We start from the raw sequence: 114,021 nt of genomic DNA on the forward strand, positions 1-114,021 counted from the left end.
CGACGACGACGTAGTCGATCTCCGGGCCCACCGCGACCGCGAGGTTGGACGGCAGGGTCCACGGCGTCGTCGTCCAGACCAGGGCGAGCTCGCCGGTCTCGAGCCGGACGCCGACAGTCACCGCGGGGTCCTGCCGGGACTGGTAGACGTCGGCGTCCATGCCGAGCTCGTGGTTCGACAGCGGCGTCTCGTCGCGCCAGCAGTACGGCAGGACGCGGTAGCCCTCGTAGGCGAGCCCCTTGTCGTGGAGCTGCTTGAACGCCCAGATCACCGACTCCATGTAGGTGAGGTCGAGCGTCTTGTAGTCGTGATCGAAGTCCACCCAGCGGGCCTGGCGGGTGACGTAGTCCTGCCACTCGACCGTGTACTTGAGGACCGAGGTGCGGCACGCGTCGTTGAACGCGGCGATCCCCATCTCGTCGATCTGCGACTTGTCGGTGATCCCGAGGATCCGCTCGGCCTCGAGCTCGGCCGGCAGCCCGTGCGTGTCCCAGCCGAAGCGTCGCTCGACGCGCCGGCCCCGTTGCGTCCGGTACCGGCCGACGATGTCCTTCGCGTAGCCGGTCAGCAGGTGGCCGTAGTGCGGCAGACCGTTGGCGAACGGCGGGCCGTCGTAGAAGACGAACTCGTTGTCGCCGTCGGCGCCGGCAGGTCGCAGGTCCACCGAGGCCTGGAACGTCGCGTCCTGCGCCCAGTACGCCAGGACCTCGCGCTCGAGGGCGGGCAGGTCCGGCGACGGGGTCACGCCGTCGGTGTCGCGGTGCAAGGGATAGGCCACGTCGGGCTCCTGGGGTCGTTCGTACCGTCGCATCTCTGGGCTGCGAGGACGACGGTCGCCGGACGGCCACCCGGCCGCCACGGTCACCACCGCGGTACCACCCCGCTTGCCGACGCACCCGTGCCCGGATCGGGAACGCGAGGTCGGCCTCTCGTCGACGGCTGTGACGGGCCTGCCCCGTCCGGTTCTACTGGGGCCGCGCCATGGCTCGGCCTGTTCTTCCGGAGGCTCACCGGTGATGGCCGGGTCGTCGCCTGTGCGTCCATCGTAGGGGATCACCCGGTGGGGACGACGCACGCGCACGCCTGACGCGCGGCGTCACCGCGCGACCGCGTCGACGGCCAGCGACACCCGGCTCGTCCGACGTGTCAGATCGTGACGGGCGGCTGCGCCGACCAGGGGAACGTGATCCACCGACCGGTGCGACGCCACACGAGATCGGGGTCGATGATCGACCGGGGCTTGGCGTAGAGCACCGCCGAGCGCGCCTCCGCGCAGTGCGCGGCGACCAGTCGCAGCACGAGGGCGAGGGTCTCACCGGTGTCCGCGACGTCGTCGACGACCAGCGCCCGCCTGCCCACGAGCGCGTCGGTGTCCAGCAACGGCGGCAGCACGACGGGGTCGGCGAGGCGGCTGTCGATGCCGGTGTAGAACTCCACGTTCAGCGTGCCCATGACCTTGACGTCGAGCGCGTAGGCGATCGCCGCCGCCGGGAGGAGTCCGCCGCGTGCGACCGCGACGACGACGTCGGGCACGAACCCCGACGCCAGGACCGCCCGCGCCAGCTCACGCGTCGCGTCACCGAACTCCTGCCAGCCGAGGATCTCCCGCTCGGTCGGGACGGGCTGACCCGGCGCGGCCTCACTCGTCGTCATGGTTCCAGCGTAGGGGCTCACCAGGCGCGGCCGGCCCGTCCTCTTGACCTTGACGCGGCGTCAACCTCTAGCGTCGGAGTCGCGTCGCTTCCCGGCGATGTGCGGTCATGGCGCGACGTCCTGCCGTCGCCGTCCTGCGCTGCGCTCAACCCCGATCGGAGGCTCCAGGTGGAACGCACGATCCACGACGTCGCGCGCCTGACCGGGACCACGAGCCGCACGCTCCGGCACTACGACGCGATCGGGCTGGTCCGTCCGAGCCGGGTCGCCCGAACCGGTTACCGGTACTACGACGACGACGCGCTCGTCCGGCTGCAGCGAGCCCTCCTGCTGCGCGACCTCGGGCTCGGGCTCGCCGACGTGCGACGCGTGCTCGACAGCGAGCAGGACCCGGTCGCCGCGCTGCGCGAGCACCTGGCACGACTGCGCGACGAGCAACGGCGCCTCGCCCGTCAGGTGGCATCCGTCACCTGGACGATCACGACACTGGAGAACGGAGACCCCCTCATGGCCGAGACCATGTTCGACGGGTTCGACCACACGCAGCACCAGGACGAGGTCGAGCGGCGCTGGGGGCCGGCCGCGTACGCCGCGTCCGACGCCTGGTGGAAGGAGCTGTCGGTGGACGCCCGCGACGACTGGAGGCAGCAGCTCGCCGAGCTCGGGGCGGGCTGGCTCGCCGCCGCAGAGGCCGGGGTCGCTCCCGACTCGGAGGTCGCCCAGGAGCTCGCGCGGCGGCACTGCGACTGGCTCGCGGGCATCCCGGGCACCCCGGGGGACGGCACCGGGCACCCGCTGAAGGAGTACGTCATCGGACTGGGCGAGATGTACGTCGCCGATCCGCGCTTCGCCGCGACCTACGGGGGGCGAGGCGAATGCCGTGCTCGTGCGGGACGCGCTGCGGGTGTTCGCCGACCGCACCCTGTGACGCGCCGCGGGCGGGCCGGTGCCCGAGAGCACCTGCCCGCCCGTGGAGCGGTCCCGACCCGACGGGCGCCCGGTCAGCCGTTCTGCGGGAACCCGAGGTTGATGCCACCGTGGCTCGGGTCGAGCCAGCGCGACGTGACGACCTTGCCGCGCGTGAAGAACTGCACGCCCTCGAGGCCGTGCGCGTGCGAGTCGCCGAACAACGACGACTTCCAGCCGCCGAAGGAGTAGTACGCCATCGGCACCGGGATCGGCACGTTGACCCCGACCATGCCGACCTGGACCTCGTTCTGGAACCGGCGCGCCGCACCGCCGTCGTTCGTGAAGATCGCCGTCCCGTTGCCGTACCGGTTCGCGTTGATCAGCGCGAGCCCGTCGTCGTACGACTCGACCCGCACGACCGACAGCACCGGGCCGAAGATCTCCTCGGTGTAGATCGACATCTCCGGCGTGACGCGGTCGAACAGGGTCGGGCCGAGCCAGAACCCGCCGGCCTCCCCGTCGACCTCGATGCCGCGGCCGTCCACGACGAGCTCGGCACCCTCGGCGACGCCGGCCGCGACGAATCCCGCGACCTTGTCGCGATGCGCCTCGGTCACGAGCGGCCCCATGTCGGCGCCCACGCCGTCGCGCAGCACGGCGCCGTCCCCGGTCCGGAGCCGCGACATCCGGTCGGTGATCTTCGCGACGAGCTCGTCGGCGACGGGCTCGACCGCCACGAGGACGGAGATCGCCATGCACCGCTCCCCCGCCGAGCCGAAGCCGGCGTTGACGGCGGCGTCGGCGGCCAGGTCGAGATCTGCGTCGGGAAGGACCAGCATGTGGTTCTTCGCGCCGCCGAGGGCCTGGACGCGCTTGCCGTGGGCCGTGCCGGTCTCGTACACGTAGCGTGCGATCGGCGTCGAGCCGACGAACGAGACCGACGCGACGTCCGGGTGCACCAGGAGCGCGTCGACCGACTCCTTGGCGCCGTGGACCACGTTGAACACGCCGTCGGGCAGGCCCGCCTCACGCCACAGCTCGGCGAGCCAGATCGCCGTCGACGGGTCCTTCTCGCTCGGCTTGAGCACGACCGTGTTGCCCGCCGCGATCGCGACCGGGAAGAACCACATCGGGACCATCGCCGGGAAGTTGAACGGGCTGATGATGCCGACGACGCCGAGCGGCTGACGGATCGAGTAGACGTCCACCCGGGTGGACGCGTTCTCCGTGAACCCTCCCTTGAGCAGGTGCGGGATCCCGCAGGCGAACTCGACCACCTCGAGGCCGCGGCTGACCTCTCCGAGCGCGTCCGAGAGCACCTTGCCGTGCTCGGAGGTGACGATCGCGGCGAGCTCGTCCTTCCGCGCGTTGAGCAGCTCACGGAACGCGAAGAGGATCGCGGTCCGCCGGCTCAGCGCCAGGTCCCGCCAGGCGGGGAACGCGGCGCGCGCGGCCGCGACGGCGGCATCGACCTCGTCCGCGCCGCCGAGGGGGACCTCGACGGTCACGCGACCGGTCGCCGGGTTCGTCACCGGCGCCGTGGGGGCACCGTCCGGCGCCGCGACCGCGCGGCCCCCGATCCAGTGCGGCACGAGCGTCCGGGTGCCGTCCCTGACGGCCGTCGACGTGGTGGTGGAGGTGGTCGGCACACTCATGATGGTCGCCTTCGTCCAGGAGGAATGCGGCAGTGCTGACGACGCGGCCCTATTCCCGCGCCGTCTTGGTGTTGCTTGCCTGCGCGCGTGGTCGGACCACGAGCAGGTCGATGTTGACGTGCGGCGGCCGGCTGAGCGCCCACGCGATCGTGTCGGCGACGTCGTCGGCCACGAGCGGCTGGTAGCCCTCGTAGACCTTGGCCGCCCGCTCGGCGTCGCCGCCGAACCGGACGAGGGCGAACTCCTCGGTCGCGACGGCGCCGGGAGCGATCTGGATCACCCGGATCGGCTCGCCGACGATCTCCCAGCGGAGCGTCGTCGCGAGCATCCGCTCGGCGTGCTTCACCCCGGTGTACCCCGCGCCGCCCTCGTAGGCGCCGTCGGCCGCTGTCGACGTGACCACGAGCACGTCCCCGCCGCCACCCGCCCGCAACGCCGGCAGGAGGGCCTGGGTCACCCGCAGCGTGCCGAGCACGTTGACCTCGTACATGCGGCGCCAGTCGTCGATCGAGGACGTCTCGACGGGATCGAGGCCGAACGCCCCGCCGGCGTTGTTGACCAGGGCGGTCAGCCCACCGGTGGCCTCGACGTGCGCCGCGAGCCGGGCGACGTCCTCGTCGACGGTGAGGTCGGCGGGAAACGCCTCGGCACCGGTCTCGGCCGCGAGCGCGGCGAGTCGGTCGGCCCGGCGCGCCACGGCGACGACGTCCCAGCCGTCGTGTCGCAGGCGGCGGACGGTCGCCGCCCCGATCCCGCTCGACGCTCCGGTGACGACGGCGCGCGGCGTGGTGCTGGTCATGACGGGCTCCCGTTCAGTTGACATGCTCATGGACTCACGTTCCCCCGCCCCCACCCCTTCGTCGAGTGGAGCGTTCTGCACGCGACACGCGGGCGTGTCGCGGCAGAACGCTCCACTCGACGGGGTGGGGTGGGGGGTCAGGTGGCGGACTCGACCGCGGTCAGGGCCGCGTCGTAGATCGCGAGGGCGCGTGCCACCTCGTCGTCGGTCACGATGCACGGCGGGACCACGTGGATGCGGTTGTCTGCGAGGAAGGGCAGCAGCTCGCGTGCCATCAGCTCGCGCTTCACCGCCCCCATGGTCGCGGCGCTCACCGGTGTACTCGCCTCCCGGTCGCTCACCAGCTCGAGGGCCCAGAAGACCCCGACACCGCGCACGTCGCCGATCATCGGGTGGCGCACCGCCAGCTCGGCGAGACCCGGGGCGATCACCTCCGCTCCGATCCGCGCCGCGTTCTCGACGATCCGCTCGTCCTCCATCGCCTCGATCGTCGCGACGATCGAGGCCATCGCGAGCGGATGACCCGAGTACGTCAGGCCACCCGGGAAGACCCTGTCGTCGAACGCCGAGGCGATGCGCTCGGAGATGACCACACCGCCCGCCGGGACGTAGCCCGAGTTCACGCCCTTGGCGAAGGTGATGAGGTCCGGGACGACGTCGTGGGCGTCGAACGCGAACCACCGGCCGGTCCGGCCGAACCCGGCCATCACCTCGTCCAGGATCAGGACGAGGTCGTACCGGTCCGCGAGCGCACGGACCCCCGCGAGGTAGCCGGGCGGCGGCACGAGGATCCCGCCGGTCCCGACGATCGTCTCGATGAGGATCGCCGCGATCGACGCCGGCCCCTCGGACTGGATCACCCGCTCGAGGTGCCGGAGCGCGCGCTCGGACTCCTGCTCGGGCGTGCTCGCCCAGAACTCGCTGCGGTACAGGTACGGGCCGAAGAAGTGCACGTGACCGCGCGCGAACTCGTTGGGGATCCGGCGCCAGTCGCCCGTCGCCACGACGGCCGCACCGGTGTTCCCGTGGTACGACCGGTAGAACGAGAGCACCTTGTCGCGTCCCGTCACCTGGCGCGCCATCCGGATCGCGTTCTCGTTGGCGTCCGCGCCGGCGTTGGTGAAGAAGACCTTCGAGAAGCTCGCCGGCGCGTGCGACAGGATCTTCTCGGCGGCGAGCCCGCGCGGCAGCACCGCGTGCGAGGGCGCCACGGTCGTCAAGACCTGTGCCTGCTCGACGATCGCCGCGACGACACGCGGGTGCTGGTGGCCGATGTTCGTGTTGACGAGCTGGCTCGAGAAGTCGAGGTACCGCGAGCCGTCCGCGGTCTCCACCTCGCAGCCGTGCGCCGTCGTGACCACCAGGGGGTCCAGCGTCGCCTGGGCGGACCAGGAGTGGAAGACGTGCTCGCGGTCGAGCGTGTACGCGAGCTGTCCGTCCGGCTGTGCCGTCATGTCCTGTGCCTCTCCGAGGTCTGCGGCGCGATGCCTGCTCTTGAAATGTCACTCTGCGTGTTGAACATTTCTGTGACGTGTCCCTATGTTTCGTGGCCGAGAACGTCTGTGTCAACGAGGTAAACATCTGCGCCCGACGCGCCGTCCCGAGCCCCCCGATGCCGGCCGACCGCGCGGGACGCAGCACCATGGGCCGATGGACCTAGCCCTCCACGTCGAGGACCGCAGCCCACGGGGCATCGCGGCGACCGTGGCGCGCCTCGTGCGGTCCGGCGAGCTGCGACCGGGCGACCGGTTGCCGACCGTGCGTGAGCTCGCCTCCCGGCTCGCTGTGAGCCCGGCGACCGTCAGTGGCGCCTGGCAGGCCCTCTCGGCCCTCGGTCTCGTCACGTCGCGCGGCCGCGCCGGGACGTTCGTGCTGCCCGAGCCGGCGAGCTGGCTGCCTCCGCGGTACCGCGACCTCGCCGGCGGGCCGGGAGCCGCGCGGCTCGACCTCTCCACCGGCACCCCCGACCCCGCGCTCCTCCCGGTGCTCGGCCCCGCCATGGCGCGCGTGGCCGCGCGCACGCACGCCGCCGACACCGCCACGTACGTGTCGTCCCCGACGATCGAGCCCCTCGAGAGGCTCCTGAGGGAGTCCTGGCCGTTCCAGGCCCAGCGGATCACCGTCGTCAACGGCGCCATGGACGGGCTGAGCCGCACCCTCGAGCAGGTCGCCGGGTACGGGGACCGGGTGGCCGTCGAGGACCCGGGCTTCCCCCGCTCTTCGACCTGCTCGACACCCTGGGCCTGGAACGCGTCCCGGTCCCGGTCGACCACCAGGGCATGCGCCCGGATCGCCTGGTCACGGCATTGCGCTCCGGCGTCGCTGCGATCGTCCTCCAGCCCCGCGCCCAGAACCCGACCGGGGTCAGCATGTCCTCGACGCGCGCCCGCGAGCTCGCGTCGGCGATCCGGACCCGCAGCACCGACGCGTCGCTCCTGGTGATCGAGGACGACCACTCCGGTGCGATCGCCTCGGCGCGACCCGTGAGCCTCGGCAGCTACCTGCCCGACCGCGTCGTGCACGTCCGCTCGTACTCGAAGTCGCACGGTCCCGACCTGCGCATCGCCGCCGTGGGAGGTCCGGCCACGGTGCTCGACCGGATCGTCGCACGCCGGATGCTCGGACCCGGGTGGACCAGCAGGATGCTCCAGCAGATCCTGGTGGACCTCCTCACCGACGACGCGGCGCTCGAGACGATCGCCGAGGCGAGGAGCGCCTACCACGACCGGCAGCGGGCGCTGTCCGCCGCACTCGCGAACCACGGCCTGCGGGTGCCGCCCGGTGACGGGATCAACCTCTGGCTCCCGGTACGGGACGAGGAGGCCGCCCTGGTGATCCTCGAGGCCGCCGGTGTCCGGGTGGCGCGCGGGGCGCCGTTCCGCTCCGGACCGCTGCCGGCCGGCGCCCAGGGCCACGTGCGCGTGACCGTGGGGATGCTGAGCGAGGACGCCGACGCCGTCGCCCACCTGCTCGCCGTCGCGGCCGCCGGCTGACGCCCGCCGCCGAGTCGCGCCGGATGACGCACCCCGGTGGACCAGGCAGACTGAGGCCCCGATCGGTCGACACCCTGGGAGGACCTGCGTGAAGGTCACCGTCGTCTCCGGTGGCGTGGGCGGCGCCCGCTTCACCCGAGGCCTGCTGGCGCTGCTCGCCGAACGCCTTCCCGACGGCCAGGGGGGCACGACGGCCGCGGTCACGGTCGTCGCGAACACCGGTGACGACATGTGGCTCCATGGCGTGCGCGTGTGCCCCGACCTCGACACGCTGATGTACACCCTCGGCGGGACGGTGCACGAGGACCAGGGCTGGGGGCGGCGCGACGAGAGCAGCCGGGTGTCGGCGGACCTCGCCGCCTACGACGTCGGGTGGGAGTGGTTCACCCTCGGCGACCTCGACCTCGCGACGCACCTGGCCCGCACCCAGCTCCTCCGTGCAGGACTGCCGCTGTCCGCCGTGACGGCCCACCTGTGCCGGCGGTGGCGGCCCGGGGCGACGCTCGTCCCGATGACCGACCAGGAGGTCGAGACCCATGTCGCCGTGGACGACGGCGCCGGTGGTGAGCAGCTCCTGCACTTCGAGGAGTGGTGGGTGCGGCATCGCGCGAGCCTGCCGGCACGGCGGTTCGTCCAGGTCGGCCTCGCGGGCGCGACGGCCGCACCGGGCGTCGTCGAGGCGATCACCGACGCCGACGTGGTCGTCCTCCCCCCGTCGAACCCGGTGGTGTCGGTCGGCACCGTGCTCGCGATCCCCGGCGTCCGCGACGCGATCACCGCGACGCGCGCGCCGGTCGTCGGTGTGTCACCGGTGATCGGCGGCGCTGCCGTGCGCGGGATGGCGGACGCGTGCCTGCAGACGATCGGCGTGGCGACGTCGGCCGAGGCGATCGCGCGGCACTACGGGCTGCGGTCGCAGGGCGGCGTCCTCGACGCCTGGCTCGTCGACACCGTGGACGCCGGTGCCGCGACGGCCCTGGCCGCCGACGGCTGGTCCGCACGTGCCTTGCCGACCCTCATGACCGACGTCCCGGCGACGGCCCGGATCGCCGCGGCGGCTCTCGAGCTCGTCGGCCTCTGACCACACGTCGGCCTCTGACCACACGTCAGCGGCCGAGCGGGCCCGGTCGATCGGTGCGCCGCGGCCGTGCGAGCGACCCGACCACACGCAGCACCCTGCGGGTCCGGTCCCCCACGCCGAGGGCGATCACGGCCGGGAGGTCGTCGGGCACGTCCACGTCGTGACCGAGCCCGGAGCCGGGCGCGAGCGCGATCCGGACGTGCCCGCGGTCGAGGTGCGCCTGCGCCGACCCCGCGCCGAAGGCCGGGTGCACCGGGACCCCGGGCAGCGCCGTGAGCAGCGTCGTCCCGGCGCCGGTCGCGTCGGTCACGACCCCGAGCGGATGGGCCGCCGCGGCGGCGAGCGCCTCGTCGACGTCGGTCGCGTGCAGCGCCGGGAGATCGCCGAGAAGCACGCCGACGCCATGGGTCGGGTCGAGGCTGCGCGCATGGTCGATGCCGGCGCGCACCGCCCGGTTGAGGTCCGGCGGCTGCGGCTCGTGGACCACGTCCATGGCCGCGCCGACGGCAGCCTCGCGGACCCTGCGGACGGTGTCCGCGTCGCTCGTCACGACGACGATCCGGTCGACGCGCTCCGCTGCTGCGGCCGCCGCGACCGTGTCGGCCGTCATCGCACGCACGAGTGACATGCGTGGCCCCGGAGCGAGCCACCAGGACAGCCGCGACTTGCCCTCCTGCGGCGGCTTGAGCGGGACGACGAGGGTCCACCGGAGGCCGCTCACGTCAGCCTTGCCCGTCCGCGACCGCCGCCTGCGCATCCGCCCACCCCTGCGCGTACGCCTCGGCGCTGCCCTGGGCGAACATGTCGTCCGGACCGAGCCGGACCACCGCGCGCGCACCCGGGCCGTCCTCGTCGGTCACGAGGTGGCCGAGACCCCGGACGACGGCGATCGGCCGCCCGTCGCTCTTGCCCTTGACGAGCTCCGCGGCCGCGGCGATCTCGTCCGCGACCGCCGTGACGGTCGCCGTCAGCAGACGCCCGTGGGTGTCCCGCTCGCCGCGCAGGTCGTCGAGGACGACGACACCCGCGGCGCCGATGGCGAGGTCGGTCACGCCCTGGCGCCACGGCCGGCCTGCGGTGTCGGTCACGACCACGCCGATCCGCACGCCGAGCCGTCGCTGCAGCCCCGCCCGGATCGTGCGTGCCGAGGCATCGGGGTCCAGCGGGAGCAGGAGGACCGTCCCGTCGGGGGTGTTGCTCGCATCGACACCGGCGGCGGCCATCACCAGCCCGAGGCGGTTCTCGACGATCCGCGTGGTGCCACCCGGGTGCTCACGCGTGGCCACGACGCGGACCGTCTCGTCCGTGATCGCCTGCTCGCGGTCGTGCGCGGCGACCACGCGTCCTTCGGACTTGGAGACGATCTTGGAGGTGATGACGACGATGTCGCCGTCCTGCAGGCCGGCGAGGACGGGGGCCGTCAGGGCGACGAGGTCGTCGCCGGGGTTCACCTCGGGGAGCCCGTCCGGTGCCCAGACGGTGAACGGGCCCGTCACCGCACTAGCGCCGGCAGCACGTCGCGACCGAACGTCTCGATCCACTCGCGCTGGTTCCGGCCCACGTTGTGCAGGTACACCCGGTCGAAGCCGAGGTCCACGTACTTCTGGATCTCGGCCCGGTGCCGGTCCGGGTCCGCGGAGATGACCATGCGCCCCTCGAAGTCCTCGGGTCGCACGAGCCGCGCCATCTGCTCGAAGTCGAACGGCGACCGGATGTCGGCCTTCGGGAACTTCATGCCGCCGTTCGGCCACTCGGTCATCGCGTTGGCGAGCGCCTGCTCGTCGGTCTCGGCCCAGGACAGGTGGAGCTGGAGCACCTTCGGCATCGTGGCGGGGTCCTTGCCCGCGTCCCGCGCCCCTTCGTCGAACTTCGCGAAGAGACCCGAGATCTTCTCGAGCGGGGCACCGACCGTGATCAGGCCGTCGGCGTGGCGGCCCGCGCGCTTGGCGGTCACCGGTCCGGCGGTCGCGACGAGGATCTCGGGCGGCACCTCCGGCATCGTCCACAGCCGCGTGGACTCGAGCTTGTAGAACGGGCCCGCGTGCTTGACGTCCTTGCCGGCGAGCGACGCGGAGAACAGCTTCGAGATGATCTCGATCGCCTCGAACATCCGGTTGATCCGCTCGGGCGCCTCGGGCCAGTAGCCGGCGACGACGTGCTCGTTGAGCGCCTCGCCGGACCCCAGGCCGAGCCAGTGCCGACCGGGGTACATCGCGGCGAGCGTCGCGGACGCCTGGGCGACCATCGCCGGGTGCCAACGGAACGTCGGTGCCGTCACGCCCGGACCGAGATCGCCGACGGTGCGCTCCCCCAGCGCGGCGAGGACGTTCCACACGAAGGCCGACTGGCCCTGCGCGGGCACCCACGGCTGGAAGTGGTCCGCCGCCATGACCCCGGAGAACCCGTGCTGCTCGGCGAGCACCGAGAGCTCGACGACCTCGGTCGGGTGGAACTGCTCGAGCATCGCCGCGTATCCGACTGTCAGACCCTGCGCCACAACCCACTCCTCGTCTCGCCGACCTGCTGCAGCGAGGGTAACCCGCGCAGGTGACGGGCAGATTTCCGGTGGCGCACGATCTGTGCACGGCCGGTCGGCGGCATCTGGGAGAATGCCTGACCATGAGCGACTCCCCCCGGACCGAGACCACCGCAGCCCTGCCGACGCCGTCCCCGACGACCTCCCGGGTACCGGACAAGGTCTCCCTCGAGGGACTCGAGAGCCGCTGGGACGCGGCCTGGAGCGCGCAGGGGACGTACGACTTCGACCGCACCGCCGTCCGTTCCGACGTGTACTCGATCGACACCCCGCCGCCCACCGTCTCCGGCTCGTTGCACGTGGGCCATGTGTTCTCCTACACGCACACCGACATCGTCGCGCGCTACTGGCGGATGCGCGGGAAGTCGGTCTTCTACCCGATGGGCTGGGACGACAACGGCCTCCCGACCGAACGTCGCGTGCAGAACTACTACGGCGTGCGCTGCGACCCGTCGCTGCCGTACGTCGAGGGCTACCAGCCGCCGCTCGAGGGCGCCGAGGGCAAGAGCGTCCGGGCGGCGGACCAGCAGCCGATCAGCCGGAAGAACTTCGTCGAGCTCTGCGAGCGCCTGACCGCCGAGGACGAGAAGCAGTTCGAGGCTCTGTGGCGCCACCTGGGGCTCTCGGTCGACTGGCGGCACCACTACCAGACGATCGGTCGCACGGCGCAGGCGACCGCGCAGACGGCGTTCCTGCGCAACCTCGCGCGGGACGAGGCCTACCAGGCCGAGGCGCCCGGCCTGTGGGACGTCACGTTCCAGACCGCCGTCGCGCAGGCCGAGCTCGAGGCCCGTGACTACCCGGGGCACTTCCACAAGGTCGCGTTCCACGCCCCGGAGGGCCCGGTCTTCATCGAGACCACCCGCCCGGAGCTGCTGCCGGCCTGCGTCGCCCTGATCGCGCACCCCGACGACGAGCGCTACCAGCACCTGTTCGGCACGACGGTGCGGTCGCCGCTGTTCGACGTCGAGGTGCCCGTACTGGCCCACCCGGCCGCCGAGCCGGACAAGGGCGCCGGCATCGCGATGTGCTGCACGTTCGGCGACCTGACCGACGTGCAGTGGTGGCGCGAGCTGCAGCTCCCGACGCGCTCGATCCTCACCCGCGACGGCCGGCTGACCCGCGAGGTGCCCGACTGGATCGCCACCGCGCCCGCGGTCGAGCTGTTCGAGGCGATCGCCGGCAAGACGACCTTCTCCGCACGCGCGGCGATCGTGGACGCGCTGCGCGACTCCGGCGACCTCGACGGGGAGCCGGTCGCGACGCAGCGCAAGGCCAACTTCTTCGAGAAGGGCGACAAGCCCCTCGAGATCGTCACGAGCCGCCAGTGGTACATCCGCAACGGCGGCAGGGACGCCGCTCTCAACACCGCCCTGCTCGCGCGCGGTGCCGAGCTCGACTTCCACCCCGAGTTCATGCAGGTCCGCTACGAGAACTGGGTCGGCGGCCTGAACGGCGACTGGCTCGTGTCGCGGCAGCGGTTCTTCGGTGTCCCGATCCCGGTGTGGTACCCGCTCGACGCGGACGGCGAGCCTCGGTGGGACGCCCCGATCGTCCCGCCGGAGGAGATCCTGCCGATCGACCCGTCGTCGGACGTCCCGGCCGGCTACACCGCCGACCAGCGCGGTCAGGCCGGTGGCTTCATCGGGGACCCGGACATCATGGACACGTGGGCGACGTCGTCCCTCACGCCGCAGATCGCCGGCGGGTGGCTCGCCGACCCGGATCTCTTCGCGCGGGTCTTCCCGATGGACCTCCGTCCTCAGGGCCAGGACATCATCCGGACGTGGCTGTTCTCGACGGTCGTCCGTTCGCACCTGGAGCACGGGTCGCTGCCGTGGAGCGACGCCGCGATCTCCGGATGGATCCTCGATCCCGACCGCAAGAAGATGAGCAAGTCCAAGGGCAACGTCGTGACCCCGATGGGTCTCCTGGAGGAGCACGGCTCGGACGCGGTGCGCTACTGGGCGGCGTCGGCCCGCCTCGGCACCGATGCCGCGTTCGAGGTCGGTCAGATGAAGATCGGCCGCCGCCTCGCGATCAAGGTGCTCAACGCGAGCAAGTTCGCGCTGTCGTTCGCCGGTGACGGCGAGGTGCCCCTCGACCCGGCCCTGGTCACCGAGGCCCTCGACAAGGCCATGCTCGCGGGTCTTGCGGACGTGGTCGAGAAGGCGACGGCGGCCCTCACGGCGTACGACCACACGCGCGCGCTCGAGCTCACCGAGACGTTCTTCTGGACGTTCTGCGACGACTACCTCGAGCTCGTCAAGGACCGTGCGTACGGCGCGGACGCCGCCGAGGGCGCCGCCCCGTCGGCCGCCACGGTGTCGGCGCGCACGAGCCTCGGCCTGGCGCTCGACACTCTCCTCCGGCTGTTCGCACCGGTGCTCCCGTTCGCGACCGAGGAGGTCTGGTCGTGGTGGCGCGAGGGGTCGATCCACCGTGCCGCGTGGCCGGTGGCGGAGCCGCTGCGGGCTGCGGCGGGGGACGCCGACCCGACAGTCCTCGGGGCTGCAGGCACCGCGCTGGCAGCTCTGCGCAAGGTCAAGTCGGAGGCGAAGGTCTCCCAGCGCACGGTCCTCACCGAGGTCGAGCTCGCGGTGCCCGCCGGTACCCTCGCCGGCGTCCGCCTCGCCTTCGAGGACGTCCGGTCCGCCGGGCGCGTCACGGAGCTCGTCCTCGTGGCCGACGACTCGCTCGAGGTGCCGGTCGTGCGCACCGTGGAGCTCGCGGCGAGCTGATCCGTCCGATCGTCGCCGGGTCCGCGCTCCCCCTGAGGGTGCCGGGCCCGGCACCTTGCGCTGCACAAAAGAGGACAAACGTCCCACGTTTGCCAGATGATGCATATCCATGATGTGCTGTGAATGCTTACTCGTGATCGACGTCCAGGAGTCACCATGCGCACCTCCCTCCGCCTCGCCGCCCCCCTCGTCGCCGGGGCCATGCTCCTGGCCGGGTGCAGCAGCACCAGCACCCCCGCCGCGTCCTCCTCGGCCGCGGGTGGCGTCACGCTCGTCAAGGCGGGCACGCTGACGGTCTGCACGAACCCGCCGTACGAGCCGTTCGAGTACACCGACGCCTCCGGCAAGGTCGTCGGCTTCGACATCGACCTCACCAACGAGGTCGCGAAGGACCTCGGAGTGACGCTCACCACGGTCGTCTCACCGTTCGAGTCCATCCAGTCCGGGGTGGCCCTCGACACCAACACCTGCGACATCGTCGCGTCCGGCATCACGATCACGCCGGAGCGTGAGGCGAAGATCGACTTCTCGGACCCGTACTTCAATGCGGACCAGGGCCTCCTCGTCAAGGCCGGCTCGAGCCTCAAGACCGCCGCGGACCTCGTGGGCAAGAAGGTCGCCGTCCAGCAGGCCACCACGGGTGAGACCTGGGCGAAGGACCACAACCTGGACGCAGTCCAGTTCGAGGATCTCGGCCTGCAGGTCCAGGCGCTCCAGACCGGCCAGGTCGACGCCGTGATCAACGACGTCGCCGTCCTCGGCCCGTTCGTCAAGCAGGGCTACTCGATGAACGCGAACTTCTCCACGGGCGAGAAGTACGGCCTCGGGGTGAAGAAGGGCAACACCGCGCTGCTCGACGCCGTCAACAAGACGCTCGCGCGCGTCCAGTCGGACGGCACGTACACGACGCTCTACACGAAGAACATCGGCACCGCGCCCTCGGCGAGCTGAGATGACGACCACGATGACCGGCGCCCCGATCCCGGGGGCGCCGGTCCGCCCACGGATGAGCCCTCGACGTCGGGCCCGGATATCGCGCGGCATCCAGTACACGGTGCTGCTGATCGCCCTGCTCGTACTCGCCCTCGCCACGGACTGGCACCGCGTCGGGACACAGTTCTTCAACCTCGACGTCGCGCGGGAGCTTCTGCACAGCATCCCGAACGCGTTCCGGAACACCGTGGTGTACACCGCGGCGGCCTTCGCCGTCGGGCTCAGCCTCGGCATGCTGCTCGCGCTCATGAAGCTCTCCCCGGTGCGCCCCTACCGCTGGATCGCGACCGCCTACATCGAGTTCTTCCGCGGCATCCCCGCCCTGCTCGTGGTGATCTCGTTCGGCTTCGCGGTACCGATCGCCCTCGGTGTCTCGATCGAGTCCCTCACCCTCAAGGCCGCCCTCGCCCTCGGCATGGTCTCCGCCGCCTACATCGCCGAGACGTTGCGGGCCGGGCTGCAGGCCGTGCCTCGCGGGCAGGTCGAGGCGGCCAGGTCACTGGGGATGTCCCAGGGGCGCACCCTCGCCACCGTGGTGATCCCGCAGGCGTTCCGCATCGTGCTGCCGCCGATGACCAACGAGTTCATCCTGCTCACCAAGGACACCTCGCTGATCTACCTGATGGGCCTGCAGGTGAGCCAGTACGACCTCACGAAGGTCGGTCGCGAGGCGCTCAACAGCGCCCACGGCGGCCTGACGGCGCTCTTCGTGATCGGCGCGGCCTACCTCCTCATCACGATCCCGCTCGGCCTGCTCGCGCGGTGGCTCGAGACCCGCACCGGAAAGGCGCGCCGTTCATGAGCACTCCCGTCGTCGAGATCACCGGCCTGCACAAGGCCTTCGGGACCCACGAGGTCCTCAAGGGGATCGACCTCGAGATCGACGCCGGCGACGTCGTCTGCGTGATCGGCCCGTCCGGCTCGGGAAAGTCCACCCTGCTCCGCTGCGTGAACCTGCTCGAGCAGCCGTCCGCCGGCACGATCACGGTGCTCGGCACCGAGGTCACCGACCCGGATGTCGACATCGACCGTGTCCGGACCCGCGTCGGCATGGTGTTCCAGCAGTTCAACCTGTTCCCCCACCTCGACGTTCTCGCCAACTGCACCGTCGCGCAGCGCAAGGTGCTGCACCGGTCGGCTGACGAGGCCTCTGCGATCGCGATGGCGAACCTCGACCGGGTCGGCCTCGCCGACCGCGCCCACTCGCACCCGACCGAGCTGTCCGGCGGACAGCAGCAGCGCGTCGCGATCGCCCGTTCGTTGTCGATGGACCCCCAGCTCATGCTCTTCGACGAGCCGACCTCGGCCCTCGACCCCGAGCTCGTCGGGGACGTGCTCACGGTCATGCGCGAGCTCGCCGACTCCGGCATGACGATGCTCGTCGTGACCCACGAGATGGCCTTCGCGCGTGAGGTCGCCGACCGGGTGGTCTTCATGGACGACGGCGTCGTCGTCGAGCAGGGCACGCCCGACCTCGTGATCGGCGCCCCGACGCAGCCCCGGACGCGCGACTTCCTGCAGCGGGTCCTCGACCCGACGCACCGCCACCCCTCCGCGACCTGACCGAGCCTCCCGGGTCGCTCGTCTCACAGGACCGGCACAGCGACTAGTCTCGGTGGGCCACCCGCCCGGGGCGGCGGATCGACGAGGAGACGTCGTGGACGAGACCATCCCCCCTGCCATCGCCGGCGCCCCGACGGGGTCCGTCCCGCACCGCGACGAGGCGACCACGCCCGGCTTCGTCGAGGTCGACCCGGCGCTGTCGATCCCCGCGATGCTCGCCGCGCGGGTCTCGCGTTCTCCTGAGGGCACGCTGATCGAACGCAAGACCGGCCTCGGCGGAAGCTGGACGCCGGTCTCCGCGCGGGCGTTCGCCGCCGAGGTCGCCTCGGTGGCGAAGGGCCTTGTCAGCCACGGCATCGCTCCCGGGGACCGGGTCGGGCTGATGTCCCGCACCCGGTACGAGTGGACCGTCCTCGACTTCGCGATCTGGCAGGCCGGGGCCGTCCCCGTGCCGGTGTACGAGACGAGCTCGGCCGACCAGGTCCAGTGGATCCTCTCGGACGCCGACGCCCGCCTCGTGGTCGTCGAGACCTCCGCGCACGCCTCGCTCGTCGAGAGCACCCGGCCGGCGCTCCCCCGGCTCGGTGCGATCCTCGTGATCGACGAGGGTGCCGTGGCGGACCTCGTCGCCGCCGGGAGCTCCGTCACCGACGCCGAGATCGCACGCCGCGCCGGCCTCGCGGGCTGGGACGACCTCGCGACGATCATCTACACGTCCGGCACCACGGGTCGGCCCAAGGGCGTCGAGCTCACCCACGGGAACTTCTGCGCCCTCACCCTCAACGGGGTTCATGGTCTGGGGCCGGTGTGCGCCCAACCGCACTCGCGCACCTTGCTGTTCATGCCGCTCGCGCACGTCTTCGCGCGCTTCATCGAGGTGCTGTGCATCCCGTCCGGCGCGGTGCTGGGCCACACCCCGGACACCCGGAACCTGCTCGCCGACCTCGGGAGCTTCCACCCGACGTTCATCCTGTCCGTCCCGCGCGTCTTCGAGAAGGTCTACAACTCCGCGGAGCAGAAAGCCGGTCACGGCGTGAAGCTCCGGCTCTTCCGGTGGGCCGCCAAGGTCTCGATCACCTACTCGCGTGCGCTCGAGAGCCCCGGCGGCCCAGGCCTCCTGATCACCGCGCAGCACACCGTCGCCGGCGTGCTGGTCTACCGCAAGCTCCGTGACGCCCTGGGCGGACGCGCGGAGTACGCCGTCTCGGGCGGGGCGCCGCTCGGCGAGCGCCTCGGTCACTTCTACCGCGGGATCGGGCTGCGCGTGCTGGAAGGCTACGGCCTCACCGAGACGACGTCCGCGACGACCGTGAACATGCCCGAGATGACGAAGATCGGGACCGTCGGACCGCCCTTCCCCGGTACCTCGGCCCGGATCGCGGACGACGGCGAGGTCGAGGTGTCCGGTCCTCACGTCTTCCGCGGGTACCACAACAACCCCGCGGCGACCGGCGAGGTCCTGGTCGACGGGTGGTTCCGCACCGGCGACCTCGGCACGCTCGACGCCGACGGCTACCTGAGGATCACCGGACGCAAGAAGGAGATCATCGTCACCGCCGGCGGCAAGAACGTGGCACCGGCGCTCCTCGAGGACCGCCTGCGCGGGCACCCGCTGGTGAGCCAGGTCGTCGTCGTCGGTGACCAGCGGCCCTTCATCGGCGCACTCGTCACCCTCGACGCCGAGATGCTGCCCGGCTGGCTCGCGAACCACGGCATGCCCGCCATGTCGGTCGACGCCGCGGCGAAGGACCACGCGGTCCTCGCCGCCCTGGATCGTGCCGTTCTCCGCGCCAACGAGGCGGTGTCCCGGGCCGAGTCCATCCGCAAGGTGCGGGTGCTCACGGCGGACTTCAGCGAGGAGAACGGGTACCTGACGCCGTCGCTCAAGGTCAGGCGCGCCCGGGTGCTGGAGGACTTCGCCCACGAGATCGACGCCCTGTACGTCGACGACCGCCGCTCACCGAGTTCCTGACTCCGCCGGGGCCACACGGCTCGGGGCCGGCCGGGCGACGGCCCGACCGGCCCCGACCGCCTGCCCTCAGACGATCGAGTGCATGCGTTTGCGATCGCTGCTCAGGCTCGGCACCGACTCGCTCGGTGTGGAGCCGTCCGACCAGCGGAGCAGGACACCGACGCCGTCGACGAGGTCCACCGCACCGTTCGTCGCGAACGTGAGACCCGCATCCTGGCCCACCGCGGCTCGGACGAGCGCGATGTCCGCCGGGAGCTCACGTGCCCCCTCGGTGACCCCGATCGCCTCGAGCTCCGCCCGGGTGAGCGCGAGCTGCAGCGGGTCCGGCCCGACCCAGGCCGTCCGCCCGGCGATCGGCGAGGACGCGCCGGCGATCGACTCGTGCAGCACGAGCTCACGCGCCTGCCCCCGTCGCAGCACCGTGATGACATCGCTGAGCTCGGTGACCGCACCGGTGCCTCGCCCTTGCTCCTCGCGGAACTGCGCGAGGACCGCACCCGACCGCGCGGCCCGGTGCGCAGCGAGCGCAGCACGTAGCTGTGCCGCGAACGCGGCCTGGTTCACCCCGTCGCTCCGCGACCCGCCCGGCACCTCGATCCACATCGCACGAGTCCGCTGCCCGACGGACTCGTGGACCAGGGCCACCGCGCGGACGTCGCCCGCCACGAGCACCAGCTCCGGCCGCTTCTCGGCGACCACCTTGTCGATGTCGGCTGCGACCGCCTGGGCATTCCGTTCCCAGGAGTCCTCCGCGCGTGCATGGGTACGGCGATCCGACAGCCCGCTCTCGTTCCCCTTGTGGACCACGTCATGGCCGCCGTCCACGACCTCGACCTGCCGGGTCGGGTGAGGTCCCGTCTCGTCGGTGAAGGTGAGGTCCGCACCCTGCCGGTCGACCACGACCAGCAGCGAACGAGTGGACTCGCATGCCGCACGCACCACCGGCAGCAGCGCCGGAGCCGGGCCCCGCACCGCCCAGGACCGCACGGGTGGCGTGGCGAGCAGGCGGTCCACCCGCACGCCCTCGGCATCCGCGACGATCACCCGCCCGTGCGGCTCACGCAGGTGCGTCGGTCGCGCGACGACGTCGCCGATCTCCTCGAGGAGGCCCTCTGGTGCACCCTCGTGCACGAGGTCACGGCGCAAGGCCCGCCATCGGTCCACTGCCGCCTCCGCACCGGCTGAGTCCGCTCGGGTGGCGTCGAGGCAGACCGTGATGAAAGGAGCAGGACGTCCGAGCAGCGGCTTGAGCCAGTGAAGTTCCATGGGCAGCCTCCGTGTGGGCAGCGGAGCCCGGTTCGCGTCGAGCACCGCACCGGGCCTGACTCCTCTACCTTCGTCCTCCGTGCGCACCCGCGCCACCCATCGCGCCGGTGCGCTCCGGATCAGGCTCCGGAGCTGCGTTCCGAGGCGATCGCCTCGTGGTGGCGGATGACCTCGTCGACGATGAACGCCAGGAACTTCTCCGCGAAGACCGGGTCGAGCTCGGCCTCCCGCGCGAGCTCACGCAGCCGTGCGACCTGCTGCAGCTCGCGCGCCGGGTCCGACGGCGGGAGCCCACGCGCTGCCTTGAGGACCCCGACCTGCTGGGTGGCCTTGAAGCGCTCGGCGAGCAGGAAGACCAGTGCGGCGTCGATGTTGTCGATCGAGCCTCGCAGGCGGACGAGCTCGGCAGGCAGCTCGATGCTCGGTCGATCGTCGGGGGCCGCGGAGAGGGGGGGCTCGGAGGTCACGCCGTCGATCCTAGGTGCCGGAGACGGAGATCAGGCGCTCTTCTCACGCGGCGCACGCTTGGGTGCGACGACCTCACGGGGGACGAGGGTCGGGTACACGTTCTCGAGGACGACCTCGCGCGAGATCACGACGCGCTCGACGTCGTCCCGGCTGGGCACCTCGAACATGACCTGCTGAAGGACCTCTTCCATGATCGCGCGCAACCCCCGCGCCCCGGTGCCGCGCAGGAGGGCCTGGTCGGCGATCGCACCGACGGCGTCCTCGGTGAACTCGAGCTCGACGCCGTCGATCTGGAACATCCGCTGGTACTGCTTGACGAGCGCGTTGCGCGGCTCGGTGAGGATGCGGACCAGGGCGTTCTGGTCGAGCGGTGCCACCGTGGTGATCACCGGCACGCGCCCGATGAACTCCGGGATCAGACCGAACTTCAGCAGGTCCTCCGGCATGACCTCGCCGAAGACGTCGACGTCGTCCGCGGAGTGCAGCGGCGCCCCGAAGCCGATGCCGCGACGCCCGGCACGGGACGTGATGATCTCGTCGAGACCGGCGAAGGCTCCGGCGACGATGAACAGCACATTGGTCGTGTCGATCTGGATGAACTCCTGGTGCGGGTGCTTGCGGCCGCCCTGCGGTGGCACCGACGCCGTGGTCCCCTCGAGGATCTTGAGGAGCGCCTGCTGGACGCCCTCCCCCGACACGTCACGCGTGATCGACGGGTTCTCGCTCTTGCGCGCGATCTTGTCGACCTCGTCGATGTAGATGATCCCGGTCTCGGCCTTCTTCACGTCGAAGTCGGCGGCCTGGATGAGCTTGAGCAGGATGTTCTCGACGTCCTCGCCGACGTACCCGGCCTCGGTCAACGCCGTCGCGTCCGCGATCGCGAAGGGGACGTTGAGCATCTTCGCCAGCGTCTGGGCGAGGTAGGTCTTCCCGCAGCCGGTGGGCCCGATCAGCAGGATGTTGGACTTCGCGATCTCGACGGACTCACCGTCGGTGCCGGTCCCGCGGCCCGTCTCCGCCGCCTGGATCCGCTTGTAGTGGTTGTACACCGCGACGGCGAGCGACCGCTTGGCGGGCTCCTGGCCGATCACGTACTGCTCGAGGAACTCGAAGATCTCCTTCGGCTTCGGCAGCTCGACCATGCCGACCTCGGTTGCCTCGGCGAGCTCTTCCTCGATGATCTCGTTGCAGAGGTCGATGCACTCGTCGCAGATGTAGACGCCCGGGCCCGCGATCAGCTTCTTGACCTGCTTCTGGGACTTCCCGCAGAAGGAACACTTGAGGAGGTCAGCCCCGTCCCCGATGCGTGCCACTGCGGTCCCCTTCCGTCCTGTCGCTCCACGCCTCGTGGCGGCAGCGCCCTGCGCGCGCCTGCCTGGCCGCGGTGCTCAGTCCATTGCACACCACGGACGCCGTGATGTCAGCCGCACCGCATGAGAGTCCCCGACGTGTTGCCGGACCGTGATCTTCACGGCTCCGGTCGGGTAGGTCTTCGGACCTACCCGACCGGGGTGACGCCTCACGCCGGGAGGACGGCCGCCTTGCGGCTCGCGAGCACCTGGTCGACGAGGCCGTACTCCAGGGCCTCGGCAGCCGTGAGGATCTTGTCGCGCTCGATGTCGTTGCGCACCTGGTCGACCTCGCGGCCGGTGTGCTTGGCGAGCGTCTCCTCGAGCCACTCGCGCATGCGGATCAGCTCGTTGGCGTGGATCTCGATGTCCGACGCCTGGGCGTAGCCGCCACCTTCCATCGCGGGCTGGTGGATCAGCACCCGGGCGTTCGGGAGGGCCAGCCGCTTCCCGGGCGTCCCGGCACCGAGCAGGACGGCCGCCGCCGACGCGGCCTGCCCGAGGCACACCGTCTGGATCTGCGGCTTGATGTACTGCATGGTGTCGTAGATCGCCGTCATCGCGGTGAACGAGCCACCCGGTGAGTTGATGTACAGGATGATGTCGCGGTCCGGGTCGGTGCTCTCGAGCACCAGGAGCTGGGCCATGACGTCGTCGGCCGACGCGTCGTCGACCTGCACCCCGAGGAAGATGATCCGGTCCTCGAACAGCTTGGTGTACGGGTCCTGGCGCTTGAAGCCGTAGGCCGTCCGCTCCTCGAACTGCGGCAGCACGTACCGCGCGCCCGGTGCGCCGTACGGCAGCGCACGGCCGCCTGCGAGGCGCTCGGCCCCGGCGTAGAACTGTGACTCGATGCTCACGAGGGACTCCCTGGTGTCATCTGCCGGCACTCTGGCCGGCAGGCTCGATGGTCGACGGGTTCGGCGGCGCCACGGGGCGCCGCTGCGGTCAGGAGGCCGTGGTGCCGCCACCACCGGCGACGGAGCCGGCGTGCGCGACGACGTGGTCCACGAACCCGTACTCGAGCGCCTCAGGCGCCGTGAACCACCGGTCGCGGTCGGAGTCGGCGTGGATCTGCTCGACGGTCTTGCCGGTCTGCCCGGCGATGAGCTCGGCGAGGACCGTCTTCATGTGCAGGATCAGCTGCGCGTTGATGCGCACGTCCGTCGCCGTACCACCGATGCCACCGGAGGGCTGGTGCATCATGACGCGTGCGTGCGGCGTCGCGTAGCGCTTGCCCTTGGTGCCGGAGGACAGCAGGAACTGGCCCATGGACGCCGCCATGCCCATCGCGATGGTCGCGACGTCCGGCTGGATGAACTGCATCGTGTCGTAGATGGCCATGCCCGCGGTGATCGATCCACCCGGCGAGTTGATGTAGAGCCAGATGTCCTTGTCGGGGTCCTCCGCTGCGAGCAGCATCATCTGGGCGCAGATCGCGTTCGCGTTCTCGTCCCGCACCTCGGAACCCAGCCAGATGATCCGCTCGCGCAGCAACCGGTTGTAGATGTGGTCATTGAGGCCGAATCCCGGAGACTCTGCCCGGGCGATCGCCGGCGTCTGGTCGTTCACGAAGGCTCCCTCGTCTGGCTGCGTGCTTCATGGTCGACCCGGAACGGGTGCGACCCCTGCTTGTGCAGTGACCCTAACGCGACGGGTGGGACGCGTTCGTCCCGTCCACGGGGGTTTTCGCTGACGGCGCAGCGTCGTCGCCCGGAGCCGCGGGGACGACGACGGCCCCGCGCGCCAGGCGTGCGGGGCCGTCGTCGAACGAACGAACGGATCAGGCCTCGGTGGTCTCGTCGTCCCAGATGATGTCGCCGGCCACGTCTCCCGCGACGGTCTCCGCCGAGGTGTCCTCGCTGCCCGCGCCCTCGAGCGCGGCATCGCCCTCGTCCGACCCGATGAACTCCGTCAGGTCGACCGTGGCGCCGTCGGCGGTCACGATGCTGACGTGGCGCAGGGCGACGGCCAGGGCCTTGGAGCGGCTGACCTCGCCGACCATCGCGGGGATCTGACCCTGCTGGTCGACGGTCTGGATGAACTCGTTCGGGTCCATGCCGTACTGCCGCGAAGCGCTCACGAGGTACTCGAGCAGCTCGTTCTGGCTGATCTTCACCTCGAGCTGCTCGGCGAGCGTGTCGAGGAGGATCTGGTTCCGGAGCGCCGCAGTGGCCTGCTCGGTCACCTCGGCGCGGTGCACGTCGTCGTTCTCACGGCCCTCGGAGCTCAGGTGACGCTCGACCTCGGCCTCGATCACGCCGGCCGGGACCGGGATCTCGATGTCCGCGAGGAGCTTCTCGAGAAGCAGGTCGCGAGCCTGGACCGCCTGGCCGTTCGCCTTCGAGCGGCCGGCCTGCTCGCGCAGGTCCACGAGGAGCTCCTCGAGCGTGTCGAACTCGCTCGCGAGCTGGGCGAAGTCGTCGTCCGCGGCGGGCAGGTCGCGCTGCTTGACCGACGTCGCGGTCACCGTGACGAGGGCGTCCTCGCCGGCGTGCTCGCCACCGACCAGGGCCGAGGTGAAGGTCGTCGTCTCGCCGGCCGACAGCCCGGTGAGCGCCTCGTCGAGGCCCTCGAGCATGTTGCCCGCGCCGATCTGGTAGCTGATGCCGCTGACCTGGTCGACCTCCTCGTCACCGATCGTCGCAGCGAGGTCGAGGACGACGAAGTCTCCCTCGGCGGCCGGCCGGTCGACGCCGACCAGCGTGCCGAAGCGCTCGCGCAGGCTGTCGAGGCTCGTGGTGACGTCCTCGTCGGTGACCTCGAGCGAGTCGACGGTCAGCGTCACGGCGTCGAGCGGCGGCACGGTGATCTCCGGGCGGACCTCGACCTCGGCCGTGAAGTGCAGCTCGCCCTCCGTCCCGGCGACGTCGGGGACCTTCGTGACCTCGACGGAGGGCTGACCCAGCGGGCGCACCTTCGCCTCGATCACGGCCTGCCGGTAGAAGCCGTCCAGCCCCTCGTTGATCGCGTGCTCGAGCACGGCACCGCGCCCGACGCGCTGGTCGATGATCCGCGGGGGAACCTTGCCCTTGCGGAAACCGGGGACGTTGACCTGCTCCGCGATATGCACGTAGGCGTGGTCGATGCTCGGCTTGAGCTCGTCGTACGGCACCTCGACGGTCAGCTTGACCTTGGTGGCGTCCACGGTCTCGACAGCGCTCTTCACTTCGATGATCTCCAACTGATCGGGGTGGTGGACACCGGATCCCCGGCGTCAGGTCAGGCGCACACGGGGCGCCGACGTGACCATGACTGGGCCGCGATGCTCCGATACGGCACGTGCGGGCGCGAACCCGCACAACCTGACGATCGTACGCCACAGGGCACCGGCGACGCGAAGCGCGTGCCCGGTCCGCACGGCGGTCACCGAGGCGCCCGCTCCGGTCCGCCTCGTCGCGCAACTCGCGCTCTGGTCGGGATGGCGGGATTCGAACCCACGACCTTCCGCTCCCAAAGCGGACGCGCTACCAACCTGCGCCACATCCCGTGCGTGCGGAGTCTATCGGCTGCCCCGGGCGGTGCGGCCGCGTCGCCACGACGGCTCGGCGGACCAGGTAGCATTGCCCGCTGTCCGGCTCGCCGGGCACGCGGGTGTAGCTCAATGGTAGAGCCCCAGTCTTCCAAACTGGCTACGGGAGTTCGATTCTCCTCACCCGCTCCATCACCTGGCCGCAGCGCTGCCGCTCAGGCGGTTCAGCCCGCGCCACGTCGCCGGCCGGAACCGACGCCGGCCCCACGCCACCGAGGCTCCTCAGCCGACCGGCACCCGTCCCCGTGCTGCCTCGGGCACGCGCATCGTGCCGAGGGACACCCCGATCCCGTACGTGAGGAAGTGGTCCTCCGGCGTGATCTCGATGATCGCGCTCGACGAGCGGCGGTTCGGCGGGAGCAGCCCGGACAACCGGTCCAGCACCACGCCCATCGCCGGGTCGTCCGCGGGGTGCACACTCGCCGTGCCGTGGAACGAGATGGTCGCCGGCGGGATCGGGAAGAGCAGCGACAGCAGCCCTCCGCGTCGCACCAGGACCGTCATCGAGACGCGTCCGTCGGCCCGGATGTGCCGGTCCTTCCAGGTGCCCGGCGCGATGGCGACGTACAGGCGTCGGTCGATCGAGCGGTAGACGACGCCGCTCGTGCGGGGCGCACCGTCCGGGGTGACATGACCCAGCACGGCGTTCGACGCCCTGGCGATCGTGTCCCAGACCTGCTCGGTGCTCACGTTCGGGGTGCTCGCTTCGGTCATGTCCCAGGATTATTCCGCACGAGCCCGCGGGGCGAGGGACCATGGTCGCCCCAGAGAGGATGTCCACCAGTCGGGAGGAATCCTCCACAGCCTTTGCGTGTTAGGTACACCAGAGCTAGCGTCATGCCGACGCTGGCCCGATCTGAGGAAGGACGCGCGATGCCCCGCACCTGCTCGCCGTCCGTGCGCAGCGGTTCGTCGACGGCACACGTCCTGATCTCCACGTGTTGCTGTCGGTAGAGCGCTGACGCGGCCCTGTCGGTCGCCGCAGCGGAGCGCCGCGCGCGCTCTGCCAGCGCTCGCCCCGGCCCTCGCCGGCCCGACCACGGCGAGACCTCCCCGCACACCACAGGGCCCCGATCGGCCCGCTCCCAGACGAGGACTCTCATGGCACGCATCTACGAGAACGCGACGCAGCTCATCGGCAACACTCCCCTGGTCCGCATCAACAAGCTGACCGCCGGGTCGACCGCGACGGTCGTCGCGAAGCTCGAGTTCTACAACCCCGCCAACTCGGTCAAGGACCGCATCGGTGTCGCGATCATCGACGCCGCCGAGGCGTCCGGCGAGCTCACGCCCGGTGGCACCGTCGTCGAGGCGACCAGCGGCAACACCGGGATCGCACTCGCGTTCGTCGGTGCGGCACGCGGCTACCACGTCGTGCTGACGATGCCCGAGTCGATGTCGAAGGAGCGGCGCGCCCTGCTCCGCGCATTCGGCGCCGAGCTGATCCTCACCCCGGCGGCACTCGGGATGAAGGGCGCCGTGGACGAGGCCGACCGGATCGCCGCCGAGCGTCCCGGCTCGGTCCTCGCGCGCCAGTTCGCGAACAAGGCGAACCCGGAGATCCACCGCCGCACCACGGCCGAGGAGATCTGGGCGGACACCGACGGCGAGGTCGACATCGTCGTCGCCGGCATCGGGACGGGCGGCACGATCACCGGCGTCGGTCAGGTGCTCAAGGAGCGCAAGCCGAGCGTCCAGATCGTCGGCGTGGAGCCGGCCGAGTCGCCGATCCTCAACGGCGGCGCGCCCGGTCCGCACAAGATCCAGGGCATCGGGGCGAACTTCATCCCGGAGATCCTCGACACGACGATCTACGACGAGATCATCGACATCGACGGTGACACGGCCGTCGCTGTCGCCCGGCGGGCCGCCAAGGAGGAGGGCCTGCTGGTCGGCATCTCCTCCGGCGCGGCGCTCCAGGCCGCGATGCAGCTCGCGGCCCGGCCGGAGAACGCCGGGAAGCTGATCGTCGTGATCATCCCGTCCTTCGGCGAGCGGTACCTGTCCTCCGTCCTCTACGCCGACCTGATGGACTGAGCTTCCGATGAGCGGTGTGCGCGCGTTCTGGTCCGTCCTCAAGGACGACCTCGAGGTGGCTCGGCAACGGGACCCTGCCGCCAGGTCACGGATCGAGGTGGCGCTCGCGTACCCGGGCGTCCACGCGGTGTGGGCCTACCGGCTCGCCCACCGCATGTGGCGCGAACCCGGGCTGCGGCTGCCCGCCCGCCTGCTCTCGCAGGCGACGCGGGCCGCCACCGGGATCGAGATCCACCCGGGTGCACGGCTCGGCCACCGGCTGTTCATCGACCACGGCATGGGCGTGGTGATCGGCGAGACCGCCGAGGTCGGCGACGACGTCGTGCTGTTCCACGGCTCGACGCTCGGCGGCCGGTCGATGCGTCACGGGAAGCGGCACCCCACCCTCGGAGACGGTGTGGTGGTCGGCGCGGGGGCGAAGATCCTGGGGCCCGTGTGGATCGGCTCGAACGCCCAGATCGGCGCGAATGCGGTGGTCGTCAAGGACGTCCCGGCTGGAGCGGTCGCGGTCGGCGTGCCTGCCCAGATCCGCCTCCGGGCCGAGGTCCGGAACTGGGACGTGGAGATCGACGACCCGGCCATCTACATCTGACCGAGGCGGCTCGGTCCCGACGGGACCGAGCCGCTCGCGTCTGAGATGAGCCCTCGTCTGAGATGATCACGCGGTGCACGACGACGGCGTCGCGCAGCAGGGAGTGACGATGCGCCTCGGCTACCACACGGGCTACTGGTCGGCCGGTCCACCGCCCGGGGCACAGGAGGCCGTCCTGGCCGCCGAGAGCCTCGGGTTCGACTCGGTGTGGACCGCCGAGGCGTACGGCTCCGATGCGTTGACACCGCTCGCGTGGTGGGGTGCACGGACCACGACGGTGCGGCTCGGTACGGCGATCGTCCAGATGTCGGCACGCACCCCCACCGCGACGGCCATGGCGGCCCTGACCCTCGACCATCTCTCCGGGGGACGGTTCGTGCTCGGCCTCGGCGTCTCCGGACCCCAGGTCGTGGAGGGGTGGTACGGGCAGCCCTACCCGCGACCGCTCGCACGCACGCGTGAGTACGTCCAGGTGGTCCGTCAGGTCCTGGCACGCGACCGTCCGGTCACGATCGACGGCGACTTCTACCAGCTGCCGCTGCGGGGCGGCACGGGACTGGGCAAGGCGCTGCGGTCCACGGTCCACCCCCTGCGACCGGACCTGCCGATCCACCTCGCAGCCGAGGGTCCGAAGAACGTCGCGCTGTCCGCCGAGATCGCCGACGGGTGGCTGCCGCTGTTCTACTCCCCCCGGATGGACGCGACGTACCGTGAGCTGCTCGCCGACGGGTTCGCCCGCCGCGACCCGGCCCTCGCGCCGCCCGAGGCGTTCGAGGTGAGCGCGACGGTCCCCGTCGTGGTCGACGACGACGTCGAGGCAGCCGCCGACGTCGTCCGCCCCTTCATCGCGCTGTACGTCGGCGGGATGGGGGCACGCGAGGCGAACTTCCACCGCGACGTCCTCGTCCGGCTCGGGTACGGCGAGGCGTGCGACGAGATCCAGGACCACTACCTGGCGGGGCGGCGAGACCAGGCGGTGCGGGCCGTCCCGCGGGAACTCGTCGACGACGTCGCTCTCGTCGGACCGGTCGAGAAGATCCGTCGTGAGGCCGCAGTCTGGCGTTCGACGGCGATCACGACTCTCGTCGTCCAGTGCGACCCGCGCCTGCTCCCTGTGGTCGCGCGCGCACTGTCCTGAGCGGGTCACGCAGTCGCGGGGTCCCTGCCATCCGTGCCGCCCGGCCCGGCGCTGCCGACCGCTCCGACGTCCGGGTCGCTGCCGGGCCACCAGATCGCCGCGCGCACCGCGACCCGGTCCCCGGAGGCCCTGACGGTGACCCCTTCGGCGCGCAGCCGTTCCAGCGCCTCGGCGCGCAGCCACGCGGGCGGGCAACCCGAGGCGTTGACCACCCGCCACCACGGCACGCCGCCCCCGGAGTGCGCCATCACCTGACCGACCTGGCGCGGGCCTCCGTGCGGGGTGCGTCCGAGGGCCACGAGACCGTCGGCTACGACCTCCGCGATCAGCCCGTAGGTCATGACCCGGCCCGCCGGGATCGTGCGCACGACGTCCAGCACTCGTTCCGCGTAGTCGTCGTCCATCCCGTCTCCCTCAGTCGCGGTGCACCAGCACGAGAGCGCGGTCATCGCTCTCGGCCGCCTGGACACCCGCCATGACGGCCTCGGCGTCGCCGCGCCCGGTGGCCACGACCCGCTCGACCACGCCCATGAGCCGATCGATCCCCAGGTCGAGGTCGTAGCCGGGGGCCTCGACCAGGCCGTCGGTGTAGAGGACAAGCGTGTCCCCGTGGTCCAGCGACCCGACGTGCGTCAGGAAGGACAGGCCCCGGATCACCCCGAGTGCCGGTCCCCCGAGCGTGTCGAGGATCTCCTGCGAGCCCGACCCCGCATGGACGTGGATCGCCGGAGGGTGACCGGCGGTCGAGATCCAGAACTGGCCGGTGTCGAGCCGCACCGCGACGTGCACCGCGGTCGCGAAGCCCTCGTCCCACGCCTGTTCGAGGAGGTACCGGTTCGCGGCGGTGAGGAACTCCTCTCGCGGCATCGCACCGAGGAGCCCTCCGAACGCCCCCGACAGCAGCAGGGAGCGGACACCGGCCTCCTGTCCCTTCCCGGAGACGTCGACCAGGACGATCTCGAGCAGCTGTCCGCGCTCGCCGCGCGCCGCGACCATGAAGTCCCCGGAGAACGCCTCGGCGTGCGCCGACCGGACTGCGGTGTCGACCCGCCACCCCGGGGGCAGGGCAGGCACCCTCCCGTACGCCGCCAACCGGTCCCGGAGGTCGACCAGCATCAGCTCCCCCGGCGCGCCCTGGAGCCCGAGGCCCTCCCGCTGGGCGGCGAACAGGACGAGCGCGACGAGCGAGACCCCGATCACGATGAGGGTGCCGGGCACGATCTGCGTCCAGGTCGTGAGCTGCATGACGAGCAGCTCCAGGATGATCGTCATCGCGAGGACCAGGACACCGGCCAGCCGGAGCAGGAACGCACCCAGGAGGCCGATCAGCAGGAACAAGGACGGGGTGACCCAGGTCGGGTCGAGAATCGTGCCGACCGAGGCGAGAACGGTGAGGACGACGAGGTCGAGCACGATGAGCGGTTGCGACGTCCGACCCCACCGCCGCGGCAGCAACGACCGCCGCTGCGCGTCGGCGTTCGACCGCGCGCGACCGGTCGCCTGGGTGCTCACTTCGCGAGGTTACCGTCCGGGACGGACACCGAGCCGTCGATTGCGTTCGCACCACCCCGCAGGTCGCCCACATGGCCGTACAAATCGGGTGACGCAGGTCCTGTCGCACGACACCATGACCTCATGAGCAGCGGCGCACCGCAGTACCGCACGGTCGGCCTCGACGACACGCGCCGGGCGGAGGTGATCGATCTCGACACCTGGGCGTTCCCGTCGTCGGTCCCACCGGATCTCTCGCTCCCCCTCCCGCTGACCTGGGACCGCACCGTCGGTGTCGAGGACCCGGACGGCAACCTCGTCGCGCTGCACTCGTCGTACCCGTTCTCGCGCTTCCCCGTCCCCGGGGCGCGGCTGGCGGTCGCCGGTCTCACCTGGGTGGGCGTGCACCCCCAGCACCGTCGCCGGGGGCTCCTGACGTCGATGATCCATCGCCACGTCGACGACTGCCGCACCCGCGGGGAGGCGGTCTCTGCGCTCTTCGCCGCCGAGATGCCGATCTACGGCAGGTTCGGGTACGGGCTCGCCGCGCAGGGGGTCCGGATGACCCTGCCCCGGGGCGCGGCGCTGCGCGACGTCGAGGGCACCGACGCCGTCGAGCTGACGATCGAGCACGCCGTCCACGCCCGGCACGCCGATCTCGTTGCGACCGTCCACGACGCGGCCGGCATCCGGCCGGGCTGGGCCACGCGCGAGACCCCCGAGCTCCGGGAGGTCTTCCTGTCGGACCCGCCACAGGCGCGCGCCGGCGCGGAGTCCGCCAGGATCGTCGTCGCCAGGGTCGCGGGTGAACCCCGCGGCTACGCGCTGTTCCGGCGTGTGGACCAGTGGGAACCCGGCGGCCCTCGCGGTGTCGTCAAGGTCCGTGAGCTGGTCGCCCTCGACGCCGCGGTCGCCCGCGCACTCTGGGGTGTCCTCGTCGACCTCGACCTCATGGCCACGATCGAGACCCCGGTCCTCGCTCCCGACGACGCGATCCTGCACCTGCTGGTCGACCCCCGCGCGGGTGTCCCCCGGCTCGTGGACAACGTCTGGGTCCGGCTCGTCGACGTGCCGACCGCCCTGACGGCCCGCCGGTATGCCGCTCCGGTCGATGTCGTGCTCGAGGTGACCGACACCCTCGTGCCCGAGAACGCCGGGCGATGGCGGCTCACCGCGGGTCCGTCGGCGGGTGACGGCGGGTCGCCGAACGCCGACGGGCACGGGTCGCACCCCGCGCACGTGAGCCGGACGCTCGATGCCGCCGACCTACGCCTCGACGTGCGCGAGCTCGGGGCGGTCTACCTCGGCGGCGTCTCGCTCGCCGCGCTCGCGACCGCCGGGCTGGTCCACGAGCACACCCCGGGCGCCCTCGCCCGCACCGCGACGGCGTTCTCGTGGCCGATCGCCCCGGTGTGCAGCTGGGAGTTCTAAGGGCACGTGTTCTGACGGCACGTGTCCTGACGGCACGTCGACGGCGCACGAACAGCAGGACGTCAGCCTGCCGCCGGCAGGTCCAGCAGGTGCGGCGTCACGGGAACGACCGTGGCGCCGCAACCTCCCGGTTCAGTCGCGATCGGCCTCGTAGGCCGTGAGCAGGTCGATCCGCCGCTGGTGACGCGGGTCCTCGGAGAACGGCTCGGCGAGGAACGCCTCCACGAGCTCGATCGCCTCGTCCACGGTGTGCTGGCGGGCGCCGATCGCGACGACGTTCGCGTCGTTGTGCGCGCGCCCGAGCCGCGCGGTGTCCTCGTTCCAGGCGAGAGCGGCGCGGACGCCGACGACCTTGTTGGCCGCGATCTGCTCGCCGTTGCCGGACCCGCCGATCACGATGCCGAGGCTGCCTGGCTCCGCGACGACGGCCTCACCGGCCGCGAAGCACATCGGCGGGTAGTCGTCCTGGGCGTCGTACGAGTCCGCTCCGTGGTCGACGACCTCGTGCCCGGCAGAACGAAGGTGCACCACCAACGAGCTCTTGAGCTCGAATCCGGCATGGTCCGAGGCGATGTGAATGCGCATGTCACCATCCTGCCGCACTCTGGCCTAGCCTGACCCGATGACGAGAAGTGGCATCGACCTCACCGACCTCGACCCCACCGTCCGGCCCCAGGACGACCTGTTCGGACACATGAACGGACGCTGGGTCGCCGCGCACGAGATCCCTGCCGACCGTGCCATGGACGGCCAGTTCCGGATCCTGCACGACCAGGCCGAGCGCGACGTCCGCGACATCATCCTCGAGAGCGCCGAGCTCCCGACGGCCGATGACGCGGCCGCGAGCGTCGAGTCGAAGATCGGTGCGCTCTACGCGAGCTTCATGGACACGGCCACGATCGCCGGGCTGGGCGGCACCCCTCTCCGCACGGACCTCGCCCTCGTCGACGACGCGACGGACCGTGCCGCCCTCACCGAGGCGCTCGGCGCGCTCCAGCGGACCGGTGCCGCCTCGGCCGTGAGCTTCTGGGTGGACAACGACGCCAAGAACCCCGACCGGTACGTCGTCGTCCTGCACCAGTCCGGGTTGGGCCTCCCCGACGAGTCGTACTACCGCGAGGACCGCTACGCCGACATCCGCACGGCCTACGTCGCCCACGTCGAGCGGATGCTGGGGCTCGCCGGCTACGAGGACGGCGCCAACGAGGCCGCGCGCGTGCTCGCGCTGGAGACCCGGCTCGCGGCCGCCCACTGGGACGTCGTCAAGGATCGCGACGCGGACCTGACCTACAACCCGACCACGCTGTCGACCCTTGCCGAGACGGCCGTGGGCTTCGACTGGCACGCCTGGGTGCGCGCGCTCGGTGCCCCGGCGGACGCGCTCGAGTCGCTCGTGGTGCGGGAGCCGTCGTTCGCGGCGGAGTTCGCCCGTGAGTGGACCGAGTTGGCCCTCGACGACTGGAGGGCCTGGCTGCGTTTCCACGTGGTCAGCTCGCGCGCACCGTACCTGTCGGACGAGTTCGTGGACGCCAACTTCGACTTCTACGGGCGCACGCTCACCGGCGCCGAGGAGCTCCGCGAGCGGTGGAAGCGGGGCGTGTCCGTGGTGCAGAGCGCTCTCGGCGAGGCCGTCGGCAAGGTGTACGTCGCCCGCCACTTCCCGCCGGGGCACAAGGCGAAGATGGAGGTCCTCGTCGCGAACCTCATCGAGGCGTACCGCGAGTCGATCACTGCCCTCGACTGGATGGGCGAGGACACCAAGGTCCGCGCGCTCGCCAAGCTCGACGCCTTCACACCGAAGATCGGTTACCCCGCACGGTGGCGCGACTACAGCACCCTCGTGGTCGCACCTGACGACCTCGTGGGCAACATCCGCCGCGCGAACGTGTTCGACCAGGACCGTGAGCTCGCGAAGATCGGCCGACCGGTCGACCGTGACGAGTGGTTCATGACACCGCAGACCGTCAACGCGTACTACAACCCGGGTCTGAACGAGATCGTGTTCCCGGCGGCGATCCTCCAGCCGCCGTTCTTCGACCCCGAGGCAGACGACGCCGTGAACTACGGCGGGATCGGCGCGGTGATCGGGCACGAGATCGGGCACGGCTTCGACGACCAGGGCTCGAAGTACGACGGCACCGGTCGCCTCGAGGACTGGTGGACCGCGGACGACCGCGCCGAGTTCGAGACGCGCACGCGCGCCCTCATCGCGCAGTACGACGGCTTCCGGCCCCGCCAGCTGACCGACGACGCCACCGCGCACGTCAACGGCGCCTTGACCATCGGCGAGAACATCGGCGACCTCGGCGGCGTGTCGATCGCGCTCACCGCCTACCGGATCTCCCTCACGCACGCCGCCGGTCACCCGGTGGAGCTGGCCGACGCGCCGGTCGTGGACGGACTCAGCGGCCTCCAGCGGGTGTTCCTCGGGTGGGCCCGCACGTGGAGGTCGAAGGGGCGTGACGCGGAGATCCTTCGTCGCCTCGCGACCGACCCGCACTCCCCGGACGAGTTCCGCTGCAACGGTGTGGTCCGGAACGTCGACGCGTTCTACGACGCCTACGACGTCCGTCCCGGTGACGCGCTCTACCTCGCCCCGGAGGATCGGGTCCGCATCTGGTGAGACCAGGCGCGCGGCCGACCCGGCCCCGGGTCGGCCGCGCGGTGACAGGTCAGTCCTTCGGCGGGTCCTGCAGCGAGTAGGTCTGGCGCGCGATCGAGAAGCCCTGGCCCGTGGTGTCGTTCCAGCAGGTCATCGCCGCGGTCGAGCTCTCGCACGTGTACCCGTGCACCGAGGTCCTCCGCCCGTAGTCGAGCACCGCGACGTCCTGGCCGGCGACCTCCGGTGCCGGGCCGTCGGGGCACGGCATCGCGGAGCCGGTCGCGTCGACCATCACGACGTGCCCGACCGGTCCCGTGCAGCCGTTGATCGCCGGCGGGGTGAACGTGATGCTCGCGATCGTGCAGGTGGCACCGTCGGCGGTGATCGTGCACGCGATGTTGCGGCTCGGTGAGGCGAACACCGAGAGCGACTCGTGCGTCGTGGGGCTCGTCGACGGGCTCGCCGAGGTGGTCGGCGACGCCCCGGTCGTCGCCGACGTGCTGCCGGATCCGGTGCCGCGCGCGAGCGTGACCACGATGAGGACGAGCAGCCCGAGGACGAGGACGGCGTCGATCGCCGCGAACGTCCGCATGCCGGGTGAGAGCGTCCGCCAGGACAGCCCCGACGTCCACCGCGGCTCCTGCCCCGTCGACTCCCCCTACCATCGATCTCCCTCCGTGCGGCTCGGACGCCGCGCGGACCAGCATCACACGCACACGCGATCCGGGCCATCGCGTCACGACCGGTGGACTCCCTCAGTCGAAGACGGGCCCCTGCCGCCGGGTGCGCTTGAGCTCGTAGAAGCCCGGAGTCGCCGCGACCAGGACGACACCGTCCCAGAGTCGTCCGGCGGCCTCCCCTCGAGGTGCCGGTGTCACGACCGGACCGAAGAACGCGGTGCCGTCGAACGCCACGACCGGCGTGCCGACGTCCTCGCCCACCAGGGAGATGCCCTCCTGGTGCGAGGCCCGCAGCACGGCGTCGTACGCCTCGGACGTCGCCGCGGCGGCGAGCCCGACCGGGAGCCCGACCTCGGCCAACGCCTCGACCAGCACCGCGTCGTAGTCACTGCGGCCTCCCGGGTGGAGTCGGGTGCCGATGGCGTCGTACAGCGGCTTGACGTGCTCGTCGCCGTGCTCGACAGCAGCCGCGACAACCACACGCACCGGTCCCCACGCCCGGTCGAGGAACGCACGGTAGTCGGCCGGCAGGTCCCGTCCCTCGTTGAGGACGGACAGGCTCATCACGTGCCAGCGCACCGAGATGTCCCGGACCTTCTCGACCTCGCCGATCCACCGGGACGTCATCCACGCCCACGGGCACACCGGGTCGAACCAGAAGTCCGCGACCGCTCTCGTCGAGCCGGACGGTGCCGCCCCGGAGGCGAACTCGCTGGTGGTGGTCGTGCGGGCGGCGGAGGTGCCGTTCATCGAACTCCTCGGTGGCGGACGCGCGAGCGTCGGCCCGCTCGCAGGAGCACCAGGATCACACGGGCGCGAGCGCTCTCGCGCCCGTGGTCGTGTACATGGGGCTCCCCGCTGACGTCATGCCTAGGGTGGCGGGATGATCGTCGTCGACCGTGCCACCACCTGGTGGCGAGCGCACCCGGCGTGGCGCGCCGCCGCACCCGGGCTCGTCGTGGCGGTGATCGGCCTCGCCGGCTTCCTCGTGCTTCTGGACTCCGTGAACGAGCACGACGACCTGACCATCCTCGACCAGCCCGTGCTCACGTGGCTCGTCGGCCACCGGCACACCGCGCTGACCGCCGCCCTCGGCGCCATCACCCTCGTCTCCGGCCCGATGGTCCTGCCCGTCCTCGTCGCCCTCGGTTGCGGCGCGTGGGGCCTCTCGACCCACTCCTGGTGGCGCCCCGGACTGCTCGCTGCCGCGATGGTCGCCTCGACGCTCGTCTCGCTCGCGGTGAAGTCGTCGGTCGCACGGCCACGACCGCCGGCGGAGGACATGGTCATCCCCGGGGCCGAAACCACCTTCTCGTTCCCGTCGGGCCACACGATCGGCGCCGCGACGCTGGTCCTGACACTCGGCTACCTGCTCCTCAGCGGGCATGCCACCGTCGCACGGGTGCTCGGCTGGGCGGTCGTCTCCGCCGCGTGGATCGGCGCCGTGGGGCTGAGCCGCCTGTACCTCGGCTACCACTTCCTGACCGACGTGGTCGCCGCCGTCGCGCTCGCGCTCGCCACCGTCGGAGCACTTGCGGCGGCTGACCGGGCACGGCGGTACCGGTCGGAGTGCCCCCAGCAGGACTCGAACCTGCAACCTACGGATTAGAAGGCCGTTGCTCTATCCATTGAGCTATGGAGGCGGGACATGCGGGAATTCATCGGGAGAACCCTAGGGGAAACCCTAGGGAAAACTCCGCTGGTCCGCATGACTCGGGGACCAGGGTACGCGGGTCGGCCGGATCCGCCTCCTACTGGTCCGCGCTAGTGCGCGGGGTGTGCGCGCTCGCGCACCGACGCCCCCCGTCCGCACCCACGCCAGCCGTCATCGCGTCGACTAGGCGGCCCAGATGGTCGTGTTCCTCCTTGTCGAGAGCCCCCAGGGTGTGCGCGACGCGCCCGAATCGGCAACCTTCCGAGGAGTCGCTGCCCCACCAGAGCACCCAGTCGCGAAGTACAGCGTCGATCACCTTGCGAGGCTGACCCCGAACCGTCGATCGGACAACGTAGATCCGGTCGAACGCCCACGCGAGGCGGAACAACGCCTCGGTGAGCTCGTTAGCCGTCGCATCGCCGGGCAGACGCGAAGCTGTATCGCACCGCACCCATGGCTGGCTGCCGAGCAGGTGGCGAGCCAGCGCGATCTCCCCAGTAGTGGCGTAGTCGAGCAGACGCTCGGCGCGCTCGAAGTCAGCGCGACGGTGCTGCAGGAAAGCCAGATAGGTTCCGACAGCAGCAACGACAACCGAGACGATGGAAGCAAAGACGGTCATCGCGCGCACACCTCGAGGCGAGGCATGCCGGCCGGCACCTCGCCTCTCTCACCCATTGGTGGCTGCCGCAGCTTCCAGCGCCGCAGCGACCGCCTCGAACTCCGCAAGTGCCGCCGTGAGGTCCTCGACGATCTCGCGAGCGATGACCTCGGGTGCGGGCAGGTTGTCCAAGTCTTCGAGGGACTCGTCGCGCAGCCAGGTGATGTCGAGGTTGGCCTTGTCGCGGGCGACGAGCTCGTCGTAGGCGAAGGAGTGGAACCGCTCGGTCTCCACCCGCTCGGAGTGCGGGCGACCCGGTGCGTAGGAGTCGACGAAGTCATCAAGGTGCGCCCGCGTGAGGGTGTTCTGCTTGAGAGTGAAGTGCTGGTTGGTGCGCAGGTCGTAGATCCACAACCGCTCGGTCCACGGGCGCTCGGCCGCGGGCTTCTTGTCGAAGAACAGCACGTTGGCCTTGACCCCCTGGGCATAGAAGATCCCCGTGGGTAGGCGCAGCATCGTGTGCAGGTCAAAGTCGCGCAGCAGTCGGCGCCGCAGGACCTCACCGGCACCGCCCTCGAAGAGCACGTTGTCCGGGAGTACCACCGCGGCCCGACCGTTGATGTCCAAGATCGTGGCGATGTGCTGCAGGAAGTTCAGCTGCTTGTTGGAGGTCGTGACGACGAAGTCCTGGCGCTCGATCTCCCGGTCCTCGCGGACCTCGCGCCCGTCGGCACCCACCATCGTCATGGACGACTTGCGACCAAAGGGCGGATTCGACAAGACCACGGACCATCGGCGGCCCGGATCAGCGATCAGGGAGTCCTTGACCTCGATGAGCGACTCCCCGGTGGCCTCACCGATGCCGTGCAGCAGAAGGTTCATCGCGGCAAGCCGCGCCGTGCCGTCCACGAGCTCCACGCCGTGCACGAAGGTGTCGCGCAGATGCACTCGCTCCGGAGGAGTCATGGACTCGGCGCCACGCGAGGCGTAGGCGTGTGCGGCCAGCATCATGCCGGCCGTTCCGCAGGCGGGGTCGGTGCAGGTGTCGCTGACGGTGGGTTGCAGGCAATCCACCATGGCCTGAATGATCGAGCGCGGCGTGAAGTACTGGCCCGCGCCGGACTTCACATCCTCGGCCCCCCGCGACAAGAGCGATTCGTAGGCGTCGCCTTTGATGTCCACGCCGGCCTGGGACCACTGTTCGGCGTCGATCAGATCGTGGATGAGGCGCTTGAGCTTGGCCGGGTCTTGGATCCGGTTCTGCGCCTTGCGGAAGATCGTCCCCAGCGTCCCAGGCTGCCGGGCGAGCCCCAGCAAGATCCGGGTGTACTCGACCTCGAGCTGGACCCCGTCGGCGTCCAGGAGTCGCTGCCAGGAGAACTCTTCCGGTACGACCTGCTCGGGTCGCAGCGGGCGCGTCGCGCGCTCGTGCGCCATCTTGAGAAACAGCAGGTACGTCAGTTGCTCGGTGTACTCCAGCGTGCCGACACCGTCGTCGCGCAGCACGTTGCAGTACGACCACAGCTTGTCGACAAGTCGACGGGCGTCAGCCACTGTTCCGTTCTCCTTCTTCGGTTCGGATGAGGCTCATCAGCACGCGTTGCCGGTTCATGTGTCCGCTGCATCGTCCACGGCAAGCACCGACGTGAGCGGCATCCGCGCACGCCAGCCAGCCCCCAACGCGTCGTAGTGCTGAAGCACAAGACCGACGACGTCCTCTCCCGTGAGCAACCGCAGACCGCTGCGCTGACGCTCGATCGCCAACGCCTCCTTGCTGTAGCCGCCAAGAGTGACGAACAACGACAGCTCGCCTGGGCCCTGCGTGCCGATGAGCTGCTGGACCTCCGGGGCGCCGATGGTCCCCGTCAGGTGCTTGCACTGCACCTTGATCAACGGCGGTTCGACACCCAGCAGGTCGCGGTGAGCGATCACGTCCACACCGCCGTCCTGCGAGTACGCCGTCACGCGCGCCTGGTAGCCCAGCGCGCGCAGCAGATCGGCCGTGAACTCCTCGAACTCCCGGTGACTGAGCCGGTGGTGGAGCGTCTCGAGAACGAAGTCTCGCGTGTGCCTGTCAATACGCGAGGCGCGCGGCTCATCCGAGACCTCGTCGACCGCCGTCGCCTCGGCGACAGCCTCGACCGTGCGAGTCACGTCCTCCACCGACGCGCCCTCCGCTGCGGAGAGGGCCGCGCGGAACTCGTCGTCGTGCTTACGGATCCCGAAGACCGTCAGGAACGCGCCGAGCTCGTACAAGGCAGGCTGAGAGAACACCGTCCGCGAGACACCCACCCTCTTCCATTCCACGCGGCGGCGGTTCCGGTGGGTCTCGGCGCCCGGCACGAACTCGTAGTCGCCCGAGACGACGCCGAGGCTGATCGTGCTGTCGGGCTTGTAGGGCGCGACCACGATGTCACCCGGCTGCATCTCGTCCCTGAACCGGATGAGGATCCCGGCCCACCCGGCGATCGCGTTGGGCCTGCGGTCCGGGAACGTGCGGGACAGGACGGCCTTGATCTCCTCTCGGGTGCCGCCGATCTCCCGGAGGTCGCCCAGTTCGTCCCAGCCGATGCTGACGAACCCTTCGTCGACGAGTTCCGTCGTGAGCGTGTCGTTGTGGACGCCCCACACGTTCGTCATACCGAGACCATCTCCTCTGCGCGATCGAGATCGGACGTGCGACCGGTGAGGCGGCCCGCGAACGCGGCGGCGAGCAATGCGCGCCGGAGGGATGCCCCCCGCTTTGCTGACGTCAAGATGGCCGCTTCGAGGCCTGTCAAGTCGGAGTCCACGTCTTCGGCGCGCGAGACGATCTGGCGTTGCGTCGCGAGATCGGGAACTGGCACTCGAAGGCTCGAGATCGCCCCTTGGTCGATCTTCGGCATCGAGCCTGCAAGGCCCTTTGCCCTCGACCGCAGGGCTCTGTGGGCCCGCTCGCTTTGCATTGCCAGACACAGGTACTCCGGCTCGACGCGCGAGGTGTCCGTGCGGAGGCGGATCAGGAGATCGGGGAAGATCGCCCAGTTGCGTGGTCCGCGGTAGATGGCCGTCGAACCAACAAGATCTGGGGTGTTTGAGCGTTGGACGAGGATGTCGCCCGGCTCCAACCAGAGGTCGCGTACGCGCTCGGGTGACGCACTCGTGATCTTGCTGAACTCGTCGGTGAACGTTCGTCGAGTAACCGCCGTCAGCGTCAGCGTCCTGATGCCATTGCCGGCAAGCGCTCGCGCGGAGTGGCCGTTTCGCATCACCTCCCGCAGGAGATCGCCCACCGAGGCGAGTCTGGCTTCGGGCGTCCAGATCGCCTGATCCGTGATCGATCGCGCGAGCGCCGCAGCCCTGGCCTTGCTCGACTCGAGGCTGTCTGCAGCCGCGTCGAGTCGGGAGAGGTGGTCTTCGAGGATGTCGACGATCCGCCGCTGCTCGTCGAAGGGCGGGAGAGGCACGATGGTGTCCTCGACGACCCGCGCCTTCAAGTTGTTGATGTTAGTTCCACGGGCCGCGGCACTCCAGGAGTCCCTTACATGCTGAGAGGCTACGAAGTGCGCGAGGTATCTGGGATGCACGCTCTCCCGCGGCCGGATCGCGAGACAGAACGCGCCGAAGGTTCCTTCCCACTCCGTCAGGAGCTGTCGACTTTTGCCTACGACCGAGATCGAGCCGCTCGACGAGGCGACCACAATGTCATTGCGACGCAGGACCTGAAGCGGCTTGACCACCTCGGCAGGCACGTACACCAGATCTGCGACGAGCTCCAGCCGGTCCGTGATGTTGGTCGCCCGAAGGAGCGGAATCCGACCCGGCGCAGGTTCGCTACTTGCTTGGCGCTTCTCGTACGTCACGCCACGATGCGTTGTCGCGACGTCACGTAGCGGCGCGGCGGTCCATTGAGCCGGAAGTTCGATCACGCGGTGAGCTCCGTGTTCAGTTCGTCGATGAGGCCGGCCGCTCGGGTGCCGAGGTCGCGGATGGCGCCGTCGACTCCGCCGCGTTCAGTGAAGGGTGCGGCGTCGAGGTCGTTGTCGCTGATCCCGGCAGAGGAGGCGATGACGTCGGCCATGTTGTCTAGCCACCATCGTTCGGTCGCTGTGTACGTCACCCCTGCCTGTGCCTGCTGGGCGAGCCACCCGGCGTAGCGAACATGCACCCGCTGGGCGTAGGGGATGAGCGTGTCGTCCGCCCCAAGGGTGAACCGCAGGAGGGAGACCATGTCGGTGAGGCGGGCGTGGTCGTTGTGGGTGACGCGTCCGGCTTCGACGGTCTCGTAGGCGGCCCAGACGGTGTCGATGGTCCAGTTGTGGGGTGGGCGGGCGATGCGGTCGGCGAGTTCCTTGAGGGAGGCGAACGGCACGCGTCGGGCCTTGGCTTCTCCGAGGATCTGGATGGCGGTGATCTCGTCGCGGTGCTCGTCGAGGTAGGCGCGCCAGGACTCGACGATGCCTCGTGCGCGCTGGGGGTCGATGACCCCGTGGGCGTCGAGGAGGGTGTCGACGGTGACCTCGTCGAGGACGCGGTCGTGGGACTGGCGCAGTTCGAGGATGCGGGCGCGCAGTTCGGGGTTGCCGGCCATGGGTTCGACGGCGCGTTCGACAAGCTCGGCTATGACGGCGGCGGGTTCGGTGCCTGGGGAGGCAGCGATGGCGTCGGCCTGGCGGTCGGGGTCGACGGCTTCGACCAGTCCGCGGATGACGTCGCGCAGGTGCGCACCGGCGACCTGGTCGAGTTCGGCGCGCTCGTCGGGGGTGAGTTGGAGTTCCAGGGCGGAGAGCCGGGAGGCGAGGGTGGCGGTCTCGGCTTCGGTGATGGTCAGGGTGGCGACCTTGTCGAGGAGCTTCTTCAGGGAGATGCCCTTGTCGCGGTTCAGGGGTGGTTCGACGAAATCGTGCTCGGTGACGCCGACGGCGTCGACGATGACGAACCGGGTCTTGGTCTGCGCGTCGGGGGTGACGGCTTGGAAGTCGGCTGCGGGGATGGTGCGTGCGCCGCGGCCCTTCATCTGCTCGAAGTACTGCGCTGAGCGCACGTCACGCATGAAGAACACGCACTCCAACGGTTTCACGTCGGTGCCGGTGGCGATCATGTCAACGGTCACCGCGACACGCATGGACGCCGAGGTGCGGAAGGACTGCAGGTGACCCTTGGGGTCCCTGGCGGCGTAGGTGATCTTCGCGGCGAAGTCGTTGCCCTTGCCGAAGACCTCGCGCACGGTGGTCACGACCTGTTCGGCGTGGGCGTCGTCCTTGCAGAAGATCAGCGTCTTCGGGACGGCGGTGCGGCCGGGGAAGATCTCGCCCATCCGGTCCCGATAGGTCTCCAGGACCAACCGGATCTGGGACATGGACGTCACCGCGCGGTCCAGCTGCGGGGCGGTGTACTCCAGGTCTTCGTCGAGTTCCTCGTAGCGCTGGACCCGGGTGCGGCGGTCGACCTTCGGCACGACGGTGCCGGCCTCGATTCGCCCGCCCTGCTCGGTGGTCTGGGTGCGGATGCGGTAGATGTCGAAGTCGACGTTGACGCCGTCGGCCACCGATTGGGGGTAGGTGTACTCCGAGACGAGGTTCTGCTGGAAGAACCCGAAGGTCTGCTTGCCCGGTGTGGCGGTCAACCCGACGATGTGGGCGTCGAAATACTCCAGCACCCCGCGCCAAACCCCGTAGATGGACCGGTGGGCCTCGTCGACGATGATCAGGTCGAACGTCTCGGGCGGCAGGTCGGAGCTGTAGGAGACCTCGACGGAAGCCTCGGGCACGTAGTCGTCCAGGTTCGGGTCATCCTCGCCGGGCACCTCGCGCCCGGTCAGTGCCCGGTGGACGCGCTGAATGGTGGAGATCACGACGTTGGAGCTCTCCAACATCCCGGCTGAGGAGAGCTTGTCGACGGCGTAGAGCTCGGTGAAACGGCGACCGTCGTCGGGGGTGCGGTAGTTGCCGAACTCCGCGAGGGTCTGGTCGGCGAGGTTGTTGCGGTCCACCAAGAACAGGACCCTGCGGAACCCGCCGTGCTTGAGCAGCCGGTAGGACTGCGTCACCGCGGCATACGTCTTGCCGGCGCCGGTGGCCATCTGGATCAAGGACCGGGAGAAGTGCTGCTCGGCCAGGGCACGTTCGACGCCCATGACGGCATCGATCTGCGCGGGGCGCAGCGGCGCGGTGTCCAGCGACGGCAGGGTGCGGACCTTGGCGCGCCATGTCGGGTGCTCGGGGTCGGTCTCGGCGTCACGCAGCGCCCGTGCGAGCGTGGCGGGCTTGGGGAAGGAGAAGATGCGCCTGGCCCTGGGATCAGGGTCGTAGCCGTTGGTGAAGTGGGTCTCGGTGCCTGAGGCCTCGAACACGAACGGCAGGCGCCCGGCAACGGTGGTGGCCTTGACCCGGTGGGTCTCGGGCAGTCCGGTGGCGTACATCGCTGACTGCCACTCCACACCCGACAGGGTGGTGCCCTGGGGTTTGGCCTCGATGACACCGACGACGCGCCGCTCGACGTAGAGCAGGTAGTCCACGCGCCCGTGCCCGGGGGCCATGACAACCTCGCGAACCGCGATGCCGGTCCCGGCGAGCAGGTTCAGCTCGTGGCGGTCCTGGACGAGCCAACCTGCAGCGGTGAGCTGGGCGTCGATGAGGACCCGGGCACGTTGTTCCGCCTGCAGGCGAGACGCGTTTTCCACGGGCACGCCCCCAAGGTAGTCGCCGCCTGCTGCTCAGGTGGCCATCGAGGTCATCGGCACGTTCGGGCGAGGTCTGTACGACGCGGCGGCGGACGCAGGTGTCGTGTCACCTCCTTGCTGCGTCCGGTGAGTTGGGGTGGCTGTCGCGCGTGCGGCGTTGTTGGCTCTGCAGTTGTCAAGGTGCATACAGATGAGGGGCCTAGAACGCTTCGACCGGGGTGACGTCCTGGGCGATCTCGCTGCGTATGTCGGCGAGCCGTGCGGTGGCATCCAGGTCACGTCCGGACTTCTCCGTGGCGGCCTCGGGGCCTTCGATGAACCAGGTGTGCCGGATGCGCCAGGCGCGGGGGCTGGCGGGGGAAACGTCGCCCTCGTTGATCTGCACGGCGTCCATGAACCGGGACATGATGCCGCTTACCGAGGCGGCAGCGGCAGCCGAGCCGGGCTTGTTGGTGCGCGGGCAGTAGGAGAGCGTGTCGCGCGGACGACGCGCAGGGTCCTGGGACATCCGCTCGGCCAGGATCGCGGTGTGGAACTCCTCCAGGGGAAGCAGGCGGGCGTTGAGGCCCTGGTGGTGGCCGGCGGCCTGCACGAGCGGGCACTCGGGGCTGTCATCGATGTCCGCGCCGGTGACTTGGGTGGTCTCCGTGGGTGTCAGGCCGGCGTCGCACAACGCAAACACCGTGGCGCCCTGGCTGGTGGACAAGTCCGCGATACGGATGGCGGCCAGGACGCGCAGCAGGGTGATCTCGTCGTCGGTCAGGGGCCGGTCACGGGACTGGGAGCGCTGCTTGAGTCTGGGGATGCACGCAAGGACGGGGCGGGTGTCGACCCCGACCATGGCCGCGGCAGCCAGGATGACGGTGATCGCGGTGTTGCGGTACAGGTGCAGCTGGTCGCGGACCGCCAGGGCGGGGTAGCCGGTCACGTTCTTCTGCCCTGTCAGGTGGGCCAGCACGGCGGGGAGCTTGGTGAGCAGGGCACCGGTATTGAGGATGCCCAGATCGGTGGCGGCCTGCGTGATCTCGTTCCAGGTCTGGACCAGGGTCGGGTGGTGATGGTCGAGGGTCACGGCGTGGGCGGCAGCGAAGACCTCGAACTCTCCGAGGAGCTCGCGCAGGGGAATGGCTGCGGCGGTGGGGCTCAGGGGCGCGCTGGACATGGTGTGCTCCGGGTGTGCGGCGGGTCAGGACCCGGTCACTGGTCCGTTACCGCCACCCGCGCGCAATCCCCGCACACACCAGATGCCCGCCCTCCCCGAAGGGAAGACGGGCATCTGGTGCGTGCGGGGGGCGCTCAGCCGAGGGAGGCGGCCCAGGTGTTGGAGTTGTTCACGACAGCCGCGAGCAGGAAGTCCAGCTCCTGACCAGCAGCAGTGATGCTCGCTGCGCGTGCACGCGCCTTGCCGGGCAGGGACCTCTTGAACCAGGCGTTGTAGGACTCGGAGGTGTTGCGGGCGGTCTCGACCGCGCCGTACCGCTCCCGGTCGATCCGGGGCACGGGACGAAGGCGCCACCCCAGGGTGTCGGCCGGTGCACGGTCAGACTCCTTGTCCGTGCGGTGGAACCGGCGGTCCTGCGGGTGCCAGAGGTTGGTGTAGGTGAACGGACCGTGCTCGCAGGGCACCTGGTAGGTCATCTCGCGCCCGAAGGTCCCCCCGGGTGCCCGCACGGCGCGAGCTGACGTGCAGCGCAGGTAGGCGCCCTTGACGACCGCGTCGTTCACGGCGTCAAACGCGCACACGAACAGCGCACCGTCGTCCATGACCAGGTCGTGGGAGCACACGACCCCACCCGGCCCGGTGTGCTGGGCGGTCAGGAACTCGAAGTACCCGTAGTTGACGTCGAAGCTGGGCTGGTCCTTGATCTGGATGGCCCGGGGGTACACCGAGGTCCCCACGGGCTGGGGACGGTTGCCCGCGAACACCTTCTCCAGGATGTCGTTGCGCAGGATCCGGCGCACGTATTCGTGGCGCGTGTCCGCGCCCTTCTCGGCGGCCAGTGACGCCACGCGCTTGGTCAACGCATCCCCCGCACGTGCAGCGTCTGCGCTGCTGGAGGCCCCCACCTTGCCCAGAACCTGGATACGGTGGGCAGCCATCAGGTAGTCCACGTGCCACCCGGTCAGCGCACCGTCGTAGACCACCGTGTGCACCCCATCACCGGCGCGAGCGACGATCTGATCGATGAGGTCCAGGGCGGTCCACTGCTCGGCGCCGAGCTCACGCCCGACGCCCAGCACGATCGACCCGAACGGGGTACGTGTGCGAAAGGACACGAAGTTGATGCCGGCGATGGCCTTACCGTCGACGTGCATCACGCGCACCTCACGCTGGATCTTCGCTCTTTCGGGTTCGAGGGCCCGGCTGCCGATCAGGATCGGCTTCTTGGTGAGCGGGTGGATCACCTCGCGCACGTCGCTGAACGGTTTGACGATCGTCCCGTCGCCCTCGATCATGTGACGCACATCGACCTCGGTCCAGTCCGGTTCACACCCCGCGCCCAGGCTCCCCAACCGGCGGGCCTGGCGCACCGCCACATCAGTGAACGTGTCCTTCAACGCGTCCAGCGTTCCCGTGCGCCCGGTGATCTTCGACTGCAGGTGCATCACGTGGTCACGTGTGGGAGGGAGGTCCGCGACCGGCTCGGCCTCCGGCAGGCGTGCGTAGGCCGCGCAGCACCGTTCCCACGTGTCCCCGTCAGCCAACGTCGTGATCGCCGAGGACAGCGAACCGGTCACGCGGGCAGTGGCGGCCGCGGCTAGGAGCAGCCGCGCGGGGTAGTGCGTCTTGCGGCCCTGCGGGCCGCGCCGGCTGGCGTCGGAGGCGTCCAGGGTCCGACCCAGATCGATCAGCCCGGGGTACTGGAACAGGTCGACGATCTGCTCCACGTCCGCGCGCCGGCTCGTGCCGGTCGTACGAACCAGATCCGCACGGGACCGGGAAGCCTGCACCGGTACGACCCCGGCGGAGCGCGAGTGGTGGGCGAAGTTCGCCGGGTCGAGGGCGGTCACAGTGCCGATGGTGGTGGCGTGCATGGTCAGTTCCTTCGGGTCGAGTGCGGTATTTCCGCTGGTCAACACCCTCTCCAGGAACAGGCGGCGGGCACATCGGTCCATTGCCCGAAATCCGGACCTGTCATCCGTCGGAGCCCCTCCGGCGAAAGACCCAGAGCCTCGGTCGAAAGACCGAGGAGCAACAGGGGCGAACCGGATACCGAAGGACGAAACGACGCGCTCCGAACGCTGCGCTGATGGTGCCGCCGGCCCCAGTTCCGACGGCCCCCGGAGTGTGATCTCCCTCACGCCCGGTGGGCAAGTGGTCCCCGGCCGACTTCGGAGCACGGCGCCGGGTGCGGGCGCGCGCCAGACGCGCACGGTGCCGCCTAGGCTGGCTTCCCAGAATGGGAAGGGATCCGAGGTGTTGTTCTCGATCAGGGTCGCCCGCGACGTTATGCCGCTTGGCGGTGAGTACTACGTAGACGACGATGGCTTTCGGTTCGACACCGTCGGGGTAGACGCGCAGGCTCTCGCCGACATCGCACCGACCACTTCGCTAGCCATTCTGGGCGAGCCCGGCATCGGCAAGACGGGGGCGCTGCTCGAGCTGACTGCCAGCGACGAGAACGTCATCGTCATCGCCCTGGGCACCGTCGCCGATGTACGGGACCTGCGGGACGAACTCGATGCAGTAGATGCTGCGGTGGCCAAGGGCATCACCCCGGACCGCATCACGCTCGTCCTTGATGGCGTCGATGAGTGCCCGATCCCGCCCAAGACCCTGATTCGCAACATCGAAGACACGCTGCAACGGCACCATGCGCCGCGAGTCGTTCTCGGTTGCCGGACCGCTGACTGGCCGGAGTCCCTCGGCCACCGGCTGCAGGCCCTGTTGCCCAACTTCGAGGTGGTCGAACTCCTCCCGCTTGGACGTACCGACATCGCCACTCTGGCGGCCACCCGCGGTGTCAACGGCGGCGCCTTCCTGACTGCTGTGAATGAGGCGGCGGCGGTGCCACTGGCCGTACTCCCGCTGACCTTGGACCTGCTGCTGGTCGCCTATCAGCAGGCCGGGCAGCTGCCCGCCTCCGCCACCGAGTTGTACGAGCAGGGGCTGTTGGCGCTCGTCGAGGAGCCCGACTCAGATCGGGAGCCCGGCAAGAAGCCAGTTGGCAGCGCTCCGCAACGGCTCGCGGTCGCCGCAAAGCTCGCCGCGTACACGATGCTGTGCGGTCGCAGCGCGATCGCACGAGATGCCCCCGCCGGCGCCGGCGAACTGCTCGCGGGCGCGCTCTCCGCCGGCACTGAGCCCATCGACGGCGGCGACCTCACCATCACCGACGAACTCCTCCGCGCCACGCTCACCACTGCCCTGTTCACCGGCCGCGGTGCCGGCCGGCTCGCGGTCGTGCACGCCAGCATCGCGGCCTACCTCACCGCTCGTTACCTCACGGCGCACGCCGTTCCCGAGCACCAGCTTCGCGCCCTGCTCACCCGCACCAACAGCCTGGGCCGTACTCGGGTGCCGTCCCGGTTGCGCGAGACCGCCGCTTGGCTCGTCGCGCTCGAAGCCGACCGCAATGGCTGGATCGTCGCGGTCGATCCGGAAGCCCTCGCCGAGCACTCTGGGCTGGTGAACGTCGCCGCCGTGCGACGCGCCCTGGTGGACTACCTGCTGGACACTCCCAACCCGGAGTTGCGTACCGCTCGACGACGCTGGCGACTGGGGCACTCTGGACTGGCCGTGCAGCTCCGTCCGGCGCTGCATGCGCCGCTGACCCAGGACGACGGTGCCCACCTCGGGCAACCGGTGCTCCGGCGAGCCCAAGTCGCGGTCGAGATTGCCCGACGCGGCGGCGGACTCGACTCGGTCCCCGACCTCGTCGACCTGCTGCTCAGCAGTACCACCGACTCGTACTTGCGGTCCTCGGCGGCATACGCGCTCATCGACCTCGACGCCAGCACCGCTGCGCAGACCCTACGCTCGGTCCTCGATGAGGTCACCACGCACCCCGACCATGATCCGGACGACGAGCTGCGCGGCCTCGCGTTGCAGACGAACTGGCCGGACACCCTCACCGCCACTGAACTCGTCGACGCCCTGACCCACCCGCAGCGAAGAGACTTCTTGGGCACCTACGCCTTCTTCCTGTTCGAGGGCCGGTTCCTCGACGACGTCGGCGACCAGGTCATCACCGACCTCATGAGGGAGATCACTCCTGACTTCGACGGCGACGGCGAGGGCGCGGGAGGCGGGTGGGTCGATGAGCAAGACCCAGTCAGCGACGCGGCATCCGCCCGTCCGCTCCCCCTGCTCACCGGTCCTCGACGCGGCGAGCGGGTCATGACCAAGCTGCTCGACCGCGCGCTCGCCAGCGCGCAACTAGACGTCATGGTGGACGAAGTCGGATGGCTACTTGCCGCTGGTGTCCGACACCATCACAGCGTCGCCGTTCCTGCACGCTTCTCCGATTCCGGCGATCGAGAGAACCCCCAAAATGAGCAGCTTCGCCACGCCTTGGTGCTCGCGGCACTACGGCACATTCCAGCAAAGCAGGCAGGGCTGCTCGTGCTCAGGGTGCTCGGCGGAACGCCATGGCTTCTGAAGTCCACCGACCTCGAGTGGCTGCTCTCTCTAGGTGGAACAGAGTGGGAGGCGCACGCAGCGCAGCTGATTCGGTTCGTTTTCGACATCACCGACACTCGCCAGCAAGAGCTTGTGTGGGCCCATCGCGGCGAGCCGATCTTCGAAGACTCCGTCGCGCACTGGTTCCGCGCGGTCGACCTCGACAGCCCGCAGGCCGATCTGATGCGCGAGGAACACGAGTGGTCGCTCTCGCGCGACCGCACCTGGGAAGGCGCCGCCGCACACGAGTCGGCGCTCCGCGCCGCCTGGGCGCAGTGCGAACGAAGCGAGCTCGATGGATTCCTCGTGCTGTGTGAGCGACTTCGAGTCGACCCTACGAGCGGTCGGGTCACCGACACCGACGACTTGACCTCGTGGCCCGGCTACTCGTACCTCACTGTCGACGAGGCGGTCCTGCGCGCCGCCGCCGAGAGCTACCTGCGCAGCGGCAACACAGGCGGCGACGGATGGCTCAAAGCGATCGGCACCATGCCGATCCGCGCCTTCGCTGGTTACGTTGCCTTGGCGTACCTCGCGCGGCGCCCAGACGGCGACTCCCGACTGGATGCACTGCCCGCAGAGGTGTGGCGACGGTGGACACCGGCGATCCTCGGGTTCTTCACCGGACACTGTGATCCCGCGGTGCGGGCGACCCTGAAGCAGAAGGCGCAACAGCGCGTGCCCGATGACTACCGGGAGTGGGTGCTGCGCCGCCTTGAAGTGAAGGTCGATTCCGGCCGGGCCCTGGACCCAGCGGACGACTTCACCGGCGAGTACGACGACACGATCGGCGATCACCTTGACGCCGTGCTGCACGGCATCGTGGACACCGTCGCCAGCATCGTCGCCGCCCTTGACAAGCCATCCGAGCCTTCCGACGGCCCGCAGCAATTGCGACCATCCGAGATCGACCTACGCCCGACGTTGTCCATCGCGCGCAGCAACGCCATGCAGCTCGCGCGCTTCCTCGCACCGCGCCGCGACCGCACCGCGGTGTGGTTGCGCGAACTCGCCGAGTGCGCGGGTGCCGCCCGCGTCGAGACACGGGTGCTGGCCACCGAAGTGCTACTTCCCATGGGCATGCTGAACTGGGACGACGTCTTCGCGCGCATGCAGGGCGACGAGGACTTCGGTACTGCAATGGCTGTCGTCTTCGCCCGCGAGCGCGGCGACGAGGTTGCCACACCGCACCTGGCGGCCGAGCAGCTGGCTGAGCTGTGGCGGTGGCTCGACGAGCGATGGAGTAGCCAGACCGACACCCTCGTGAACGGTTTCGTCTCCGACGATCAGCGCGTCCGGGACTGGCGCAACAGCATCGTCGCCGAGCTGCAGGCACGAGCCACACCCGATGCGTTGGCCGCGTTGGCCGGGCTCGTCGACAGCCGCCCCGACAACTACCGGCTGCAGGCGGCGCTCGCCGATGCCGAGGCACGTGACTACGACGGGAACTGGCAGGGCGTCGAGATCGCGGAGCTGACCGCACTACTGGCCAACGGGCGGCGCACCTTGGTCAACGACGACGACGCGCTCTATCGGGCCGTGCTCGCCTCGCTGGAGCGGTTCGCCGTCCGGATGCGCGACATCGGTCAGACGCTGTGGAACGAGAGCCGTCCCGCGGGGTCCGCGAATGGCGAGGCCAGGGTCTGGAATCCGAAGTACGAGTCCGCTGTGTCCGCCGCGCTGAGAGACCACCTCAAGCAGGAGTTCGGTGAGCAGCTCGTCGTCAACCGCGAGGTGCTCGTCAAGCAGACCACCAGCAAGGGGCACGGGCTCTCCGTCGACGTTCTGCCGACGTCAACCGAAGCCGACGCGGGCCATCATCTGCCGACCTGCCCGATCGAGGTGAAGGGCTGCTGGAACCCGAAGCTCCTCACCGACCTGCAGGCCCAGCTCGTCACCGACTACCTGCCTGCCACGGGCGCGACACGTGGCATCTACCTGTGCGCCTGGTTCCCGATTGGGCAGTGGGACGACTTCGACGATTCACGACGCGCGACGGCGGCGGCGCGTGACCGGGATCAGGTCGCACAGAGCCTCGCCGACGCGGCGCGAGTCGCCGCGCAGTCCGGCGAGATTGAGGTCGCCGCGGTCGTGATCGACATCCCGAGGCCGACGCCTTCGTCCCGGGCGGCGGGCGCGTCCACAGGCGGCAACCAGGCTTCCTGACTGCACCCGGCCAGCCGGCGCTTCTCGGTGTCTCGTGCCATGCCTGATGGGCTCCACGGAGCCCTGCACGGGAGACTCGATGGCGACCGGATGGCTCATGCGACGGCGTGCAGATGGTTGTGGTGGGTGGCGCGGTTGCGGGCGCGGTAGTCGTTGCGGGCGTTGTGCAGGACGGCGAAGGCGAGGACGTCCAGGAGTTGTCGTCGCCCTCCCAGGCTCATGGCGCGGTCGACGAGCAGGGTGCGCTTGAGCTGGGCGTTGAAGGACTCGGCGTCGTTGCGCAGCCCATACAGGGTCTCGAAGTCGGCTTCTCCTTCGGCGATGACGCGCACGGCGTCGGCGCGCTTGTGGTCGGTGTCGGTGGGTGCGCCGTGGGGGGTGACCCAGGCGGTGAAGTTCCCGCTCGGGCACGCCACGGTGTAGGCGACGCTGAAGTGGTAGCGCCCGGAGGCCCGGCGGGGGCGTTTGACCTGGGTGCGGTCCAGTGCACCCAGGACGACGAGCTTGCCGGAGTCGTCCAGAGTGATCTCCGATACCGCGCCGTCGACAGCCGCCAGGTGGTGGGTGCAGGCCCCGGTGGGGGTCTCGTGCTCCCAGGTGCCCAGGGTGTGCCAGCGGGGGGTGGTGGTCTTGCCGCGGCGGGTCGCGGTGCGCGCGGAGGCGTGGACCTTGTTGATGACCACGACGCCGGCGCGGGTCATGATCTCGTCGATGTGGACCCCGCGCATGGCCCCGTCGTACACGAGGGCCTGAATGCCGGGCCCGGCGATGTGGTGCAGGGGCCAGAACGCGCTGACGGCAGTTTCGGCTTCTTGTCCGGGGCGCGGGACGCGGTCCACCGCGAGCACGACGCGTTGGTGGGGTCCAGGTCCCCGGACCGACCAGGCGACGAAGTTCTGCCCGTGCACGGGCCCGGCGTGCCCGTGGTAGAGCGCGCCGTCGGGGTCGAACCGGCGGGTCGGGGCGTCGGCGGGTTTGCCGTTCGCGTCCAGGTAGGTAACCTTCTCCAGGCCGGTGACCGGGTCGGTGGTGCGTTCGGCCGCTGGTGGGCGGTACATGGGGCGCACCACGGTCCCGTCGCCGTAGATGGTCCGGGTGGGGTGCGGGTGGCACAGCGATCCCCCGCCACCCGGGTCCAGCAGGCCCATGGCGTGGGCCTGGTCCACGGCGCACCGGGTGAACTCCGCGAGCATCGCGACCAGCACGTCGGGGTCGGTCAGGTGCCGGTCGCGGGCGTAGCGGTAGGCGTCCCAGTGCGGCGGGTTGGGGCCGGGGGGTGCGATGTCCAGGTCGGGGAACATGCGTGTGGCGGTGGTGATGGCGGCGGTGACCACGGCCCACAGGTCCGGGTCGGTGAGCTCGTGTGCGGTGCGTGCCCCGGACCGAAAGACCCGAGACAGTGCCGCGTACCCGAGCAGCAGGTACGTGGGGAACGCGCGGGGGCGTCCGACGCGGTCCTTGGCCGGGACGGCGGCGGCGATCTCGTACAGGGCGCGGTGGGTGAACACCGCGGTGAGCTGTTGGGGTGTGGTCAACGCGGCCGGGGCGGTGCGCCGGCGCACAGGTAGAGCGGCGGTGGTGTTCATCAGCGCTGGGCCTCCTTGGCGGTCCAGTTCAGGGCGATGTCCGTCGCGGTCGGGTTCAGCGACCGGTGCCCGAGCAGCACGGCGACCTGCTCCAGGGGCATCCCGGCGTCGTACGCGCTGCGACCGGCCCAGTGGCGCAGCGACGACGGGCGCACGTCAGGCTCTGCGCCCAGCCCGGCGGCGTACATCACCTCACGCAGCGCGTTGCACACCGAGGACTGCGCCTTGGCGCCGTCCGGGGCGGCGGCGCCCCCGTAGGCGAGCAGCGTCTGTGGCCCGCCGGTCCCGGCTCGGGTGAGCAACTCCACCCGGTAGGTCAGGACGTGTCGGGCCCACCCGGTCAGGGGGACCTCGCGGGGGTTCACCCGCCGAGTGCCAGGCAGACGCACCCGGGTCGGGTCTTCGGGGTCGTCCAGGTCGCCGATGCGCACCTGGGTGATCTCCGAGCTGATGGCCCCGGCCTCCCCCAGGGCCCATGCGCTCGCACGCGTCCACCCGCGCCGCCCCGGCAGGGTCTGGGCGCAGGCCCGGCACAAGGTGACCTCCTCGGGGGTCAACGGCCGGGCGACCTGTTGCCCTCGTGGGGGCAGGGTCAGGTCCAGCGTCGGGTCCCCCACGTCGTAGCGCAGCTGACGCAACGTCCGGTACAAGGTGCGTACCGCGGTGCGCCGAAAGTGGCGGGTGGGAACCTCCGGGGGCGCCCGTCCGCTAGGGGTGCCAGCACGAACGCCGCAGCCTGGCCGGGCGCGACCTGCGTGAAGGACCTGACGCCCTGGGCGCTCAGGCGCCCAGCGAACCGGTGGACCGTCTCGGTCATCTTCACCAACGTCAGTGGGGTGTGGACCTGGCTGGCCTTCCACACCAAGAGCACCTCGTCGAGCTCGTCGGCCATCGTGGAACCGGTCACCCGACCGGTGTCCTCAAGGCCCTGGAACGGCACACGTCGTGCCATGGGGAGTCACCTCCGGCGCCGAGGCACCCACGGCCCCGCAACGCACCGGCACCGTGACCGCCCCACCGGCCCTGACATTGGCCGCCCGCACCACCCGCGTACCGGGCACCGGCCGTGGCTGAGCTCGTCACCTGCCCGCACGCGGCCCCTTGTGCGCCAGTGCGGTGCGTCGACGGTGGCGCCCATGACAACAACAAACGATTCACCGGCCGGGCAGCTGTGCGTGCACTGCCACCACCTGATCGACGACCACGTTCTAGCCGCGCTACCCGTGGACCACCCCGCGCCGATGGGCGTGATGCTCTGCCGCGCGCCTGGCGGGTGCGAGTGCACCACCACCTGGCGGGCCGGTACCCGGGCCTGTACACCAGAAGAGATCCACGAGACCCGCGCACTGGTGCGCGAGGCCCTCGCCCGCCTCGAGCTCCCCATCCCCCCGCACATGCGGTGACCCCCTCCTCGTGGCCCGGCACCCGCCGGGCCACGAGCCGTTCACCGAAAAGGGGCTGGTTCGCGTCGAGTCTATTGCGGGCCCGCCAGCAACGAGTACCTGCGCAGCATTCTTCCGTAGTTGCCGGTAGGCATGGCGGTTCGGCTAGGCCACCCCGCTGATCCGCCTGGATCGGCGGCGCGTGGCGGCGCGCCGTGGAAAGCGATCCAGCCGCGTGGCATCCTGTCGACATGGACTTCGAGTTCCACGATGAACCGGTTCGCAGCAAGCCGGCTGCCGAGCCATGGGACGCGAGCGAGCGACCGTGCCCTCGGTGCGCTCAGCGGTTCACACCGCGACTTCGCACCCAGAAATACTGTTCGCCCGACTGCAGACAACCGCCCACGGAGCGTAGTTGCGCCCATTGCGGCAAGTCGTTCACTACAACCACCCGTCGAAAAATCTACTGCAGCGTCCGTTGTCGTGAGACCGTCAAGGCCGCGCGCTACGCGGAAAGCGCGCGCGAACGATACGGAACCGAGATGCCAGAATCGGTTAAGGTTGCGATCGACGTGAAGCGCCACCTCGCCGCACGCGGTGGCTACCGCGTTCCCGGGCGAGAAGTCTCTCCCCGACTCCGGCAAGAAGTCGTGGAACGTGACCAAGGACTCTGCCAGGAGTGCGGCCAGCCCGGCACAGAAGTCGATCACCTCTTCGGCGACCACAGCGAGCTGGATCTCCTCCAGCTGCTTTGCGCAGAGTGTCACGCGAAGAAGACCATCCCGATGCTCGCCTACTTCATGAAGGGCGAGCCGGGAATCGGGACTTCGATCCAGGTCCTGGCCGAGAGAATGGCCAAGAACGCGCACCACCAGCACATCGAGTAGGCGGACACCAGGACCGTCGTCGACTCGCTGACGGTCCTGGTGGACGACACGAGGGCTGCCCTCGCGCTCCCCTGCGGGCCCCATTGTCGCCGCGGGCCAGGTCAGACACGCTGGATCGCGGATGACGACTGGGACTGCGACGTCCATGGAGGAGGGCCCGTGGTCGGCACGGCTCAGCGCCCGCACGCCCGCTCCCAGGGCGAGTGCGGCCGCCTGCTTGGGGCGGCGGTCGACGTCGTTCGAAGCGAGGGGTCGCCGTATCCGACGAGACCGGGCCTCCACTGGCGGCGAGTCAGCGAGACCTACGCGCTCACGTAGGGCTCTGGTGTTTCAACCTGTTCGCCCCCTCCGCCCACGTGCCGGACCGGTGCTTGTGGGTTGACGGGTGCCGGACGGCGAGCCGGACCCGAGTGCATCGCGCCGTCGCACCCGCCCGGTGCGACGGCGACGGCCGGTCGACGAGACCGCGACCCCCCGCCACCCGTTGGTGCGCCGATTGCCGCCGGGGGCACGTCTGGTGACAGTGTCCGGCGGCGGCACGACCGTACGCACCTTGAGAACTGCACAGAGGAACTGATCGACCAGTCGGCCGCCGTTCGGCCGGGGCAGCCACCCGTGAAAGGAGGTGATACCGCAGGCTGCCCCGGCCCAAACATCCGCCTACGAACAGGCAGGTCAAGGCCATTGTCGCGACCGGACTGGCGGGCACGGTGCCCGGCGAGCACCGCGGTGCTTCGCACGACGGACCGGCACACCGCCGGACGCGTGCCCAAACAAGGAGGTCACCATGACCACCACGACACCGAACCCGACCCGCTCGATCATCACCGCATCGGACGTCTACTTCGCCGCACCCCGGGAGACCCGCCAGCTGGCCCGGCTGCTGCAGATGCGCGAGCAGCTCGCCCGGTACTCCACCGAACGCGAGAGCCACGGCCTGGACGACTCCGACCTGGCGTTCGCGGCGATGATCTCCGTCGAGGACGAGATCGCCGACGTCGCCCCGGTCGTGCACGCGGCACTGTTCCCGCTGTGGGTCAACCACGCCATGGGTGTGGCACACGCCCCCGGGGTCTTCAACCCGCGCTGCGGGATCTGCATGGCCACCGTCGACCGGCCCACCGCCTCGCGCGACAACGACACCGAACCCCTCACCGGCCCAGCAGCCGAATGACCTCGGGCGCCGCCACCCCACCACGGGGTGGCGGCGCCCACCGCTGCGGCACCCCTGAACGCCCCGGGACGACGAACCTTCAAGTGAGGACTGATGACACCCGACACGACGATCGACCAGCTCGTACTCGCCGACGCCCACGAGTGCTACGCGATCAGATCCACCTCCCCGACCGTGTACTACCTGGACGCGCGCGGCACCCATCCACTGGTGCTGCGCGCCACGATCGAAGGCTCGATCACCGGGCCATACGACAAGGTCTGGACGCGACTGATCACCCTGACCAGCGCCGAGGACACCGGGATCATCACCGTCGGCAGACGCCACCGATGGGACCTGGACCCCGAACCCGAACGGCCCGACGGAGTAGTGATCTGGTGGATCTCCCGCGCCGTCACCACAATCACCCCCGTAGACCCCGGGGACCTGCCTGCCGGCCGCCGACCTCGACCCGACGAAGCCAGCCGCTCGTTCACGCACCCCGAACTCGACTCACAGAAGTAGACGCGTAACGCGGCGGACGGCCGTGCCCGTGGACCCCTCCCCAGCGGCCCGCCCCAACCACCAAGGCGACATCTCGCGCCGACTCCACTGCATCCAAGTCCGGCCCAAGACGCCCCGCAGTGAGCCGAGTCCGACCGCGCCGTGGCGATGTCGAACGGGCGCTCTGCACAGGTCGTCACCTCGCAAGATCCGCGCAGGGTCTAGCAGAAGCGCGGAGCCTGGCATGTCCGTAAACAAAGACGCCCGATAGCGCTGGCGAGGGGTGCTTGCTGCGGTCGACGCTGGTCGTGCACACCGAGCCGGCGCCGTCCTCCTCTTTGGCTCCGGCGTGTCCAGCGGATGCCAATGGGATCAGTGCACGCGCCGCGCGAGCCGGAACCGTCAGGAGCCTCACCGTTTGGCGCTACGGTGACGCGACGGCCGAGATAGCGTCAGCGACGGGGAGGGAAGTTGACCAAGCACTCAGCGGCCGGCTCGGCGCTCGGCTACCAATACCAGGCGGACTACTGCCTGCTCGCGTTCCTGCGAGACTCCGGCCCGGGCCGCTCGATCAGTCTGGAACTGCATGACGACTTCGCTTGGGACGATGGGAACGTGCCCACAGACCTGGTGCAGGTCAAGCATCGGGTGACTGGAGCCGGCGGGCTTGGTGACCGATCCGACGCGCTGTGGCGCACGCTCAAGGTGTGGATGGACGAGGCCAACCCCGCTGACCCCGACGGCGCGAGGTTGTGCCTCGTGACGACCGGGACCGCGGCGCCCGGCTCGGCTGCCGCCTACCTGCAGGTCCCAGTGAACGTCGATGCAGCGCTGACCGCGCTGCGAGCGGCGGCCATCGATGACGCGACCGGGGAGGGCACGGCACCGGGCCGAAGCCAGTTCCGCAAGCTCAGCCCGACCGTGCAGCGCGCTTTCGTCAGCCGGATACAGGTCGTGGACGCCCAGCCGACCATCGTCGACATCGAGGCGGCGATCCGCAACATCGAGCACCGCCACATGCCCGCCGACGCGCAGAAGCAGGACGAGTACATCGATCAGCTCTTCGGATGGTGGCGGCGGCGGGTCGTCGAGATGCTCAGCCACCGGTACTTTCCGAATCGCGGGCTACGCGCGACTGTGACCAGCAGCGACCTGCAGTTCCAGGAGAACAGGCTGGCGGTGGCGTTCAGCAACAACGGACTGCCCGAGTACGACGACCTCGACATCGAGGACGACGACGATGCCCTCGCCGGGCTAGACAACGAGGTGTTTGTACATCAGATGCAGATCCTGAAGATCGACCAGATGCTGCTGCGCCAGGCGATTGTGGACTACTACCGTGCCACCACCAGCGAGACCCGATGGCTCGACCGGGACTTCCTCGAGCGCGACGACGTGCGCAAGTACGAGCGCCGTCTCAAGGACCGCTGGCGCTCGTCCTTCGGCATGATGTGCACCCGGATGCCCGAGAACCCCACGGCAAGCCAGCGCGTTGAGGCAGGCCGCACCCTGCTCCAAGAGGTCCTCTACGGTGCACCCGTGCCGATCCGCACCCAGGTCGACCAGGACTTCTACTACCGCGGCAAGCATCACATGCTGGCCCAAGCGGGCGAGATCGGGTGGCACCCCGAGTTCGAGTCCAGGCTTGGCGCGCTGCTCGTCGGGCAGGCTGACGGATGACTGGGAGCGAGTCGACGCAGGAGCGGCTTGAGCCCTGGTCCGAGCGCTCCGCAGTCGCCGCTGCCATGTTCAACCCCGCGCTTGTGGCTGTGATCATCGCCGTCACGTCCAATCAGTACCGGGCGACTGCAGGCCTGGCCATGCCGTGGCCGCTGAGCTTCCTCGCCTGCCCCATGGTGTTGCACGGCCCGACACGCTCCGACCTTCCGCGTCAGAGCCGCACGAGCCTCGCCTCTTGGGTGAGCGAGCACGAGGCGCTCGCCGCCGGGTTCGCGGCCCGAGCCAGGAACATGAGCCCCTTGGTCTGCGAGGGCGTGCGGTTCGGGTTGCGCGAGGGCCTATTGCGTGTGGTCGACGACGGGCGACTGCACTGTGACGAGGTTCCGTCGGTCGGCGTACGCGCGCCCGCCGATCTGCGCAAGGTGGTGCTCGGAGCCGGCATGCTCGGACGCGTGTTCGGCCGTACGGGTGATCCGGCCACGATCTTCGCGACGCTGCGGGTCCGCCCTTAGCTCGAGCCAGCGGCGACGCGCGTCAACCTGGACCCCTCCAATCCCGGCTTCTGGCATCCTGGGCCAATGCAACTGGTCTCGCTCTCGCTCTACTCCTCCCGTGGGCAGCGCGAGACGATCCCCTTCACCCTCGGCTCGCTGAACGTCATCACCGGCCAGTCCAAGACCGGGAAGTCGGTGCTGGTCAAACTCATCGACTACTGCCTGGGCCGCTCGGACGTACCGACCTCGGCTGGGAAGGTCGAGGCCGCCCTGCGGTGGGTCGGTGTCGTCTGGCAGTTCGCCGATGGGGGCCGCGCGTTCGTGGGTCGCCCGCTGCCGAAGGTGGGACGCACTACGAACTCCCAGGCAATGGTCAGGCTCGGCGACGAGACGTTACAGCCGCCCGAGTTCAGCGAGTTGGCAGCGAACCAGACATGCACCTCCATGCGGGTAATGCTCGGCGAGCGCATCGGCATCACCGAGAGCCGCGTCGAACCGGCGCCCGGCTCGTTGCGCCGTCCGTTTCGAACGGGCCTGGGTCACGCCGCTCTGCTTTGCCTGCAGAGTCAGGACGAGATCTCGAGCTCGACGCACATCTTCCATCGCAGCGACGACTGGGCCCAGGCGCAGAATCTGCGCGACACGCTGCCGTACTTCCTCGGCGCAGTCCCAGCCGACCAGGCCGCCCTCAAGGGGATGCTGCGCGGGCAGCAGCGGCAACAACTGCGCCTCGAACGCGATCTTGAGATCGCCCAGAGGCGGGCCGAGGGACTCGACGACGAACTCCAGTCGTTGCTCATCGAGGCAGCTGACGTCGGGCTGACGGACCGACCGGAGCTCGCGGCGGCGCCCCTGACACGCGAGGAGCTACTGACACGACTGCACCGCGCCGCGGGCACCGCCCTGCAGCCAAGTTCGCAGGAGCCGACATCGACGTCACGCACCGACGTACAGGATGCGCGTCGTGCCGCTCAGGCCGAGCTCGAGGTTGCCGAAGACGAACTCGACCAACTCATGGGCAAGCGCTCGCTTCTCCTAGACGAGTCCGAACGTGGCAGCGAGTACGCCGATGCCCTGGAGGTCCAGAGCGGACGGCTGGCGAGCATCAACCTGCTGCCACGAGCGACTGACGGCGATGAGCAGGACCCGCGCAGCACCGCGACGTGCCCGGTATGCGGCCAAGTCGGCCAGGTGCCCGACCCGACCGCGTTGCAGCTACGCGCTGCGCTGGATGTGCTCGACACGCGCCTACGCAAGATCCGCCGCGCCTCACCGGCGAAGGGCTTGGCGCTGGCGCAGGTCGCTGGGCAGATCGCAGACGCGCAAGGCCGCGTCGCCCGTGCGCGGGCGCTCGTGGGCGCCGCGCTGAGTGCTGATTCCCTGGTCGGTGCGGACCCGCAGCGCAGGAGCGACTTCGTGCGCGGGCGCATTGATGCGGTGTTGGAGCGCGCGCCGAGCGTCGACCGTACGCAGATAGATCAGATTGCCGCCCGGATCGCGGACGTCGAGCAGTCGGTCGAGGACATACAATTGCAGCTGTCCGATGACAAGGCGCGCGAGCTGCTGAACTCGCGCCTCCTTGGGGTGGGTCGGGACCTGACGACGTACGCGAAGCGCCTCGAACTTGAGCACTCCGACCGGGAGGTACGTATTGACCTGTCGCAGCTCACCATCATCGCGGATGTTGACGACGTGCCGGTCCCCCTGCACCGGATCGGCAGCGCGGAGAACTGGATCGGCTATCACATCGCAAGTCACCTGGCCTTGCACCAGTCGTTCATCCGCCACGACCGCCCGGTCCCACGTCTTCTAGTCATCGACCAGCCATCGCAGGGGCACTACCCGTCTGAGATGGCTAAACACCCCGGGCGCACTCAGGTAGACGCTGACGAGATCGCCGTGCGGCGTCTGTACTCACTGATCTACGAGTTCGTGGCCGCGAATGACGGCCAATTCCAGGTGATCGTGGTCGACCACGCCAACATCGACGAGCCCTGGTTCCAGGACTCGATTGTCGTAGAGTGGCGCAGGCAGGATCCGGACGGCCAGATCCGCAAGCTCGTGCCAGCATCTTGGCTCACGGATGAGGACCCGCCCGAGCAGTCGTGATCAACCTGACAGGCAGAGGCGTCGGCTGATCCGGCCAGGCTCGGGGTCGTGCGCAAGGCCTCGAGTCCTTCGCATTCACGGGCGCCGCTGAGTGGACGTTTCGCTCGGGCACATCTGCGCCGCACGCGCGACGTGGGCCAAGTGGCTCGAGCACGCGGGTTCGGACGCAAACTGTCGAATCGTGGTCGTCACTACTGATGACCAGCGGCTTCGCGAGCACCTCCGAGGGCGCGCACCCAGATGCGAGGCTCGCGCCGCGCACCGCGCCTCGACCGACCACCATGTTCCCTGCGAACGGCACGACTGTTGTGAGCCAAGTGCGGCCGACCACGCAGCGTCCCGTTGAGGTCCTCGAGCTGAGGTTGCGGCTTGAGGCGGCAGCGGCGACCCTTCGCGAGCGCGCTTGCCGACCCAGCGGAGGGCCGCGCGATGTTAAGGCGCAACTCCTCCTCGAGCTTCTCGCTTCCGCGTCCAACCCCGCGGACGGGTCGTCGGGTCAAGACCCCGGACGCGCTGCACGCTCGAGTGAGCACGCTGAACCTGCCGCAGGTCGTCGTCGAAGAGTGGCGCGAAGTGGTGGAGGAGGTCGAGGCGTTGGTGTGCTTGTTCCCGAGCGAGGAGTAGGGCGAGGCGCACAGCCCGCGGGAACGCCGGTGCATCCGTGCAGGTGGCATGCTTCGGCAAGGGAAGTCGCACGCCGGGGGGAGAGTCGGTGCTGGGCAGGTCAGGGGCGGGTGGCGTGTGCCATGGCTGAGCGGCAGATCTCGTTGCGGTTCGAGACGAAGTGTCGTCGGTGCGGGCGAACCCTGGCGGCCGGTGAGGCTGCCCGGTGGAACCCGGAGACGAAGTGGACGGCGTGCGTGCGCTGTCCGACGACCGGTGCGCGGACGGGCGCACGCGCCCCGGCGGGCGGGGTATCGGGGAGGTCGGTGAGCCCGGCTGTTGCGGCAGCGAACTCCCCGTGGACGTCCTTGGTCCGCTACCACCTGCTCGCGGTGCAGCGCGCCGGGGTGGCCGAGCCGCCGGGCGTGGGAGACGGGGAGCTGTGGCGCCCGCTGCGCCTCGCCCGTGAGGACGTGATCACCGGCAGGGCCGACGAGGTCCCGCTGGATGGCCGCCTGCGGTCCCTGTACGCGAGCCTCGCCCCGGGTGAGGCCGTGTTCTACGGGTGGCCGCTGGTGATCGCGACCGACCGGTCCGGGCGACGACGGGTGGGCCCGTTGGTGATGACAGAGCTGGACATCCCCCTGGAGGGTGGGCCGGCGACGGTCATGCCCCGCGATGATGAGCCCTACCTGAACCCGGGCCTGCTCAGCGAGGGGTTCTTCCCTGCTGACGCGCTGGCCGCGGTGGACGGGTGCGTGCAGGCAGGGTTGCCGTTCGGGGACGCGCCGGCGATGCAGGGGCTCGTCGAGCAGGTCGCGGCAACGTTGGGCTTCGAGGCGACCGTCCTGGACCCCGACCACCTGATGCCCCCCGACCTGAGCCGCGTGGGTGTGCAAAACACGGCGGTCGTGTTCCGGGGAACGTCGAATCTGGCCACCAGGGCCCTGGTGGCCGAGCTGACCACCTTGCTGGATCGGAACGACTGGCGTGGCACGGCCGCCCGGTGGCTGCTGGAGCCGCACGCGGGCACCAGGCCTGCAGCGGCCCCCATGGCCCTGGCGCCGGCAGTCGGCGCCGCGCAGGGCGGGCCGGTGCTCGACCTGGTCGGGGGTCTGCCGCCGGTCGCCGTGGACGGGTTGGCGTTGAACGACTCCCAGGAACGTGCGCTCATCGCGGCCTCCCGGGACGCGGTCACGGTCGTGACGGGCCCACCTGGCACGGGCAAGAGCCAGCTCGTGGCCGCGGTGGTCGCCAACCAGTGGGTGTCCGGGCGCAGCGTGTTGGTGGCCTCGACGAACAACGGTGCGGTCGACGTCGCCGCGCGGCGGTGCGCGAGCCTGGACGAGGCGCTGCTGATCCGCACCGGCAACCGGGACCAACGTGACGCGCTGCCTGCGGTCCTGGAGGCGCTTGCCGCGCGCGGTGCGCAGCCCGGCCCGTCGCGCGCCGTGATCCGCCGCCAGCTCGAGGCGGGCGCGTCCGCCCGGGAGGCCGTGCACGGGCGCCTGGCCCAGCGGACCGCGGTGGAGGCCCAGCTTGCCCAGCTCGTGCTGGACGTCGAAGCCCTACGCACGGTGATCTGGGGTTCACCGCACCCGGGCCCCGCACATGACCGACGCACCGAGATCGCCCGACGCGCCGTCAAGGCGGCCGGATCACGGTGGGGGCGCGGGCGCGAGGAACGGCGACTGCTGACGCTGGCGGCTCCGAGCGTGCCTGGGGTGAGCGTGGGCGACGTCGCGGCCTGGGCCAGTGCTGAGGTGCGCGCCGACGAGCTCCGAGCGTTGCTCGGCGACTGGGGCCCGGCCGATCCAGTACGCGACCGCACCGAGCTCGCCGCCGCGGACGCCGCGTGGGCCGCGGCCGGCACGAGCGCGGTGCGCGACACCGTCCAGGAGCACCTGCACACCGGCAAGGCCGCGTTGCAGCAGGTGGCGCGCCTGCGTGCCGCGGCCCAGGCGGCGCGCACCGCCGCGGTGGTCCGGGCGTTGCCCCACGTGCCGGGGTGGGCATGCACCACCCTGTCGGTGCGACAGAGCTTCCCGCTGACGGCCGGACTATTCGATCTCTTGGTGATCGACGAGGCCAGCCAGTGCTCGATCGCGGACGTTCTGCCGTTGGCGTACCGGGCCAAACGGATCCTGGTGGTCGGTGACCCGAACCAGCTCACCCCTGTCGTCACCCTCACCAAGAGCGCACTGGAGCAGATCGCCACCGGTGCGGGCACGACGCACGCGCAGATGCACCAGCGGGCCCTGTCGGTGGGGCAGGACTCCGCGTACACGGCGTTCGCCGCCACGTGCCCCACTCCCCCGCAGCTGCTCGAGGAGCACTACCGGTGCCACCCGCAGATCGCCCAGTTCTTCAACGAGCAGTTCTACGCCGGCGCACTGCGGATCCTGACCGACGTCTCCACCCAGACCGGGAACGTGCGCGGGCTGTCCCTGGTCGAGGTCCCCGGGCGCACCCGCCGCGGCGAGAACGGCGGCGCACAGAACCTCGAGGAAGCCGACGCGGTGGTCGCGTGGGTCCTGGCCCACCTCGACGAGCCCGGCACCCTGGGGGTCGTGACCCCGTTCGCCGCCCAGGCCGCGCTCATCACCACCCGGCTGAGAACCGCACTCGGTGCGAGCGCCTGGGACGCGAAGGACGTCACCGTCGGCACCGCGCACCGCTTCCAGGGCGACGAACGCGACGTGATGCTCTTCTCCACGGTCCTGGCCGCAGATGCGAACCCCGGCACGGCCCGGTGGGTCGAAGAACAACGCAACCTCGTCAACGTCGCGGTCTCCCGGGCCCGGCGCGCCCTGGTCGTCTTCGCCGACACCACCTCCCTGGCCCAGACGCCCGTCCCGACCCTGCACGCCCTGGTGGCCATGGCGAGCGGAACAGCCGACCAGGCAACAGCAGCCCAGGACGCCCTGATCGAGGTCGCGGCCCTGCACTCCGACGCCGAACGGCGCCTGTTCGCCGCCCTCGCCCGCCGCGGACACACCCCCGAGCTCAAGGTCGTCGTCGAGGGCTACGAGCTCGACTTCGCACTGGACACCCCCACCGGTCCGCTCGACATCGAGGTCGACGGCGTCCACCACACCGACACCCGCGGACGCCAACGACGCCAAGACCTCGCCCGCGACCAGATCCTGGAATCGATCGGCTGGCGCGTCCTGCGGATCCCCGCCTGGCAGTGCCTCGCCGAACCCGACCGCGTGGCCACCGACGTGGAACGGACGATCGGCACGCGGCCTGTCGCGTCGCAGGGCAGGCATGCCGGCTGACGTTGAGCAGGATCGGGTGCGCCCGCGCGCTACGTTGTCGATCAGAGCGACGATCGGTCCTACGACTCGGAGGGGCAACGATGTCGGACGGTGTGTTCCTGGAGCGAGGCGGCGAGCTCATCGCCATGGAGTTGGCACCCTACGACGTAGAGGCTGACCTGCAGCGATTGCTCGAGCAGCACCCCGCGCTGCTGTCCGGGCGCCAGATCGACCCTGACGAACCCCGCGAGTGGCTGTTGATCGCGCGCGAGCAGGGACTTCCGGGAGCCATCGATGGACCCGACCAGTGGAGTGTCGACCATCTTTTCGTCGATCAGGCCGGGGTGCCCACCATCGTCGAAGTCAAGCGAAGCACGGACACGCGCATTCGCCGCGAGGTCGTCGGCCAGATGCTCGACTACGCCGCCAACGGGGTGCGGTACTGGCCCGTCGAACGCCTACAAGCAGATCTGGCCGCACGCGTCGGCGGCCAGGACGAGGCGAACAGCGCGGTCGTCGAGCTACTTGGCCGCGCCGGTGGAGCAGTCTCCGTTGAGGCGTTCTGGGGCCAGGTCCAAGCGAATCTGGCCGCCGGTCGCTTGCGGTTGCTGTTTGTCGCCGACGTCATCCCTGAGACGCTGCGGCGCATCATCGAGTTCCTCAACGAGCAGATGACCCAGTGCGAAGTGCTGGGCATCGAGATCCGCCAGTACGCCGCAGATGGGCACCGGGTCTTCACCCCGACCGTGATCGGCCAGACAAGCGAGTCACGCCGCACCAAGAGGAACACCACCGACGACCGCACCTTCGACCAGCTCCTCGCTGCGGCCTCCGTCGCGGTGCGTGACGTCGAGCGATGGCTCAGTGACCTCGCACGGGTGCACGGCTGGGAGGTCACCACGTCCAAGACCGGGCGCCAGTACCGGCTCCCCAACAACTGGACGCTGGTCCAGCTCTTCCCGGGCGACGGCGGCGGATCGCTCCAGTTCATGCTCGGCGCCGTCGCCGACGCCGGCCTCGACGAGGAAGCACGAGCGCTCCTGACCGAGCTGAGCGCCATCGCCGGGCGCCCGCTCGCACACCGCCAGCCCTGGGCGCGCGTGGATGGCTTTCACGAACACTGGGAGCAGTTCGCGGACGAGTGGCTTCCCCGATACGCCAGCGCCGTTGATCGCGCCGCCACCCTGCTCTCTGCGACGCCGTAGGCGAAGCACCTTCCGCCTCGCTGCGGCACGGGCGTCCACAAGAGTCTCGGGCATTCGTGCGTCGGACCGAACACTCGTGGGAAGGCCCCTTAGGCCTAGGGTCCATCCATCTCCGCGCTCCGTGGCGGTGCGGGACACTTCGGGTGTCGCCCCGTAGATGTGGGTCGATCATCCATGTGCAGAGAACAACTGGGGGGCTAGACGATGGCGTTGCCGGCAGCGGGCACACAACCGCGCGAGGCGTTCATACTCGGCGCGGGATTCTCGAAAGCGATCTCGCCGGTCATGCCGCTCACCGACGAGCTAGGCGATCGTCTCGCCTCCGCTGACCCGAACGCATTCACGCGTTTGCAGGGCGGATCGTTCGAGACCTGGCTGTCTCATCGGGCTGAAGCCCAGCCCTACCTAGATGCCGCTGACAATCTGGAGCGTCAGTCCGTCTTTGCGCGCGCGACCTCCCGAATCGCGACGACCCTTGACGAGCTGATCGCTGAGGCGCTTTCAGCACCCTTGCCCCCGTGGCTCGCGCAGCTCGTGAGCCTGTGGCACCTGCACGACGCCGACGTCCTGACCTTCAACTACGACACGCTTGTCGAGTGCGCATTCGACACTCTCCGGTTCTGGGACTGGCGCGCAGAGGCCGAGTTCCAGTGGGGTTCCCTGCTGAACTACAACCCGACCGGGAAGGCCGGGAGTTCTATTGGTGAGTTTGACGGTACGAGCGGACCCCATCGGAGCTTCCGCCTGTGGAAGCTCCACGGCTCCACCAACTGGTTCTGGACACCTGGGGATGCCTCGGGCGCCAGCGCCATACGGGTAGCGCTGCCCGGCAAGTTCGGCGCCCCGAAGAGCGCCGATGCTGACGAACGCCACTGGATGGCGCCTGGCCGCGAACCGCTACTGGTCCCGCCTTCGGCACTCAAGTCGTCGTACTACGCCAACCCCATCACGCGCGAGGTGTGGTCGCGCGGCTACGAGGCGCTGCGCGCTGCCGAAGTCATCACGCTCATCGGGTACTCGCTCCCGCAGACCGACTTGACCACAGTCGGAATGCTCGTCGATGCGCTTCACGCAGGGACGGTGAAGGAGGTCCGAGTAGTCGATCTGGCCCCTTCTGAGATCGCTGACCGTCTTCGGTCCCTGGCACCACCTGGCGTCGCCGTTGTCGAGTACGGAAAGCACGATCCGAACCCGGCGCAGGCGTACGTGACGATCCGGCTCGCAGAAGCTGCCGAACGCGCAGCGTCGCGGCTGAGCGCTGGATCGGACGACGAAGACGCGCTCTTGCTGGTCACCTGGGGCGACCTCGGGCCGGGACCGCAGTTCGGGCGCACCGCGCCCGTCATCGGGCTTCACCGGTCTCCCGACGGGAGCGAACTCAGGGTCGAGGCAGGATCGCTGACGACATTCGCTGGCGCGACCACGGTTTGGCGTGAAGGCGGCCCGTCGCCAGTCAGCGTCGCCGAACTTCGCCGTGAGCTCCGCGGCGCACACCGCATCGTGGCGATCGTCGAGGGGAACTCGGCGGAGTCAGTGGTCATCGACTTCACCCATCGAGCCACCACTGTCGGCCAGGGTAATGGCGAGTGGATTCAACTGATCCCAGCAGGAGCGGCGCCGTTCGTCGGAGTCACCTGAGGCTTGATCAAGGGTAGACGCTACCTGGGAACCCCGGGGTGGGGTGGCCACGACTCAGACGCCAGCAACAGCGTGAAGGAGGCAGACGCGCGGGAAGGACGGCGAACTGTGCCATGCAGCGAGCTGGCGCGAATCACACCCAGATCGCGGCGGGCCACCCGTCGCTGAAGCGCTCCGGCGGGTCAGGCAGCGAGATGGCCTGTCCAGCCGTGAATCTGCGGGCAGACCACGCCGCGGCGCCTGCGTCGAGCACGTCGTCCACCCCGGCGTTCCAGCCTGCCAAGCCCAGGTCCCCCGACAGGGCTACCCCGCACGCACGCAGCAGCTCCCGGCGTTGCTCCGCCCCTGCCCAGGTCAACTTCCGACTGGTCAGCGGCTGGCCTGCCATGTGCGCGAAGGACACCTCGGGGTGGACCTCGATGAGCACATGTGAGTCTCGTCCGGCGAAGCGCTCTACTTCGAAGACCTTGACCTTCAGGCCGAAAGCCTGAATCGAGAAGCCTTCGCCGGCCAGTTCGCGGTTGATGGCGACGGCGGCGCGATGGTCGGGCGCCCCCAGGGCGCGCCGTACGGGAGTCATGAAGACCGACGACCGCCGGGCACCGACCTCCGCCTTGGCGAGCTCGTCGGCCCGGCGCCGCCCGGAGTCAGGCAGCCCGATGGGGATGTCGACCGCCACTACCGCAAGCGGGCCGTGCTCTTCGACCTGTCGGACGAGGGCCTCGATGTCCGCGGCGGCGTACGCCTGCGGGTCTTGTTCGCCGAGCGCAATGCCGACCCACCCGCCCTTGCAGGCGTCGACCCCCAGGACACGCCCGGCAACCCGCCCCCGTTTCTGTATGACACTCGGGTGCGACGCCTCGCTCATTGTTCACGCCAGAACTGCCAGTCCGACGGCGGTTCTGGGAATTCTGCGCTGGGGCTCCAGCCCCCTGGGGGTGACCACCCCTCCGGCGGCGTCGGCCAGCTTGGCGGGACGACGAAGACCAGGCGAGCTCGACGGCGCCGCCACGTCTGCCGGAGCAGCAGCGCACCGGCCGTCGAGAGCGCCAAGCACGCCACGGCCACCAGCATCGCGAGAAGCCGGAAGAGACCGAGATCGGCCCCCTGACCCGGGCCCGGATCACTCGGCGCCCCACCCAGAACCAACGCGACAACGCCAACCAGACCAATGACGAGACACAAGAAGGACAAGCTGGCATAGGCGGCGCGTATCCGTCGAGACTCCGCCGGTCGTTCCAGTTCGGCGTTCATCGGCCCCCTCAGCACGCCCGTCCGGGCCAACCGGACCCAGAGCAGCGTTCTCCAGGCCTTCACCCGCGCCCAAACTAGCCCGTTCACGCTCGGCCCGGAGTAGACAGGAACGGTCCGCGTCGCGTGACGGGAGAGGGCGGCGGTCAAGGCAACAGTCAGCGCCATCACGACGGCCGGGTCGTGAACATGGAGCACGCCGTCACAGGCTCTCGCATCACCTCGGCGGCGGGCCCTTACGGGACGGGCTTCGCGTGCCGATGGCAGTGCGTGAGTCGGGGAGTGCGGAGGGGGCACACGTGAGCGCGACGCGACCGGGGAGCCATGCCCGCGACCCGTCCGTTCCCCCGCCGGTCGATCCTGAGCTGACGCGGCTGTCGGTACGGTGGACCCACCGTGCGTTGCGAACGGTGATCGCCGTCTGGTTGATCGCAGGCCTTGTCGGCGCCGTCAGTGACGCTCTGAGTCGCTACGGGCATCTGACCTGGATCCTGGTGTGGGGTGGGCGCGGCGGCGTGGGCTTCGTGTGGCAGCTCCAGGTGCCGAAGGGCAGACTCGCCGTCGTCGCGCTCGCCGTAACGGGTGTTGCGGTGATCCCGTCGCTGATCGGCGCCTCACGGATGTTCACGGCTGCGCGGACGGGGCGCCCGCATCGCGGTCCGTCCTTGTGGTCGATCGTGGGAGTCATCCTCGCCGTTGCCCTGGGGTCCAACATCATCGGGTGCTTCGTCCTGTCGGAGATCTACGGACCTACCTCCGACGCGGTGCTCGTCGCCGGGTTCGCCCCGCAGGTGCTGGGCCTTTTCGGTGGTCTGGTCATCGGGAGCGCCGTTCGGACGCGATACAACCCCTGGACGTGGACCGATCGTCGTAGTCGCCCCGCACCAGGTGCCCTGCAGAAGCGGCGACGGGACGCACGCGTGCTGACCGTGACGCTCGATCCGGAGACCACCGTGTTGACGGCCACGTACGCCGACGGCTCCCGGTACCAGTACACGGGAGTAAGCGAGCAGGAACACGAGCTCGTCTCGGCCGGCTCCCGGATCGACCAGGTGGAGTTCCTCGGCCGGATCGCCCAAGCCAAGTCCTTCCGTCGCCTCGGCGAGGACGGGTGGCGACCGGCTCCGAGCACCGATGAGATCGGCCTTCCCCCGCCGACTGGACCCGCTGGGCACAGGACTTCCTGCTCGGCGAGCGCCCACCGACCGGGGACACCCATCCGCGGGCTCCCCGCGCACCCCGTGCCAACGCCCGCCGGGTCGAGGTCACACCCACCGGGGTGACCTGGCACACCCTGATCGGACGCAGTGGTCACGTCCCCGCCGCGCACGTCGGCGACGTTCGTATGGCTGAGGTCGAGTTCTCCGGGAACGTCACGGTCGTGTTCTCCTACGCGCTGGTCCTCGACCACGACGGCGCCGCGCTGCTCCGAGTCTCGGTGCGCAGCGGAGGGTCGGTGTCCGCGGCGGAGGGAAAGCGCCGCCTGCGCGAGATGTGGGCTCCGCTCGGCGTCCCGGTCACGCGATACTCCAGCGCTCTCAGCCGCGCGAAGGATCTCCGCCGACGCTGGCCCGAAGCCTTCCCATGGGCACGCGCCTACCCGCTCGTGACCGCCTGGGGCGCTGCCGCGCTGTGGATGGGCGTCGTCGTCCCGATCCTGGACCACCTCTTCGGTTCGTGAACCAGACCCCTGAGCCAGCACACGACGCCACCGGAACGGTGTGGCCGAGCAGGGAACGTTCACCCAGGCCAAAGGCGCACCTCAGTGCGCACGCTCGTTGCGGTTCTCCCCCAGGACCGGACCGTGTTCCACATCGACCGGATCCGCATTCCAGGTTCAGCCGAAACGCGTCCCGAGATCGCCTGAGGCAAAGTCGCAGGTCAAGACCGAAATCCCAGGTCAGAGTGAATTTTCGCATGCCCCATGGAGGCGTGCCGTCAAGCGTAGCGGCGCTCGCCCGAGCGGACGATCCTGTGCCCGACACCCGCTCGCAGCCCGCCCGCGACGACGCGCCTACCGCATGATGCTGGGAGCCGGCGGGAAGGATGGAAGGATAGCGACGTGACTGTGCAGCCCGGTCCCGCCGCGGAGCGGGACACCACCGAGGCTCCTGTCGTGACCCCATCGCTCCTCGACGCCGTCCAGGACCTCCGGCGCGATGTCGAGGCCACCGCGTTCCCGCTCGAGATCACGGGTGTCACTCGGGCCCGCGCCTCGCAGCGCCGCCTGCTGGACCAGCTCCAGGACCACCTCCTCCCCCGCCTGCGTGAGCTCTCGGCGCCGGCGATCGTCGTCGTGGCGGGGTCCACGGGCGCCGGGAAGTCGACGCTCGTCAACTCGCTGCTCGGGGCCGAGGTCAGCCAGGCGGGGGTCCTGCGTCCGACGACCCGCCGGCCCGTGCTGGTGCACCACCCGGACGACGCCGACCTCCTCGCCGATCACCCGGTCCTGACAGCCGTGGAGGTGGTCACGCACGAGCGCGTGCCGCGCGGTATCGCCCTGCTCGACGCCCCCGACCTCGACTCGGTGCTGGAGAGCAACCGGGAGGCCGCGCACCGGCTCCTCGAGGCCGCCGACCTGTGGTTGTTCGTCACGACGGCCGCGCGGTACGGCGACGCACTTCCGTGGCAGGTGCTCGAGGGTGCGATGGAGCGTGGTGCCTCGATCGCGATGGTGCTCAACCGCGCCCCGGCCGACTCCCTGCCGACCGTCCGCGGCGACCTCCTCGACCGGCTGCGCAGCCACGACATGCAGGCCGTGCCGTTGTTCGTCGTCCCGGATGCCGGCCCTCACGAGGGTCTGCTCGACAGCGCCGGCGTGGCGCCGATCACCCGCTGGTTGACGATGCTGGCGGGCACCGATCGTGCCCGTGCGGTGATCGCGCGCACCCTGCGGGGGTCGCTCTCCGCGCTGCGGCCGTGGGTCGACGAGCTCGCCGAGGCGGTGCAGGACCAGGCGGACGCCGCTCAGGCGATTCGCGAGGTCCTTGCCGTCGCGGTCGAGGCCCCCGCACGGACCGCCGAGGAGAACGTCCGCGGCGGGTCGGTGGGCGACGGTGCCGCGCGGGCCCGGTGGTCGGAGCTCGCAGCGGCCGGCGGCCCGCTCGCCGCGGTGGTGCGCCCGTCCGGGCGCTTGCGCGGAACACGGCGCACCGGGCTCGCCCGGCAGGAGGCGCTGTCCGTCCTCGCCGATGACCTGCAACGTTCGGCGGAAGCCACCCTTCTCGGCGGTGCGATCCACGCCCACACCGTGCTGGTCGGAGCGCTCACGGCTCCGGACGGCCCGGCCGGCGGACCGACCGTCGCAGGTGCGGCACCGCTCGAGCAGACCGCTCAGGAGCGACGGACCTCGGCGGTCGAGGCCGCTGCCGACTGGGTCCGGACGGCCGACCAGGCGGTGCATGCGCTGGTGACCTCGAGCGATCGCCACGTGTCCGCCCGCGCGTCGCGCGCGGCCCGGGCGCTCGGCGAGCACGGCCTGGCAGTCGTCGCTCTTGCCGCGGCCGCCGGCGTCACCCGTGCCGACGAGCTCCTCCTGGCGGCGCTCCCGGCCTCCGGCAGCGAGCTGAGGACCCACCTGCGCGAGAACCTCGCGGCGCGCGCCGCAGCGCTGGCCCGGCACGAGGAGGTCGCGATCCTGAGCGGTCTGCTCGACGGAGCCGACCTCGCCCCGGACGCGGCATCGGTCCTCCGCCTGCGCCTCGCGGTGCTCAAGGGGCTCTCATGAGCGGCCAGCACATCGCGGCCACCGAGCTCACCGCGCGGACCGATGCGCTCGAGCAGGCTGTCACGCTCGCGGGTAGCCGGGTCGACGAGACCGTCGCACGGCGGGTGTCCGGGACCGTGGCCGGTGCACGCGAGAGGCTCGCCCTCGGCGTCGACCACACGCTCGTCGCGCTCGTCGGGGGTACCGGATCGGGCAAGTCGAGCCTCTTCAACGCGATCGCCGGTCTCGACTTCGCCGACGTCGGCGTCAAGCGCCCCACCACGGCCGACGTCACCGCGTGCGTCTGGGGCAGCACGGGTGAAGCACTCCTCGACTGGCTCGGCGTCGCATCCGACCGGCGCATCGAGCGTGAGAGCGCACTGGACGGTGACACCGAGGCGCCGCTGCGCGGGCTGGTCCTCCTCGACCTGCCGGACCACGACTCGATCGAGCAGACCCACCGTGTGATCGTCGACAGGCTCCTCCCGATGGTCGACCTCCTCGTGTGGGTGGTGGACCCGCAGAAGTACGCCGACGACGCGCTGCACTCCGGTTACCTGCGGCACCTGGTCGGTCACGAGTCCGCGATGACGGTGGTGCTGAACCACATCGACACGGTCCGCCCGGAGATGCGCGACGAGCTGGCCGCGGACGTGTCACGGCTCCTGGTCGAGGACGGGTTGACAGGGGTGCAGGTGATGGTCGCCTCGGCGCGCGAGGGCGTCGGCATCGCCGAGATCCGCGCCCGGCTCACCGACGTCGTGAGCCGCCGGAGCACCGCTGCGGTCCGGCTCGGTGCCGAGGTCAACGACGCCGCGGTGGCGCTGGCACGCGCGGTGGCGGCGCCGTCGCCGTCTCGCGCGCCTCTCCCGGTCGACGACGTCGTGGACGATCTCATCGCTGCTGCAGGTCTGGTCGCGGTGGCGGACGCCGTCGCCGCTGTGGTCCGCGGGTCCTCGGGCTCGGTGCCGGCCCTCGGCCCCGTCCAGCCGGACTCGGTCGACATCGCACGGTCCCGGTGGCTCGAGGCCCTCGTCGGGCGTGCGCCCGAGTCGTGGCTCGCCGACGTCGGCGCCCGCATCGCCTCCGTGGACCGGCTGCGCGTCACTGTCGACGAGGCCCTCGGCTCCCTCACACTCGCGGCGCGACGGTCACGGCTCGCGCTCGCCCTGTCTGTCCTCGCGGTCGTCGCCGTCCTCGCCGGGGTGGCGATGTCAGCGGTGGCCGCGGGTTGGTGGACGGTCGCCTCGCTCACCGACCTGTCGACGGTGCCGGCCTGGGCCCTCGCGGCGGGCGCACTGATCTTGGCCGTGGCCCTGCTCGCTCTGGCGGGCGCCGCGAAGAGGTCGGCGGCTCGGCGCCGCTCGGCCGCCGTGCTGCGCGAGGGCCGGGAGAAGGTCGCCGGTGTCGTTCGGATCGCTCTGGTGGAGCCGACGACGGCAGTCCTCGACGAACGCGACCGCGTGGAGGAGCTGACCGCGGTCGCGCAGGCCGGCCACTCGACCGACCCGTCCCCAGCACGACCGCCGGCGTGACGTCCCCCAGCTGATCGGATCGTCGGCACGAGGACCTCGCCCGTCGCTGCACGATTCCCGCACGGGTCGGCACCGGGCCGGCCCCTGAGCGTGGAGGAACCGATGAGCAGCAACGGACTGACACTGACTTTGACCGGCTGGGTGGGCACCGAGCCCAAGCACTTCCCCGGCTCCACGCCGTTCACCAGCTTCCGGATGGCGAGCACGCGGCGGTTCTTCGACGTCCGTCAGAATGCGTGGGTCGACGGCAAGACGCTCTGGTTCACGATCAAGGTCTGGCGCGAGGCCGCCCTCAACGTCGCGGAGTCCCTGCGGAAGTCCGACCCGGTTGTGGTCACCGGTCGGCTGGGGACGGAGGAGTGGGACAGCCCCGACGGGCCGCGCAGCACGCTCGTGCTCGAGGCCACCTCGATCGGACCGGACCTCACCTACGGCCAGGCCAGGTTCATGCGGACGGTCCACCGGCCCCTGACCGACGCCCCCGACGCGGAGGACCCCGGCGACGAGCCCGGCGCCCGCGAGGACCTCGACGCGCTCGATCAGCTGAGCGAGCTGTTCGAGACCGACGCCGACGCGCAGGCCGACGCACCCGGAGCGAGCGACGCCGGCGATCTGGTCGGCTCGGGCACGGAGCGCGGGTGATCGCCTAGGCTGGGTGACCGACAGCGCCCGGTCGCACACGTGCGGCCGGGCTGCTCACCGAGAGCACCCATCTCGGGTACCGCGCGGTACCCGATCAGCGAATGCAGGGCGGACGAAGAGCCAGTGGCTGAGTTCATCTACACCATGTACAAGGCACGCAAGGCGCACGGCGAGAAGGTCATCCTCGACGACGTCACGATGAGCTTCTACCCGGGAGCCAAGATCGGCGTGGTCGGCCCGAACGGGGCCGGCAAGTCCACGATCCTCAAGATCATGGCCGGTCTCGACCACCCGTCGAACGGCGAGGCGCGCCTCTCCCCCGGCTACACCGTCGGCATCCTGCTGCAGGAACCCCCGCTGAACGAGTCGAAGACCGTGCTCGGCAACGTCGAGGAGGGCGTCGCCGAGATCAAGGCGAAGCTCGACCGGTTCAACGAGATCTCGGCGCTGATGGCCGAGCCGGACGCGGACTTCGACACTCTGCTCGAGGAGATGGGGCACCTGCAGGAGGCGATCGACTCCGCAGACGCCTGGGACCTCGACGCCCAGCTCGAGCAGGCGATGGACGCGCTGCGCTGCCCGCCGCCCGACGCAGACGTCAGCGTGCTCTCCGGTGGTGAGCGCCGCCGGGTCGCCCTGTGCAAGCTGCTCCTCGAGAAGCCGGACCTCCTGCTGCTCGACGAGCCGACCAACCACCTCGACGCCGAGAGCGTGCTCTGGCTCGAGCAGCACCTGACGACCTACCCGGGTGCCGTCCTGGCCGTGACCCACGACCGGTACTTCCTCGACCACGTCGCCGAATGGATCGCCGAGGTCGACCGGGGTCGCCTGTACCCGTACGAGGGCAACTACTCGACCTACCTCGAGAAGAAGGCCGAGCGTCTGCAGATCCAGGGCAAGAAGGACCAGAAGCAGGCCAAGCGGCTCAAGGAAGAGCTCGAGTGGGTCCGGATGAACGCCAAGGGCCGTCAGACCAAGTCGAAGTCCCGCCTCGCCCGCTACGAGGAGATGGCTGCCGAGGCGGACCGCACCCGCAAGCTCGACTTCGAAGAGATCCAGATCCCGCCGGGGCCACGCCTCGGTTCGGTCGTGCTCGAGGCGACCGGTCTGCAGAAGGGCTTCGACGGCCGGACGCTGATCGACGGCCTCTCGTTCAACCTGCCGCGTAACGGGATCGTCGGGGTGATCGGTCCGAACGGCGTCGGCAAGACGACGCTCTTCAAGACGATCGTCGGGCTCGAACCCCTCGACGGCGGCACGCTCAAGATCGGCGAGACGGTCAAGCTCTCGTACGTCGACCAGTCCCGCGGCGGGATCGACCCCAAGAAGTCGCTCTGGGAGGTCGTCTCGGACGGCCTGGACTACATGAAGGTCGGCAACGTCGAGATGCCGTCGCGTGCCTACGTCGCTGCCTTCGGGTTCAAGGGCCCGGACCAGCAGAAGCCCGCCGGCGTGCTCTCCGGCGGTGAGCGCAACAGGCTGAACCTCGCCCTCACGCTCAAGGAGGGCGGCAACGTCCTGCTCCTCGACGAGCCCACCAACGACCTCGACGTCGAGACCCTCGGGTCCCTCGAGAACGCGCTGCTCGAGTTCCCGGGATGCGCCGTCGTCGTCTCTCACGACCGGTGGTTCCTCGACCGCGTGGTGACGCACATCCTCGCGTACGAGGGCACCGAGGAGAACCCGGGCGCCTGGTACTGGTTCGAGGGAAACTTCGCGTCGTACGAGGAGAACAAGGTGGCGCGCCTCGGGGCAGACGCGGCCCGCCCGCACCGGGTCACCTACCGCAAGCTCACGCGCGACTGAACGGACCGGCGGGGTGCGACGGGCGTCAGCGCCCACGGCACCCCGCCGCCCGTCCCCGTCCGGAGCGACGTCCAGGGAGCAGCGATGAGCCGGATCGTCATATCTGTCCAGCTGAGATGGTCCGACATGGACGCCTACGCCCACGTCAACAACGTCGAGATGCTGCGCCTTCTCGAAGAGGCGCGCATCGAGGCCTTCTGGCGACACCCGGCGCCTCCGGCCGACGGCGGGTGGCCCACCGCGGTGCTCGACGCCGGGCCCGGCGCGCAGACGACGACCCTCGTCGCGAGCCAGGAGATCGAGTACGTCCGTCCGCTCGGCTACCGCCGCTCACCGGTGGCGATCACCCTGTGGATCGGCCACCTCGGCGGGGCCAGCATCGACGTCTGCTACGAGGTGACCGACCAGGACGAGGGAACCGGTCAGCCCGTCGAGGTCTACGCCCGAGCGCGGACCACCCTCGTCCTCGTCGACGCGACCACAGGCGCTCCACGGCGGATCACCCCCGACGAGCGGGCCGCCTGGCTGCCGTACCTCGACGAGCCCGTGCGGATCCGCCGCCGGAACGACCGCGACCGCTGAGGGTTCCGCGCGCCGCAGCTCGTGCACCGGCCGACCTGCGGCGCGGCTCGCTGCACGGCACGGCTCACGCCTGCGGCGCGCGCACCATCCCCTCCTGCGCGATCGTCGCCACGAGCGTCCCGTCCCGCGTGTAGACACGGGCGAGCCCGAGACCCCGTCCGCCCTGAGCTGACGGCGACGACTGCTCGAACAGCAGCCAGTCGTCGACCCGGACGTCGCGGTGCCACCACATCGCGTGGTCGAGGCTCGCGATCGACAGTCCACGCGTCGCCCAGCTCAGGCCGTGTCGTCGGAGCACCGGCTCGAGCATCACCTGGTCGCACACGTACGCGAGCAGCGCCCGGTGCACGAGCTGGCTGTCCGGGACGACACCACGGGCTCGCATCCACACCCGCTGCTGGTCGGAGGAACCGTCCCCCTCGACGCCAGGTACTGCCGGCCCCAGGTACAGGGACGACCCGACGTGCCGGACGTCGAAGGCCGCGTAGCGCGTCCAGAACTGCGCGACCGGGTGGTCGAGGGACCCCAGGACCTCGACCGCCGAGTCGATGTCATCCGGACCGGCGTGCGGCTGCGGGGACACCGCGTGGTCGAGACCCGGCTGATCCTCCTGGAAGGACAGGATCATCGAGAGGATCGGGACGTCGTCCTGCAGCGCATGGATCCGGCGCGCCGTGAACGAGCGGCCGTCGCGCAACCGCTCGACGGCGTAGGTGATGGGCTGGTCCACGGCGCCGGCCCGGAGGAAGTACCCGTGCAACGAGTGCGGGAGCCGGTCCGACGGGACCGTGTGACCCGCGGCGATCAACCCTTGCGCGAGCACCTGCCCGCCGAAGACCCGACCGTTGAGCTGAGGCAGGTTCTGCCCGACGAACGTGTCGTCGTCGACGCGGCGGATCTCGAGCGCATCGAGCAGCTCGCGCGTCGGGTCCGGTGCAGCGGGAGCTGCGTCCCGTGCCGCTCCGTCGCCGGCTCCCTCCGTCCGTGCGCGCTCTGCCCGTGTGCTGTCGACCGGCCCGATCCCGGCCCGTCCCTGGTCGGATGTGGTCACCGCGTCCCGTCCTCCGGAGTGTTGATCAGTGAGTGCGCGGCACGCTCGAGGTAGTCCCAGAGCATCGCCTGGTCGAGGGGCGCCAGACCGAGGGACTCGACCGCCGTCCGCATGTGCCGCAACCAGCGGTCCCGTGCCTGCGGCGTCACGGCGAACGGCGCGTGCCGGGCGCGCAGCCGTGGGTGCCCACGCTCGTCGCTGTAGGTGGACGGACCGCCCCAGTACTGCTCGAGGAACATCGTCAGCCGGCGCGCCGCGGGCCCGAGGTCCGCCTCGGGATACATCGGTCTGAGCAGGTCGTCCTCGGCGACTCCGGCGTAGAAGGCCTCGACCAGCCGCTCGAAGGTCTCGTGTCCGCCGATCGATGCGTAGAACGACGCGGCCGGGTCGGTGAAGGTCACCGCGCCATCTTCTCACCGCCACGAGGGTGCCGATCGGCGCGTCGTAGGTGGTGAGCCGCGCGGACTAGTCTGTGGAGCACCACACCGGTGGGGTGTGCGCGACCTGGGGAGTTCTATGAGCAAGGCAGAGCAGATCCTCGTGGCCCTCGGCGGGGCCGCGAACGTCGTCGACCTGGAGCCGTGCATCACACGGTTGCGCGTCGAGGTCGCCGACCCTGCGCTGGTCGACGAGGGCGGGCTCAAGGAGACGGGCGCGTTCGGCGTCGTACGTTCCGGTCGCGTGGTCCAGGTCATCGTCGGCCCCGAGGCGGACAACCTCGCTGCGGAGCTCGACGGCCTGCGCTGAGCGGACCGGACCCGGAGACGTCGCCGACGGGCCTCGGGTACCTCGGCCCTGACGCGTCAGGGCCATGTCCGCCTGCGTCCGGACCCGGTGACCCGGTCGGCGCCCGCCGGCGCTCACGACACCACGGCCGGACGGTTCTGATCGGCCCGACACGACGTTCGTCCCCGGACCGCTCCCCGCTCTCTGGCAGGATCGTGTCGTGTCCGAGACGGTAGTGGGTCTTCCCGATCAGCTGATGCGGCTAGCGGCCGCACACGGCGTGGTGCCCGACTACTGGGGGTTCGACGGCACGCACCGGTGGGTCTCCCCGGAGACGCTGATCGCGGTGCTCGGAGCCCTCGGCGTTGACGCGACGTCACCGGAGCGTGCCGAGGTCGCCCTCGCGCACGCCGAGGACGACCCGTGGCGACAGATGCTCCCACCCGTCGTCGTCGTCCGTGCGGGCACCGACCACGAGCTCGCCGTGCACGTGACCGACGGCGACCCGGTCACCGTATGGGCCGAGCTCGACCCCGAGTTCGGAGGCGGGCGACGCGACCTCGTCCAGCTCGACGTCTACGTCGAGCCGCGCACCATCGACGGACGCAAGGTCGGGCGTGCCACGTTCGCCGTGCCCACCGACCTGCCGCTCGGCTGGCACGAGCTCCACGCCGAGTCCCCACGGGGGTCGGCACGCTGTCAGCTGGTCGTCACCCCCGCCCGCATCGAGCTGTCGGAACAGCTGCGAGACGGTCGCGCCTGGGGCTTCATGACTCAGCTCTACTCGGTGCGCTCGCGCGCGTCGTGGGGCATCGGCGACTTCGCCGACCTCGCCGACCTCGCGTGGCTCGCCGCACGCGACTGCGGTGCGGACTTCCTCATGGTCAACCCCTTGCACGCCGCCGAGCCCGTCGGCCCGATGTCGCCGTCGCCGTACCGCCCCGCGACTCGGCGGTTCATGAACCCCCTCTACCTCCGCGTCGAGGACATCCGCGAGACGGCGTACCTGTCCGCTGCCGATCGCTCCCTCGTCGAGTGGGCTGCCGAGTCCGTGCTCCCGTCCGACACGAGCGACGGCCCGATCGACCGCGACGCCGCGTGGGCAGCGAAGCGCACAGCCCTCGAGGTCGTGTTCCAGGCGCCTCGGTCCCGCGCGCGGCAGGCCGCCTTCGACGAGTTCCGCAAGGACCAGGGTGCCGGTCTCGAGGACTTCGCGCTCTGGTCGGCGCTGTGCGAGCGGTACCAGCACGACGACGCGTGGCCCGCCGAGGCCCTCGACCCGTCGTCCGCCCTCGTCGCCCGTGCCCGCACCGAGCTCGCCGACCGGGTGACGTTCTACTGCTGGCTCCAGTGGGTGGCGGACCTCCAGCTCCGAGCCGCGCAGCAGGCCGCGACCGAAGGTGGCATGTCGATCGGGATCATGCACGACCTCGCGGTGGGTGTGCACCCGGATGGTGCCGAGGCGTGGTCCCAGCGTGACGTGTTCGCCGCCGGGGTCACGGTCGGTGCTCCCCCGGACATGTACAACCAGCAGGGCCAGAACTGGAACCAGCCGCCGTGGCGTCCGAACGCGCTCGCGCGTGCGGGCTACGCGCCGTACCGGGACATGCTTCGCACGATCCTCCGCCACGCCGGTGCCATCAGGATCGACCACGTGATCGGCTTGTTCCGGCTGTGGTGGATCCCCGGAGGCCGCGGGGCCGACGCCGGCGCGTACGTCCGCTACGACCACGAGGCGCTGATCGGCATCCTGTGCCTCGAGGCTCATCGGGCCGGGGCGATCGTGATCGGCGAGGACCTCGGCGTCTTCGAGCCGTGGGTGCGTGGCTACCTCGAGGAGCGCGGCATCCTCGGGACGTCGGTGCTCTGGTTCGAGAACGAGGACGGCGGCCCGATGCCACCGGAGCACTACCGCAAGCTGGCGATGTCGACGGTCACCACGCACGACCTCCCGCCGACCGCCGGGTATCTCGCCGAGGAGCACGTCGCGATCCGCGAACGACTCGGCCTGCTGACGGAACCCGCTGCCGTGGTGCACAAGAAGGCGCGCGACGAGCGTCAGGCCCTTCTCGCGCAGCTCGCCGCACGGGGACTCATCAGCCCCGACCCCACCGAGCGTGAGGTCGTCGAGGCCATGCACCGGTGGATCTTCCAGACGCCGTCGGTCCTGATCGGCGTCGCGCTCGTCGACGCCGTCGGTGAACGCCGCGCCCAGAACCAGCCCGGAACCGATCGGGAGTACCCGAACTGGATGGTCCCGCTCGCCGACAGCGCAGGGCAGGTCGTGCTGCTGGACGACCTGTTCGACAACGCCCGGCTGCGTTCCCTCACGGCCGCGCTCCGTCGTTGACAGGCACGGCTCCGTCGCGGGCAGGCACGCTCCGTCGCTGACCGCCGCGGCCCGTCACCGACGGCTGCGTTCCGTGACTGGCAGAGAAGGTGGGGCGGTCGACCCGCGACCACCCCACCTCCCCGCGCGATCCACCTGTTCGCGCCATCCACCACGTCGCGCCATCCGGTCAGGCCGAGGCGCGGTCGACCTCCTGCGCACGGAGGGCGCGCCGAACGCCGTCACGTGCCTCGAGGACGAGCCGCCGCAGAGCCGGGGTGCGGTCACCGAGACCGTCCAGGAACGCGTCGGTGGCGGCGAGCACGTCCACACCGGGCTCATCCGCGAGATCCACCGGGTACAGCCCGACCACGATGTTCTGGGCGATCTCGTTGGTCCGGGTCGCCCACACGGTCTCGAGCGCCGCGAAGTACGGCTCGACGAAGTCGACGAGCAGGGACCGGTCGTGGACCCGTCCGAACCCGGCGATCGTCGCCTCGTGCACCGCGTTCGGCAGCGTGTCGCTCTCCACGACCGCAGCCCAGGCCGCCGCCTTGGCCTCCTTGGTCGGGATCGCGGCACGCGCCGCCGCCGCCGCCCGCTGGCCCGTCGCCGTGGCATCCCGTCCGAGCTCGGCGTCGATCGCGTCGGCACCGAGCCGACCGGCCGTGACGAGCGAGGTGAGGAGCTCCCACCGCAGGTCCGTGTCGACGCTGAGCCCGTCGAGCGGGCCGGTGCCGTCGAGCAGCCCCGCCACCACGTCGAGATGTTCCGGTGCCGCTGCCCGGCCGGCCAGCACCTTGACGAGCTGAAGCTGCAGGTCGCTGCCTGGCTCCGCGCGCCGGGCAGCCACGACCAGCCGGTCCGTCGTGGCACGGTCGATCGCGTCACGGTCCTCCCGGGCGACGTACAGGTCGAGCGCCGTCGAGAGCTGGCGGAGCAGGACGAGCGCCACCGACGAGTCGGTCTCGTGCTCGATGTTCTCCAGGACGAGGTCGACGAACCGCCGTGCGGGCCACTCCCCGTCGCGGGTCATGTCCCACGCCGCCCCCCAGACGAGGGTCCGCGGCAGCGAGCTCGTGAACGTCGACAGGTGCAGGCGCGCCGTCTCGAGCGACCGCTCGTCCAGCCGGATCTTCGCGTAGGCGAGGTCGTCGTCGTTCACGAGGACCAGGTCGGGGCGACGACGGCCGACCAGCTCCGGGACATCGGTCAGCGCACCCGCCACGTCGAGCTCGACCGTCGAGGTCCGCACGAGCCGCGACACCCCGCCCTCCGTCACGACGTCGTAGCCACCGACCGCGAGCCGGTGCGGACGCAGCGCGTCGACCGGCGCCTCCGGGTGCTCCGCCGGGACCTCCTGGCGGATCGCGAAGGAGGAGACGACCTCGGTGCCGTCCGGTCCTGTCTCCGAGGTGATCACCGGCCGGAGCAGCGTGAGCCCGGCCTGCTCGAGCCACAGCGACGACCACCGGGACAGGTCGCGCCCACTGGTGGCCTCGAGCTCGACCATGAGGTCACGGAGCTCGGTGTTCCCCCAGGCGTGCTTCGCGAAGTACGACCCGACACCGGCAAGGAACTGCTCGCGCCCGACCCACGCGACGAGCTGCTTGAGCACGCTCGCGCCCTTCGCGTACGTGATCCCGTCGAAGTTCACCGAGACGTCCTCGAGGTCGCGGATGTCCGCGACGATCGGGTGCGTCGACGGCAGCTGGTCCTGCCGGTACGCCCAGCTCTTCTCGAGCGAGGAGAACGTGCTCCAGGCGCTGGTCCACTGCGTCGCCTCGGACGCCGCGAGCGTGGACGCGTACTCCGCGAACGACTCGTTGAGCCACAGGTCGTCCCACCACCGCATGGTGACGAGGTCGCCGAACCACATGTGCGCCAGCTCGTGCAGGATCGTCACGGCGCGACGCTCGATCATCGCGTCGGGGACCTTGGAGCGGAACACGTAGCTCTCGAGGAACGTCACCGCACCGACGTTCTCCATCGCCCCGGCGTTGAACTCCGGGACGAAGAGCTGGTCGTACTTCGAGAACGGGTACGGGACGCCGAACGCCTTCTCGTAGAAGGCGAAGCCCGCCCGGGTGAGGTCGACGATGTTGTCGGTGTCGAGGTGCGCGGCGAGCGACTGGCGGCAGTACACACCGAGCGGGATCGTCCGGCCGTCGCTGCTGGTCAGCTCCCCGGTCTCGCGGTGGTACGGCCCGGCGACGACGGCCGTGACGTAGCTCGAGATCCGCGGTGTGGTCTCGAACGTCCACGTCGCGGTGCCGCGGTCGGAGCCGCCGTTCCGGTTGACGCCGCCGTCGACGGGGACCGGTGCACCGAGGGCGGGGTAGTTGGACACGACCTCCCAGTGCGCGGGTGCCGTCACGGTGAATGCGAACGTCGCCTTGAGGTCGGGCTGCTCGAACACGGCAAACACCCGGCGTGAGTCCGCGACCTCGAACTGCGAGTACAGGTACACCTCGTCGTCGACCGGGTCGACGAACCGGTGCAGGCCTTCGCCGGTGTTCATGTACGCGCACGAGGCCTCGACCGTCAGGACGTTGTCCGCCGCGAGGTCGTCGAGCTGGATCCGCGAGTCCGCGAACACCGCCCCGGGGTCGAGGGCCACCCCGTTGAGCTCGATCCGGTGGACCTCGGGGGCGATCAGGTCGACGAACGTCGCGGACCCGGGCTCGGCCGAGAACCGGATCGTCGTGCGTGACGCGAAGGTCGACGGACCCGTGGTCAGGTCCAGGGCGACCTCGTAGGCAGCGACCTCGACGAGCGACGCCCGGGTACGGGCCTCGTCGCGGGTCAGGTTCTCAGCAGGCACGGACAGCTCCTCCAATGACGAGAGTGACGAAGGAATCCTTTCACGCGCTCCGGAGCGGCCCGCACCGCGCCGCCGGAGGGCGTGAACCCGCACGCCAGCGACCCTGTCGGCCAGAAAATCGGGCGACAGCACCACCGCCGCCGTGGTTGTCTCAGAGTCACCGCGGTGATCTCCCGGGCCCGGCCAGGCCCCTCCTTCCCACCCTCGACGGAGAGCACCATGCCCACCTTCCTGCTCAATCTCCTCCGACCACCACGACCCGGGCCGTCACGACGGAACACCCCCAGCCCGGGTTGCCACACCCGACCGACCGAACCCGATCTCGTCGCGGACACCGCGATGTCGACGTGCTTCGGGCCGCTTGCCCGACTGCGCTGAGGCGCCGAACCGACGCCCCAGATCTGACACGATGGACCGGTGATCACACCGCTGCCCGTCCGACCCGCCCTCGCGGATCGCTGATGGGCCGCCATGCGACCGCCGGCCAGGCCGGTCCTCCGGCCCCTGGGCGTCACGGGCTCTGGTGGGAGCGCGCAGCTCTCGCCGTGGTGGCGGCGGCGACGATCACCGGAGTCCTGCGATGGGCGGGCCAGCCCTGGCTCACCTCGCTCCTCGTGGCCGGTGGCGTCGCCGTCGCCGTCGTGGTCGCCGCGCTCGTCGCCGCGACGGTGCCGCCGCCGCACCCGCACGCACACATCCTCGAGCGCGGCCACACCCCAGCCTCCGCACCGCGCCCAGCCCCGGCGCCCCACCGGGAGCCACCCCCACCGGATCCCCGCTCGTGGCCGGGCGGGCCGTAGGCTGACCCGGTGAGCCTGAGCAACCACTCCCCCAGCAGCACGGACCGCATCGTCTGGATCGACTGCGAGATGACAGGCCTCGACCTCGGCGCCGACGCGCTCGTCGAGGTCGCTGCCGTCGTCACGGACTCGGAGCTCAACGTCCTCGGCGAGGGCGTCGACGTGATCATCCGTCCACCGCACGAGGCGCTGGTGCAGATGGGCGACTTCGTCCGCACCATGCACACGACCTCCGGGTTGCTCGACGCCCTCGCAGGCGGCACCACGCTCGCCGAGGCTGAGGCCACCGTGCTCGAGTACGTCCGCGCCTGGGTGCCGGACCCGGGGAAGGCCCCGCTCGCGGGCAACTCCGTCGGGACCGACAAGGCCTTCCTCGAGCGCGACATGCCGGAGCTCGTCGGGCACCTGCACTACCGGATCGTGGACGTCTCCTCGATCAAGGAGCTCGCGCGCCGGTGGTACCCGCGCGTCTACTTCGCGTCGCCGCAGAAGAACGGCGGGCACCGGGCGCTCGCCGACATCCTCGAGAGCATCGACGAGCTCCGGTACTACCGTGCCGCCCTGCTCGTCCCGGAACCGGGCCCCGACTCGAAGGCGGCCAAGGCCATCGCGGACCAGATCGTCGCGACGTCGGTCGCACGGCCGGTGGCGACGCCTGCCGCGACGGCGGCAGCGGTCGCGGGCAGCGGCGCGGCTCCCGACGGCTCCGACACCGCATCCGCCGCGCTCTGACGCGCGGCCAGCGGCCCCGCGGGAGCGACGCGCAGAACCACTCCCCCGGCTCCGGTACACTTTTCGCTGGCCCGGCAACAGGCCGTGGTGGCTATAGCTCAGTTGGTAGAGCACCTGGTTGTGGTCCAGGGGGTCGCGGGTTCAAGTCCCGTTAGCCACCCCACCAAGAACGCGCCCCGGCATCAGCCAGGGCGCGTTCTGCTGTCTCTGGGCCCGTCATCGGCACCGGCCCGTCATCGGTACCGGCCCGGCGACGACCGGGAGGCGAAAGACCCTGTGGTGGGCACCCACTCTGGACGAACACGCAGGGCGCTCCCCATGCGACCGAGAGCGCGAGAAGTCACGGAGTCGCGCGCCGCAATCCTCGGCGCCGCTCACAGTGCACGCTTAGTGTGGGAGCCACGTCCGACAGCCGGATCAACGGCCGTCGGACCATCCAGGGGGCTCAGATTCACGCTGACTCCGGCGTATCCATGACGTGAAGTCGAGAGCAGGTACCGAGAGTGATCAATCGCAGGGGCTCGACCGTCGTTCTCATTCTTCTATGTGCGTCCGCACCCTTCGTCCTTTCAGGGTGCACAGGGGCCACATCTGCTGCGGACATGCCCGCACCGGTCGCATCGGCGTTCCCGACCGTCGGTGTGACGACTGGCTCGGTATCCGCTCCCACCGCGGCGCCCACGGACGTACCTTCGCCGAGCCCCACTCTGTCCGCCGCGGCGATCATCGTTGCGCCTGGGAAGCTGCAGGCATCGGGCGTGGCACCCCTACGGGTCGGAACACATCTGACCCAGGGCGCTGCCACGTCTCCGCTCGCGGTCTGGAAAGCAGATGCTTGCGCGGGCACGGACGTGCCCGGCCGATGGGTCGGCCCGTTCCCCGAGGTCTTCGGCCCATATTCGCTGTGGACCGACAACTCCGGTGAACTGACCCGCATCGACGTGTGGTCCACAGGACCACACCTGGAAGGCGGGATCGGGATCGGTTCCTCACTTGCCGAGTTGCAGAGCGCCCAGCCGGACGCAACATTGATTGCCTCTCCCGCGGCGTCGGGCGACATGGCGCTCTGGCAGATCAATGATGCCAACGGCATCGTCGTCCTCGAGATCTCAAATGACGAGAAGGTCTACCAGAAGCCGGACGGCACGATCCTCGCGATGTCGATCCTCGCGGCCGGAGACCCGCACGGGTTCCTCGACAGCCATGCGCGGTCCTACCACCCCGCCTACGGGGGCGAAGTCTGCGGATGAGTTCGGCGGCGACATCGCGCATCGTCGCTCACTCCCGGCATGCCGCTCGTTCGTATCCGCTCCTTCATGCCGCAGCTCGGCGGCGGGCGGACAAGAACGCGCCCCGGCATCAGCCAGGGCGCGTTCTGCTGTCTCTGAGCCCGCCGTCGCACCACCCGGCGAGGCGCCTCGCGTCAGGCGCCGACCCGGCGCGCGATCGCGTCGGCGAACCGGTCGAGCGCCCCTGGTGCGAGTGCCAGGAACATCGACGGCTCGGTCAGCTCGAGCTCGAGGACGACAGGGTTGCCGGCGTCGTCGGGGAGGAGGTCGACCCGCGCGTAGAGCAGCGGACCGTCGACGCCCGGGAAGAGACCGGGCAGCGCGGCGATGGCGCGGTCCGCCGCCTCGCGCTCCGCCGGGCTGGCCTCGCGGGAGCTCATGGTCTCGACCCGGTACAGGTCCTCGTTCGCCCGGTACGGACCTTCGAGGAGCGGCGCCTTGCGCACCGCATGGCTGAACTCCCCGTCGATGTAGACCATGCCCGTCTCACCGACCGTGTCGACCTGGGTGAGGTACCGCTGGATCATCACGTGGCGGCCGCTCTGCAGGATGTTCTTCGCGTGGGTGATCGCGAGCGAACGCGACGGCGTCACGTCCGCCTGGTACCGCCCGGTGTCCCGCGACCCGGCACTGATGGTCGGCTTGATGACGAAGTCGCCGAACGCCGGGAACCTCGTGTGGATCGCGCGCGAGTCGAAGTTCCGCTCCGGGTCGAGCCAGATCGTCGGGACGGTGGGGACCCCGGCCTCGTCGAGGTCGCGCTGGTACCGCTTGTCGACGTTCCAGGCGATGACCTCGGCGGGGTTGAGCAGCTGCGGGAGGCTGCGCACCCATGCGACGAAGTCACCGGGGTGCTCGGTGTAGTCCCACGTGCTGCGGATCACGACGAGGTCGAAGGCCGTCCAGTCGGTTCCCGGGGCGTTCCAGATCACCGGGACCGCCTCGACCCCGCGGGCCGCGAGCGCACCGATGAGCGGGGCGTCGTCCGCGTCGAGGTCGGGGAGGGCCGTGCAGGTCGCGAGGGCGATGCGAGGAGTCGTCACGCCAGCAGACTACCGACAGGAGCCCGCCAGACCCGCGTCGGACGTCCGGCGGTCACCGGCCGGACCCGACCGTGAGATCGCCGTCCGACAGCCGGTGCAGCGCCGCGAGCAACCCGGCGGCGGTGACGTGCCCGACGAGCGTCCCGGACCGCGTCACCCCGACCCGGTCACGCCCTGCGGCGGCCAGGGCCGAGAGCGTCTCGTCGAGCGTCGCACCGAGCTCGACGGAGACCCCTGACGTCATATCCGGGTCGGCGGACTCGGCGCCCCCCTCGATCGTCACGACGTCCTCGAGCTGCAGCTGTCCGAGTCCGAGAAGACGGACCGCGCGCCCGGTGCCGATGAACGCCTCGACGGTCGCGTTGGCCGGCCGGGAGAGCAGCGTGACGGGGACGTCGAGCTGCTCGACCACCCCACCCGGGCTGAACACGGCGATCCGGTCCCCGAGGTGCACGGCCTCGTCGATGTCGTGGGTGACGAGCATCACCGCCGTCCCGAGGTCCTGCTGGATCCGGCGGAACTCGGTCTGCAACCGCCGACGGCCCTCCGGGTCGACGGCACCGAAGGGCTCGTCCATCAGCAGCACCGGCGGATCGGTGGCCAGGGCGCGCGCCACCCCGACGCGCTGCCGCTCGCCACCGGAGAGCTCGTGGGGGTAGCGCCGCGCGTAGGTGGACGGCTGCAGGCCGACGAGCTCGAGCAGCTCGCCCACCCGCTCCCGGGTGCGACGGCGGTCCCAGCCGAGCAGCTGTGGGACCGTGGCCACGTTCTGGCTCACGGTGCGGTGCGGGAACAGGCCGACGTGCTGGATGACGTAGCCGATCCGGCGCCGGAGCGCCACCGGGTCGACCGTCGTGACGTCCTCGCCCTCCAGGAGGACCTGCCCCGACGTCGGCTCGATCAGCCGGTTCACCATGCGCAGGGTCGTCGACTTGCCGCAGCCCGACGGCCCGACCAGCGCGAGAAGCTCGTGCGGGCGCACCTCCAGGTCGAGGTCGCCCACCGCGATCGTGCCGTCCGGGTACTCCTTGCGGACCGACCGGAACTCGATGACCGGGTCCGTCGTGCCCTGGGTCGCCATGCGTCGACGCTACCCGGCGCCACCGACGACGATCCACCCGGCATCGCCTTGCCGCCGGAGTCCGGGTACGTTCGCTCTGATGAGAGTCGACCCGCCCGCCAACCCGTGGCTGTCGTGGACCTACGTGCAGGACAACTCCGCGGAGATCGCGCGGTACCTCGTCCAGCACACCACGCTGACCGTGCAGGCCCTCCTGGTCGCGCTCGCTGTCGCGGTGCCGCTCGCGGCGATCGCCCACCTGCGCCCACGCCTCGCCGGGCTCGTCCTCGGGACCTCCGGGGTCCTCTACACGATCCCCTCGCTCGCGCTGTTCGCGATCGTCTACCCGTACCTGCGCGACCGCCGCACGACCGTCCTCACCGGACTCGTGCTGTACGCGCTGCTGCTGATCGTGCGGAACACCCTGGTGGGGCTGCGCGGCGTCGACCCGGACGTGCGCGACGCCGCACGGGGGCTCGGGTACGGACGATGGCGGCTGCTGCTCACCGTCGAGCTGCCGAACGCGCTGCCCAGCGTGATGACGGGCCTCCGGCTCGCATCGGCGAGCACGGTCGCGCTCGTCACCGTCGGCGTGGTGATCGGGTACGGGGGGCTCGGCCAGCTCATGTTCCGCGGCTTCTCGAGCGGGTACCACGCCCAGATCATGACGGCGACGCTGCTGTGCCTGGCCGTCGCGCTCGTCCTCGACGTCGCCCTGACCCTCGTCGGGCGCCTCCTGACGCCCTGGGCGAGATCGGCCGCCTCGGTATGAGCTACCTCCAGCTCGCGCTCGCGTGGCTCAACGACCCGCTCAACTGGTCGGGGTCCGGTGGCATCGTCGCGCTGACGGTCGAGCACCTGACGATGTCCGTCCTGGCTGTGGCGCTGGCTGCGGTCGTGGCGCTCCCGGTGGGCATCGGGCTCGGGCACAGCGGTCGTGCGGCGCGGGTCGGGACGGCGACCGTGATGACCACGAACGTCTCACGCGCGCTGCCGACGTTCGCCCTGCTGACGATCTTCGCGTCCACCGGCATCGGCTTCGGCGACCGTCCGACCGTCCTCGCGGCGGCGGTCTTCGCCCTGCCCGTGATCCTCGCGACCGCCTACTCCGGGATCCGCGGGGTCGACGCCGACGTCCGGGACGCCGCCAGCGGGATGGGGATGTCCGGCCTCCGCATCCTGGTGCAGGTGGAGATCCCGTTGGCCGGTCCGATGATCGCCGCGGGCCTGCGGACGGCGGCCGTCCAGGTGGTCGCGACCATCCCGCTCGCGGCTCTCGTCGGCGGAGGAGGGCTGGGGCGCATCGTCGTCGAGGGCTTCGGCACCCAGCGGTACGGGCAGGTCATCGCCGGCGGCGCGCTGGTCGCGACGCTCTGCCTCCTCGTCGAGGGAATTCTCGCGGTCGGTCAGCGGGTTCTCACCCCACGAGCAGTGCGATCGCTGCAAGCCGGATGAGGTATGGGCTTGCGCGAGCCGGATCGCCAGGTTCGAATTGTCCCCAACCCCGCCGACAGGAGACGCTCGATGCGTTCACACCGCGCCACCCTGACCACGGCAGCGACCACTCTGGCCGCCGTCGCCCTCCTCGTCTCCGGGTGCGGAGCGCCAGGATCCTCGGGAACCACCACCCCGGCCGCGACGTCCGCGGCGTCCTCCGGGCTCCCGACCTGCGCGCCCGTCGCGGGCGACACGTTCGTCGCCCTGACCGATGACAAGCACTTGCAGAACCCGGACAACATCATCCCGGCGATCAACGCCGCGGCCGCCTCGGCCGACCCGGAGCTCACGACGCTGCTCGACTCGGTCTCGGCGGTGCTCGACACCCCGACCCTCGTCGGCCTGAACAAGTCGGTCGACGTCGACCGCAAGACCTCCGTCCAGGTGGCGAAGGCGTTCGTGGCCGACAAGGGACTCGCAGCCTCCGACAAGGTCGGTGCCGGCAAGAAGGTCGTCGTCGGCGCACCGAACTTCTCCGAGGGCGCGACCCTGGCGAACATCTACGCCGACGTCCTCGCGAGCGCCGGGTACGACGCGACCACCCAGGACGTCGGCAACCGTGAGCTGTACCTGACGGACCTCGAGTCCGGTGCGATCACCGTCGTCCCCGAGTACGTGAGCACGCTCACCGAGTTCCTCAACACCAAGAAGAACGGCGCCAACGCCCCCGCGGTGGCCACGCCGGACCTGACGGCCACCGTCGCGAAGCTCACCGAGCTCGGCTCCGGCGTCGGCCTCAGCTTCGGGACGCCCGCCGCCGCGCAGGACCAGAACGCGTTCGCGGTCACCACGGCCTTCGCCGACAAGTACAAGGTGAAGACGTTGTCCCAGCTCGCCTCGGCCTGCGGCGGGATCATCCTCGGCGGCCCGCCGGAGTGCCCGGACCGCACGTTCTGCGAGGTCGGTCTGAAGTCGACGTACGGCCTGGACATCACCGAGTTCACGTCGCTCGACGCCGGCGGCAACCTCACCAAGGACGCGCTCCGCCAGGGCAAGATCACCCTCGGTCTGATCTTCTCGAGCGACGCCTCGCTCGCGTCCTGACCAGACCCCGTCGCGGTTCCTGGCCGCCGGCTGCTGTCCTCAGCAGCCGGCGGCCTCGAGCAGGCGCAGCCACACCTCGCTGACCGTCGGGTAGGCGGGAACGGCGTGCCACAGCCGGTCGATCGGCACGGCGGCGGTCACCGCGATCGTCGCCGCATGGACCAGCTCGGCCGCGTCCTGCCCGGTGAACGTCGCCCCGAGCACCGTCCCGACCGCGTCGTCCAGGACGAGCTGAGCCGTGCCGACGTACCCCACGGCGGCGACGTACGCCCCGGCGACCGACCCGGTCGCGTACCGGACCGTCCGGACGTCGTGGCCGCGACGACGCGCCTCCGCCTCGGTGAGCCCGACCCAGGCGACCTCGGGGCGGGAGAAGACGACCTGCGGCACGGCACCCGCGTCGGCGGTCGCCCGGTAGCGGCTCCACGCGGTTGCGGACCGCTCCTCGCGGGCACGCTCCTCCCCTTCGGACCCGGGGTCCGCCGCGAACCGGGCCGCAATCACGTCACCGGCGACCCGGGCGTCGTACTTCCCCTGGTGGGTCGTCGCGGTGCGCCCGGTCACGTCCCCCACGGCGAACAGCCACCCGTCGGCCACCGCGGTCACCTGCAGCGCATCGTCGACCGCAACAGGAGCGCCGGGGAGCAGCCCGATCGTCTCCAGGCCGAGGTCGGTGGTCCGTGGCTCGCGACCGGTCGCGACGAGGACCTCGGTCGCGTGCAGCTCGCTTGCGTCGTCGAGGACCAGGTGCACGCCGTCGCCGTCGCGCCGCACCGTCGTCGCCCGCGTGCCGAGCCGGAGGTCGATGCCGAGGTCCCGGAGCCCGTCGGCGACCTCCTGCGCGGCGAACGGCTCCGCGCGGGGCAGCAACCGGTCACCGCGGACGAGGACCGTGACCGCACTGCCCAGGTCGGTGTAGGCGACGGCCATCTCGACGGCGACCACGCCGCCGCCGAGGATCACGAGCGACGCCGGCACGGCCTCGACCGAGGTCGCCTCGCGGCTCGTCCACGGGGAGGACTCCGCGAGTCCGGGGATCGGGGGCACGACGGGGTCGCTGCCGGTCGCCAGGACGACCGCGCGACGGGCCACCACGCGGGTCGTCGTGCCGTCGGGTCCCTCGACCTCGAGCTCACGTGGTCCTGTGAAGCGGGCATGACCGCGCACGAGGGCGATACCGGCGCCGGTGAGCCAGTCGACCTGACCGTCGTCGGACCAGTGCGACGTCACCACGTCCCGTCGCGCCAGAGTCGCTGCGACGTCCACCCGGCCGGTGACGGCCTCTCCCGCGCCCGGCACCGACCGGGCGGCTGCCAGCACCGCTCCTGGCCGCAGGAGGGCCTTGGAGGGCATGCATGCCCAGTAGGAGCACTCACCGCCGGCGAGCTCCCCCTCGATCACGGCGACCTGTAATCCGTGGCGACCTGCGCGGTCGGCGGCGTTCTCGCCGACGGCACCCGCTCCCACCACGACGACGTCAACGACCTGTTCGGCGTTCTCGCTCATGCTGCTCCGTCCGTCGGCACGGTTCGACCGTCCCAGGGTCATCGCGTCGCCCGGTGCGTACGGGCCACCACCCATAGGACCTTCGTCCCAGTGTGGGACATGCGTGCTCCTGCTTGGGTGTGCGAACGATGAGACTCACGCCGATCTACTACTACTCCAGCTCCAGCGGCCTGGTCCGCACGTTCGCCGAGCGTCTGGACCGCCCCGTGTTCAACCTCGCCGAGCGCGAGCACCGGCTGTCCGAGGTCGACGGTCCGTGGGTGCTCCTGACGCCGTCGTACAAGACCGGCAACGACAGCAACGACACGGTGCCCGAGGGTGTGCGCCGGTTCCTCGTCTCGGAGAACAACCGGCGACGCATGGTCGGCGTCATCGGCAGCGGCAACCGGAACTTCGGACGCCACTACCAGATGGCGTGCCGGACGATCGCGAAGCGCTCCGGCCGCCCGGTGCTGTTCGAGTTCGAGCTCTCGGGGACCCCGTGGGACGTCGCCGAGTGCCAGCAGATCATGCACGACCTCGACCTCGCGCTCGACGCCGCGACCACGGCACCCTGAGGACCGGCGCCTTCGCAGGAACGCGCCGGGTCGTCGGTCATTGCAGGCCGGCTCGTCGCGCGTGACGCGGCGGGTCGTCAGCCGGGACGCGGCGGGTCATCGGCCGTGGCGCGGTGGGTCGTCAGCTGTCGCGCGGTGGGTCGTCATGCATGATGCGACGGCGCCGCCGCACGGACGACGCACCACTCGTTGCCCTCGGGGTCGAGCAGAACCTGGAAGGACCCTGCGATGGCGTGGTGCTGCTCGCCGACCGCGACGGCTCCGAGGGCCACGGCTGCGGCGATCGCGATCGTGATGTCGTCGACCTCGACGTCGAGGTGCAGGCGGTTCTTGGTGGACTTGCCCTCCGGAACCCTCTGGAACGCCAACCGGGTCCAACCCGGAGGATCGACGTAGCACCAGTCGGCATCGCGCATGCGCGCCTCCCCGCCGAGCACCGCCGCCCAGAACTCGGCGAGCGCCAGCGGCTCTGCGCAGTCCACCACGACCTCGTCGATCCGCCCGATCACACCCGCCACGCTAGCGCCCGAACCGTTCGGCGTTCGCCCCGTCACCGACCCCCCGGCCCGTCCGATCACGCCAGGTCCAGCCCAGCCCGACCTGGTCCGATCCAGCCCGGTCCGACCCGGCCCAGCCCGACCCCCGGTCCAGCCCAGCCCAGCCCGACCCCCGGTCCGACCCAGCCCGATCCAGCGCAGCCCGATCCAGCGCAGCCCGATCCAGCGCAGCCCGACTCAGCGCAGCCACGCTCCGCGCCGCATCAGGTGACAGTGGGAACCATGTGAACGATGAGACGCACCACCAGCACCACTGGCCACACCCGTCCCACGTGCGGCGCGCAGCGCGAGAACCTGCCACAGGCGCCCCACCCGCCCCATGCGCGGCGCGGAGCGCGGAGACCTGCCACACGTGCGGCGCGGAGCGCGGAGACTCGCCACACGTGCGACGCGGGGTGGGGGTGTCTGGGGTGGCGCCTGGGGAACGGCCTCGTTCGGCGGCACGACAGAGGCCCCCGGTCTGCGTTGCCGCAGGCCAGGGGCCTCTCGTGGTGCGCCATCAGGGACTCGAACCCCGAACCCGCTGATTAAGAGTCAGCTGCTCTGCCAATTGAGCTAATGGCGCGCGGTGCAGAACGTTACCACCGCTCCGGCCGAAAGTGCGAACCGGTCGTCAGCTGCTCGCGCCGCCGGTCGACGGTGCGTCGTCGGCGGCCTCCCACCAGGCGTCATCGGGCAGTCCCTCTGACTCGAGGATCTCCTGGGACACCGGGCCACCGGGTGCGGCGAGGTCGGCCAGGAGCGCGAGCGGGACGTGCTCGGCGAGCAGACCCATCACGGTGTCGGAGTCCGCAGAGGCGCCGGCCGGCCACTCGGTGCCGCTCGTGTCAGCCATCGCATCCTCACTCATGCCGTCCGCCTCTCATACCTGTCGGGACACTGGACCACCGGCCGGTCCCGGCGCGCAACCTGTTCCGGGCAACTCTCACCAGAATCACACATATGGTCCAGTCGTGACGCAGCGTCCTCACGGCTCGCCGCGTCGAACATCCAACGTTCAGAGGTACAGGCCGGTTCCCTCGCCGGTCGCGTCAGGCCGTGCGACGGCGTGCACGTCCTTCTCCCGCAGCAGCAGGTACGTGCTGCCGGAGAGCTCCACCTCGGAGCGGTCCTCCGGGTCGAACAGCACCGTGTCGCCGAGCGCCACCTGACGCACCTGCTGGCCGAGGGCGACGACGCGCGCCCACGCGAGCCTCTTCCCGACGACCGCCGTGGCGGGAATGACGATCCCGGCGGCCGACCGCCGTTCGGAGGCGTCCGCGTCGAGCTCGACCAGGAGCCTGTCGTGGAGCATGCGGATCGGGAGCGGTGAGACCTGGCGTTCCGAGGCGCCTGCCGTCGGCGGTCCCGACGGGGAGTGGACGTCGTTCACGCGACGACTGTACGTCCTCGTTAGGCTCGTCCCATGGCCACTCGACTCGCGGTCGGCGACACCGCACCTGACTTCACTCTTCCGACCGCGGACGGCGGCTCGATCACGCTCTCCGACCTCCGTGGTCAGCACGTCGTCGTGTACTTCTACCCTGCGGCGATGACACCGGGCTGCACGACCCAGGCCTGCGACTTCCGTGACTCCCTGGCGTCGCTCCAGGGCGCCGGGTACGCCGTCGTCGGCATCTCCCCCGACCCGGTCGGCAAGCTCGCGACCTTCGCCGAGCGCGACGCCCTGACGTTCCCGCTCGCCTCGGACACCGACCGGTCGGTGCTCACCGCCTGGGGCGCGTACGGGGAGAAGTCGCTGTACGGCAAGACGGTCACCGGGGTGATCCGGTCCACGGTCGTCGTGGACCCCGACGGGGTCGTCGAGCTCGCGCAGTACAACGTCAAGGCCACCGGGCACGTCGCGAAGCTCCGCCGCGACCTCGGGATCGACTGAGAGGGCTCCGGATCGGCCGCCGCCACGGGGCCGGTCCGACGGCGGCGAGGACCCGATCCTCGCCGCCACCGCGGGAGTGGTGAAATGGCAGCCACGCCAGGTTTAGGTCCTGGTGCCCGAGAGGGCGTGCGGGTTCGACTCCCGTCTCCCGCACCACCGTCTCGCAGCACGGGTGCGTAGGTCGTACGGCAGGTCTCACGGCACGGCAGGTCTCACGGCAGGGGGTGATCGTGACCGACTCCGCACGACCGGGACCGCAGGCACGGGTTCATCTCCCCCTGCTCGCACCGTCGGTGCGGACGTTCCTGTCCACGGAGGCCGGCGGCGCCGTGCTGCTGCTGGCCGCCACGGTGGTCGCGCTCGTCTGGGCGAACCTCGCGCCCGGGTCGTACGTCCACCTCTGGTCGACGACCGCGGGGTTCCATGTCGGCGGCACGAGCCTCGAGCTCGACCTGCACGGGTGGGTCAACGACGCCGCGATGGCCGTGTTCTTCCTGGTCGTCGGGCTGGAGATCTCCCGCGAGGCGACCGTCGGCGACCTCCGGAACCCGCGCGCGATCGCCGTCCCGGCACTCGGGGCCTTCGGCGGCCTGACGGTCCCGGCGCTGCTGTACGTGCTCGTGAACCACAGCGGTGAGGCGGCGCACGGCTGGGGGGTGGTGATGTCGACCGACACCGCGTTCCTCGTCGGCGTGCTGGCCCTGTTCGGCCCCCGGTGCCCCGACCAGCTGCGGCTGTTCCTGCTGACGCTGGCGATCGTCGATGACATCGGCGCGATCACCGTCATGGCCGTGTTCTACACGCCCCACGTCGACTGGCTCCCGCTCGGGGTCGCAGCGGTGCTGACGCTCGGGATCGTCGCGCTGCGCTGGCTGCGGATCTGGCGCCTCGGCCCGTATGCGGCGATCGGTGTCGCGCTCTGGCTCGCGGTGCACGCGTCCGGCGTCCACGCCACCCTCGCCGGGGTCCTGGTCGGGCTGCTGCTGCCCGCACGGCCCCCCGCGCGGGTGCATGCGGACAGCGTGCCCTCCTGGGCCAGGCGGCTGCAGGAACGCACGACCGCCGACCGTGCCCACCTGACCGAGCTGGCCGCCCGCGCCGCCGTCCCGACCGCGGACCGCGCCCAACGGTTCCTGCACCCGTGGAGCGCCTACGCCGTCGTCCCGCTGTTCGGTCTCGCGAACGCCGGCATCCGGCTCGACGGACCCGCACTGACCGGCGCGCTCCACTCCCGGATCACGATCGGGGTCGTCGTCGCCCTCGTGCTCGGCAACGCGATCGGGATCTTCGGTGTGTCCTCGCTCGCGCTGCGCAGAGGTCTCGGCGAGCTACCCGGCCGGGTGCGGTACGGGCACCTGCTCGGCGGCGCGATGCTCGCCGGGATCGGTTTCACGATCTCGCTGTTCATCGCCGAGCTCGCCTTCAGCGACGACGCGCTGCGGGAGCAGGCGAAGATCGGCATCCTCGCGGGGTCGCTGATCGCCGCTCTCCTTGGCACCGCGCTGCTGCGCATCCTCGGCGAGCGACTCCCGCTGTGCTCACCCGCGGGGCTGCCCGACGCGTTGCCGCCGCGGCCGTGGCTCGAGCCGGTCGGGTGAGGAGAACGGGCGAGCTGACGCCCGACGTCGGCCACTCCGCCGACCGAGTCGGCAGGTCGGGTCAGCAGGCCCGGACAGCGGCACAGGCGCGCCGACCCGTCGAGAGATCCCGACGTGCCGGGCGCTCAGGTCGGTGGGCTCCCGCGCTGCGCCCCGACCGTCGGCACTCCGCGGCCGGCGCCGAGCGCCTGGGCGACGCAGGCACGCAACGCCGTGAGCGTCACCTGTCCGCTGAACCGCTCGTCGTTGACGAAGAGCGTCGGCGTCCCGCGGACGTCGAGGGCGCGACCGTCGGCGTAGTCCTCCTCGACCCAGTCGCCGTGCCGTTGGGCGGCCTCCCCGACGACGAGGCTCCCGTCGAGACCGAGCTCGTCGGCTGCCGCCCGGAGCGCCGCGTCACCGAGGTCGACCGGACCGCTGACCAGTCGGTCGAACATCGGCCAGAACGCCCCCTGGGACGCGGCGGCCTCGACGGCCAGCGCCGCGGTCAGGGCGTGCGGGTGCACCTCGAACAGCGGGAAGTGCCGGAACACGAGGCGGACCGTCCCCGCGGCCGTGTCGACGAGCTCGCGTAGGACGGGTGCGGCGGCCCGGCAGTACGGGCACTCGAGGTCGCCGAACTCCACGACGGTGACCGGCGCGTCGGGCGGACCGTAGACATGACGACCGCGACCGACCGGCCCGATGGGCTGGTCGGTCGCGGTCACGGTCGTTCGACCGACGCGGGTCAGTTGCCCGCTGCGGCGATCTGCGCGCGGACGTCGTCCATGTCGAGGCCCTTGACGGCGGCGACGACCTGCTCGAGGGCCGGACCCGGGAGCGCGCCTGCCTGGTTGAAGACGAGGATCCCCTCGCGGAACGCCATCAGGGTCGGGATCGAGGTGATCCCGAGCTCGGCGGCCAGGCCCTGCTCGGCCTCGGTGTCGACCTTGCCGTGCACGATGTCCGGGTGGGTCTGCGAGGACGCCTCGAAGACCGGTCCGAAACGCTTGCACGGACCGCACCACTCGGCCCAGAAGTCGACCAGGACGATGTCGTTGTCCTCGATGGTCTTCTGGATCGTGTCCGCGGTCAGCTGTGTGGTGCTCATACTGTTGTCCCTCCGGTTCGCTCTCGGCCGACGCCTACAGCGCCCGCATGCGGTCCAGTATTCCCAACAGGTGCGCGTCGGGGCATGCGCGACCTCCACCGCACGGTAGAAAGGCATCGTGACCGGCACCGTTGACTTCCCCGAACCCGTGCGCCCCTCCGGCTGGCTCCCAGCCGCCGACATCGCCCGCGCCCGCACGCAGCTCCCGTTGCTCTACGTCGACGCCGTTCCCGTCCGGGTGGACGAGTCGGGCGACGTGGTCGCCGTCGGTCTGCTGCTGCGCGTGACCCCCGAGGGTGTGATGTCCCGCGCGCTCGTGTCGGGCCGGGTGATGTACCACGAGCGGATCCGCGACGCCCTGCTGCGCCACATCGAGAAGGACCTCGGCCCGATGGCCCTGCCGCAGGTCCCGCCCTCCCCGCAGCCGTTCACCGTCGCGGAGTACTTCCCGACGCCGGGTGTGACGCCGTACCACGACCCGCGCCAGCATGCGGTGTCGCTGGCCTACGTGGTGCCGGTCTCCGGCGACTGCGAGCCTCAGCAGGATGCGCTGGACCTCGCCTGGCTCACCCCGGAGCAGGCGGCGAGCGAGCAGGTCCAGGTCGAGATGAACGGCGGGCAGGGTCTCCTGCTGCGGCAGGCCATGGCGTACGTCGGGCGTCTCGCCTGACGCGACCCGTCAGACCGCGCGACCGTCTCGGAGCCGGAGCTCCGGCCAGTCGGCGAGGTCTGCGCGCATGCGGCGGTCGTGCGTCGCGACGACCACGGCCGCCGACGTCAGCCGCAAGGCCTGGGTGACCTCGTCGACCAGGTCGATCGACAGGTGGTTGGTGGGCTCGTCGAGCACGAGCACGTGCGGCACGGCGAGCAGGGCGCACGCGAGGTCGAACCGCCGCCGCTGCCCGACCGAGAGCTCGTCGAGCGGACGGTCGAGGTCCTCCTCGCTGAGCAGGCCCAGGAACGCGATCGGCACGACGCTCGCGGGGTCGAGCAGGCCGCCGTCGAGCAGCCGCAACGCCTCCTGGGCGTAGGCCTCGAACCCTGACGGCGCGCGACCAGGCTCGTGGCCGGCGACCCGGCGGACCGGCGCCACATGACCTGGTGCACCGAACCCCTCCTGCGCGACGACGCCGATCCGGACACCTGCCGCCACGGTCCGCGTGCCGCGGTCGAGCGCGAGCGTCCCGGCCAGGGCTCCGAGCAGCGTCGACTTCCCGGAGCCGTTCGGACCGGACACCAGCAGCCGCCCCGCCGGGGGGATGCTCAACCGTGTCCCGGGAAGGTCCAGCCGGCCGGCGACCGCCGGGCTGCGGAGCTCGATCACGCCGTGGTCGGGGTCCCACCCCGGGGCCATCGCGGGCAGGTCCGGGAACACGAGCTCGCGCGGCGGCGGCGGGATCTCGACGGCCTGGGCCTCGAGCCGGGCGATGAGACGGTCGACTGCCTTGACGTGCGTCCGGGCCCGGGTTGCCCGTCGGTTCGCCTGACTACCCTTGGGGGGCCGCCACTCGTCCGAGAGTCCCTCGTAGGACGCGTCCAGGCGCTGCGCGAGCAGGACCCGTCGCTGGGTCTCGGCCCGGAAGCGCGCCCGCCAGCGGCGCAGCGCCTGGTCCTTCGCGAACCTGTAGCTGAGGTAGCCCGGCTGCCCGTAGAGCGCCGGGCGTCCGTCGACGGACGGGTCGAGGTCGAGCACGCCGGTGACGACGTCGTCGATCAGCTGACGGTCGTGGGTGACGATCAGGATCGCCCCACGCCACCTCAGCAGCTCGGCGGTGAGGAAGTCGATCCCGGCGTCGTCCAGGTGGTTGGTCGGCTCGTCGAGGGCGAGGATGTCCGCGCGCTCGGCAAGCCGGCACGCGAGCCGGACCCGGTACCGCTCCCCCACCGACAACGTCGCGAGAGGACGGTCGCGGTCGGTCGGCGCGGCCAGCCGGGACAGCGCGACCTCGACGCGGTGGTCGGCGTCCCAGACCGCCAGGTGCTCCGCGCGCGCGAGCACGTCGGACAGCTCGGCAAGGTTCCCGCGATCGTGGTCGAACTCCTGGCTGACCCGGTCGAGCTCGGCAGCGACCGCCCGGAGCCGGGACAGGGACTGCTCGACGAGGGTGCCGATCGTCGCGCCGGCCGGTGCGTGCAGCTCCTGCCCGACGCCGGCGACGGTCCCATGGCGGCGCACGGTCCCCGCCGACGGGGTGAGCTCGCCCACGAGCACGCGCAGCAACGTCGTCTTTCCCGACCCGTTCTCACCGACGACGCCGAGCCTGTCGCCGGGGCCGATACGCACGGTGACCCCGCTGAGCACGGGCCGGCCGGGGTGCGCGAACGCGACGTCCGTCGCCGTCAGGTGAACGGGGCCGGACGTGACCACGTCGGCGAAGGTGTCCACACGGCAGGGTACCGTCGGGGCCATGCTCCGACGCGTTCCGCCCCTGCTCCTGCCCATGCTCGCGGACCTCGCCGTGGTCGTCCTCTTCGCAGCGATCGGGCGCTCGGCGCACGAGCACGGTGACAGCGTCGCCGGGGTGCTGTCGACCGCGTGGCCGTTCCTCGTCGGGACCGCCGTCGGCTGGCTCGTCGCGGCGCGGACCGTCACGGGCGCCTGGCTCGCCGCGCTGAGGCTGTGGCCCACCGGGGCGATCGTGTGGGCATCCACGTGGGCGCTCGGGATGGTCCTGCGCGGGGTCACCGGTGGCGGGCTCGCGCCGTCGTTCCTCCTCGTGGCCGCGCTGGTGCTCGCGGCGATGCTCGCGGCGTGGCGAGGGCTCGCCCGGCTGGTCCTGCACCCGGGCACGCTCACCCAGGACTGACCGCCACCGGTCGCGGTCAGCCTGCCGCGGGAACCTGCCCCGAGAGCACCGCGACGATGGCGGGCGCGAGCGCGCGGAACGCCTGGCCGCGGTGCGAGATCGCGTTCTTCTCGTGCGGCGTGAGCTCGGCGCACGTCCGCACGTCGCCGTCGGGGACCAGGACGGGGTCGTAGCCGAAGCCGTTCGTCCCTCGTGGCGCGATTGCGAGGCTCCCGATCAGATGACCGGTCTCGACGTGCTCGTACCCGTCGGGCGTGACGAGGGCGGCGGCGCACGTGAAGCGCGCACCGCGGTGCTCCGGTGCGACGTCCGCGAGCTGGGCGAGCAGCAACGCCAGGTTGGCGGCGTCGTCACCGTGCCGCCCGGCCCAGCGGGCCGAGAAGATCCCCGGCGCACCGCCGAGCACGTCGACGCACAGGCCCGAGTCGTCCGCGACCGCGGGCAGCCCGGAGAAGGCCGCGAGCGCGCGCGCCTTGATCAGGGCGTTCTCCGCAAAGGTGAGGCCGTCCTCGACGGGTTCGGTCGCGCCGAGCTCCCCGGCGCCGACGATCCCGTCCGGCCCGAGACCCGGCACCTTGCCGTCGAGGATCGCACGGAGCTCGCGGACCTTGTGCTGGTTGTGCGTCGCCAGCACGAGCCGGACCGCCCCGGCGGGACCAGCCGCCTGCTCCTGGCCGCCCGCCACGCTCAGCGCTCCGTCCACGGCTGCGGCGTGGTCGCGAGGGCCTCCGCCTGCAGCCGCGCCAGCTCGGCGGTGCCGCTCAGGGCGAGGTCGAGCAGCGAGTCGAGCTCGCGCCGGTCGAACGGCGCGTGCTCGGCGGTGCCCTGCACCTCGACGAACGTGCCGGCGCCGGTCACGACCACGTTCATGTCGGTCTCGGCCTTGACGTCCTCGACGTACGGGAGGTCCAGCATCGGTGTGCCGTCGATGATCCCGACGCTCACGGCGGAGACCGAGTCGAGGATCGCCGGTCGCGAGCCGGTGATCGCCCCCTGCGCCTTGCCCCACGCGACGGCGTCGGCGAGGGCGACGTACGCCCCGGTGATCGCGGCGGTCCGGGTGCCGCCGTCCGCCTGCAGGACGTCGCAGTCCAGGACGAGCGTGTTCTCGCCGAGCGCCTTCACGTCGATGATCGCGCGCAGGGAGCGTCCGATCAGGCGGGAGATCTCGTGCGTCCGGCCGCCGACCCGCCCCTTGACCGACTCGCGGTCCGAGCGTGTAGAGGTCGCCCGCGGCAGCATCGCGTACTCGGCGGTGACCCACCCCTCGCCCGAGCCCTTCTTCCAGCGCGGCACGCCGGCGGTGAAAGACGCGACGCACAGCACCTTGGTGCCGCCGAACTCGACCAGGACGCTGCCCTCGCCCGCATCGAGCCACCGTCGAGTCAGCCGCACGGGGCGCAGCTCGTCGGGGCGGCGCCCGTCGGCACGCAGGACGGACGGGGCGGTGGAGGGGGTGTCCAGACTCATGCGCGCCAGCCTATGCGAACCGTCGTGGGGTCCCTGCGCCTCGTCAGAGGGCGTAGACCGCTCCTGGCCGCGCCAGCTCGATCGCACCGGTGAAGACCCCGCGGGCCTCCGCCACGGTCACCTCGGGGTCGTTCCACGGGGCGATGTGGGTGAGCACCAGGAGGTCCGCAGCGGCCTCGGCGGCAGTCTCACCGGCGCGGCGACCTGTCAGGTGCACCCCGCGAACCTCGTCGTCCCGGCCCTCGACGAACGCGGCCTCGGCGAGGAGGAGGTCGACCCCGGCGGCGAGCTCGGTCAGGCCGGGGCAGGTGTCGGTGTCACCGGTGTACGCGAGGACGGCGCGGCGGTCCGGGTCGTGCTCGCTCGGGCCGGTGATCCGTAGCCCGAACGCCGGCACGGGGTGCTGCACGGGGATCGGGGTGATCTCAAACGGGCCGACCTGCACCATGCCGTGGTCCGTCCAGTGGTGGACCACGAACTGGTCCGCCATGTCGGTCGCCGGATCGGTGCCGGCCATCTCCGCGAGTCGGCGCGCGGTCCCGTCCGGGCCGTACAGGTCCAGGGGCGGGCACGGGCCCTCGGGGCGGTAGCGCCGCATGACGTTCAGCACGACGAGGTCGGCGACGTGGTCGGCGTGCAGGTGCGTGACGGCGGCGGCATCGAGCACGTACGGGTCGCACACGCGCTGGAGGGGGCCGAGGGCGCCGTTGCCGAGCTCGACGAGCAGGCGCCAGGTACGGCGCTCGGCGCCCTCGCCGTGCTCGGCCTCGAGCAGGTAGCTCGACGCCGCCGAGTCCGGGCCGGGGAACGAGCCCGCGCAGCCGACCACGACCAGCCTCATCGCCGTCCCCCCGTCACCGCAGCGTCGCGCTCGGCTCGACCAGGGCAACCTCGGGGCCGAGGAAGCGTCGTGCCAGCGTGTGGAACGCGTCGGGGTCTCCTGTGGCGAGGAACCGGTGCATCGGCGGGCCCGCTGCCGGGTCGCGCTCGAGGCCGTGGGCGACGAGCGTGCGGTAGACGTCCTTCGCGGTCTCCTCGGCGCTCGAGACCAACGTGACCTCCTCGCCCATGACGTAGGAGATCACCCCGGTGAGCAGCGGGTAGTGCGTGCAGCCGAGGACGAGCGTGTCGACGCTCGCATCGCGCACCGGGTCGAGGTACTCGTGCGCCGCCGCGAGCAGCTCGGGGCCCGACGTCACGCCGGCCTCGACGAACTCGACGAACCGGGGGCACGCCTGCGTGGTGAGCTCGACGCCCGGTGCCACGGCGAACGCGTCGTCGTAGGCGCGCGAGTCGATGGTCGCCCGCGTCGCGATCACCCCGATGCGCCCGGACCGTGTCGCGAGCACGGCCCGTCGCGCCGCCGGGAGGATCACCTCGACGACGGGGATCCCGTACCGGAGGGTGTACCGCTCGCGTGCGTCGCGCAGGACGGCAGCGGACGCGGTGTTGCACGCGATCACGAGCATCTTGACGCCCGCGTCGACGAGGTCGTCGAGCACCTGCAGCGCATGGGCGCGCACCGCGGCGATCGGCTTGGAGCCGTACGGGGTGTTGAGCGTGTCCCCGATGTAGACCGTCGACTCCTGCGGGAGCTGGTCGAGGATCGAGCGGGCGACGGTCAGCCCACCGACGCCGGAGTCGAAGATCCCGATGGGCGCGTCGTTCACCCGACTGAGCCTAGTGCTCCCGGAGGGCGAGGTCGGTCACCGGTCGCCGCCGCGCGGCAGGTCGCGGAGCATCGCGGTCAGCAGCGACTCCTGGAGGTAGGTCAGCAGCGCGTACACGGACCCGAGGAACCGGCGACGGTGCGCGAGCTCGACCGCCTCGGGGGTGGCGGAGTCATCGGGCTCGTCGTCCTCGAGCTCGACGTACAGCGCCTCCACCCGGTCGTCGTCGGCGAGATCGAGCCGGTCCGCGAGCACGAGCCGGACGTCGGTCAGCGTCGCGGCCACGTCGCTCGCGGTGTCGCGTGGGACCTCCACGTGCTCCCCCGCCGCGCGCAGCAGCTGCCGGAAGGCCACGAGCCTGCGCACCTTGGTGTCACGCAGATCACTCTCGGTCAGCCGGCGGAACTCCTGCGACACCTCGGCGTCGTCCCGCGACGCGTCCGGCAGGAGTCGGCGGACGGCGGGGTCGTCCGGTGCGACAGCGCTGTCCGGCGTCACGGCCCGCGAGAGCAGGGTCGCCTCCTGCAGGTCCGGCGGCACGACGTCCAGGTCGGCGCCGAGCAGCTCGACGATCTCGGCGACGATCGAGGCGATGACCTCACGCTCGACGGCGTCGAGGACCGCCCGATACCCCGTGGGCACGGCGACGAAGGGCCGCATCAGTCGTCGCCGCGCTGCATGGTGGCCCACAGCCCGTACCCGTGCATCGCCTGGACGTCGACCTCGACCTTCTCGCGGTTCCCGTGCGAGACGACCGCCTTGCCCTCCTCGTGCACCTGGCGCATGAGCGTCTCCGCACGGGCCTGGGAGTACCCGAAGTACGTCTGGAACACGTAGGTCACGTACGACATGAGGTTCACAGGGTCGTTCCAGACGATCGTCATCCACGGAGTCGCCGGGGTCGTGGACACCTCGGCGAGCTCCTGCTCCGCGGGCGCGATCTCGGTGGCCACGTCTCCACTGTAGGCGGCTGGCCGCGGACGGTCCCGCGTTCGCCCGGTGCGGGTGTGCATCGGGTGCGACCTGCGCCTACGGTGACGGCATGCCAGGAACTGCCCTGCTCACCGACCGCTACGAGCTCACGATGCTGCAGGCCGCGCTCGCCGACGGGACGGCGCAGCGACGGTGCGTCTTCGAGGTGTTCACCCGGCGGCTGCCACCAGGGCGCCGGTACGGGGTGGTCGCCGGCACCGGTCGGGTGCTCGAGGCCCTTGCCGACTTCCGGTTCTCCGACGACGAGCTCGCGTGGCTGCTCGACGCACGGATCGTCGACCGGGCGACCGTCGACCACCTGGCCGGCTACCGGTTCACCGGGTCCGTCGTCGGGTACGCGGAGGGTGAGGCCTTCTTCCCCGGTTCACCGGTCATGGTGGTCGAGGGCACGTTCGCCGAGGCCGTGCTCCTGGAGACCGTCGTGCTGTCGATCCTCAACCACGACTCGGCCATCGCCTCGGCGGCGTCGCGCATGACGAGTGCTGCCGTGGACCGTCCGTGCCTCGAGATGGGTGCGCGACGCACGCACGAGGGGGCGGCCGTCGCCGCCGCGCGCGCGGCCGTCGTCGCTGGCTTCGCGGGGACGTCGAACCTCGAGGCCGGCCGGCGCTACGGCCTGCCGACGATCGGCACCGCCGCGCACGCGTTCACGTTGCTGCACGACGACGAGCCCGCGGCCTTCCGGTCGCAGGTCGCCTCCCTCGGCACGGGCACGACGCTGCTCGTCGACACGTTCGACGTCGCGGCCGGGGTCCGCCGGGCCGTCGAGGCCGGGGGGACGGACCTCGGGGCCGTCCGGCTCGACTCCGGCGACCTCGCCGTGCTCGCCGTCGAGGTGCGCGACCAGCTCGATCGGCTCGGCGCCACCGGGACCCGCATCACCGTGACGTCCGACCTCGACGAGTACGCGATCGCCGCGCTCGCCGCGGCACCGGTGGATGCCTACGGCGTGGGGACGTCCCTCGTCACCGGGTCAGGCGCGCCGACCTGCGGCATGGTCTACAAGCTCGTCGCCCGTGAGGGTGCCGACGGGACGCTCGCCCCCGTCGCGAAGGCCTCACCGTGGAAGGTCGGCCACGGTGGGCGCAAGGCGGCCGCGCGCCGGCTCGACGACGAGGGTCGCGCCGTCGAGGAGGTCGTCGTCAGCGGTCCCGACACGGCCGTCCGGTCCTGGCGTCCGCCGTCCGGCGACCTTCGACCGCTGCACGTCCCCCTCGTGACGGCAGGTGAGACCGACGACCGGTGGACCGGGGCGGGCGGCGTCGCCCTCGCCGTGGAGCGGCACCGCACGTCACGCGCCGAGCTGCCGCGGGGCGCACGTCGGCTGTCCGCGGACGAGGCCGCCGTGCCCACCGTCACGTTGTCGCTCTGAGGCACGCCGTCGCTCTGAGGCGCGCCGCCGGTCGCCGCGCTACCGCTTGCCGATGAACCAGTCACGCAGCAGGGCGATCCGGCTGGTGAGCTGATCGGGGGTCGCGAGCGCCACCTCGGGTCCGCCGCACCGTCGGCGCAGGTCGGCGTGCACCGAGCCGTGCGGTTGACCGCTGCGACGTGACCATGCCCCGACCAGCGTCGACAGCTCCTTGCGCAGCTCGGCCTGGCGACGGTGGTCCATCTCGGCGAGCTCGGCCGCAGCCTTGGCCTTGCTGCCGGTGGTCAGCTGGTTCGCCTGACGCTCGCGCAGCAGGACCGCGACCTGGTCCGCGTCGAGCAGCCCGGGGATCCCGAGGAACTCCTCCTCCTCGAGCGAACCGACGTCCGCGCCGGTGCCGAACTCGCCACCGTCGAACAGCACGCGGTCGAACGACGCCTGCGCCTCGAGCGCCTCGAAGGACCCCGCCGTCCCGTCCGGACCGACGGCGTCCGGTCCGCTGCGGTCGGCGTTCGCCGCCGCCATCATCGCGTCCTCGGGGTTGTACAGGTCACCCGACTCCTGGGCGCTGAGCGGTCGGTCCAGGGCGTGGTCCCGCTCCAGCTCGAGGGTGTTCGCGAGACCGAGCAGCTGGGGGACGCTCGGCAGGAACACCGACGCCGTCTCGCCGCGGCGGCGCGCCCGGACGAATCGGCCGACCGCCTGGGCGAAGAACAGCGGGGTCGACGTCGAGGTCGCGTAGACGCCGACCGCGAGCCTGGGCACGTCGACGCCCTCGGAGACCATGCGCACCGCGACGAGCCAGCGCGACTCCCCGGCGGAGAACTCGTCGATCTTGTCGCTCGCGCCGTCATCGTCGGACAGCACGACCGTGGGCGACTCCCCGGTGATCCGGGCCAGGTGGCCCGCGTACGCCCTCGCGTCGGTCTGGTCGGTCGCGATGATCATCGCTCCGGCGTCCGGGACCTGGCGCCGGACCTCGGTGAGCCGGCGATCGGCGGCTGTGAGCACCGCAGGGATCCACTCGCCGTTCGGGTCGAGCGCGGTCCGCCAGGCCTGGGCGGTCATGTCCTTGGTGAGGTCCTCGCCGAGCCTCGCGCTGACCTCGTCACCCGCCCGGGTGCGCCAGCGCATCTGACCGCTGTACGACAGGAAGATCACCGGTCGGACCACGTGGTCGCGCAGCGCGTCGCCGTAGTTGTACGCGTAGTCGGCACGGCTGCGCCGGATGCCGTCCCGGCCGCGCTCGTACGTCACGAACGGGATCGGCGAGGTGTCCGAGCGGAACGGGGTCCCGGTCAGCGACAACCGCCGCGTCGCCCCGTCGAAGGCCTCCCGGATGCCGTCACCCCAGGACAGCGCGTCACCGCCGTGGTGGATCTCGTCGAGGATCACGAGCGTCGGGGCCGCCGCGGTGCGTGCCGCGTGCAGCGCAGGCTTCATCGCGACCTGCGCGTACGTCACCGCCACGCCGTCGAAGCCTGCGCCGTGCCGCCCCTGGGCGTTGCGGAAGTTCGGGTCGAGCCGCACGCCCACGCGAGCGGCGGCGTCGGCCCACTGGCGTTTGAGGTGCTCGGTCGGTGCGACCACCGTGACGCGCCGGACGACACCCCGCTCGAGGAGCTCGGTCGCGACCCTGAGCGCGAACGTCGTCTTGCCGGCGCCCGGGGTCGCGACCGCGAGGAAGTCCCGCGGCGACTGCTCCCGGTAGAGGTCGAGCGCATGCGCCTGCCAGGCCCGGAGCTTCCCTGCCGTCCCCCAGGGCGCACGACCAGGGAAGGCCGGCGACAGATGGGACGCAGCGGAGGACGAGGCCGACTGGACGGCCTGCGTCGGTGCAGCGGTGCGGGGCTGGCTCTGCGGCGCGGTCACTTCCCGCCGTCGGCGTCGCCGCCGGAACCGGGGCCGCCGTCCTGCGGGCCGCGCAGCCCGTCGTAGATCTCCTTGCACACCGGGCACACCGGGAACTTGTTCGGGTCCCGTCCCGGCACCCAGACCTTCCCGCACAGGGCGATCACGGGTGAGCCCGAGACGGCCGACGCGAGGATCTTCTCCTTGCGGACGTAGTGGGCGAAGCGTTCGTGGTCGCCCGGCTCGACCTCCTCGCGCGTCTCGGTGCGCTCGAGCACGCTCGTCGAGGTGCCACCCGTCGGGTCGGAGCCGTACGGGTCGTCAGGGGCGCTGCTCGGCGTGGACTCACTCATGGCGACGAGTCTAGGCGCCGGCTCCGACGTCCTCCGCGGATGTGCCAGGGCTCACAGGACCCGGCGTCAGGCGTGGGCCTGTCACAACCCCTGCCACGCCGGCTTGCCCGCGTACGTCTGCCGGTAGTGCTCGGCGAGCTGGAGCCGGCTCGCCGCCGCGTCGTCGACCAGCACGGTCACGTGAGGATGGTGCTGCAGGACGGTCGCGGGCCACATCGCGCTCACCGCACCCTCGGCGAGGTGGTGCACCGCCTCCGCCTTCGCCCGACCGGTCGCGAGGAGCACGACGTGACGTGCCTCCATGATCGTGCCGAGCCCCTGCGTCAGGCAGTGCTCCGGGACCGCGGCGAGGTCACCGTCGAAGAACCTGGCGTTGTCCTCCCGGGTCTGCCGGGTCAAGGTCTTGATACGGGTCCGGGAGGCGAGCGACGACCCCGGCTCGTTGAACGCGATGTGCCCGTCCGAGCCGATGCCGAGGAGCTGCAGGTCGACACCGCCCGCGTCGACGATCGCCGCCTCGTACGCCGCGCACGCCGCCGGGAGGTCGTCGGCGAGGCCGTCGGGCCCGTGCACGGCGCCCGGCGCGAGGTCGACGCGCGAGACGAGCTCGACCTCGATCACGTTGCGGTAGCGCTCGGGGTGGTCCGCGGCGAGGCCGACGTACTCGTCGAGCATGAACGCCTGCGCACGGGCGAACGACAGACCCTGCTCGCGGTGACGCCGCGCGAGCTCGACGTACACCGCGAGCGGGCTCGACCCGGTCGCGACACCGAGCACCGGTGCGGCCCGCGAACGGAGGACCGCCTCGACCGCATCGGCGGCCAGCCGTGCGAGCTCCGCGGGCGGGGCGATCACGACCTCCATGCATCCACCCCCTCCCGACCACGGATGTCGGTCGGCGACGAGGCGCACAGCAGCGCGGCGCCGATCGCCGCGACCGGGACGTCCTGCGGTGCGAGCTCGACCCTCTCGGCCATCTCCATCGACCGCAGGAACGGTGAACGCGCCGCCTGATCCGCCAACGCGGCCTCGACGGCCCGCAGGAGCGGCGTGCCGAGGCCGCTGACGCCGCCGCCGATCACGACGCGATCCACGTCGCACGTGAGGATCAGCAGCCGCACTGCCGCCGCGACGGCCGACGCGAACGCGTCACGGACCGCCACGGCCGCCGGATCGCCGCTCGCTGCCGCCGCGAAGAGCTCGACGGGCGACGGGCGCCCCGACCTGCTCGGCCAGGCGAGGTCCAGGGCCGCACCGGAGGCGTACCGCTCGAGGCACCCGCGTTGACCGCACGGGCACGCCAGCCCGTCCGGCACGACGGGCACGTGCCCGATCTCGCCTGCCGCCCCACGCGCGCCGCGACGCACCGTGCCGTCGAGGACCAGTCCGGCCGCGACACCCGTGCCGAGCGACAGGTAGGCGAGGTCGGCGTCCGTGCTCCCCGGCCCGCTGCGGTGGGCGAGCCGCGCGGCCCGCACCCGTGCGGCCCCGAGCGCGGCCGCGTTGAGGTCGTTGTCGACCCGCACCGGCACCCCGTGCAGCCGCTCGGAGAGCAGGGCCCCGAGCCGCACCGTGCCGCGGATCCCGAGGTTGACCGCATGGGACACGTCGCCGGACACCGGGTCGACCACCCCCGGGACGCCGACGCCGACCGCGCGCAGCCCGCCGACCGGGAGATGCGCGGCCTCGGCGAGTGCCTCGACGACGGCGGTCGCAGAGGCGACCACGCCGTCCTCGCCGGTGGCGGTCGGCAGCCGCACGGTGTGCCGTGCCTGCGGCGTGCCGTCGTCGAGGTCGACGAGCACGCCGAGCACCTTGGTCCCCCCGATGTCCAGGCCGACGGCCCATGAGCCGGGGATCGCGTCGATCACGTCGTCGGACATGTCAGCCCTTCACCGCGCCGGACATCAGGCCGCTCGTCATGCGCCCTTGGACGATCAGGAAGAACGCGATGACCGGGATCGCGATGAGTGTGGACGCCGCCATCACCTGCCCCCAGTCGGTCTCCCGGCTCGCGCTCGCCTGCAGGAAGCTCCGTAGCCAGATCGGCAGGGTCTTCGCCTCGTTCGACTGCAGGATCACCAGCGCGACCGTGAACTCGTTCCACGCCTGCAGGAACGCGTACACCCCGGAGGCGACCAGGCCAGGGGCGAGCAGCGGGAACGTGATCCGCAGGAACGCCTGCGGACGGCTCAGGCCGTCGACCATCGCCGCCTCCTCGAGCTCGGCCGGCACGCCGGCGACGAACCCGCGCAGCATCCAGATCGTGAAGGGGACGACCGCGCCGACGTAGATGATCGAGACCCCGATCACCGAGTTGAGCAGGTTGAGGCTGCCGATCAGCTTGTACTGCGCGATGAACAGGCCCTCGGCCGGCAGCATCTGCACCAGCAGGACGGTCAGGACGAACGCCTTGCGCCCCCGGAACCGGAACCGGCTGATCGCGAGCGCCGCGAGGAAGGCGAACACCAGCACGACGGCCACCGTCAGCAGCGTGACCGCGAGGCTCATCCGCAGCGCCGCGGGGAAGCCCGACCCGGTGAGGACCGCGCGGTAGTTGTCGACGGACCCGCCGATCGGGACGAACGTCGGTCGGGTCGACTGGAGCTGGATGTTCGGCAGCAGGGACGAGCTCACCATCCAGTAGACGGGGAAGATCCAGACGAGCGAGACGACGATCGCGACCGTCGCGAGCACGGCGCGGCCGACCCGGCGCGACCGACGCGGCCGATCGCGCGCTTGGACACGGACGGTGACCGGCGCGTGAGCGCGGTCGACCATGACGGGGGCGCTCATGCGTCCTCCTTCAGCAGGATGCGGACGTAGAACCAGCTGAGCGCGACCGTGAGCGCGAGGACGAACACCGAGACGGCCGAGGCCATCCCGAAGTTCTGCGACCCGGTGCCGAGCTGGAAGATGTAGGTGCCGAGCAGGTTGGTCTCGCTCGGCGTCGACCCGGCGTCCTGCAACAGCTTGATCTGGGCGAACACCCGCAGGTCCCAGATGATCTGGAGCAGCAGCACGATCATCAGCACCGGTCGCACCATCGGGACGACGATGCCCCAGAACCGTTGCCAGGCGTTCGCGCCGTCGATCTGCGCGGCCTCGATCACCTCGTCGGGCACCTGGGTCAGCCCGGCGTACACGGACAACGCGACGAACGGCACCGACATCCACACGATCACGGTGCTCGCCACGAAGAAGAACGACAGCGGCTTCTCGAGCCAGTTGTGCCCGATGAAGTCGAGACCGCCCCACGTCAGGACCCAGTTGACGACGCCCCGGTTCCAGTCGAACAGCCACCGCCACACGGTCATCGCGGCGACGACGGGCATCGACCACGCCAGCAGCATCGAGACCTGCAGCGCCAGTCGCGGCAGGGTGCCGACGGCCTTCATCAGCAGGGCGACGAGGACCCCGACGAGAACCGTCACGAACGCGTTCGCGAGGCAGAACACGACCGACCGGAGGACCACTGTCCACAGGTACGAGTCGGTGAAGAGGGTGACGTAGTTCGCCAGCCCGACCGACTCCGGCGGCTTGCCGAACTGCTGTGCGAGCCCGAACTTCTGGGTCGAGGTGAGGAGCTGCCATGCGAGCGGGTAGCCCATCGCGAGCAGCAGGATCGCGGCCGACGGAGCCAGCAGCAGGTAGGGGGTACGTGAGGCGCGACGGTGCCGGACCGTCACCGCGCTGCGTGCCATGGTCGTTCTCCTTCGG

At 70.8% G+C, this 114,021-nt stretch carries 101 protein-coding genes, 6 tRNA genes and 2 pseudogenes (1 of these 109 only partly in view); 50 read left to right on the top strand and 59 right to left on the bottom strand.

What is annotated here, in order from left to right:
• Nucleotides 1-811 carry the start of an isoleucine--tRNA ligase gene (gene ileS / locus LJB74_RS02780; RefSeq protein WP_396125110.1) on the bottom strand. Its footprint begins 2,453 nt before the window's first position, so only the first 811 of its 3,264 coding nucleotides appear in the window; it begins with the start codon at nt 809-811; its stop codon lies off the left edge, out of view.
• A gap of 335 nt (nt 812-1,146) precedes the next feature.
• Nucleotides 1,147-1,653, bottom strand: a complete 507-nt coding sequence (locus LJB74_RS02785; protein WP_259307096.1) for a phosphoribosyltransferase — start codon at nt 1,651-1,653, stop codon at nt 1,147-1,149.
• 168 nt (nt 1,654-1,821) lie between these two features.
• Between LJB74_RS02785 and LJB74_RS02790 the strand changes: the two are divergent.
• Nucleotides 1,822-2,466, top strand: a pseudogene (locus LJB74_RS02790) (MerR family transcriptional regulator); the annotation flags it as partial.
• A gap of 188 nt (nt 2,467-2,654) precedes the next feature.
• On the opposite strand, the gene LJB74_RS02795 reads toward LJB74_RS02790, so the two are convergent.
• The 3 genes from LJB74_RS02795 to LJB74_RS02805 form a co-directional block, all read right to left on the bottom strand.
• The gene (locus LJB74_RS02795; RefSeq protein ID WP_259307097.1) at nt 2,655-4,217 is read right to left on the bottom strand and encodes a CoA-acylating methylmalonate-semialdehyde dehydrogenase; all 1,563 of its coding nucleotides are present in this window, start codon (nt 4,215-4,217) and stop codon (nt 2,655-2,657) included.
• A 49-nt stretch (nt 4,218-4,266) separates the two neighbouring features.
• Nucleotides 4,267-5,016, bottom strand: a complete 750-nt coding sequence (locus LJB74_RS02800; RefSeq protein ID WP_259307098.1) for an SDR family oxidoreductase — start codon at nt 5,014-5,016, stop codon at nt 4,267-4,269.
• 137 nt (nt 5,017-5,153) lie between these two features.
• The gene (locus LJB74_RS02805) at nt 5,154-6,470 is read right to left on the bottom strand and encodes an aspartate aminotransferase family protein (RefSeq protein ID WP_259307099.1); all 1,317 of its coding nucleotides are present in this window, start codon (nt 6,468-6,470) and stop codon (nt 5,154-5,156) included.
• A gap of 196 nt (nt 6,471-6,666) precedes the next feature.
• Here LJB74_RS02805 and LJB74_RS02810 point away from each other — a divergent pair.
• The 3 genes and pseudogenes from LJB74_RS02810 to cofD form a co-directional block, all read left to right on the top strand.
• A pseudogene (locus LJB74_RS02810) lies at nt 6,667-6,828 on the top strand (GntR family transcriptional regulator); the annotation flags it as partial.
• A gap of 467 nt (nt 6,829-7,295) precedes the next feature.
• Nucleotides 7,296-8,009 carry an aminotransferase class I/II-fold pyridoxal phosphate-dependent enzyme gene (locus LJB74_RS02815; RefSeq protein ID WP_259307100.1) on the top strand — a complete coding sequence of 238 codons (714 nt, stop codon included), beginning with the start codon at nt 7,296-7,298 and terminating at the stop codon, nt 8,007-8,009.
• 88 nt (nt 8,010-8,097) lie between these two features.
• Nucleotides 8,098-9,090: a 2-phospho-L-lactate transferase gene (cofD, locus tag LJB74_RS02820; protein WP_259307101.1), complete on the top strand. Its 993-nt coding sequence runs from the start codon at nt 8,098-8,100 to the stop codon at nt 9,088-9,090.
• Nucleotides 9,091-9,115: 25 nt separating this feature from the next.
• Here cofD and cofC read toward each other — a convergent pair whose 3' ends face one another.
• The 3 genes from cofC to LJB74_RS02835 are packed head-to-tail and all read right to left on the bottom strand — an operon-like array spanning nt 9,116 to nt 11,587.
• Nucleotides 9,116-9,811 (bottom strand): 2-phospho-L-lactate guanylyltransferase, encoded by a 696-nt coding sequence (gene cofC, locus LJB74_RS02825; RefSeq protein ID WP_259307102.1) that lies wholly within the window; start codon nt 9,809-9,811, stop codon nt 9,116-9,118.
• 1 nt (nt 9,812) lies between these two features.
• Entirely contained in the window at nt 9,813-10,586 is a 774-nt protein-coding gene (locus tag LJB74_RS02830; RefSeq protein ID WP_259307103.1) for a coenzyme F420-0:L-glutamate ligase, read from the bottom strand.
• Nucleotides 10,583-11,587 (bottom strand): TIGR03557 family F420-dependent LLM class oxidoreductase, encoded by a 1,005-nt coding sequence (locus tag LJB74_RS02835; RefSeq protein ID WP_259307104.1) that lies wholly within the window; start codon nt 11,585-11,587, stop codon nt 10,583-10,585. The genes LJB74_RS02830 and LJB74_RS02835 overlap by 4 nt, the downstream gene beginning before the upstream one ends.
• Nucleotides 11,588-11,709: 122 nt before the next feature.
• Here LJB74_RS02835 and valS point away from each other — a divergent pair, with 122 nt between their 5' ends.
• The 5 genes from valS (at nt 11,710) to LJB74_RS02860 (ending at nt 18,895) form a co-directional block, all read left to right on the top strand.
• On the top strand, nt 11,710-14,367 hold the full coding sequence (gene valS / locus LJB74_RS02840) for a valine--tRNA ligase (RefSeq protein ID WP_259307105.1): 2,658 nt from the start codon (nt 11,710-11,712) through the stop codon (nt 14,365-14,367).
• A 156-nt stretch (nt 14,368-14,523) separates the two neighbouring features.
• A complete protein-coding gene (locus LJB74_RS02845) occupies nt 14,524-15,318 on the top strand; it encodes a basic amino acid ABC transporter substrate-binding protein (RefSeq protein WP_259307106.1) in 795 nt (264 codons plus the stop codon).
• A 1-nt stretch (nt 15,319) separates the two neighbouring features.
• The gene (locus LJB74_RS02850) at nt 15,320-16,162 is read left to right on the top strand and encodes an amino acid ABC transporter permease (RefSeq protein ID WP_259307107.1); all 843 of its coding nucleotides are present in this window, start codon (nt 15,320-15,322) and stop codon (nt 16,160-16,162) included.
• Nucleotides 16,159-16,923 (top strand): amino acid ABC transporter ATP-binding protein, encoded by a 765-nt coding sequence (locus LJB74_RS02855; protein WP_259307108.1) that lies wholly within the window; start codon nt 16,159-16,161, stop codon nt 16,921-16,923. The genes LJB74_RS02850 and LJB74_RS02855 overlap by 4 nt, the downstream gene beginning before the upstream one ends.
• A 211-nt stretch (nt 16,924-17,134) precedes the next feature.
• On the top strand, nt 17,135-18,895 hold the full coding sequence (locus LJB74_RS02860; protein WP_259310262.1) for a long-chain fatty acid--CoA ligase: 1,761 nt from the start codon (nt 17,135-17,137) through the stop codon (nt 18,893-18,895).
• Between the two features lie 66 nt (nt 18,896-18,961).
• Here the strand turns inward: LJB74_RS02860 and LJB74_RS02865 are convergent, their stop codons facing one another.
• The 7 genes from LJB74_RS02865 to LJB74_RS02895 form a co-directional block, all read right to left on the bottom strand.
• Nucleotides 18,962-20,161 (bottom strand): Vms1/Ankzf1 family peptidyl-tRNA hydrolase, encoded by a 1,200-nt coding sequence (locus tag LJB74_RS02865; RefSeq protein WP_259307109.1) that lies wholly within the window; start codon nt 20,159-20,161, stop codon nt 18,962-18,964.
• 119 nt (nt 20,162-20,280) lie between these two features.
• On the bottom strand, nt 20,281-20,628 hold the full coding sequence (locus LJB74_RS02870) for a chorismate mutase (RefSeq protein ID WP_259307110.1): 348 nt from the start codon (nt 20,626-20,628) through the stop codon (nt 20,281-20,283).
• 30 nt (nt 20,629-20,658) lie between these two features.
• A complete protein-coding gene (clpX, locus tag LJB74_RS02875; protein ID WP_259307111.1) occupies nt 20,659-21,942 on the bottom strand; it encodes an ATP-dependent Clp protease ATP-binding subunit ClpX in 1,284 nt (427 codons plus the stop codon).
• A 206-nt stretch (nt 21,943-22,148) separates the two neighbouring features.
• Entirely contained in the window at nt 22,149-22,838 is a 690-nt protein-coding gene (locus LJB74_RS02880) for an ATP-dependent Clp protease proteolytic subunit (RefSeq protein ID WP_310650796.1), read from the bottom strand.
• 88 nt (nt 22,839-22,926) lie between these two features.
• Nucleotides 22,927-23,550, bottom strand: coding sequence for an ATP-dependent Clp protease proteolytic subunit (locus LJB74_RS02885; protein WP_259307112.1), 624 nt, complete (start codon nt 23,548-23,550; stop codon nt 22,927-22,929).
• A gap of 211 nt (nt 23,551-23,761) precedes the next feature.
• A complete protein-coding gene (tig, locus tag LJB74_RS02890; RefSeq protein WP_259310264.1) occupies nt 23,762-25,147 on the bottom strand; it encodes a trigger factor in 1,386 nt (461 codons plus the stop codon).
• 244 nt (nt 25,148-25,391) lie between these two features.
• A tRNA-Pro gene (locus tag LJB74_RS02895) sits at nt 25,392-25,468 on the bottom strand.
• Nucleotides 25,469-25,568: 100 nt separating this feature from the next.
• Between LJB74_RS02895 and LJB74_RS02900 the strand changes: the two genes are divergently transcribed.
• Nucleotides 25,569-25,642 (top strand) — tRNA-Gly (locus LJB74_RS02900).
• Nucleotides 25,643-25,732: 90 nt separating this feature from the next.
• Here the strand turns inward: LJB74_RS02900 and LJB74_RS02905 are convergent.
• Nucleotides 25,733-26,224, bottom strand: coding sequence for a pyridoxamine 5'-phosphate oxidase family protein (locus LJB74_RS02905; RefSeq protein WP_259307113.1), 492 nt, complete (start codon nt 26,222-26,224; stop codon nt 25,733-25,735).
• A 387-nt stretch (nt 26,225-26,611) separates the two neighbouring features.
• Between LJB74_RS02905 and cysK the strand changes: the two genes are divergently transcribed.
• From cysK to LJB74_RS02920, 3 genes are all read left to right on the top strand, one after another.
• Nucleotides 26,612-27,547: a cysteine synthase A gene (gene cysK / locus LJB74_RS02910; RefSeq protein ID WP_259307114.1), complete on the top strand. Its 936-nt coding sequence runs from the start codon at nt 26,612-26,614 to the stop codon at nt 27,545-27,547.
• A gap of 7 nt (nt 27,548-27,554) precedes the next feature.
• Nucleotides 27,555-28,139 carry a serine O-acetyltransferase EpsC gene (gene epsC / locus LJB74_RS02915; RefSeq protein WP_259307115.1) on the top strand — a complete coding sequence of 195 codons (585 nt, stop codon included), beginning with the start codon at nt 27,555-27,557 and terminating at the stop codon, nt 28,137-28,139.
• 109 nt (nt 28,140-28,248) lie between these two features.
• Complete coding sequence (locus LJB74_RS02920) at nt 28,249-29,277, top strand: LLM class F420-dependent oxidoreductase (protein WP_259310265.1); 1,029 nt, start codon at nt 28,249-28,251, stop codon at nt 29,275-29,277.
• A gap of 5 nt (nt 29,278-29,282) precedes the next feature.
• Here LJB74_RS02920 and LJB74_RS02925 read toward each other — a convergent pair whose 3' ends face one another.
• Both LJB74_RS02925 and LJB74_RS02930 read right to left on the bottom strand, forming a co-directional pair.
• Nucleotides 29,283-29,681, bottom strand: a complete 399-nt coding sequence (locus LJB74_RS02925) for an MGMT family protein (RefSeq protein WP_259307116.1) — start codon at nt 29,679-29,681, stop codon at nt 29,283-29,285.
• Nucleotides 29,682-29,691: 10 nt separating this feature from the next.
• Entirely contained in the window at nt 29,692-30,789 is a 1,098-nt protein-coding gene (locus tag LJB74_RS02930) for a PP2C family protein-serine/threonine phosphatase (RefSeq protein ID WP_259307117.1), read from the bottom strand.
• 123 nt (nt 30,790-30,912) lie between these two features.
• Here LJB74_RS02930 and eis point away from each other — a divergent pair, with 123 nt between their 5' ends.
• Nucleotides 30,913-32,199 (top strand): enhanced intracellular survival protein Eis, encoded by a 1,287-nt coding sequence (gene eis, locus LJB74_RS02935; RefSeq protein WP_259307118.1) that lies wholly within the window; start codon nt 30,913-30,915, stop codon nt 32,197-32,199.
• Between the two features lie 132 nt (nt 32,200-32,331).
• On the opposite strand, the gene LJB74_RS02940 is transcribed toward eis, so the two are convergent.
• Nucleotides 32,332-32,784: a ribose-5-phosphate isomerase gene (locus LJB74_RS02940; protein ID WP_259307119.1), complete on the bottom strand. Its 453-nt coding sequence runs from the start codon at nt 32,782-32,784 to the stop codon at nt 32,332-32,334.
• A 37-nt stretch (nt 32,785-32,821) separates the two neighbouring features.
• On the opposite strand from LJB74_RS02940, the gene LJB74_RS02945 reads away from it, so the two are divergent.
• Entirely contained in the window at nt 32,822-34,822 is a 2,001-nt protein-coding gene (locus LJB74_RS02945) for a M13 family metallopeptidase (protein WP_259307120.1), read from the top strand.
• Between the two features lie 49 nt (nt 34,823-34,871).
• On the opposite strand, the gene LJB74_RS02950 is transcribed toward LJB74_RS02945, so the two are convergent.
• Together LJB74_RS02950 and LJB74_RS02955 are read right to left on the bottom strand one after the other, a co-directional pair.
• Complete coding sequence (locus tag LJB74_RS02950; protein WP_259307121.1) at nt 34,872-35,393, bottom strand: hypothetical protein; 522 nt, start codon at nt 35,391-35,393, stop codon at nt 34,872-34,874.
• 163 nt (nt 35,394-35,556) lie between these two features.
• Nucleotides 35,557-36,231 carry a DsbA family protein gene (locus tag LJB74_RS02955; protein ID WP_259307122.1) on the bottom strand — a complete coding sequence of 225 codons (675 nt, stop codon included), beginning with the start codon at nt 36,229-36,231 and terminating at the stop codon, nt 35,557-35,559.
• Between the two features lie 370 nt (nt 36,232-36,601).
• On the opposite strand from LJB74_RS02955, the gene LJB74_RS02960 reads away from it, so the two are divergent.
• Nucleotides 36,602-37,090 carry a phosphatase PAP2 family protein gene (locus tag LJB74_RS02960; RefSeq protein ID WP_396125211.1) on the top strand — a complete coding sequence of 163 codons (489 nt, stop codon included), beginning with the start codon at nt 36,602-36,604 and terminating at the stop codon, nt 37,088-37,090.
• Here the strand turns inward: LJB74_RS02960 and LJB74_RS02965 are convergent.
• From LJB74_RS02965 to LJB74_RS03000, 8 genes are all read right to left on the bottom strand, one after another.
• Nucleotides 37,052-37,124: transfer RNA gene (locus tag LJB74_RS02965), tRNA-Arg, on the bottom strand. The genes LJB74_RS02960 and LJB74_RS02965 overlap by 39 nt on opposite strands.
• 108 nt (nt 37,125-37,232) lie before the next feature.
• Complete coding sequence (locus LJB74_RS02970) at nt 37,233-37,754, bottom strand: hypothetical protein (RefSeq protein WP_259307123.1); 522 nt, start codon at nt 37,752-37,754, stop codon at nt 37,233-37,235.
• Between the two features lie 48 nt (nt 37,755-37,802).
• The gene (locus LJB74_RS02975) at nt 37,803-39,287 is read right to left on the bottom strand and encodes a class I SAM-dependent DNA methyltransferase (RefSeq protein WP_259307124.1); all 1,485 of its coding nucleotides are present in this window, start codon (nt 39,285-39,287) and stop codon (nt 37,803-37,805) included.
• A 54-nt stretch (nt 39,288-39,341) separates the two neighbouring features.
• Entirely contained in the window at nt 39,342-40,373 is a 1,032-nt protein-coding gene (locus LJB74_RS02980; protein WP_259307125.1) for a restriction endonuclease, read from the bottom strand.
• On the bottom strand, nt 40,370-41,641 hold the full coding sequence (locus LJB74_RS02985; protein WP_259307126.1) for a restriction endonuclease subunit S: 1,272 nt from the start codon (nt 41,639-41,641) through the stop codon (nt 40,370-40,372). Before LJB74_RS02985 ends, LJB74_RS02980 begins: the two co-directional genes overlap by 4 nt.
• Nucleotides 41,638-44,400, bottom strand: a complete 2,763-nt coding sequence (locus LJB74_RS02990; protein ID WP_259307127.1) for a DEAD/DEAH box helicase family protein — start codon at nt 44,398-44,400, stop codon at nt 41,638-41,640. The genes LJB74_RS02985 and LJB74_RS02990 overlap by 4 nt, the downstream gene beginning before the upstream one ends.
• 193 nt (nt 44,401-44,593) lie before the next feature.
• The gene (locus LJB74_RS02995; RefSeq protein ID WP_259307128.1) at nt 44,594-45,556 is read right to left on the bottom strand and encodes a hypothetical protein; all 963 of its coding nucleotides are present in this window, start codon (nt 45,554-45,556) and stop codon (nt 44,594-44,596) included.
• Between the two features lie 134 nt (nt 45,557-45,690).
• The gene (locus LJB74_RS03000; RefSeq protein WP_259307129.1) at nt 45,691-47,430 is read right to left on the bottom strand and encodes a hypothetical protein; all 1,740 of its coding nucleotides are present in this window, start codon (nt 47,428-47,430) and stop codon (nt 45,691-45,693) included.
• 382 nt (nt 47,431-47,812) lie between these two features.
• On the opposite strand from LJB74_RS03000, the gene LJB74_RS03005 reads away from it, so the two are divergent.
• Nucleotides 47,813-52,183 (top strand): hypothetical protein, encoded by a 4,371-nt coding sequence (locus LJB74_RS03005; RefSeq protein ID WP_259307130.1) that lies wholly within the window; start codon nt 47,813-47,815, stop codon nt 52,181-52,183.
• A gap of 95 nt (nt 52,184-52,278) precedes the next feature.
• Here the strand turns inward: LJB74_RS03005 and LJB74_RS03010 are convergent, their stop codons facing one another.
• From LJB74_RS03010 to LJB74_RS03020, 3 genes are read right to left on the bottom strand one after another with little or no spacing between them, the layout of a single operon-like run.
• Nucleotides 52,279-53,769, bottom strand: a complete 1,491-nt coding sequence (locus tag LJB74_RS03010) for a hypothetical protein (RefSeq protein WP_259307131.1) — start codon at nt 53,767-53,769, stop codon at nt 52,279-52,281.
• The gene (locus tag LJB74_RS03015; protein WP_259307132.1) at nt 53,769-54,419 is read right to left on the bottom strand and encodes a site-specific integrase; all 651 of its coding nucleotides are present in this window, start codon (nt 54,417-54,419) and stop codon (nt 53,769-53,771) included. The genes LJB74_RS03010 and LJB74_RS03015 overlap by 1 nt, the downstream gene beginning before the upstream one ends.
• Nucleotides 54,362-54,721 (bottom strand): hypothetical protein, encoded by a 360-nt coding sequence (locus tag LJB74_RS03020; RefSeq protein ID WP_259307133.1) that lies wholly within the window; start codon nt 54,719-54,721, stop codon nt 54,362-54,364. Before LJB74_RS03020 ends, LJB74_RS03015 begins: the two co-directional genes overlap by 58 nt.
• A gap of 184 nt (nt 54,722-54,905) precedes the next feature.
• On the opposite strand from LJB74_RS03020, the gene LJB74_RS03025 reads away from it, so the two are divergent.
• The 10 genes from LJB74_RS03025 to LJB74_RS03070 all read left to right on the top strand — a co-directional run bounded on the left by LJB74_RS03025 (nt 54,906) and on the right by LJB74_RS03070 (nt 68,684).
• On the top strand, nt 54,906-55,172 hold the full coding sequence (locus tag LJB74_RS03025) for a hypothetical protein (protein WP_259307134.1): 267 nt from the start codon (nt 54,906-54,908) through the stop codon (nt 55,170-55,172).
• Nucleotides 55,173-55,402: 230 nt separating this feature from the next.
• Entirely contained in the window at nt 55,403-56,038 is a 636-nt protein-coding gene (locus LJB74_RS03030; RefSeq protein WP_259307135.1) for an HNH endonuclease, read from the top strand.
• Nucleotides 56,039-56,825: 787 nt separating this feature from the next.
• A complete protein-coding gene (locus tag LJB74_RS03035) occupies nt 56,826-57,212 on the top strand; it encodes a hypothetical protein (RefSeq protein ID WP_259307136.1) in 387 nt (128 codons plus the stop codon).
• Between the two features lie 93 nt (nt 57,213-57,305).
• Nucleotides 57,306-57,716: a hypothetical protein gene (locus LJB74_RS03040; RefSeq protein WP_259307137.1), complete on the top strand. Its 411-nt coding sequence runs from the start codon at nt 57,306-57,308 to the stop codon at nt 57,714-57,716.
• A gap of 450 nt (nt 57,717-58,166) precedes the next feature.
• Complete coding sequence (locus tag LJB74_RS03045) at nt 58,167-59,375, top strand: ABC-three component system protein (RefSeq protein ID WP_259307138.1); 1,209 nt, start codon at nt 58,167-58,169, stop codon at nt 59,373-59,375.
• Nucleotides 59,372-59,887: a three component ABC system middle component gene (locus LJB74_RS03050; RefSeq protein WP_259307139.1), complete on the top strand. Its 516-nt coding sequence runs from the start codon at nt 59,372-59,374 to the stop codon at nt 59,885-59,887. The genes LJB74_RS03045 and LJB74_RS03050 overlap by 4 nt, the downstream gene beginning before the upstream one ends.
• A 66-nt stretch (nt 59,888-59,953) precedes the next feature.
• Entirely contained in the window at nt 59,954-61,978 is a 2,025-nt protein-coding gene (locus LJB74_RS03055; protein ID WP_259307140.1) for a DUF3732 domain-containing protein, read from the top strand.
• A 929-nt stretch (nt 61,979-62,907) separates the two neighbouring features.
• Entirely contained in the window at nt 62,908-65,862 is a 2,955-nt protein-coding gene (locus tag LJB74_RS03060) for an AAA domain-containing protein (RefSeq protein WP_259307141.1), read from the top strand.
• 80 nt (nt 65,863-65,942) lie between these two features.
• Entirely contained in the window at nt 65,943-67,046 is a 1,104-nt protein-coding gene (locus tag LJB74_RS03065; protein ID WP_259307142.1) for a hypothetical protein, read from the top strand.
• A gap of 204 nt (nt 67,047-67,250) precedes the next feature.
• Complete coding sequence (locus LJB74_RS03070) at nt 67,251-68,684, top strand: hypothetical protein (protein ID WP_259307143.1); 1,434 nt, start codon at nt 67,251-67,253, stop codon at nt 68,682-68,684.
• A 133-nt stretch (nt 68,685-68,817) separates the two neighbouring features.
• On the opposite strand, the gene LJB74_RS03075 is transcribed toward LJB74_RS03070, so the two are convergent.
• Together LJB74_RS03075 and LJB74_RS03080 are read right to left on the bottom strand one after the other, a co-directional pair.
• Entirely contained in the window at nt 68,818-69,552 is a 735-nt protein-coding gene (locus LJB74_RS03075; protein WP_259307144.1) for a DUF429 domain-containing protein, read from the bottom strand.
• Nucleotides 69,549-70,133, bottom strand: a complete 585-nt coding sequence (locus LJB74_RS03080) for a hypothetical protein (RefSeq protein ID WP_259307145.1) — start codon at nt 70,131-70,133, stop codon at nt 69,549-69,551. The genes LJB74_RS03075 and LJB74_RS03080 overlap by 4 nt, the downstream gene beginning before the upstream one ends.
• Before the next feature lie 101 nt (nt 70,134-70,234).
• Here LJB74_RS03080 and LJB74_RS03085 point away from each other — a divergent pair, with 101 nt between their 5' ends.
• The 7 genes from LJB74_RS03085 to LJB74_RS03115 all read left to right on the top strand — a co-directional run bounded on the left by LJB74_RS03085 (nt 70,235) and on the right by LJB74_RS03115 (nt 78,206).
• Nucleotides 70,235-71,218, top strand: coding sequence for a KTSC domain-containing protein (locus tag LJB74_RS03085; RefSeq protein ID WP_259307146.1), 984 nt, complete (start codon nt 70,235-70,237; stop codon nt 71,216-71,218).
• A complete protein-coding gene (locus tag LJB74_RS03090) occupies nt 71,215-71,616 on the top strand; it encodes a hypothetical protein (RefSeq protein WP_259307147.1) in 402 nt (133 codons plus the stop codon). The genes LJB74_RS03085 and LJB74_RS03090 overlap by 4 nt, the downstream gene beginning before the upstream one ends.
• A gap of 381 nt (nt 71,617-71,997) precedes the next feature.
• Entirely contained in the window at nt 71,998-73,662 is a 1,665-nt protein-coding gene (locus LJB74_RS03095; protein ID WP_259307148.1) for a dynamin family protein, read from the top strand.
• Nucleotides 73,659-75,176 (top strand): GTPase, encoded by a 1,518-nt coding sequence (locus LJB74_RS03100; RefSeq protein ID WP_259307149.1) that lies wholly within the window; start codon nt 73,659-73,661, stop codon nt 75,174-75,176. The genes LJB74_RS03095 and LJB74_RS03100 overlap by 4 nt, the downstream gene beginning before the upstream one ends.
• 102 nt (nt 75,177-75,278) lie before the next feature.
• Nucleotides 75,279-75,818 (top strand): single-stranded DNA-binding protein, encoded by a 540-nt coding sequence (locus LJB74_RS03105; RefSeq protein WP_259307150.1) that lies wholly within the window; start codon nt 75,279-75,281, stop codon nt 75,816-75,818.
• Between the two features lie 123 nt (nt 75,819-75,941).
• Nucleotides 75,942-77,624, top strand: coding sequence for an energy-dependent translational throttle protein EttA (gene ettA, locus LJB74_RS03110; protein WP_259307151.1), 1,683 nt, complete (start codon nt 75,942-75,944; stop codon nt 77,622-77,624).
• Between the two features lie 84 nt (nt 77,625-77,708).
• Nucleotides 77,709-78,206, top strand: a complete 498-nt coding sequence (locus tag LJB74_RS03115; RefSeq protein ID WP_259307152.1) for a thioesterase family protein — start codon at nt 77,709-77,711, stop codon at nt 78,204-78,206.
• A 64-nt stretch (nt 78,207-78,270) separates the two neighbouring features.
• Here the strand turns inward: LJB74_RS03115 and LJB74_RS03120 are convergent, their stop codons facing one another.
• Both LJB74_RS03120 and LJB74_RS03125 read right to left on the bottom strand, forming a co-directional pair.
• Nucleotides 78,271-79,122 (bottom strand): acyl-CoA thioesterase II, encoded by an 852-nt coding sequence (locus tag LJB74_RS03120; RefSeq protein WP_259310267.1) that lies wholly within the window; start codon nt 79,120-79,122, stop codon nt 78,271-78,273.
• A gap of 131 nt (nt 79,123-79,253) precedes the next feature.
• Nucleotides 79,254-79,658, bottom strand: coding sequence for a globin (locus tag LJB74_RS03125; protein ID WP_259307153.1), 405 nt, complete (start codon nt 79,656-79,658; stop codon nt 79,254-79,256).
• 115 nt (nt 79,659-79,773) lie between these two features.
• Here LJB74_RS03125 and LJB74_RS03130 point away from each other — a divergent pair, with 115 nt between their 5' ends.
• Entirely contained in the window at nt 79,774-80,004 is a 231-nt protein-coding gene (locus LJB74_RS03130; RefSeq protein WP_259307154.1) for a PTS glucose/sucrose transporter subunit IIB, read from the top strand.
• Nucleotides 80,005-80,239: 235 nt separating this feature from the next.
• The gene (malQ, locus tag LJB74_RS03135) at nt 80,240-82,333 is read left to right on the top strand and encodes a 4-alpha-glucanotransferase (protein WP_259310268.1); all 2,094 of its coding nucleotides are present in this window, start codon (nt 80,240-80,242) and stop codon (nt 82,331-82,333) included.
• A gap of 169 nt (nt 82,334-82,502) precedes the next feature.
• Here the strand turns inward: malQ and pepN are convergent, their stop codons facing one another.
• Nucleotides 82,503-85,136, bottom strand: coding sequence for an aminopeptidase N (gene pepN / locus LJB74_RS03140; protein ID WP_259307155.1), 2,634 nt, complete (start codon nt 85,134-85,136; stop codon nt 82,503-82,505).
• 461 nt (nt 85,137-85,597) lie between these two features.
• On the opposite strand from pepN, the gene LJB74_RS03145 reads away from it, so the two are divergent.
• The 4 genes from LJB74_RS03145 to LJB74_RS03160 all read left to right on the top strand — a co-directional run bounded on the left by LJB74_RS03145 (nt 85,598) and on the right by LJB74_RS03160 (nt 87,918).
• Nucleotides 85,598-85,936 (top strand): hypothetical protein, encoded by a 339-nt coding sequence (locus tag LJB74_RS03145; RefSeq protein WP_259307156.1) that lies wholly within the window; start codon nt 85,598-85,600, stop codon nt 85,934-85,936.
• 15 nt (nt 85,937-85,951) lie between these two features.
• Complete coding sequence (gene orn / locus LJB74_RS03150) at nt 85,952-86,668, top strand: oligoribonuclease (RefSeq protein ID WP_396125212.1); 717 nt, start codon at nt 85,952-85,954, stop codon at nt 86,666-86,668.
• 87 nt (nt 86,669-86,755) lie between these two features.
• Nucleotides 86,756-86,831: transfer RNA gene (locus tag LJB74_RS03155), tRNA-His, on the top strand.
• Between the two features lie 439 nt (nt 86,832-87,270).
• A complete protein-coding gene (locus LJB74_RS03160; RefSeq protein ID WP_259307158.1) occupies nt 87,271-87,918 on the top strand; it encodes a hypothetical protein in 648 nt (215 codons plus the stop codon).
• Between the two features lie 173 nt (nt 87,919-88,091).
• Here LJB74_RS03160 and LJB74_RS03165 read toward each other — a convergent pair whose 3' ends face one another.
• A complete protein-coding gene (locus tag LJB74_RS03165) occupies nt 88,092-89,000 on the bottom strand; it encodes a RimK family alpha-L-glutamate ligase (RefSeq protein WP_259307159.1) in 909 nt (302 codons plus the stop codon).
• A 52-nt stretch (nt 89,001-89,052) separates the two neighbouring features.
• Nucleotides 89,053-90,081 (bottom strand): ABC transporter ATP-binding protein, encoded by a 1,029-nt coding sequence (locus tag LJB74_RS03170; protein WP_259307160.1) that lies wholly within the window; start codon nt 90,079-90,081, stop codon nt 89,053-89,055.
• Between the two features lie 79 nt (nt 90,082-90,160).
• Here LJB74_RS03170 and LJB74_RS03175 point away from each other — a divergent pair, with 79 nt between their 5' ends.
• From LJB74_RS03175 to LJB74_RS03185, 3 genes are all read left to right on the top strand, one after another.
• A complete protein-coding gene (locus LJB74_RS03175; protein WP_259307161.1) occupies nt 90,161-90,832 on the top strand; it encodes an ABC transporter permease in 672 nt (223 codons plus the stop codon).
• Nucleotides 90,829-91,515, top strand: a complete 687-nt coding sequence (locus tag LJB74_RS03180) for an ABC transporter permease (protein WP_259307162.1) — start codon at nt 90,829-90,831, stop codon at nt 91,513-91,515. The genes LJB74_RS03175 and LJB74_RS03180 overlap by 4 nt, the downstream gene beginning before the upstream one ends.
• A 69-nt stretch (nt 91,516-91,584) precedes the next feature.
• Nucleotides 91,585-92,601 (top strand): glycine betaine ABC transporter substrate-binding protein, encoded by a 1,017-nt coding sequence (locus LJB74_RS03185; protein WP_259307163.1) that lies wholly within the window; start codon nt 91,585-91,587, stop codon nt 92,599-92,601.
• A 39-nt stretch (nt 92,602-92,640) separates the two neighbouring features.
• On the opposite strand, the gene LJB74_RS03190 is transcribed toward LJB74_RS03185, so the two are convergent.
• On the bottom strand, nt 92,641-94,107 hold the full coding sequence (locus tag LJB74_RS03190; protein WP_259307164.1) for an NAD(P)/FAD-dependent oxidoreductase: 1,467 nt from the start codon (nt 94,105-94,107) through the stop codon (nt 92,641-92,643).
• 128 nt (nt 94,108-94,235) lie between these two features.
• Here LJB74_RS03190 and nrdI point away from each other — a divergent pair, with 128 nt between their 5' ends.
• Complete coding sequence (gene nrdI, locus LJB74_RS03195; protein WP_259307165.1) at nt 94,236-94,664, top strand: class Ib ribonucleoside-diphosphate reductase assembly flavoprotein NrdI; 429 nt, start codon at nt 94,236-94,238, stop codon at nt 94,662-94,664.
• Nucleotides 94,665-94,807: 143 nt separating this feature from the next.
• On the opposite strand, the gene LJB74_RS03200 is transcribed toward nrdI, so the two are convergent.
• From LJB74_RS03200 to LJB74_RS03215, 4 genes are all read right to left on the bottom strand, one after another.
• Nucleotides 94,808-95,173 carry a VOC family protein gene (locus LJB74_RS03200; protein WP_259307166.1) on the bottom strand — a complete coding sequence of 122 codons (366 nt, stop codon included), beginning with the start codon at nt 95,171-95,173 and terminating at the stop codon, nt 94,808-94,810.
• A gap of 537 nt (nt 95,174-95,710) precedes the next feature.
• Nucleotides 95,711-95,786: transfer RNA gene (locus tag LJB74_RS03205), tRNA-Lys, on the bottom strand.
• Nucleotides 95,787-95,834: 48 nt separating this feature from the next.
• Entirely contained in the window at nt 95,835-96,056 is a 222-nt protein-coding gene (locus tag LJB74_RS03210) for a hypothetical protein (RefSeq protein ID WP_259307167.1), read from the bottom strand.
• 162 nt (nt 96,057-96,218) lie between these two features.
• Nucleotides 96,219-96,515: a co-chaperone GroES gene (locus LJB74_RS03215; RefSeq protein ID WP_259310269.1), complete on the bottom strand. Its 297-nt coding sequence runs from the start codon at nt 96,513-96,515 to the stop codon at nt 96,219-96,221.
• A 111-nt stretch (nt 96,516-96,626) separates the two neighbouring features.
• Here LJB74_RS03215 and bcp point away from each other — a divergent pair, with 111 nt between their 5' ends.
• The 3 genes from bcp to nhaA all read left to right on the top strand — a co-directional run bounded on the left by bcp (nt 96,627) and on the right by nhaA (nt 98,695).
• Entirely contained in the window at nt 96,627-97,097 is a 471-nt protein-coding gene (bcp, locus tag LJB74_RS03220) for a thioredoxin-dependent thiol peroxidase (protein ID WP_259307168.1), read from the top strand.
• A gap of 70 nt (nt 97,098-97,167) precedes the next feature.
• Nucleotides 97,168-97,253: transfer RNA gene (locus tag LJB74_RS03225), tRNA-Leu, on the top strand.
• 74 nt (nt 97,254-97,327) lie between these two features.
• A complete protein-coding gene (gene nhaA / locus LJB74_RS03230; RefSeq protein ID WP_259307169.1) occupies nt 97,328-98,695 on the top strand; it encodes a Na+/H+ antiporter NhaA in 1,368 nt (455 codons plus the stop codon).
• Nucleotides 98,696-98,820: 125 nt separating this feature from the next.
• Here the strand turns inward: nhaA and LJB74_RS03235 are convergent, their stop codons facing one another.
• Both LJB74_RS03235 and trxA read right to left on the bottom strand, forming a co-directional pair.
• Nucleotides 98,821-99,402, bottom strand: coding sequence for a DsbA family protein (locus LJB74_RS03235; protein WP_259307170.1), 582 nt, complete (start codon nt 99,400-99,402; stop codon nt 98,821-98,823).
• A gap of 20 nt (nt 99,403-99,422) precedes the next feature.
• Nucleotides 99,423-99,785: a thioredoxin gene (trxA, locus tag LJB74_RS03240; RefSeq protein WP_259307171.1), complete on the bottom strand. Its 363-nt coding sequence runs from the start codon at nt 99,783-99,785 to the stop codon at nt 99,423-99,425.
• A 118-nt stretch (nt 99,786-99,903) separates the two neighbouring features.
• Here trxA and LJB74_RS03245 point away from each other — a divergent pair, with 118 nt between their 5' ends.
• Complete coding sequence (locus tag LJB74_RS03245) at nt 99,904-100,455, top strand: NUDIX hydrolase family protein (RefSeq protein ID WP_259307172.1); 552 nt, start codon at nt 99,904-99,906, stop codon at nt 100,453-100,455.
• Nucleotides 100,456-100,464: 9 nt separating this feature from the next.
• Here the strand turns inward: LJB74_RS03245 and LJB74_RS03250 are convergent, their stop codons facing one another.
• On the bottom strand, nt 100,465-102,195 hold the full coding sequence (locus LJB74_RS03250; protein ID WP_396125112.1) for an ABC-F family ATP-binding cassette domain-containing protein: 1,731 nt from the start codon (nt 102,193-102,195) through the stop codon (nt 100,465-100,467).
• Here LJB74_RS03250 and LJB74_RS03255 point away from each other — a divergent pair.
• Nucleotides 102,194-102,592 carry a DUF3054 domain-containing protein gene (locus LJB74_RS03255; RefSeq protein ID WP_259307174.1) on the top strand — a complete coding sequence of 133 codons (399 nt, stop codon included), beginning with the start codon at nt 102,194-102,196 and terminating at the stop codon, nt 102,590-102,592. The genes LJB74_RS03250 and LJB74_RS03255 overlap by 2 nt on opposite strands.
• A gap of 16 nt (nt 102,593-102,608) precedes the next feature.
• Here the strand turns inward: LJB74_RS03255 and rdgB are convergent, their stop codons facing one another.
• Genes rdgB through clpS form a run of 6 tightly spaced genes read right to left on the bottom strand, consistent with a single transcriptional unit; the run spans nt 102,609 to nt 106,685 of the window.
• Nucleotides 102,609-103,277, bottom strand: coding sequence for an RdgB/HAM1 family non-canonical purine NTP pyrophosphatase (rdgB, locus tag LJB74_RS03260; RefSeq protein ID WP_259310270.1), 669 nt, complete (start codon nt 103,275-103,277; stop codon nt 102,609-102,611).
• Nucleotides 103,278-103,279: 2 nt separating this feature from the next.
• Complete coding sequence (rph, locus tag LJB74_RS03265) at nt 103,280-104,062, bottom strand: ribonuclease PH (protein WP_310650797.1); 783 nt, start codon at nt 104,060-104,062, stop codon at nt 103,280-103,282.
• A gap of 43 nt (nt 104,063-104,105) precedes the next feature.
• The gene (locus tag LJB74_RS03270; RefSeq protein WP_259307175.1) at nt 104,106-104,903 is read right to left on the bottom strand and encodes an MBL fold metallo-hydrolase; all 798 of its coding nucleotides are present in this window, start codon (nt 104,901-104,903) and stop codon (nt 104,106-104,108) included.
• Between the two features lie 13 nt (nt 104,904-104,916).
• On the bottom strand, nt 104,917-105,732 hold the full coding sequence (gene murI / locus LJB74_RS03275; RefSeq protein WP_259307176.1) for a glutamate racemase: 816 nt from the start codon (nt 105,730-105,732) through the stop codon (nt 104,917-104,919).
• A gap of 36 nt (nt 105,733-105,768) precedes the next feature.
• The gene (locus LJB74_RS03280; protein ID WP_259307177.1) at nt 105,769-106,392 is read right to left on the bottom strand and encodes a DUF2017 domain-containing protein; all 624 of its coding nucleotides are present in this window, start codon (nt 106,390-106,392) and stop codon (nt 105,769-105,771) included.
• Nucleotides 106,392-106,685 carry an ATP-dependent Clp protease adapter ClpS gene (gene clpS / locus LJB74_RS03285; protein WP_259307178.1) on the bottom strand — a complete coding sequence of 98 codons (294 nt, stop codon included), beginning with the start codon at nt 106,683-106,685 and terminating at the stop codon, nt 106,392-106,394. The genes LJB74_RS03280 and clpS overlap by 1 nt, the downstream gene beginning before the upstream one ends.
• 89 nt (nt 106,686-106,774) lie before the next feature.
• Here clpS and LJB74_RS03290 point away from each other — a divergent pair, with 89 nt between their 5' ends.
• Nucleotides 106,775-108,097 carry a nicotinate phosphoribosyltransferase gene (locus tag LJB74_RS03290; RefSeq protein WP_259307179.1) on the top strand — a complete coding sequence of 441 codons (1,323 nt, stop codon included), beginning with the start codon at nt 106,775-106,777 and terminating at the stop codon, nt 108,095-108,097.
• Nucleotides 108,098-108,136: 39 nt separating this feature from the next.
• Here the strand turns inward: LJB74_RS03290 and LJB74_RS03295 are convergent, their stop codons facing one another.
• From LJB74_RS03295 to LJB74_RS03320, 6 genes are all read right to left on the bottom strand, one after another.
• On the bottom strand, nt 108,137-109,969 hold the full coding sequence (locus LJB74_RS03295) for a DEAD/DEAH box helicase (RefSeq protein ID WP_259307180.1): 1,833 nt from the start codon (nt 109,967-109,969) through the stop codon (nt 108,137-108,139).
• Nucleotides 109,966-110,301, bottom strand: a complete 336-nt coding sequence (locus LJB74_RS03300) for a DUF3039 domain-containing protein (RefSeq protein ID WP_259307181.1) — start codon at nt 110,299-110,301, stop codon at nt 109,966-109,968. Before LJB74_RS03300 ends, LJB74_RS03295 begins: the two co-directional genes overlap by 4 nt.
• 81 nt (nt 110,302-110,382) lie before the next feature.
• A complete protein-coding gene (gene nagB / locus LJB74_RS03305) occupies nt 110,383-111,165 on the bottom strand; it encodes a glucosamine-6-phosphate deaminase (protein ID WP_259307182.1) in 783 nt (260 codons plus the stop codon).
• Nucleotides 111,153-112,184, bottom strand: coding sequence for an ROK family protein (locus LJB74_RS03310; RefSeq protein WP_259307183.1), 1,032 nt, complete (start codon nt 112,182-112,184; stop codon nt 111,153-111,155). Before LJB74_RS03310 ends, nagB begins: the two co-directional genes overlap by 13 nt.
• Before the next feature lies 1 nt (nt 112,185).
• On the bottom strand, nt 112,186-113,097 hold the full coding sequence (locus LJB74_RS03315) for a carbohydrate ABC transporter permease (protein ID WP_259307184.1): 912 nt from the start codon (nt 113,095-113,097) through the stop codon (nt 112,186-112,188).
• The gene (locus LJB74_RS03320) at nt 113,094-114,005 is read right to left on the bottom strand and encodes a carbohydrate ABC transporter permease (protein WP_259307185.1); all 912 of its coding nucleotides are present in this window, start codon (nt 114,003-114,005) and stop codon (nt 113,094-113,096) included. Before LJB74_RS03320 ends, LJB74_RS03315 begins: the two co-directional genes overlap by 4 nt.
• Nucleotides 114,006-114,021: the final 16 nt, after the last annotated feature.

The organism is Cellulomonas sp. P24 (assembly GCF_024704385.1).
Lineage (GTDB): Bacteria > Actinomycetota > Actinomycetes > Actinomycetales > Cellulomonadaceae > JAJDFX01.

Bases quoted from the DNA above. Each gene is read 5' to 3' on its own strand.
- LJB74_RS02785 (WP_259307096.1), bottom strand. From the start codon at position 1,653: ATGACGACGAGTGAGGCCGCGCCGGGTCAGCCCGTCCCGACCGAGCGG.
- LJB74_RS02795 (WP_259307097.1), bottom strand. From the start codon at position 4,217: ATGAGTGTGCCGACCACCTCCACCACCACGTCGACGGCCGTCAGGGAC.
- LJB74_RS02800 (WP_259307098.1), bottom strand. From the start codon at position 5,016: ATGACCAGCACCACGCCGCGCGCCGTCGTCACCGGAGCGTCGAGCGGG.
- LJB74_RS02805 (WP_259307099.1), bottom strand. From the start codon at position 6,470: ATGACGGCACAGCCGGACGGACAGCTCGCGTACACGCTCGACCGCGAG.
- LJB74_RS02815 (WP_259307100.1), top strand. From the start codon at position 7,296: ATGCGCCCGGATCGCCTGGTCACGGCATTGCGCTCCGGCGTCGCTGCG.
- valS (WP_259307105.1), top strand. From the start codon at position 11,710: ATGAGCGACTCCCCCCGGACCGAGACCACCGCAGCCCTGCCGACGCCG.
- LJB74_RS02845 (WP_259307106.1), top strand. From the start codon at position 14,524: ATGCGCACCTCCCTCCGCCTCGCCGCCCCCCTCGTCGCCGGGGCCATG.
- LJB74_RS02850 (WP_259307107.1), top strand. From the start codon at position 15,320: ATGACGACCACGATGACCGGCGCCCCGATCCCGGGGGCGCCGGTCCGC.
- LJB74_RS02855 (WP_259307108.1), top strand. From the start codon at position 16,159: ATGAGCACTCCCGTCGTCGAGATCACCGGCCTGCACAAGGCCTTCGGG.
- LJB74_RS02860 (WP_259310262.1), top strand. From the start codon at position 17,135: ATGCTCGCCGCGCGGGTCTCGCGTTCTCCTGAGGGCACGCTGATCGAA.
- LJB74_RS02865 (WP_259307109.1), bottom strand. From the start codon at position 20,161: ATGGAACTTCACTGGCTCAAGCCGCTGCTCGGACGTCCTGCTCCTTTC.
- LJB74_RS02905 (WP_259307113.1), bottom strand. From the start codon at position 26,224: ATGACCGAAGCGAGCACCCCGAACGTGAGCACCGAGCAGGTCTGGGAC.
- cysK (WP_259307114.1), top strand. From the start codon at position 26,612: ATGGCACGCATCTACGAGAACGCGACGCAGCTCATCGGCAACACTCCC.
- epsC (WP_259307115.1), top strand. From the start codon at position 27,555: ATGAGCGGTGTGCGCGCGTTCTGGTCCGTCCTCAAGGACGACCTCGAG.
- LJB74_RS02920 (WP_259310265.1), top strand. From the start codon at position 28,249: ATGCGCCTCGGCTACCACACGGGCTACTGGTCGGCCGGTCCACCGCCC.
- LJB74_RS02925 (WP_259307116.1), bottom strand. From the start codon at position 29,681: ATGGACGACGACTACGCGGAACGAGTGCTGGACGTCGTGCGCACGATC.
- eis (WP_259307118.1), top strand. From the start codon at position 30,913: ATGAGCAGCGGCGCACCGCAGTACCGCACGGTCGGCCTCGACGACACG.
- LJB74_RS02940 (WP_259307119.1), bottom strand. From the start codon at position 32,784: ATGCGCATTCACATCGCCTCGGACCATGCCGGATTCGAGCTCAAGAGC.
- LJB74_RS02945 (WP_259307120.1), top strand. From the start codon at position 32,822: ATGACGAGAAGTGGCATCGACCTCACCGACCTCGACCCCACCGTCCGG.
- LJB74_RS02950 (WP_259307121.1), bottom strand. From the start codon at position 35,393: ATGCGGACGTTCGCGGCGATCGACGCCGTCCTCGTCCTCGGGCTGCTC.
- LJB74_RS02955 (WP_259307122.1), bottom strand. From the start codon at position 36,231: ATGAACGGCACCTCCGCCGCCCGCACGACCACCACCAGCGAGTTCGCC.
- LJB74_RS02960 (WP_396125211.1), top strand. From the start codon at position 36,602: ATGGTCCTGCCCGTCCTCGTCGCCCTCGGTTGCGGCGCGTGGGGCCTC.
- LJB74_RS02970 (WP_259307123.1), bottom strand. From the start codon at position 37,754: ATGACCGTCTTTGCTTCCATCGTCTCGGTTGTCGTTGCTGCTGTCGGA.
- LJB74_RS02980 (WP_259307125.1), bottom strand. From the start codon at position 40,373: ATGACGAACGTGTGGGGCGTCCACAACGACACGCTCACGACGGAACTC.
- LJB74_RS02995 (WP_259307128.1), bottom strand. From the start codon at position 45,556: ATGTCCAGCGCGCCCCTGAGCCCCACCGCCGCAGCCATTCCCCTGCGC.
- LJB74_RS03000 (WP_259307129.1), bottom strand. From the start codon at position 47,430: ATGCACGCCACCACCATCGGCACTGTGACCGCCCTCGACCCGGCGAAC.
- LJB74_RS03010 (WP_259307131.1), bottom strand. From the start codon at position 53,769: ATGAACACCACCGCCGCTCTACCTGTGCGCCGGCGCACCGCCCCGGCC.
- LJB74_RS03020 (WP_259307133.1), bottom strand. From the start codon at position 54,721: ATGGCACGACGTGTGCCGTTCCAGGGCCTTGAGGACACCGGTCGGGTG.
- LJB74_RS03025 (WP_259307134.1), top strand. From the start codon at position 54,906: ATGACAACAACAAACGATTCACCGGCCGGGCAGCTGTGCGTGCACTGC.
- LJB74_RS03030 (WP_259307135.1), top strand. From the start codon at position 55,403: ATGGACTTCGAGTTCCACGATGAACCGGTTCGCAGCAAGCCGGCTGCC.
- LJB74_RS03035 (WP_259307136.1), top strand. From the start codon at position 56,826: ATGACCACCACGACACCGAACCCGACCCGCTCGATCATCACCGCATCG.
- LJB74_RS03040 (WP_259307137.1), top strand. From the start codon at position 57,306: ATGACACCCGACACGACGATCGACCAGCTCGTACTCGCCGACGCCCAC.
- LJB74_RS03050 (WP_259307139.1), top strand. From the start codon at position 59,372: ATGACTGGGAGCGAGTCGACGCAGGAGCGGCTTGAGCCCTGGTCCGAG.
- LJB74_RS03055 (WP_259307140.1), top strand. From the start codon at position 59,954: ATGCAACTGGTCTCGCTCTCGCTCTACTCCTCCCGTGGGCAGCGCGAG.
- LJB74_RS03065 (WP_259307142.1), top strand. From the start codon at position 65,943: ATGTCGGACGGTGTGTTCCTGGAGCGAGGCGGCGAGCTCATCGCCATG.
- LJB74_RS03070 (WP_259307143.1), top strand. From the start codon at position 67,251: ATGGCGTTGCCGGCAGCGGGCACACAACCGCGCGAGGCGTTCATACTC.
- LJB74_RS03075 (WP_259307144.1), bottom strand. From the start codon at position 69,552: ATGAGCGAGGCGTCGCACCCGAGTGTCATACAGAAACGGGGGCGGGTT.
- LJB74_RS03100 (WP_259307149.1), top strand. From the start codon at position 73,659: ATGAGCGGCCAGCACATCGCGGCCACCGAGCTCACCGCGCGGACCGAT.
- LJB74_RS03105 (WP_259307150.1), top strand. From the start codon at position 75,279: ATGAGCAGCAACGGACTGACACTGACTTTGACCGGCTGGGTGGGCACC.
- LJB74_RS03115 (WP_259307152.1), top strand. From the start codon at position 77,709: ATGAGCCGGATCGTCATATCTGTCCAGCTGAGATGGTCCGACATGGAC.
- LJB74_RS03130 (WP_259307154.1), top strand. From the start codon at position 79,774: ATGAGCAAGGCAGAGCAGATCCTCGTGGCCCTCGGCGGGGCCGCGAAC.
- malQ (WP_259310268.1), top strand. From the start codon at position 80,240: ATGCGGCTAGCGGCCGCACACGGCGTGGTGCCCGACTACTGGGGGTTC.
- LJB74_RS03145 (WP_259307156.1), top strand. From the start codon at position 85,598: ATGGGCCGCCATGCGACCGCCGGCCAGGCCGGTCCTCCGGCCCCTGGG.
- LJB74_RS03160 (WP_259307158.1), top strand. From the start codon at position 87,271: ATGCCCGCACCGGTCGCATCGGCGTTCCCGACCGTCGGTGTGACGACT.
- LJB74_RS03170 (WP_259307160.1), bottom strand. From the start codon at position 90,081: ATGGCGACCCAGGGCACGACGGACCCGGTCATCGAGTTCCGGTCGGTC.
- LJB74_RS03175 (WP_259307161.1), top strand. From the start codon at position 90,161: ATGAGAGTCGACCCGCCCGCCAACCCGTGGCTGTCGTGGACCTACGTG.
- LJB74_RS03180 (WP_259307162.1), top strand. From the start codon at position 90,829: ATGAGCTACCTCCAGCTCGCGCTCGCGTGGCTCAACGACCCGCTCAAC.
- LJB74_RS03185 (WP_259307163.1), top strand. From the start codon at position 91,585: ATGCGTTCACACCGCGCCACCCTGACCACGGCAGCGACCACTCTGGCC.
- LJB74_RS03190 (WP_259307164.1), bottom strand. From the start codon at position 94,107: ATGAGCGAGAACGCCGAACAGGTCGTTGACGTCGTCGTGGTGGGAGCG.
- nrdI (WP_259307165.1), top strand. From the start codon at position 94,236: ATGAGACTCACGCCGATCTACTACTACTCCAGCTCCAGCGGCCTGGTC.
- LJB74_RS03210 (WP_259307167.1), bottom strand. From the start codon at position 96,056: ATGGCTGACACGAGCGGCACCGAGTGGCCGGCCGGCGCCTCTGCGGAC.
- LJB74_RS03215 (WP_259310269.1), bottom strand. From the start codon at position 96,515: ATGCTCCACGACAGGCTCCTGGTCGAGCTCGACGCGGACGCCTCCGAA.
- bcp (WP_259307168.1), top strand. From the start codon at position 96,627: ATGGCCACTCGACTCGCGGTCGGCGACACCGCACCTGACTTCACTCTT.
- trxA (WP_259307171.1), bottom strand. From the start codon at position 99,785: ATGAGCACCACACAGCTGACCGCGGACACGATCCAGAAGACCATCGAG.
- LJB74_RS03255 (WP_259307174.1), top strand. From the start codon at position 102,194: ATGCTCCGACGCGTTCCGCCCCTGCTCCTGCCCATGCTCGCGGACCTC.
- LJB74_RS03250 (WP_396125112.1), bottom strand. From the start codon at position 102,195: ATGGCCCCGACGGTACCCTGCCGTGTGGACACCTTCGCCGACGTGGTC.
- rph (WP_310650797.1), bottom strand. From the start codon at position 104,062: ATGAGTCTGGACACCCCCTCCACCGCCCCGTCCGTCCTGCGTGCCGAC.
- LJB74_RS03270 (WP_259307175.1), bottom strand. From the start codon at position 104,903: ATGAGGCTGGTCGTGGTCGGCTGCGCGGGCTCGTTCCCCGGCCCGGAC.
- LJB74_RS03280 (WP_259307177.1), bottom strand. From the start codon at position 106,392: ATGCGGCCCTTCGTCGCCGTGCCCACGGGGTATCGGGCGGTCCTCGAC.
- LJB74_RS03290 (WP_259307179.1), top strand. From the start codon at position 106,775: ATGCCAGGAACTGCCCTGCTCACCGACCGCTACGAGCTCACGATGCTG.
- LJB74_RS03300 (WP_259307181.1), bottom strand. From the start codon at position 110,301: ATGAGTGAGTCCACGCCGAGCAGCGCCCCTGACGACCCGTACGGCTCC.
- nagB (WP_259307182.1), bottom strand. From the start codon at position 111,165: ATGGAGGTCGTGATCGCCCCGCCCGCGGAGCTCGCACGGCTGGCCGCC.
- LJB74_RS03310 (WP_259307183.1), bottom strand. From the start codon at position 112,184: ATGTCCGACGACGTGATCGACGCGATCCCCGGCTCATGGGCCGTCGGC.
- LJB74_RS03315 (WP_259307184.1), bottom strand. From the start codon at position 113,097: ATGAGCGCCCCCGTCATGGTCGACCGCGCTCACGCGCCGGTCACCGTC.
- LJB74_RS03320 (WP_259307185.1), bottom strand. From the start codon at position 114,005: ATGGCACGCAGCGCGGTGACGGTCCGGCACCGTCGCGCCTCACGTACC.